Genomic DNA, 109,892 nt, shown 5'->3' with positions numbered 1-109,892 from the left:
AAACATATGGCACTGACTTTCGGCACGCTGTTGAGTTCTCAAGGAGCGGACGCGCAGGAACTCCAGCCTCGCGGCCTTTGCTTCCCAGCAGATTGTCCATCTCGGCGCTTCGGGCCCGGCCTCGCGGTCGTCCCCGGCGCAGAGAGAAAGTTACGTGGCTGGGCCCCCCGTGTCAAACGGCTCCTGGGGTGACGCCCGCCACGCTCCCGTCACACCCGTGTCACACGCCGTTCACCGACGGCGTCCGCGCAGGTCAGGGGTCAGCGCGGTAGGCGCACGCCGGCGATGTTCCGCTTGCCGCGCCGCAGCACGAGCCATCCGCCGGCGAGCTGGCCGGCCGGGTCGGGCGCGGCCTCCGCGTCGGTGACCCGCTCGTTGTTCAGGTAGGCGCCGCCCTCCTTCACCGTCCGCCGGGCGTCCGACAGCGACGTGGCCAACCCGGTGCGCTGCAGCAGGGCGGCCACCGTGGGCAGTGCCCCGTCGACCAAGTCGTCGTCGGACAGCTCGACGGCACCGGCCTCGCCGAGCGACGCCGTCAGGGTCGACTCCCCCAGGGCGGTGAGGTCGTCCCGGCCGAACAGGGCCCGGCCGGCGGCCTCGGCCTGGTGCAGCTCCGCCTCCCCGTGCACCAACCGGGTGAGGTCCTCGGCCAGGGCTCGCTGGGCCTCCCGGCCCTGGGGCCGGTCGACCGATGCCTGCACCAGGGCGGCGACCTCGTCGGCGGGCCGCTCGGAGAACAGCGGCAGCCAGGCCCGCGCGTCGACGTCGTCGATGCCCAGCCAGTACTGGAAGAACGCGTAGGGGCTGGTGAGCTCGGGGTCCAGCCAGACGGTCGCCCCTTCCGTCTTGCCGATCTTCGTGCCGTCGGCTCGGGTGATCAGTGGTGTGCCGAGGGCGTGCACCGACACCCCGTGGGTGCGGCGGACCAGGTCGGTGCCGGCGGTGATGTTCCCCCACTGGTCGGACCCCCCGGTCTGCAACGTGCAGCCGTGCCGCTCGTGCAGCTCCTTGAAGTCGTTGGCCTGCAGGATCTGGTAGCTGAACTCGGTGTAGCTGATCCCGGCGTCGCTGTTGAGCCGCGCGGAGACCGCCTCCTTGGCCAGCATCCGGTTCACCCGGAAGTTCTTGCCCAGCTCGCGCAGGAAGTCGATGGCCGACAGCGGCGCCGTCCACTCCAGGTTGTTGACGTAGATCGGCGCGGACAGGCCCTGCTCGGCCGCCGGCAGGTCGAGGAACGGGGCGACCCGCGACCGGATCCGCTCCACCCACTCGGCGACCAGCTCCGGGGAGTTCAGCGTCCGCTCGGCCGAGGGACGTGGGTCCCCGATCAACCCGGTGGCCCCGCCGACCAGCACGATCGGCTGGTGGCCGGCGCGCTGCAGGGCCCGCAGCACCATGAACTGGATCAGGTGGCCGACGTGCAGCGAGCGGGCGGTCGGGTCGAACCCGCAGTAGTAGGTGACCGGACCGGCGGCGAGCGCCGCGCGCAGCTCGCCCTCGTCGGTGCTCTGGGCGATGAGCCCGCGGCGGTGGAGGTCGTCGACGACGTCAGCACTACTGGTCACGGTGGTCCATCCTGCCCGGCGGCCCGGGACCGGCGCCGCACCCCTGCGCGGAACGGGCTCACCGTGGGCGCCCCGGTCTCGGTGAACCGCCACGGCAGGTCGGCGGCCTGGGTGATGCCGACCCGGGGGCCGGCGGTGACCGCGGCGGGTGCATCGCCCCGGTGCAACCGGACCGGGGACGACGCCGTCAGCAGGTACCGGTCCCGGTCGTCGGGCCCGATCGCGAGGGCCGAGGTCAACCGGGCGGGTCCCCGGGCCAGGTCGCGCGGCCGGGCCGAGGCCGGCCGACGGGCCCGCGCCACCGACTCGCCCACCACGACCTCACCGGCCCGCAGCAGCACCGCCGACCCCTGGCCCTCGGGACCGACCACGACGTTGGCACACCAGTGCACGCCGTAGCTGAAGTAGACGTACAGGTGCCCGGGCGGTCCGAACATCACCGCTGACCGCGGCGTCGGACCGCGGTGCGAGTGCGCCGCCGGGTCGTCCCCGGCACCGGAGTACGCCTCCACCTCGGTCAGCCGGACGGCGACCGTGCCCTCGGGCCGGTCGGTCACCACCCAGCAGCCCAGCAGGGACGGCGCGACGACGTCCAGCGGGCCGAGCAGGTCCTCGGGGGTGAGGAGCTCGCCCGGCCGCTGGACGTCGGTCACGGGGTGCCTCAGAGGGCGGGGGCCACCGGTGAGGCGCCGGCCCAGGTCCGGTGCTCCCCCACCAGCGCGGTGAGCGCGGTCAGCTGCTCGGCGACCCGCTCGGGCGCCGTCCCGCCACGGGCCTTGCGCGCGGCCAGCGCGCCGGGCACCGACAGCACGGTGCGGACGTCGGGGGTCAGGTGCTCGGAGACCTCGGCCAGCTGGTCGTCGGTGAGCTCGTCGAGCTCGACGCCCAGGGACTCGCAGCGGGCGACCATCGCGCCGCTGATCTCGTGGGCGGACCGGAACGGCACCCCGGCCGACACCAGCCACTCGGCCACGTCGGTGGCCAGCGCGAAGCCCTGCGGGGCCGCGGCCTCGAGCACCTCCGGGCGCAGGGTGAGTGTGGCGACCATGCCGGTGACGGCCGGCAGCAGGAGGGCGAGCTGCTCGACCCCGTCGAAGACCGGCTCCTTGTCCTCCTGCAGGTCCCGGTCGTAGGCCAGCGGCAGGCCCTTGAGCATGGTCAGCAGCCCGGTCAGGTTGCCGACGAACCGGCCGGCCTTGCCGCGGGCCAGCTCGGCGATGTCGGGGTTCTTCTTCTGCGGCATGATCGAGGACCCGGTGGCCCAGGCGTCGTCCAGGCGGGCCCAGCCGAACTCGGTCGACGTCCAGAGCACGACCTCCTCCCCCAGCCGGGACAGGTGGACGCCGAGCAGCGCCGCGGCGAAGCAGAACTCCGCCGCGAAGTCGCGGTCGCTGACCGCGTCGATCGAGTTGTCGGCGGCCCGGTCGAAGCCCAGCTCGGCGGCGACGGCGTCGGGGTCCAGCCGCAGCGAGGAGCCGGCCAGCGCGCCGGCGCCCAGCGGGCTGACCGCGGTCCGGCGGTCCCAGTCGAGCAGGCGGTCGACGTCGCGGGCGAAGGAGTGCGCGTGGGCCAGCAGCTGGTGGCTGATCAGCACCGGCTGCGCGTGCTGCAGGTGGGTCATGCCGGGGGCCGCGACGGTGCGGTAGCGCTCGGCCAGCCCGACCAGGGCCTCCTCCAGGTCGGCGACGTCGCCGACGAGGGCCCGGACGTGGTGCCGCAGGTACAGCCGCAGGTCGGTGGCGACCTGGTCGTTGCGCGACCGGCCGGCCCGCAGCTTGCCGCCCAGGGTGCCGAGCTTGGCGGTCAGCCCGCGCTCGAGGGCCTCGTGCACGTCCTCGTCGGCCTCGATGGCGGTGAAGGTGCCCATCGCGACCTCGGCGGACAGCTCGGTGAGCGCACCGACCATCTGCTCGAGCTCGTCGGCGTCCAGCAGGCCGGCACGGTGCAGCACCCGGGCGTGCGCCCGCGAGCTGGCCAGGTCGAAGGGGGCCAGCCGCCAGTCGACGTCGGTGGACTTGGACAGCGCGGCCATCGCGGCCGACGGCCCGCCGCCGAAGCGGCCTCCCCACAACCGGGTGTCGGATGCGGCGTCTGCGGTGCTCACGGGTGTCCTTCGTGGTCGGGGATCGGGGTGCCGGCGGCGAGGGCCAGCAGGCGTCGGGCCAGCGCGTCGCCGCCGAGCGGGTCGCGGGAGATCACCAGGAGAGTGTCGTCGCCGGCGATGGTGCCCAGGACGTCGGGCAGACCGGTCTTGTCCATGGCCGAGGCCAGGAACTGGGCAGCGCCGGGCGGGGTGCGCAGCACGGCCAGGTTGGCCGACCCCTCGGCGCTGGTCAGCAGCTCGCCGAGCATGCGGGTCAGCCGCCCGGGGGCGGACTGCGCCGGGCGCAGCGGCGCGTTCTCCGGCGGCAGCACGTAGGAGGCCGGTGCGCCGTCGGAGCCGCGCAGCTTGACCGCGCCCAGCTCCTCCAGGTCCCGGGACAGCGTCGCCTGGGTGACCTCGACGCCGGACTCCCCCAGCAGCCGGGCCAGCTGGGTCTGCGAGGTGATCGGCTGACCGGCGATGAGCTCGGCGATCCGGGCGTGCCGGGCCGAGCGGGTCAGCGCGCCGGTCACCGCTGCGCCAGCAACCAGGTGAGCAGCGCCTTCTGCGCGTGCAGCCGGTTCTCCGCCTCGTCCCAGACGGCGCTCTGCGGCCCGTCGATCACCTCGGCCGCGATCTCCTTGCCCCGGTAGGCCGGCAGGCAGTGCAGGACCACGGCGTCCGACGCGGCCCGGGCCAGCGCCGCCTCGTCCAGGGCGTAGGGCAGGAACGGGGCGATCCGGGTGTCGACCTCGTCCTCCTGGCCCATGGAGACCCAGGTGTCGGTGGCCAGCACGTCGGCGCCGTCCGCGGCCGCCGCCGGGTCGGCGGTCCAGGTGACCGAGCCGCCGGTCCGGGCGGCGACCTCGGCGGCCCGGGCCATGATCGCGGCGTCCGGGCGGTACTCCTCGGGCGAGCCGATCCGGACGTGCATGCCCGCGGTCGCGCCGCCCAGGGCGTAGGAGTGCGCCATGTTGTTGGCGCCGTCGCCCAGGTAGGTCAGCGTCAGCCCGGCCAGGGTCGGCCGCCGCTCGGCGATGGTCTGCAGGTCGGCCAGGATCTGGCACGGGTGGTAGTCGTCGGTGAGTGCGTTGACCACCGGGACGCGGCTGACCGCGGCCATGGCCTCCAGCCGCGACTGGGCGAAGGTGCGCCAGACGATCGCCTCGACCTGCCGGTCGAGCACGCGGGTGGTGTCCTCCACCGGCTCGCCCCGGCCCAGCTGGGAGGACCTGGCGTCGATGACCAGCGGGTAGCCGCCGAGCTCGGCGACCCCCACCGAGAAGGACACCCGGGTGCGGGTGGAGGGCTTGTCGAAGATCACCGCCACCGCCTTCGGCCCGGCCAACGGGGTCGGCGCGTCCGGGGTGTGCCGGGTCTTCTTCAGCTCCGCGGCCAGGGCCAGCACCTCGGCCTGCTCGGCCGGGGTGAGGTCGTCGTCCTTGGTGAAGTGCCGGGGGCTCACGGTGCGGTCTCCAGTGCTGCGTCGAGGACGGGGGGCAGGGCGGCCACGAAGTGGTCCACCTGCTCGTCGGTGACCACCAGCGACGGCGCCAGCCGGACGACGCCGGGGGCGACGGCGTTGGTCAGGTACCCGGCCGCGCGCAGGCCCACCTCGACCTGGGGGGCGACGTCGGCGGTGAGGACGACGCCCAGCAGCGCGCCCCGGCCACGGACCCCGCTGATCCCGGCGTGGCCCAGGCCCTCGATGCCGGTGGTGAACCGGTGCTCGAGGTCCTTGGCCCGCTCGAGCAGGCCCTCGTCGCGGATGGTGTCCAGCACGGCCAGCGCGGCCGCGGCGGCGATCGGGTTGCCGCCGAAGGTGGAGCCGTGGGACCCCGCGCCCAGCAGTTCCGCGGCGTCGCCGAAGGCCAGCGTGGCGCCCAGCGGCAGCCCGCCGCCCAGCGACTTGGCCATGGTGACCACGTCGGGGGTGACGCCGTCGGCGGCGTGGGCGAACCACTGCCCGGTCCGGCCCATCCCGGTCTGCACCTCGTCGACGGCGAACAGCGCGCCGACCGCGTGCGCCTGGGCCTGCGCGGCGGCCAGGTAGCCGGCCGGGGCGGGCAGCACGCCACCCTCGCCCAGCATCGGCTCGAGCAGAACCATGGCCGTTTCGTCGGTGAACTGCAGGGCATCCGGGTCGCCGTAGGGCACGTGCCGGACGCCGCCGGGGAGCGGGGCGAAGGCCTGCGCCTTGGCCGGCTGCCCGGTGAGCGCCAGCGAGCCCATGGTCCGGCCGTGGAACGAGCCCAGCGCGGCGACCACCTCGGGCCGGCCGGTGAGCCGGCTGATCTTGAAGGCTGCCTCGTTGGCCTCGGCGCCGGAGTTGCAGAAGAACACCCGCCCGGGCCGGCCGGCCAGCTCCAGCAGCCGCTCGGCCAGGGTGACCCCGACCTCGTGCATCGCCAGGTTGGACACGTGGCCGAGCCGCGCGGCCTGGTTCGTGATCGCGGCGACGACGGCGGGGTGCGCGTGGCCCAGGATCGTGGTGGCGATGCCACCGAGCAGGTCGACGTACTCGCGGCCGTCGACGTCCCAGACCGACGCCCCGCGCCCGTGCGCCAGGGCGACCGGCGGGGTCTTGTAGTTGTGCATCATCACCGCCGACCAGCGGCGGGCCAGCTCCTCGGTGTGCGTCATGCTGCCTCCCCCTCGGTCGGTGAGGGCACGACCATCGTGCCGGTGCCCTCGGTGGTGAACATCTCCAGCAGCAGGGCGTGCGGCAGCCGGCCGTCGACGACGGTCGCGCGCTGCACACCGCCCTGCACGGCTCGCAGGCACGCGGCCATCTTCGGGATCATCCCGGCGTCCAGCGTCGGCAGGATCGTCTCCAGCTCGGCGGCGTCGATCTGCTCGACCAGCGAGGACTTGTCCGGCCAGTCGGAGTACAGGCCCTCGACGTCGGTGAGCACGACGAGCTTGACCGCACCCAGGGCGACGGCCAGTGCGGCCGCGGCGGTGTCGGCGTTGACGTTGTGCAGCTGGCCGTCGACGTCGGGGGCGACGGTGGCGACGACCGGGATGTGCCCGGTCTCCAGCAGGGCGGTCACCGGCGTCGGGTCCACGGCCACGACATCGCCGACCAGGCCGACGTCGACCTGCTCGCCGCCGACGGTGGCGGTGGTGCGCTCGGCGGTGAACAGCCGGCCGTCCTCGCCGGACAGGCCGACCGCCAGCGGTCCGTGGGAGTTGATCAGCCCGACGACCTCGGGGCCGACCTGGCCCACCAGCACCATCCGGACGACACCGATGGTCTCCGGGGTGGTGACCCGCAGCCCGCCGCGGAACTCGCTCTCCACGCCCAGCCGGGACAGCATCGCGCTGACCTGGGGACCGCCGCCGTGCACGACGACCGGCAAGATGCCGCAGGTCCGCAGGAAGACCATGTCCTCGGCGAAGGCGGCCCGGCACTCCTCGTCGACCATGGCGTGCCCGCCGTACTTCACGACCACGACGTTGCCGTGGAACTCCTTGAGCCACGGCAGCGCGCCGGTGAGCACGGCGACCTTGGCCGCGTCGCCCGCCGGGTCCGGGGTGCGCATGACCCGGCTGGTGCCGTAGCGCCGCTTGGGTGGCGCCTCGTCGGGCCGGACGTCGGGCGGGCTGGGGTCCTGGGCTGCAGGCGGGGTGCTCATGTGGAGTAGGCCGAGTTCTCGTGCACGTAGGCGAGGGACAGGTCGTTGGTCCAGATCGTGGCCTGCTCGGGGCCGGCGGCCAGATCGACGTCGATGGCGATGGCCCGGCCGGTGAGGTCCACGCCGTCCCGGTCGTCGCCGATGGCTCCGCCACGGCAGACGGTGACCCCGTTGATGGTCACGTCGACCCGGTCGGCCTCGAAGGCCGCGTCGGTGGTGCCGATCGCGGCGAGCACCCGGCCCCAGTTGGGGTCGTTGCCGAACAGCGCGGTCTTGAGCAGGTTGTTCCGGGCGCAGGCCCGCCCGGCGGTCAGCGCGTCGGCGACGGTGGCCGCGCCGCGCACGGTGATCGCGATGTCCTTGGTGGAGCCCTCGGCGTCGGCCAGCAGCTGCATCGCCAGGTCCAGGCAGGCGGCGTCCAGCGCCGCGCCGAGCTCCTCGGCGGTCGGGCTCACCCCGCTGGCTCCGTTGGCCAGCACCAGCACGGTGTCGTTGGTGGACAGGCAGCCGTCGCTGTCGACGCGCTCGAAGGAGTGCGCGGTGGCGTGCCGCAGCGCGGGCTCGAGCACCTCGGCGGGGACCACGGCGTCGGTGGTGAGGACGACGAGCATCGTGGCCAGGCTGGGCGCCAGCATGCCGGCGCCCTTGGCCATGCCGCCGACCGTCCAGCCGGTGCCGGCCTGCACCGTCGTCTTGGGCACCGAGTCGGTGGTCATGATCGCCCGGGCGGCGTCCGGGCCGCCCTCGGCGGACAGCCGGCCGGCCGCGTCGGTGACCCCGGCGGTGAGCAGGTCCATCGGCAGCCGGACGCCGATCAGCCCGGTGGAGGCCACCGCGACCTCGCCGGCGCCCAGGCCGAGGGTCGAGGCGACGTGCTCGGCGGTGGCATGGGTGTCCTGGAAGCCGCCCGGCCCGGTGCACGCGTTGGCGCCGCCGGAGTTCAGCACGACCGCCCGGACCCGATCGCCGGCGAGGACCTGCCGGGACCACAGCACGGGGGCGGCCGGGAACCGGTTGGTCGTGAACACGGCCGCGGCCGCGTCGTCGGGCCCGTCGTTGACGACGAGGGCCACGTCGGGGTCGCCGGAGGACTTCAGCCCGGCGGCGACGCCGGCGGCCCGGAAGCCCTGCGGGGCGGTGGTGCTCACGGTGCGACCCCCACGAGGGGCAGGCCGAGGGTCTCGGGCAGGCCGAGGGCGATGTTGGCGCACTGGATCGCGCCGCCCGCCGTCCCCTTGGTCAGGTTGTCGACCGCGGCGACGACGACCAGCCGGCCGGCGTCGGGGTCGACGGTGACCTGCAGGGCGACCGTGTTGGCCCCCAGGACGGCGGCCGTGGTCGGCCACTGGCCCTCGGGCAGCACGTGCACGAAGGGCTCGTCGGCGTAGGCCTCGACGTACGCGGCCCGGGCGGCCGCGGCGTCGACGCCGGGGCGGACCTTGGCCGAGCAGGTGGCCAGGATGCCGCGGGCCATCGGGACCAGGGTGGGGGTGAAGCTCACGCCCACAGGTGTACCGGCGACCTCCGACAGGTTCTGGATCATCTCCGGGGTGTGCCGGTGGACCCCGCCGACGCCGTAGGCGCTGGCCGCGCCCATGACCTCGGAGCCGATCAGGTTGGGCTTGGCGGCCCGGCCGGCACCCGAGGTGCCCGACGCGGCGACCACGACGACCTCGGGCTCGACCAGCCCGGCGGCCAGGGCGGGCGCCATGGCCAGCGAGACGCTGGTCGGGTAGCAACCGGGCACCGCGATCCGCCGTGCCCCGGCCAGCTTGTCCCGCTGACCGGGCAGCTCGGGCAGGCCGTAGGGCCAGGTGCCGGCGTGCTCGCTGCCGTACCACCGCTGCCAGGCGGCGGGGTCGGCGAGCCGGTGGTCCGCGCCGCAGTCGAGCACCAGCACGTCGTCGGGGAGACCGGCGGCGATGGCCCCGGACGCACCGTGCGGCAGGGCCAGCACGACGACGTCGTAGCCGGCGAGGTCGGCCGGGTCGGAGGGCTGCACGACCATGTCGGCGTAGGGCAGCAGGTGGGGCTGGGACTCCCCCAGGCGTCGGCCGGCGCTCGATGCCGCGTGCACCCCGGCCAGCTGCAGCTGCGGGTGCCCGGCCAGCAGCCGGCACACCTCACCGCCCGCGTACCCGGTGGCGCCGGTGACCCCGACCGTCCACGTCCGCTCTGCGCTCACGATGCATGAGTATGCACTACGCCGGATGACCGTGCAGTCGAGGGGTGCGGGCCGGCGCACCCCTGCTCGTCCAGGATGGACCCGTGACCACGACCCCGCCGGACCCCGACGCCGACCGCCGCTTCCTCGCGCTGGCGGTGGAGCAGGCACGCACCGGGTGGGCCGAGGGCGGGGTGCCCATCGGCGCCGCCCTCGTCGTCGACGGCGATGTGCTCGCCGTCGGGCGCAACCGCCGGGTGCAGATGGACAGCGCGATCCGGCACGGGGAGACCGACTGCATCGAGCGGGCCGGCCGACTGCCGGCGTCGGTCTACCGGCGCAGCACGCTCTACACGACCCTGTCGCCCTGCTGGATGTGCGCCGGGACCGCGCTGCTCTACGAGATCCCGCGGGTCGTCGTCGGGGAGAACCGCAGCTTCCAGGTGTCGGAGTCGCTGCTGCGCTCGCACGGCGTGCAGGTCGACGTGCTCGACGACGCCGACTGCCTGGCACTGATGCAGCAGATGCTCGCCGAGCGGCCCGCGCTGTGGCTGGAGGACATCGGCGAGGAGGCGTGAGCACCCGGTCGGGCGCCGGGGTCCGCTGACCCGGAGGATCACGGGCGCGGGGCGCACGCCCCGCGCCCGTGATCGTCTGCCTGGAAGGGTCCCCGTGGCCGCGTTCGACCGGATCGTGATCGTCTTCAACCCGCACAGCACGGGTGACGCCCCGACCCTGGCCCGCGAGCTGCGCGACGACCTGGCCGAGCAGCACCCCGACCTCCCGCTGGAGATGGCCCCCACCGAGCGGGCCGGGCACGGCCGCGAGCTCGCCGCGGCTGCGGCCCGCGCCGGCCGGCCGCTGGTGGTGTCGGTGAGCGGGGACGGCGGCTACAACGACGTCGTCAACGGCCTGATGGACGCCGGCAACCCCGACGCGGTGGCCGCGGTGCGCGGGGCCGGCAACGCCAACGACCACCGGCGAGCCACCAAGCGTCGGCCGCTGGACGCCGCGATCACCCACGCGCTGCGCACCGGGAAGACGGCCCGGTTCGACCTGCTGCGGCTGACCCTGACCCCGGCGGGCGGGGAACCGGTGGTCCGGTACGCGCACTCCTACATCGGGCTGGGCATCACGCCGGTGGTCGCGGTGGACATCGAGGAGGGCGGCAAGGGGTCCTGGCGGGAGATCGTCGCCGTCGTCCGCGGGTTCCGGCGGTTCCGGCCGTTCCCCGTCGACCTGGCCGACGGCTCCCGGATCGAGGTGGACAGCCTGCTCTACGCCAACATCGACCGGATGGCGAAGGTGGCCACCCTCTCCGACGACGGGCGCCCGGACGACGGCGAGTTCGAGCTGGTGCTGCTCCCCCACCACAGCAAGCTGCGGGTGCTGCTCACCGCGCTGCGCTCGGCCACCGTGGGCCTGGGTCCGCAGCCGCACGAGACGCACCACGAGCTGACCATCCGCAGCCCGATGCCGCTGCAGCTGGACGGCGAGCTGGTCGAGCTGGACGCCGACACCCACGTCGCCGTGGACATCGCCGCGGGAGCCCTGCGCACCGTCGGCTGAGCGCGGGCCTCAGGCGACCGGGTCGCCCGCTCCGTAGGGGGTGAGCCGCACCTGGCGCTGGGTGCCGGTGGGCGTCGTCGCGGCGAGGGTGTCCACGGCGTCCTTGCCGGCCCGCACGAACCGGCCCGACCAGGCGTCCAGCCGGCCCGCGGCGATCGCGGCCACCAGCTCGACGACGGCGTCGGCCGGCGTCCAGTCGGTGAAGCCCTCCCACATGGCCATGGAGCGGGTCATCGGGGTATCCACCACGCCCGGCGCGACGTCGAAGGCCAGCACGCCGGCCGCGGCCAGGGACTCGGTGATCCGCAGCTGGCCGGCCTTGCCGACGGAGTAGGCGCTGTAGTCCGGGTTCGCCCGGGTGGACATGCCGCTGGCCAGGTCCACCACCCGCCCAGACCCCCGGGCCACCATCGCCGGGACGACGGCCTGCACCAGATGGAACGGCCCGCGCAGCTGGCTCTCCACCACCGACCACCACTGCTGCGGGTCGGCCTCCCACACCGGCACCTCGGCCGCGTCGATCAGCCCGGCGTTGTTGACCAGGAGGTCGACCGGCCCCAGCTCGTCGGTGACCCGCTGCACCGCGGCCCAGACCGCGGCCAGGTCGGTGACGTCGGCCGGCACCGCGAGGCCGCCGAACCCCGCGAGCGCCTCGGCCAACCGGTCGGCGCCGCGGGCCAGCCCGGCCACCCGGGCACCGCGCTCGGCGAGCCCGCGGGCCACCGCCAGCCCGATCCCGGTGGAGGCGCCGGTGACCAGCGCGACCTGCCCGGCCAGCGGCCCCTCAGCCACGGCGCACGGCGCCGACGGCACCGGCCGCCCGCAGCGCGGCGTCCACGGCCTCGCCGACCTCCGCCCGGGTCAGCGTGCGGTCCGTCGCCCGGAAGGTGAGCGCGTAGGCGAGCGACCTCTGCCCCTCGCCGGCCTGCTCGCCGGTGTACACGTCGAACAGCCGGAGGTCCTCCAGCAGCTCGCCGGCGCCCGAGCGCAGGGCGGCCTCCACGTCGGCGGCCGGCACGTCCGCCGGCACCGACAGCGCGAGGTCCGAGTGCACCGGCGGGAACGCCGAGATGTGCGGACCCTGGGCCACGGCCTTCGCCGGCAGCGCGGCCAGGTCGAGCTCCATCACGCAGGTCCGCGGCGGCAGCTCGAGCGCGGCGCACACCCGCGGGTGCAGCTCGCCCGCGTGGCCCACGACGGTGTCGCCGACCAGCAGCTGGGCGCAGCGGCCCGGGTGCCAGGGCAGCTGGTCACCGGCCCGCACGGTCAGCTCGACCCCGGCGGCGCCGGCCACGGTGCGGGCGGCCTGCACGGCGTCGGCCCAGTCGGCGGCCCGGCCCGGGCCCCAGTGCCCGCGGGGCTCGCGCAGCCCGGTGAGCGCCACGCCGACGTGCCACGGCTGGTCCGGGACGGCGCCCAGCAGCGCGGCGAGGGTCTCGCCGTCCGGCCGGCGGTCGACCGAGGGCAGCGGGGCGACTGCGCCGTCCCCGGGCAGGAAGACCGCGCCGAGCTCGAAGACCGCCAGGTCGCGCTGGCCCCGGCCCAGGTTGCGGGCCAGCGTGGCCAGCAGGCCGGGCAGCAGCGAGCCGCGCAGCAGCGGCTCCTCGTCCGACAGCGGGTTGCGCAGCGCGTGCAGGCCCTCGGCGGGCAGCCCCAGGGTGGCCAGCACGCTCGCCCCGACGAACGGGTAGGACGGCGCCTCGACGTACCCGGCGTCGGCCAGCGCCCGGCCCACCGAGCGGCGCCGCCGCTGGTCGGCGGTGAGCCCGCGGCCGGGCGGGACGGTGGGCAGCACACCCGGGATCTCGTCGTAGCCCACCGCGCGCACCACCTCCTCGACGAGGTCGGCCGGGTCGGTCAGGTCCGGGCGCCAGGACGGCGGGGTGACCGTGAGCACCGCGCCCTCGGGGGCGACGGAGCAACCCACGATGCGCAGCGCGTCGATCACGGTGTCCGCACCGATCGGGATGCCGGCCACGGCCTGCGGCCGGTCGGCACGCAGGGCGATCTCCGGCCGGGGGCCGCGGGTGTCCACGTCGACCACCCCGCCCACGACGCGGGCACCGCCGTACGTGGCCAGCAGCTCGGCGGCGCGGGCCAGGGCCACCACGGTGACGTCGGGGTCGGTGCCGCGCTCGAAGCGCTTGGCGGCCTCGCTGGGCAGCTTGTGCCGGCGCACCCCGCGACCGATGCCCGAGGGCTCCCAGTGCGCGGCCTCCAGCAGCACCGCGGTGGTCGAGCCGGAGATCTCGGTGCTGGCCCCGCCCATCACGCCGGCCAGGCCGATCGGGCCGGACTCGTCGGTGATCAGCAGGTCGTCGGCGTCCAGCGCGCGGTCGACGCCGTCCAGGGTGGTCAGCCGCTCGCCGGGGCGGGCGGTGCGGACGACGACCGGTCCGCGCAGGGCGTCGCGGTCGAAGGCGTGCATCGGCTGGCCGAGCTCGAGCATCACGTAGTTGGTCACGTCGACGGCCAGCGAGATCGAGCGGATGCCGCAGCGCGACAGCCGGCGGCGCAGCCACCACGGGCTGGGCGCTGTCGGGTCCAGGCCCTCGACCGCGACCATCGAGAACCGGTCGCAGCGCTGCGGGTCCTCGACCTCGACGGTCCAGGCCGGCTCGCCGGGCCAGGCCGGCGGGGTGGCGGCGGCCGGGTCGCGCCAGGGTGCGCCGAGCGCGCCGGCCACCTCGCGGGCGATGCCGCGGATGGCCATGCAGTAGCCGCGGTCGGTGGTGACCTCGAGGTCGAAGACCACGTCGTCCAGGCCGACGACGCCAGCCGCGGGGGTGCCCGGCTCGATGCCGTCGGTGCCCAGCACCAGGATGCCGTCGTGGTCCTCGCCCACGCCCAGCTCGCGGGAGCTGCAGATCATGCCGTCGGAGACGTGGTCGTAGGTGGTGCGGGCGGCGATGGCGAAGTCGCCGGGCAGCACGGCCCCGGGCAGCGCCACGACCACCAGGTCGCCGACGGCGAAGTTGCGCGCGCCGCAGACGATGCCCTGCGGGGTCGCGTTGCCGACGTCCACCTGGCAGTAGCGGATCGGCTTCTTGAAGCCGGTGAGCTCCTCGATCTCCAGCACCCGGCCGACGACCAGCGGGCCGGTCGTGGCCGGGGCGCGCAGCACGTCCTCGACCTCGAGGCCCTGCCGCACGAAGACGGTGTCCAGCTCCGCGACGCCGGTGCCCGCGGGCAGGTCGACGTGCTCGGACAACCAGCTGACGGGGACCTTCACTGCTCGACTCCGAACGCTCGTGTGAACCGGACGTCGCCCTCGACGATGTCGTGCATGTCCGACACCCCGTGCCGGAACTGCAGGGCCCGCTCGATGCCCATGCCGAAGGCGAACCCGCCGTACTCCTCGGGGTCGATCCCGCAGGCCACCAGCACCCGCGGGTTGACCATCCCGCAGCCGCCCCACTCGACCCACTGCGGGCCGTCGCGGTGCTCGGGGAACCAGACGTCGAACTCCGCCGACGGCTCGGTGAACGGGAAGAAGTGCGGCCGCCAGCGGATCTCGGACTCCGGCCCGAACAACGCCTTGGCCAGCGCCTCCAGCGTGCCCCGCAGGTGCGCCATGGTCAGCCCGCGGTCGATGGCCAGGCCCTCGACCTGGTGGAAGACCGGGGTGTGGGTGGCGTCGAGCTCGTCGGTGCGGAAGACCCGGCCCGGGGCGACGACGTAGATCGGCGGGGTGCGCTCGAGCATGGTGCGGGCCTGCACCGGCGAGGTGTGCGTGCGCAGCACCAGGCCCGAGCCCTCGGGGGCGACGAAGAAGGTGTCGGCCAGGGAGCGGGCCGGGTGGTCGGGGCCGGTGTTGAGGGCGTCGAAGTTCAGCCACTCGCTCTCCAGCTCCGGGCCCTCGGCGACCTCGTAGCCCATGCCGACGAAGATGTCGGCGATCCGGTCCTGGATGGTGGTCAGCGGGTGCCGGGCGCCGACCGGCGCGCGGTCGGCGGGCAGCGTGACGTCGACCCGCTCCTCGGCCAGCACCCGCTCGTCCCGCTCGGCGGACAGCACGGCCAGCCGCGCGTCGTAGGCCTCGGTGAGCGCGAGGCGGGCGGTGTTGACCCGCTGCCCGGCGTCCTTGCGCGCGGCCGGGGGCAGCGCGCCGAGCTCGCGGCGGGCCAGCAGGACCGGCCCCCGGTCACCCAGGTGCGCGGGCCGGACGGCGGCGAGCTGGTCGAGGTCGGCGGCGCCGGCGAAGGCGGCCAGGCCCTCGCGCACCGCCGAGTCGAGGGCCTCCGGGGAGAGGGCCGCGACCTGCTTGGGGTCGAATGGATCGTTGGCGCCGGACACGGGAGGCCATTGTGCCTGGCGCCCCCGAGCCGCCGTCCCTCAGTCGGCCGGGGCCGGGGGCAGCAGGGCCGACAGGCCGCCCCACGCGAGGGCGGTCAGCTGGTCCACCAGCTCGGCCGAGGTGACGCTGCGCTCCGAGGACCACCAGTGCGCGGCGAGCTGCACCATGCCCACCACGCCGTAGGCCCAGGTGTGCGTGCCCTCGGGCCCGCGGCCCAGGGACGCCAGCCGCTCGGCCATCACCCACGCCAGCGCCTCGGCGACCTCGCGCTCGGTCTGCGCCACCAGGTCGGCGCGGCCGGACCGGCCGGCCTGCGCGTAGGCGAACCGGTAGAGGGCCGGCTCCTCCTCGATGATCGCCACGAAGGCGGCCACCACCGCGCGCAGCCGCTCCTGGTCGGTGGCCCGGTCCAGGGCGAGCTCGCCCAGCAGGCGGGGCAGCAGGATCTCGGTGCTGATCTGCTCCAGGACGGCGTCGACCAGCTCGTCCTTGTCGGTGAAGTACCGGTAGAGCACCGTCTTGCTGACCCCCGCGGTGCGGGCCACGTCGTCGACGGCCAGCTCCGGACCGGTCCGGCGCACCGACTCCACGGCGGCGGTGACGAACTCGACGCGGCGGACCCGGCGGTGCTCGGTCCACCGCGAGGAGCGTCCGTCGGAGCGGCCGGAGGGTGTCACGGCTCAGGAGTCTCCCAGGCTGCTCCCCAGGACCGACGACGTGTTCGTCAGACTGCGCTGCGTGACCCCTCGCGCCGGAGTGCCGGCCGCCGCCCTGACCGTGCTGGTGGCCGTGCTGGCGTCGGCGTGCTCGTCGTCCCCCGCCGCCGAGGTCGTCGAGACCCCCTACGCCGGCGGCCAGCACACGGCGACGTCGGTGGACCAACCGCAGACCCCGCGAGCGCCAGGCCTGACGAGGTTCTGTACGTACGTACACATCGTGGGCTAGGGTCCCGGCGTGACCGACGAGCGCTCGATGCGCGACCGCATGCTGGCCGGCGACGCCTACATCGCCGACGACCCCGACCTCCGCCGGGAGAACCTGCGCGCCCAGACCCTCACCCACCGCTACAACGCCCTCGGCCCGGCCGACGCCGAGGCCCGCCGCGCGCTGCTCACCGACCTGCTCGGGGCGTTCGGCGAGGGCAGCACCATCCGGGCGCCCTTCCACTGCGACTACGGCTACCGGACCACGGTGGGCGCCGGCACCTTCGTCAACTGGGGCCTGGTCGCCCTGGACGTCGGGCCGATCACCATCGGCGACGCCGTCCAGATCGGGCCGGGCGTGCAGCTGCTCACCGCCACGCACCCGGTCGAGCCCGGCCCGCGGCGCGACGGCTGGGAGGGGTCGGCCCCGATCACCCTGGAGGACAACGTCTGGCTGGGCGGCGGCGTCGTCGTCCTGCCGGGGGTCACCATCGGCCGGGACAGCGTCGTCGGCGCCGGCTCGGTGGTCACCCGCGACGTGCCGCCGGGGGTGGTGGTCGTCGGCAACCCGGCCCGGGTGGTCCGCGACATCACCCCGTGACGACTGCCCGGACGACGGCGGCCCGCCGGCACGACCCGGACCGCCGGGACCGGCTGGTCGACGTCACCATCGACGTGATCGCCGAGCACGGCCTCGCCGGGCTGACCGCGCGACGGATCGCCACCGCGGCCGACGTCCCGCTGGGCTCGGTGAGCTACCACTTCACCGGTCTGGACGGGCTGGTCCGCGAGGCCTTCACCCGGCACGCGCACGGCATGGCCGAGGTCTTCGCCGCGCACTTCGCCGGCGTCACCGACCGGGCCTCGATGCTGGACGCCGCCACGGACTTCGTGCTGGGCGGCCACCTGGCGACGTCCCGGCAGTGGGCGATCGCCTACGAGCTCTACCTGGCCGCCATGCGCGACCCCGCGCTGCGCGAGATCACCGAGGCCTGGATGCAGAGCAGCCGGGACACCCTGCAGCGCGTGCTGGAGCCCGACCTCGCCCGCGCCCTGGACGGCGTCATGGAGGGCCTGACCATGCACGCCATCCTCACCACCTCCCCACCCACCCGCGAGGAGACCCGCACCGTGCTCGCCCGCGTCCTGGAGGTCACCCCGTGACCGCCACCGCTCCCCCGCCGACCCGGCAGCTGCGCCGCGCGCGGGTCGCCGTGGCCACCTGCTTCGCGCTCAACGCCGTCTTCTACGCCAACCTGGTGCCCCGGCTCCCCGAGCTGCGCGACGAGCTCGGCCTGTCCAACGCGGCGCTGGGCACCGCGCTGGCCGCCGCCCCGCTGGGGGCCCTGGTCATGGGCCCGGCCGCCGCGGTGCTGATCGCCCGGCTGGGCTCCGGCCCGGTCGCCTCGCTCGGGCTGACCGGGCTCGGCGTGGGCGTGGCCATCGCCGCCTCGGCCCCCAACTGGGCGGTGCTGGCCGGCGCGCTGCTGCTGGTCGGCGCGTTGGACACCATCGTCGACGTCGCCCAGAACGCCCACGGCCTGCGCGTCCAGCGCGGCTACGGCCGGTCGATCCTCAACGCGCTGCACGGGCTGTGGAGCCTGGGCGCGGTGGCCGGCGGGCTCCTGGGCTCGGCGGTCGCCGGGCTGGGGGTGTCCCTGGAGGTGCACCTGTGGGTGACGGCCGCGGTGTTCGGCGTGGTCGCCCTCGCCGTCCGGGCCTGGATGCTGCCCGGCCGGGACACCCCCGAGGACGACGCCACGACGGCGCCGGCCCCGGCGGACGGCGCCCGCAGCCACCGGCGGGCGGCGGTCGGCGCCCTGGCGGTGCTGGGCGTGCTCGCCGCGATGGGGGCCTTCATCGAGGACTCCGCGGCGTCGTGGAGCGCGATCTGGCTGCGCGACGACCTGGGCGCGACCGTGGTCACCGCCGGGCTGGGCTTCGTGGCCTTCCAGGTGGCGATGACCGCCGGCCGGCTGACCGGGGACCGGGTGGTCGACCGGTTCGGCCAGCGCCGGGTGGCCCGGGTGGGCGGCGCGGTCATCGCGGCCGGGTTCGCGCTGATGCTGGCCGCGCCCACCGTGCCGACGACGCTGGTCGGGTACGCGCTGGCCGGGCTGGGCGTGGCCACCCTGGTGCCGGCGGTCTACGCGGCGGCCGACGAGCTGCCCGGGCTGGGCGCCGGGGTCGGGCTGACCGTGGTCAACCTGCTGCTGCGGATCGGCTTCCTGGTGTCCCCGCCGCTGATCGGGCTGATCGCCGACGGCGTGGGCCTGCGGGTGGGCCTGCTGACCGTGGTGGTGGCCGGGGTCCTGGTGCTCGTGCTGGGCCGCGCGCTGCGGACCCGGGTCGGCTGAGCCGGGTCACCGCTCCGGTGCCGGGTCGGCCAGCGCGGCGACGACGCCGAGCAGGACCAGGCCCAGCGCCGGGGCGGCGACCACCCAGGGCGCCCGCTCCAGGTAGCCGGTCGTCTCGGCCAGCGCCCGGCCCCACTCCGGTGACTCCGCGCCGGCGCCCAGGCCGAGGAACGACAGCCCGGCCGAGACCAACGCGCCGTGGCCGAACCGGGCGAGCACGTCGCGGCCCAGCGCAGCGGACGCCAGGTCGCGGGGCCGGCGCCGACGACCTCGGTGTCGGCGATGCGCACGATGCCGGGTGACCCGCAGGCCGGGCGGGGTGAGCCCGAGCAGGGCGGCGACCAGCTGCGACTTCCCGGCGCCGGAGGAGCCGACGACGCCGACCCGCTCGCCGACGGCCAGGTCGGAGCCGACGCCGTCCACCAGCCGCCGTCCGGGCAGGGCGACGGACAGGTCGTGCACGCGCAGCACTCGCAGCTCCTCGGACCAGGGGCAAGCCCGACCCCAACTGCGAGGTCTTCGCATCGACGACTGCACATCTGTCGACGTGGGATCAGCCCTGGGCGAGCTGGGTGGCGTAGAGGCAGATGCCGGCGGCGACGGCGAGGTTGAGCGACTCCGCGCGGCCGCGCATGGGCACCCGCACCCGGTGGTCGGCGAGGCCGGCCAGCTCGTCGTCCAGCCCGCGGGCCTCGTTGCCGAACAGCCACAGCACCGGACCGGCGAGCAGGCCGTCGTCCCCGGCCCGGTCCAGGCCGACCTCGCCGTCGCCGGCCGCGGCCAGCACGGTGACGCCGGCGGCCCGGACGTCGGCGACCAGCGGCACGAGCGGGGCGCTGCGGACGACGTCGAGGTGGAACAGGCTGCCGGCGCTGGAGCGGACCGCCTTGCCCTGGAACGGGTCCGCCGACCCCGCGCCGAAGACCACGGTGCCGGCGCCGCACGCATCGGCGGTCCGCAGCACGGTGCCGGCGTTGCCGGGGTCGTTGAGCTCGGCCAGGGCGACCGCCAGCTGCGGCGGGGCGGTCACCAGCGAGGACGCCGGGACGTCGCGCAGCGGGCACACGGCGACCAGGCCCTGCGGGGTGGCGGTCTCGCTCAACCCGGCCGCGGCCTCGACGGTGACCAGCCGCACGGGGACCCCGGCGGCCGCGAGCAGCGCCTCGTGCTGGGCGGCGGCGGCCACGGTGGCGAACACCTCGACGGCCGCCCCGGCCTCCAGCGCCTCGACCACCGCCTGCCGGCCCTCGGCGAGGAACAGGCCCGCGGCGTCCCGGCCGGCCCGGCGGGTGAGCTTGCGGGCGGCGGCGACCCGGGAGTTCCGCGCGGTCAGCGGCTCGGTCAACGGCTTCCTTCCGACGGGCAGACGACGACGCCGCCGGTACCGGGCAGGTGCCCGGCGCCGGCGGCGTCGTGGTGAGGTGCTGGAACGGCCCCCTGCAGGGACCCGCCGCGAGCTTGCTCGTGGTGGGGGGCAGGGGGTCCTTCCTCAGGCGGCTGCGACGCCGGTCTGGTTCGGGGCGGCGGCGACCGCGGCGCGCGCGGTCTCCACGAGCGCGGCGAAGGCCGCGGGCTCGTTGACGGCGAGCTCGGCCAGCACCTTGCGGTCCAGCTCGATCCCGGCCAGCTTCAGGCCCTGCATGAAGCGGTTGTACGTCATGTCGTTCTGCCGCGCCGCGGCGTTGATCCGGGTGATCCACAGCTTGCGGAAGTCACCCTTGCGGACCTTGCGGTCGCGGTAGGCGTAGGTCGCCGAGTGGAGCAGCTGCTCCTTGGCCTTGCGGTACAGCCGGGACCGCTGACCCCGGTAGCCGCTGGCGGCCTCGAGGGTCGTCCGGCGCTTCTTCTGGGCGTTGACCGCCCGCTTCACGCGTGCCACGTGAGAGCTCCTGTCTGTCTAGGGGGAGAGAGGGGCGCCGGTCAGAGACCGAGCAGCTTCTTCATCCGGGGGGCGTCGGCCGGGGACAGCACCTCGGTGCCCTTCACGCGACGCTTGCGCGAGGAGGACTTCACCTCGAACTTGTGCTGGTTGTTCGTGTGCTCGCGGACGAGCTTCCCGGTGCCGGTCACGCGGATGCGCTTGGCCGTGCCCTGGTGGGTCTTGTTCTTCGGCATGTCCTGGTCCTCACTCGTGCGGTCTGGGTCGGGCCGGCTCAGGCCTGGTCGGCCTCTTCAGGCCCGGGGGGTGCGGGCTTGGGCGGTGCCTGCGGGGCCAGCGGCTTCTCGTACGGGGCGTCGACCGCGGGTGCGGACTCCTCGCCGGCGTTCTCGGCCGCCTTGGCCTTCTTCCGCTCCACGATCTGGGCCTGCTGCGCCGCCTGGTTCCGGTGCGGCGCGATGACCATGACCATGTTGCGGCCGTCCTGCTTGGGGTTGGACTCCACGATGCCGAGGTCGGTGACGTCGCCCGCCAGGCGCTGCAGCAGCCGGTAGCCCATCTCGGGGCGGGACTGCTCGCGACCGCGGAACATCACCGTGATCTTGACCTTGTCGCCGCCCTTGAGGAAGCGGACGACGTGGCCCTTCTTGGTCTCGTAGTCGTGCGGGTCGATCTTCAGCCGCAGACGCATCTCCTTGATGACGGTCTGCGTCTGGTTGCGACGGGCCTCGCGCTCCTTCTGCGCGGCCTCGTACTTGAACTTCCCGTAGTCCATGAGCTTCACGACGGGCGGGCGCGCCATGGGAGCGACCTCGACCAGGTCGAGCTCGGAGTCCTGCGCCAGGCGCAGCGCCTCGCCGATCGAGACGATGCCGACCTGCTCGCCCTCGGGTCCCACGAGGCGGACCTCGGGGACGCGGATGCGGTCGTTGATGCGTGGCTCGGTGATGGCCTCTCCTCTGCATTCTGCGACGAGGAGTCAGCGTCCCGACCCGAAGAAGGGCCCTCGACCCGCGTGAGCGGGGAGGGCCAGGAGCCGGCGGACCGGCCCCGCACTTCAGGTGACCTGGGTGCCTGTGACGGCGCCAGGTGGGAGCGGGCTCCTCTTGGTCCGACAGCCCGGGGCGGGGCAGTCGGTGGTGGTGCGCCTCATGTAGCGGGGTGAGACATCGCTCAGACTACCCCGTCGGCACGGCTCGCGGCCAGCAGGGTGCGCATCCCCTCCACCGCGCGCACCGCCCGCTCGCCGTCGGCGGCCTGCACGGCCAGCACGGAGAGCTCGTCGTCGTCGACCAGCAGCAGCGAGGCCCACGGCGAGTTCTGGTCGAACCGGACGGCGCGGACGTGCGCCCACGGCAGGCGGTGGGTGCCCACGATGTTGCGCACCGTCACGCCCTCGGCGTCGGCGTCCACCCGGGCCCGGGACAGGTACAGGGTGGCCGCGGCCATCGCCAGGCCCAGGCCGCTGGTGGCCAGCTGGTCGGAGGTCCGGAACGCCACGACGCCGGTGGTGGAGGACTTCAGCAGGATCGACACGACCAGCATCACGCCGAAGATCACGGCCGCCATGAGGCCGCACATGATGCGCTGGCGGCGGGGCGTGGCGGACACGGTCGTGATCGCGGTCGAGGTCACCGCCCGAGTGTCCCACTGGCAGAGTGCCGGGGGTGACCAGCAGCGAGACCACGGGCAGCGAGACCACGGCCAGCCAGATCACGGGTGCCGCCCAGCACGCGGCCTGGCAGGCCCGCGAGCTGCCCCCGGTGGAGCAGGTGCGCCCGGGGCTGTGGTCGGTCCCGGTGCCCATCCCGCACAACCCGCTGCGCTACGTGTCGGTGTACGCCTTCGCCCTCGACGGCGGCGGCCTCGGGCTGGTCGACTGCGGCTGGGAGCACGAGGCCGGCTGGACCGCGCTGACCGACGGGCTGACCTCGATCGGCGCGGGGATCACCGACGTCCGCGGCGTGCTGGTCACCCACCTGCACTTCGACCACCTCGGCCTGGCCGGCCGGGTCCGCGAGGCCAGCGGCGCGTGGGTGGCCATGCACCCGGCCGACGGCGACGCGGTGCGGGCGATGTCCGGCCGGGACGGCGGCGCCGCCGTCGCCGCCCAGGTGGACTTCCTCGTCGGCCTGGGCGCCGACCGGGACACCGCCGTCTCCGACACCGGCGACCCCGACCGCTGGGAGGCGTTCCACCGGATGGCCACCCCGGACCGGGACCTGCTCGACGGCGACGTCGCGGACTTCCCCGGCTGGTCGCTGCGCGCGGTGCACACCCCCGGGCACACCGCCGGGCACCTGTGCTTCGCCGAGGAGCGCACCGGGGTGTTCCTGTCCGGCGACCACGTGCTGCCGCGGATCAGCCCCAACATCTCGACCAACCCCGGCGGCGTGCCCGACCCGCTGCGCGACTACCTGGGCTCGCTGGCCGCCGTCGGCGAGCGCCCCGAGCCCACCGAGGTGCTGCCGGCCCACGAGTGGCGGTTCACCGGGCTGGCCGCGCGCACCGCGGCGCTGCGCGAGCACCACGAGGGCCGCCTCGCCGAGCTGCTGGCCGCCGTCCGGGACCACCCGGGCAGCACCCCGTGGGACCTGGCCGGCGAGCTGACCTGGTCGCGGCCCTGGTCGTCCTACGAGCGCAGCATGCGGGTCTTCGCGGTCACCGAGACCGACGCGCACCTGCGGCTGCTGGCCTCGCGCGGGGCCGTCGTCGGCACCGCCGGGCCGGTGCCCCGCTTCACCGCGGCCTGACCGGCGTGCGCTTCGCCGAGCTGGCCGACCGGGTGCGGGCGTCCCCGGCCCGGCTCGGCGGCACCCGGCTGGTGGTCGTCGACGGACCGGCCGGGTCGGGCAAGACCACCTTCGCCGACCGGCTGGCCGCCGAGCTGGACGACGCCCCGGTGGTCCACCTGGACGACCTCTACGCCGGCTGGACGCTGGACGGCGTGGTCGACCGGCTGCGCGACCAGGTGCTCGGGCCCCTCGCCGCCGGCCGCGAGGCCCGCTTCCTGGCCTACGACTGGGCGGCCGGGGAGTTCGCGGTGCCCACGACGGTGCCGGTGGCCGGCGTGCTGGTCGTGGAGGGCTGCGGTGCCGCGGCCCGGGCGGTGGACGACGTGGTCTCGCTCCGGGTGTGGGTGCAGGCGCCGCCCGAGGTGTGCGCGGAGCGCTGGGCGGCCCGGGGCGGGGCGGCCATGACGGCGTTCCAGCCGGACTGGGCCCGCGCCGAGGCGGTCGTGTTCGCCCGCGAGGACACCCGCGCCCGGGCCGACGTCCGGGTGGACGGCGCCCCGGTGACGCCTCCGCCGCCGGGGTCGTTCGCGCTCGCCTGACCGATGGTCAGGCGCAGGCCAGGATCGACTCGACGAGCTCGGCCCGCCGGGCGGTCGGGACGGGTCGGCCGCGGCCGGTGATCCGCTCCCAGACCGCGCCGCCGAGCACGGCGGTGATCCACTGCTGCCGGGCGGCCCCGATGGGCTCGCCCCGGCGGCGGGCGCGGGAGGCCACCGCGCACATGACCTCGTGGACGGCGTCGGTCACCGCGGTCTCCACCCCGGCGCGCAGCAGCGGGTCGCGCCCCGCGGCCTCGGCGACGGCGGCCACGGCCAGCTCGCTGCGGCCCAGCGGGCGCGACCAGTGCTCGAGGGCGAGCGCGAGGTCCCCGGCCGCCGAGCCGGTGTCCCCACGGTCCACCACGACGGGCACGGTGGCCACGGCGGCGCCGACCAGGGCGGACAGCGACGGCCAGGTCGCGCGCAGGCGGGTCGGGGCCAGCCCGGCGCGGGCGGCCACGTGGTCCAGCGCGAGCCCGTGCCACCCCCGCTCGGCGAGCAGCTGGAGCGCGGCGGCCAGGACCAGGTCCGGGGCCGGAGTGCAGGAGGGTGCGAGGGGGAGCGGTAGCGACATGGCCGGTCCTGGGGTCCCAGAGGGGTGAGGTAGCTCACCCATCGGCACCCTCGGCCACCACCGGTACCTCGTCGTCCCACCTGCCCCTGGTGTCCCTGCCCCCGCAGCGGGGCACGGTGAGCGGGTGGACTCCCCCGCCCGGCACGGCCGGTACCCCTACCGCGCGCTCCCCGACCGACCCGTCTACGACTGGCCCGACGGCCGGCGGCTGGCGGTCTACGTCGGGCTGAACCTGGAGGTCTTCGACTTCGGGACCGGCCGCGGCGCCCAGCTGGCACCCGGCGGCGGGGACCCCGACGTCCTGAACTACGCCTGGCGGGACTGGGGCAACCGGGTCGGCGCCTGGCGGTTGCTGGAGACCTTCGACGCCCTGGGCCTGCCCACCTCGGTGATCGCCAACAGCCGGGTGTTCGCCGACTGCCCCGGCCTGGTCGAGGCGTTCCTGGCCCGCGGCGACGAGCTGGTCGGGCACGGCCGGACCAACGCCGAGCGGCAGGCCGACCTGGCCGAGGACGACGAGCAGGCACTGGTCGCGGAGGCCACTCGGGTGCTGGTCGAGCGGGGCGGACGACGGCCGGCCGGCTGGCTCGGGCCGTGGATCTCCGAGAGCCACCTGACCCCGGACCTGCTGGCCGAGGCCGGCTACACCTACCTGCTGGACTGGGCGCACGACGACCAGCCGACCTGGCTGGCCACCCGGGACGGCGGCGCGATCCTGTCGGTGCCCTACCCGCAGGAGCTCAACGACATCCCCGCGGTGGTGTCCCGACAGGTCTCCGGCCAAGAGTTCGCCGACATGGTGGTGGCCACCTTCGACGAGATGCGCGAGCAGGCCCGGACCGCGCCGCTGGTCATGGGCATCGCGCTGCACCCCTACGTCGTCGGCGTCCCGCACCGCCTGCGACCGCTGCGGTCCGCGCTGGCGCACGTGGCGACGCCCCGGGACGACGTGTGGCTGACGACGGCCGGTGCGGTGGCCGAGCACGTCGCCTCGCTCCCGGACACACCGGCGGAACACGGGCGCGACACGATGGCCCGGTGAGCGCGAGCACGGAGACCAGCCCGGGACCGGACCTGCTGCCGCTGGCCGGCTACACGGTCGCGGTCACCGCCGCCCGGCGCGCCGAGGAGCTGGTCGCGCTGCTGGAGCGCCGTGGCGCCCGGGTCGTGGCCGCCCCCGCGATCCGGCTGGTGCCGCTGGAGGACGACGCCGAGCTGGGCGCGGCGACCGCCGAGGTGCTGCGGGCACCGGTGGACCTGGTCGTGGCCACCACCGGCGTCGGCTTCCGGGGGTGGCTGGAGGCCGCCGACGCCTGGGACCTGCCCCTGGTCGCGCACCTGTCGTCGGCCCGGGTGCTGGCCCGCGGACCCAAGGCCCGAGGGGCGATCCGCAGCGGTGGGCTGGTGGACGCCTGGTCGCCGGCGTCGGAGAGCTCCGACGAGGTGCTCGAGCACCTGCTGTCCGGCGCCGAGGGCCCGCTGGCCGGACGCCGGATCGCCGTCCAGCTGCACGGGGACCCGCTGCGGGAGCTGGTGGCCGCGCTGCGCGCCGATGGCGCCGAGGTGCTGCCGGTGCCGGTCTACCGCTGGGTGCTGCCCGAGGACACCGCGCCGCTGCGCCGGCTGGTGCACACCGTGGCCGCCCGCGCCGTCGACGCGGTCACCTTCACCTCGGCCCCGGCCGCCGCCTCGATGCTGCAGGTCGCCGAGCAGGAGGGCGTGCTGGCCGGGGTGCTGGCCGCCTTCGCCGACGGCGTGCTGGCCGTCGCCGTCGGGGTGGTCACCGCCGGTCCGCTGGAGGCCGCCGGGATCGCCACCGTCGCGCCGGAGCGGGCCCGGTTGGGCGACCTGGCCCGCGAGGTGGTGGCCCGACTGCCCGAGCGGGACCCGGTCCTCGTGGTCGGCGGGCACACCCTGCAGGTGCGGGGGCACGCCGTGGTCCTGGACGGCCGGCTGGTCGAGCTCGCGCCGGCGCCGATGACCGTGCTGCGGTCCCTGGCCCGCCGCCCGGGCGCGGTGGTGTCCCGGCCGGACCTGCTGGCGACGGTGTCCGGCGGCTCGGACGCGCACGCCGTCGAGATGGCGGTGACCCGGCTGCGGGCCGCGCTCGGCGCCCCGGTCGTGGAGACCGTGGTCAAGCGCGGCTACCGGCTGGCGGTGTGACCCGACGTGGGGAGTGGCCCTGCGGTACCCCGGCCCCACCGACGATGATCGTCGCGTGACCTCACCGGAGCCCGGCCGTGCGCTGATCGAGTCGGGCTTCGGGATCGCCGGGTCGATGACCGGCTCGGCCGCCGTCCTCGTCTACTCCCCCGCCGACGCGGCCCTCCAGCTCGACGACCGCTTCGCCGCCTGCCTGCGCGACCTGGCCGACGACCTCGCCGGCGGTGCCCTGCCGCGGCGCGAGGCCGCCCGGGCGGGGGCCGCGCTGGCGTTCGCCGTCGAGCACGGCGTCTCGCTGTCCCGCCGGGACCGGCACGTGCGCTCGGACGGGTTCTTCACCGAGCGGGCCGGCGGCCGGGTCGCCGCCCGCGAGGTCGGGGAGGGCGTGCTGCTGGCCGCGCGCGCCTCGGCCGACGAGCGCCGGGTGCGGAACCTGGGCTACCTGCTCGCCGAGGTGGTCTTCTCCCCCGACGTCGATGCTGCCCTGGCCGACCGGGCGCTGCTGCTCACCCGGTCGCTGACCTGGCGCCAGCTCGCCCTGCTGGCCGCGGTCGGCCGCCGGGAGCGCCACCCGCTGCCGCTGACCCCGGTGCCGGTGGACCCGCGGGGGTGGATCGCCTGGGGCGCCGCCGAGGACCTGACCGACCTGCAGCGGGCCGGCCTGCTGGACCCGCCGGTCGCCGTCCCCCGGCCCGGCGGTGCCGCCCAGCCGCGGCTCCGCCCGGCCGACCTGCGGCTGACCCGCCGCGGGGTGCTGGTGCACCGGCTGCTGGCGCTGGACTTCGTGCACGCCGACGACGTCGACGCCGCCCTGGCCGCGCTGGCCTGAGCAGGGCGCCGCCGACCGAGGCAAGTCCACATCCTCGGCGTGGATCCACTCCATGACCGTGGATAGGCAACGAGGTGGGGACGGACCTGCCTCCCGTGCGCGAACGTCGCCCCCGTCATGGCCGATCCGTACCCGACCGGGCCTAGTTCACGAGGCCTCCATGTGGCCCGTCGAGCACGTGCGTGAAACCGGCGACCGGTCTCTAGTGCGGGGCCGTCCTCTGTGGACGGCCCCGCACCAGCTGTGAGGGTCAGCGGTTGTTGAGCCAGGCGGCGCGATCCGACGAGAAGGAGAACGTCGGCTTGTAGATCACGACGTAGGTCCCGGTGACGGTCGTGTCCGCATCGAAGCACACGTCACCAGTCACGTTGCCCCCGGCGACCAGATCGCCGGCGCCCAAGAAGTTGCCCGTCCCGGCGAAGTTCGTGTTTCGGCTGGCCCCGTTCGGGTCCTGCATGGACCAGTCGAATCCACCGTTGAAGTTCACCGTGTCGTCGGTGCCGTTCTGGATGGTCACGGTGGTGCACAGGACGGCGCCGGTCCCGAACGACTCGCCGTCCACCAAGGGGGTCGACGTGACCGAGACCCCTTCGAGATCGATGGCCTCGCCGGCATTGGCCGAGGAGTCATCCTCCTGCTGCCCGGCAAAGCTCGGTCCAGCCGGCTGAGAGGTGTCGGACGACGAGTCGTCACCCCCGCTCGTGGCGATCACGATGATCACGATGACCACGATGAGCGCCAAGATGATGAAGATGGGCTTTTTGTAGAAGGGCCGGCTCGCCTTGCGGTAAGCCTTGTCAGCCTTGGCCTGCGCCTTGGCGGACCGGGCGTCCTGAGGCGGTCCCTGCTGCCCGTACTGCTCTGACACGATTTGACCCCGTTCGTCACAAGTGGCCGCCGAGCTCGACGGACAACTCCGAGGACATCACACAGCCGAGGCTCAGGCAGCCGACCAGGTGGACGAACGGATCGGTTCAGTTTCGTCCAATCCCGCCAGGGCTCGCTCCATCAGCACCACCTGCCCCAGCACCACCTCGCGTGCGCGGCTGCGGTTCCTCGCCGCCCGGTCAACCGCTGTGAACGGCGCTCAGCCTCCTGCGATTCGCGAGCCCGGTGCGGAGGGGCCGACTTGTGTCGACCGACCCCAACCGCGCTCAGTCCAGCGTGCCGCGCTGCTTCTTGAGCTGACCGCGCTGCTTCTTCGCGGTGATCCGCCGCTCCTTGGACCCGCGGGTCGGCTTGGTCTTGCGCCGGGGCGGGGCCGGCGGCGCGAGCGCCTGGCCGACGGCCATCGCCAGCCGGGCGCGGGCGGCCTCCCGGTTGCGCAGCTGCTGCCGGTGCTCCGAGGCCGCGATCGTCAGGACGCCGTCGACCAACCGCGCGCCCAGCCGGTCAGCCAGCCGGGCCTGCTGGTGCTCGGTCAGCCCGGGGATCTCCAGCACCCGCACCGACAGCTCCACCCGGCTGTCGGCGGTGTTCACGCCCTGCCCGCCGGGCCCCGAGGACCGGCTGAACCGCCAGCCCAGCATCGCCGCGGGCACGACCAGCCGCGGGGTGACCGGGAGGTCGCCTGCGGGGTCGTCGGTGGGCACGGGACCATCCTCCCGTGCCCCTCCCCCTCGCCGCTGCGCTGGCCACCGGTCCCGTCGTCCTGGACGGCGGGCTGTCCACCGAGCTGGAGTCCCGGGGGCACGACGTGACCAGCGCGCTGTGGTCGGCCCGGCTGCTCCGCGACGACCCGGGCGCGATCCGCGACGCGCACGCCGCCTTCGAGGCCGCCGGGGCCCAGGTCGCGACCACCTCGAGCTACCAGGCCACCGTGCCCGGGTTCACCGCCGCCGGGTTCGCCGACGCCGAGGGGCTGATCCGCCGGTCGGTGCAGCTGGCCCGGGAGGGCGCGCCCTCCTCGTGGGTGGCCGGGTCGGTCGGTCCGTACGGGGCGTACCTGGCCGACGGGTCGGAGTACACCGGCGCGTACCTGGACGAGGTGTCGACCGCGGAGCTCCGGGAGTTCCACCGGCCCCGGCTGGCCGCGCTGGCCGAGGCCGGGGTCGACGTGCTGGCCTGCGAGACGCTGCCCGGCGCCGGCGAGGTCGAGGCGTTGCTGGCCGAGGTGACCGCGCTCGACGTCCCCGCGTGGTTCTCGCTGTCCTCGGTCACCGGCGCCGACGGCGTGGCCCGCACCCGCCGCGGCGAGCCGCTGTCCGACGTGCTGGGCATGGTCCGCGGGATCGACCAGGTGGTCGCCGTGGGCGTCAACTGCACGGACCCGGCGTCCGTCGTCCCGGCCGTTGTCTGGGCACGGGTGGCCAGCGGCAAGCCGGTCGTGGTCTACCCCAACAGCGGCGAGAGCTGGGACGCCGACGCCCGGGCGTGGACCGGCACGCCCGGGGTCGGCGACGTCACCGCGTGGCTGTCAGCCGGTGCCCGCCTGGTCGGCGGGTGCTGCCGGGTCCGGCCCGCCGACATCGCCCAGGTCGCCGCAGCCGTGCACGGCTGACCCCGGCGGGACCGGGTCGGCGCCGCCGGCGGCTCCCGGCCGGCAGCGGACCAACCGGGCCAGGGTCAGCCGGGTGCCGGTCCGGGCGCCGTGCGTCTCCAGCGCCTCCACCGCGTAGGCCGAGCAGCTGGGGGTGAACCGGCAGACCGGCGGCCGGTGCGCGCTCACCTCCCGCTGGTAGGTCCGGACGGCCGACACCAGGCGCTCCGCCGCCGTCGTCCCGGTCAGCCCGCGGGCCGCCCGCGGTGCCAGCAGCACCGACTCCAGGCCGCAGCCCAGCGACTGCGCCAGGCAGCAACCGGTGTTGAGGAACAGCAGGTCCCGCAGGCAACTGTCGTCGCCCCGGCGCCGGCCGTACCCGGGCCCGTAGCCCGGTCCGTAGCCGCCGTAGCCGGGCCCGCCACCGCCGTAGCCGGGTCCCGGACCCCAGCCCGGCCGCCGGCGCCGCCGGCCGCCACCCCATCCCCAGACGAAGACCATGTCAGAGGATCGGGTTGCCGCCGGTCACGGCGACCCGGGCCCCCGAGACGTAGCTGGCCTCGTCGCTGGCCAGCAGCACGTACACCGGCGCCAGCTCCGCGGGCTGGGCGGCGCGGCCCAGCGGCACCTGCTGGCCGATGGACTTCACCTTCTCCTCGGGCATGGTCGAGGGGATCAGCGGCGTCCAGACCGGGCCCGGCGCGACGCTGTTGGCCCGGATGCCCTTGTCCGCGTAGAGCTGGGCGAGGCTGGCGGTGAAGTTGGCGATGCCGGCCTTGGTCATCGCGTAGACGGCCAGCGTCGGGCTGGGCATGTCGGAGTTGACCGACGAGCTGTTGATGATCGACCCGCCCGGGCCCATGTGCGCCACGGCGTCCTTGGACAGGGTGAACATCGCGCCCAGGTTCAGCGCCACGGTGTGGTCGAACTCCTCGTCGGGGGTCTCCTCGAGGGACTCCCGGGTCATCTGGAACGCGGCGTTGTTGACCAGGACGTCGATCTTCCCGAACTCCTCGATCGCCTTCGGGACGACGGTCTTGGCGTGCGCGCGGTCGGCGAGGTCGCCGCGCACGAGGACGCAGCGGCGGCCGGCCTCCTCGACCAGGCGGGCGGTGTCCCGGGCGTCGTCGTCCTCCTCCAGGTAGGCGACGAGGACGTCGGCGCCCTCCCGGGCGAAGGCGATGGCCACGGCGCGGCCGATGCCGCTGTCGCCGCCGGTGACGACGGCGGCCTTGCCGGTCAGCCGGCCGGACCCGCGGTAGCTGTCCTCGCCGTGGTCGGGGCGCGGCGACATCTCGCCGAGGGTGCCCGGTGGGGTCTGCTGCTGGGTGGGCTGGTCGTCGGGCTCGGGGCGCGGTGCGGACACGAGGCGTCTCCTGTCTCCTGCTGGTGCGGCCTCGTCTCGACCCGTGGCCCGCGTACCCGGGAGGGGCGACCGGCACGCGTGGGGCACCCTGGTGAGCACGATGACCGCCGCCCGCACCCCCCTCTCCCCGCCCGACGGCGCCGACGCCGACACCCTGTTCACCGAGTTCGCCGCCTGGGCGGAGGCTGCGGGGACCCCGCTGTACCCGCACCAGGAGGAGGCGCTGATCGAGCTGGTCAGCGGCGCCAACGTGGTGCTGGCGACCCCGACCGGCTCGGGCAAGTCGCTGGTGGCCACCGGCGCGCAGTACGCCGCGATGGCCCAGGACCGGGTGAGCTTCTACACCGCGCCGATCAAGGCGCTGGTCAGCGAGAAGTTCTTCGCCCTGTGCGGGGTCTTCGGCGCGGAGAACGTCGGCATGCTCACCGGCGACGCCGCGGTCAACGCCGACGCCCCGATCATCGCCTGCACCGCGGAGATCCTGGCCAACATCGCGCTGCGCGAGGGCCCGGAGGCCGACATCGGGCTCGTGGTGATGGACGAGTTCCACTTCTACGGCGATCCGGACCGCGGCTGGGCCTGGCAGGTGCCGATCCTCGAGCTGCCGAACGCCCAGTTCCTGCTGATGTCGGCCACCCTCGGCGACACCACCGCGCTGCGGGAGGACCTCAGCCGGCGCACCGGCCGGACCACCGCGCTGGTGGCCGGCGCCGAGCGCCCGGTGCCGCTGCACTTCTCCTACGCCACCACCCCCGCGCACGAGACGATCCAGGAGCTGCTGGACACCCGGCAGGCACCGGTCTACGTCGTGCACTTCACCCAGGCCGCGGCCCTGGAGCGGGCGCAGGCGCTGATGAGCGTGAACGTGTGCACCAAGGAGGAGAAGGCGAAGATCGCCGACCTGATCGGCGGCTTCCGGTTCTCCAGCGCCTTCGGGACGACGCTCTCGCGGCTGGTGCGGCACGGCATCGGCGTGCACCACGCCGGGATGCTGCCCAAGTACCGCCGGCTGGTCGAGCAGCTGGCCCAGGCCGGGCTGCTCAAGGTCATCTGCGGCACCGACACCCTGGGCGTGGGCATCAACGTGCCGATCCGCACGGTGGTGTTCTCCGCGCTCTCGAAGTACGACGGCACCCGGGTGCGCATGCTGTCGGCGCGGGAGTTCCACCAGATCGCCGGCCGCGCGGGCCGGGCCGGCTACGACACCGCGGGGTACGTCGTCGTCCAGGCGCCCGAGCACGAGGTGGAGAACCTCAAGCAGTTCGCCAAGGTCGCCGACGACCCGAAGAAGCGCCGCAAGCTGGTGCGCAAGAAGGTGCCCGAGGGCATGGTGCCGTGGAGCGAGGCGACCGCCCAGCGGCTGGAGACCGCCGAGCCCGAGCCGCTGACCAGCCACTTCCAGGTCACCACCGGGATGCTGCTCAACGTGCTGGCCCGCTCGGGCGACCCGGTGGCGACGCTGGCGAAGCTGCTGACCGACAACCACGAGCCGCGCAAGCGGCAACTGAAGCTGATCCGGGACGCGATCGGTATCGGCCGCACGCTGCTGGCCGCCGAGGTGGTCGAGCGGGTGGTCGTGGACGGCCGGGTGACCTACCGGCTGACCGGTGACCTGCCGGCCGGGTTCGCGCTCAACCAGCAGCTGTCCACCTTCGCCCTGGCCGTGATCGACCTGCTGGACCCGGAGTCCGACACGTTCGTCATGGACGTGGTCAGCGTCATCGAGGCCACGCTGGACGACCCCCGGCAGATCCTCGGCGCGCAGCTGAACAAGGCCCGCGGCGAGGCGGTGGCCGAGATGAAGGCCGAGGGCATCGAGTACGACGAGCGGATGGAGCTGCTCGAGGAGGTCAGCTACCCCAAGCCGCTGGCCGAGCTGCTGGAGGCCGCGCACGAGACCTTCGTGCGGGGCAACCCGTGGGCGGCCGCCGTCCAGCCCTCGCCCAAGTCCGTCGTCCGGGACATGTGGGAGAGCGCGTACACCTTCCGCGAGCTGGTCAACGCCTACGGGCTGACCCGGTCGGAGGGCGCGGTGCTGCGCTACCTGACCGACGCCTACCGCGCGCTGCGGTCCGGGGTGCCGGCCGAGGCGCGCACCGAGGAGGTCACCGACGTCGTCGAGTGGCTGGGCGAGGTCGTGCGGCAGGTGGACTCGTCGCTGCTGGACGAGTGGGAGGAGCTGACCAACCCCTCGGACGCCGTCGACGTGCCCGCCGTCCCGGCCCGGCCGCGGCCGCTCACCGGCAACGTGCGGGCGTTCACCGCGATGGTGCGCAACGCGGTCTGGCAGCGGGTGCAGTTCTGGGCCCGCCGCCGCTGGTACGACCTCGGCGAGCTGGACGGCGCCGCCGGGTGGGACGCCGAGCGGTGGGGCGAGGTGGTGCAGGCCTACTTCGCCGAGCACGCCGAGGTGCAGACCGGGGCGGACGCGCGGGGACCGGCGCTGTTCGTCGTGGACCGCTCCGTCGAGGGCGTGTGGACGGTCCGGCAGATCATCGACGACCCGGCCGGCAACCACGACTGGGGCATCGACGTGGAGGTGGACCTGGAGGCCTCCGACGAGCAGGGCGCCCCGGTGCTGCGGGTGGTGGACGCCGGCCGCAAGGACTCGTGAGCGGCTGGGAGATGGTCGCGGTCGCCCTCGCCGGGCTGGCCGCGGGGTCGATCAACGCCGTCGTGGGCTCGGGCTCCCTGGTCACGTTCCCGGTGCTGCTGGCCGTCGGGCTGCCGCCGGTCACCGCGACGGTCTCGAACTCGATGGGGTTGGTGCCGGGCAACCTGACCGGGGCGATCGGCTACCGGCGCGAGCTGGCCGGGCAGCGGCGGTTGCTGCTGTCGCTGTTCCCGGCGTCCGTGCTCGGGGCGCTGAGCGGGGCGTTCCTGCTGCTGCACCTGCCGGCCGCCGCGTTCGAGACCGTCGTCCCCGGGCTGGTCGCGCTGGCCGTCGTCCTGGTGGCGGTGCAGCCGTTGCTGGCGCGGCGGCTGCGCGACCGTGGGTCGCCCACGGCGCGGGTGGGGCCGGGCCGGACGGCGGCGCTGTTCGGCTTCGCCTACGTCACCGGCACCTACGGCGGGTACTTCGCAGCCAGCCAGGGCGTGCTGCAGATCGGGCTGTTCGGGCTGCTGCTCCCCCACTCCCTGCAGCAGCTCAACGCGATCAAGAACGTGCTGACCCTGGGGGTGAACTTCGTGGCCGCGGCGACCTACGTCGTCGTCGCCACCGACCGGGTCGACTGGACCGCCGCCGGCCTGGTCGCCGGCGGTTCACTGGTCGGGGGCTACCTCGGCGGGCGGTACGGACGGCGGCTGCCGGCCTGGCTGCTGCGGAGCCTGATCGTGGTGGTCGGCGTGGTGGCGATCGTGGTGCTGCTGACCCGATGAGGCAGGGTGGGCACACGTGGACGTGCTGACCTGGGTGCTGCTGCTGGTCGCCGGGGTGGGCGGTGGGCTGACCGGCTCGATCGCCGGGCTGGCGTCGCTGGTCAGCTACCCGGCCCTGCTGGCCGCCGGGCTGCCGCCGGTCACCGCGAACGTCACCAACACCGTCGCGCTGGTGTTCAACGGCGTCGGGTCGGTGAGCGCCTCGCGCCCGGAGCTGGTCGGGCAGGGCCGCCGGCTGGTCCGGCTGTCGGTGGCCGCGCTGCTGGGCGGCATCACCGGGACCGTGCTGCTGCTGATCACCCCGGCCGGCGGGTTCGAGCGGATCGTGCCGTTCCTCATCGCCGGGGCGTCGGTGGCGATCCTGGTGCAGCGCCCGCCGCGCGAGCTGGCCGCCGAGGGTCGCCGGAACGCCCTGGGGCTGGTCGCCGGTGTCTACGTGATCGCCATCTACGGCGGCTACTTCGGGGCGGCGGCCGGGGTGCTCATGCTGGCCATGTTCCTGCTGACCACCGGCACGACCGTGGCCCGGGGCAACGCCGCCAAGAACGTGCTGCTGCTGGTCGCCAACGCCGTCGCCGCCCTCGGGTACGCGATCTTCGCCGACGTCGACTGGGTGGCGATGGTGCCGTTGGCGATCGGCTTCTTCGTCGGCGGGCGGCTGGGTCCCCGGGTGGTGCGTCGGGTAGACGGCACGTGGTTGCGGCGGGTCATCGCCGTCCTCGGGCTGGGGTTGGCGGTCAAGCTCGGGTTCGACGCGTTCAGCTGAGGACGGCGGCCAGCGCCCGCAGCGACTGGGCGACGATGCCGGGGTTCGTGTCGCGGTAGTAGGGCAGCGCGATGACCGCCTGGCTGATCACCCACCCGCGGGCCCGGGCGGCCGCTGCGTCGTCGGCGTCGCCGAGGAACCGCCGCCGCTGCGGTCCGTCGAACAGGTGCCAGCCGGCGACCAGGTCGGCCGCGGGGTCACCGGTGGTCAGGCAACCCCAGTCGATGACGGCCGAGAGGCGATCCTCGTCGGCCAGGACGTTGCCGGGCAGCAGGTCGCCGTGCAGCCACACGTCGTCGGTCCACCGGGGCGCCTGCACGGCCTCGGCCCACAGCGCCAGCGTGCGGGGTGCGTCGACCAGGTCCCCGACCCTCCTGATCGCCGGCTGCACCTCGTCGTCCAGCTCGGCCAGCGGCCCGCCCCGGCTGTGCGGCCGCCGCGGCGGCGCGACATCGGTGGGGACGGCGTGCAGCGCGTCCCGGAACCCGGCGAGGGCATCGGCGGCGGCGTCGTCCAGCCGACCGTCGACCGACCTGCCGGGCAGCCAGTCCCAGACCGACCAGGTGAACGGGTAGCCGTGGTCCGGTCGGCCGGTGGCCCGGTGGGTGGGCACGGCCAGCGGGAGGTGCGGCGCGAGCACCGGGAGCCAGCGCCGCTCCAGCTCGGCCTGGTCGGTGGCCCAGGCGACCACCGGCAGCCGGACGACGAGGTCGTCGCCGAGGCGGTGCACGTCGTGGTCGGTGCCGGCGTGGCGGATGCGGGTGAGCGGTCGGTCGGCCCAGTGCGGGAACTGCTCGTCGACCAGGCGGCGGACGAGCTGCGGCGGAGTGGCGACCTGGTCCGGGTGCATGGGGTGGGTCATCGAGGCGATCCTGGCGCGGCGGCGGTCGGTGCACGAGCGGATTTGGTGGAGCGGGCGCCCGGTCGTGGGGATGTCCGCATCTCCCGAGGTGCCTGGCGGATCCGCAGGTGCCGCTCGGTGCGGGCTGGGTCGGTGGGGTGAACAGAGCTGCCCCTCGGGGACAGCCGGAGCACGCTGCCCGCCCGGCTCCAGCCCCGACCGACCGGGTCACGGCCCTGCCGCGCGCTGGCCACCCAGTCCGGGGACCTGGTCGCGATCCCGCTCGCCCGACAGCCGCCGCGTGCGGCACACACCCGGGCATCACCCTGCCGGCACGGAGGCCGCCCCGTCCGGCACCCACCCGCTCATGACGCTGCCCGCGCGCCAGCCGTCCCGTGCGGCACAGACCCGCACATGACACTGGCCGCGCGCCAGCCGCCTCTTCGGGCACAGACCCGGTCACGACACTGCCCGCTCGCCAGCCGCCCCTTCTCGCACGGACCCGGTCACGACCCTGCACGCTCGCCAGCCGCCCCTTCTCGCACGGACCCGGTCACGACCCTGCACGCTCGCCAGCGGCCTCTTCTTACGCAGACCCGGTCACGACCTCGCCCCTCATCCACGCGGCGGCCGCCGGCCGGGTCGATCAGCCGCCCACCCGACATCTCGCCCATCGAGGACGGACCACCTCGTGACGTTCCCAGTTGCCACCGACACTTCGCACTCTGCCTGTGGACGGGCGTCTGATCAGGCCTTTCGTGTTGTCGGCGTGCGCCAGGTCCGCTAGACTTCGAACACATATTCGAACGGCAAGGGGAGGTGACAGCGGTGCAGCAGCAGGTGGTCGGGACGCGGATGGGGTTGTCGGTGGGCATCGCCCAGGTCGAGGTCTTCGCCTCCGCCGCCGCCCGTGCAGCGGTGCTGGAGGCCGAGCAGGCGACCCGCGTCGCCGCCGGCCTCGCGCCCGCAGGTGCCACCCTGCGACCGACCCGGCTGTCCGAGCTGCTGGTCACCCCCGACACCGGCCGGGCCAGGGTGCACGCGGTGCTGCGCGACGTCGCCGACGCCCAGGCGCAGCTGCACGCCCTGCAGGCCGCCGCGATCGCCCGCCTGGCCGAGCTGCAACCGGCGCAGGAACCGCTGCCCGGCGCCCGCCGCGATGACCCCGCCGCCCCGGAGAGGCCCGATGACTGGGTCGCCGACGAGGTCGCCGTGGTGCTGGGCATCAGCGTCGGGTCCGCCTCTTCGCTGGTCGCCAAGCAACGGTCCCTGGTCGAGCAGCTCCCCCAGGTGTGGGCCGCCGCGGCGGACGGGGTGATCGACGTCCGCCGTTGCCAGGTGATCGTGGACGCCCTGGCGGACCGCAAGCAGTCCGCCGGCGGCGGCCTGGCCGACGACCTGGTGGACACCATCGCCGCCCAAGGCCTCGGCTGGATCGCCGAAGGCATCGGCCCCACCCCGCTGGCCGACCGGATCGGCGGCGCGGTGATCGCCGCGGACCCGGCCGAGGCGGCAAGGCGGGCCGAGCGCCGCAAGCGCAGGCAGAACGTCACCACCATCGGGCAGGGCGACGGCCTGGCCTCCCTGCGGACCGACCTGGCCGACGCCGCCGACGTCGCCCAGGAGATCGAGGTCATCGACGCCCTGGCCGCCACCATGCGCAAGGGCGGGGACAACCGCCCCCTCGGCCAACTGCGGGTCGCCGCCCACCACCAGCTGCTGACCCGCCCCTGGGAGCCCCTGCCCGCCGAGGTCACCGCCGCCCGCTGGCACCTGACCCTACGAGCCGACCTGGCCGACCTCGACGACCTCGGCCCGCTGACCAACCCGCCCGCAGACCAACCCCCGCCCGACGCCGACGGCGTGGACGAGGCGACTGACGCCGACGACGTGGACGACGGCGTGGACGACGGCGTGGACGAGGCGACTGACGCCGTCGGCGTGGAGGGCGCGACCGACGCCGTCGGCGTGGACGGCGTGGACGGAGAGATCGACGCCGTCGGCGTGAACGGCGCGGCCGGCGTTGCTGACACGCCCGTCGCGACCCTGGACGGAGCAGCTGCCGGCTCTGGTGTGGGTGCGATCGGTGGGCTGCCCGTGTCCCCCGTCGCGGTGGCCGAGCTGCTGGCCCGCTACGACGCGCTCCTGGCCTCCGGTGCCCGTGGTCGGGTCCAGGGCGGGGACGTGTGGTTCGAGATCCTCGACACCACCGGCCGACTCCGCGCGCTCACCTCACCGGCCGAAGCCCGCGCCGCCCTCCGCCGCGGCACCGGTCTCGGACCACCACCCCGGATCGCCGACTACGAACCGAACGCAGCACAGACCCGGTTCGTGAAAGCGCGGGACCAGCACTGCCGATTCCCCGGCTGCAGCAGACCAGCCGAGTACGTCGACCTCGACCACGCCATCCCCTACGACCACCACGACCCCACCGCCGGCGGCCCGACATGCGTCACGAACCTGGTGTGCCTGTGCCGCAGGCACCACCGGTTGAAGACCCATGCGCCGGGCTGGGTGTTCGCCATGGACCCCGACGGCACCCTGCACGTGACACCGCCCGGTGGCCGCACCCGCACCACCAGACCCTCCGGCATCGCCGAGGTCGACATGTCGACACCCACCCACCTCGACACCCTCACCGACCTCCTGGGACCCACCCCCAAGCGGTTCCGCTCACCCACCCCCGAACAACGAGCCGCCCGCCGGGCCGCCGCAGCCGACCGTGCCCGACTCGCCGCCGAGATCGAAGCCGAGCTCGACGCCGCCCTCGCTCGTCGAGCAGGGGAGGCCGAGGTCGGCATCCAGACAGCGGCAGACACCGCCGGCCCAGCCAGAGACGACGGGCGCCCAGCGGACAGCGCGGACCCGCCGCCGTTCTGATCGACCGCCCGGGCTGACGGGTCGGTAGCGTCAAGCAGCGTTGAACTTCAGGGTGTGGATCTTGAAGTCGATGGTGTTGGTCGGGCGTAGAGCTTGGGTCAGTGTGGTCCAGGCGGGGTGGTCGGTCATCCGGGCCAGTTGGATGGTGACCAGGTCGCGTAGGCCCTCGACTGACCAGCGGGTGCCGCCGATGTCGGTGCGGGCGTTGAGTTCGCGCATGACGCGCTCGATGACTCCGGAGCCCAGTTCGGGTCCGCCCAGGGGTGCCAGTCGTTGTCGGAGTTCGGGGCGCAGGCAGGTGAAGACCTGGTCGCGGGCGCCGGTGAGCAGCTGTGCGGCGGCGTGGTGGTCGGCGTCGGTGATGGTGTCGACGAAGGCGTCGTAGAGGTCCAAGGCCTGGGCGTGGGTGAGTCGTTCGCGGGCCACGCGGTGCAGGAGGTCGACCAGTCCGGCGCGCTGGGCGTTGGCCCAGGGGTGCGGTGCCTTGTCGGCGTAGAGGGCCCAGCGCAGCGCACGGGGCAGGTGCCACCAGCAGCGCTGGATCGGGGCGTCGGGCCACACGTCCTGGGCCAGTCGGGTGATCGCCAGCTCCCCGTCCACGACGACCATCGCCGGTGGGTCCACCGCACGCAGCTGGGTGGCCATGGCCGACCACGGCTGGCCCAGGGTCAGCCCGAGCAGGTTGACCGTGGCGCGGCGGCGGCGGCGTGGGCCGGTGCGGGCGGTGAGCCCGATGGCGATGTTGGTGTCCACGCCCAGCCTGCGGCGACCGGCGCGCATGCCGGTGCCATCCAGGATCACCACCTCGGCCCGCCCGGGGGCACCAGGTAGGTCTGCGCACCCCACCCCATCAAGCATCGGGGCCAGGTCGGCCACAGCCGAGTGCGCTCGCCCGGCCGTCCCGGGTGCCCCGAACTGCGCGGCCACAGCCCCGGCGCGGGCGAAGGACATCTGGGTGGCCAACTCGGCCAGCTCGACCATCAACCGATCAGTGCGTCGCCGGCCCGACAGGTCCAACAACAACAGCAGCGGGGCGAACACCCGCCCGCACGACCGGCACCCCACGTTGGCCAACTGGATGCGCACGATCCCGGTGGCGGTGTCCAGCCGGCGCGGACGGGTGCGCTTGCCCTTGCGGGCGAAGTCGCTCATCACCCCGCACCCCGGGCACCCGAACGGCGCCGGCAGGTCCCACACCGGCAGCCATCTGGGACCACACACCCGGTCGATCAGCCTGTCCTGCAGCTCCTCCACAGCCGCCGCTACCGCGGCGGCGGGCACCTCATCGCGCATCGCCACCGCCCACGCCTCCAGCTGCGACCAGGTCAACGAACCACCCAGCTCAGGCAGCTCAACGGTCAGGGCAAGGGTAGTGACAACCACCAGGAACTCCTCGGATCAGGCGACCCCCACCTCAAGCCCAAGATCCGAGAACTTCAACGATGCTCTGCGCTACCGACGGGTCAGTGGTCGACAGGGACGGGGCGGCGGAAGACGTAGCGGGCGAAGATGCGGTCGTCGGAGTACTCGGCCTCCTCCAGGACCAGGCCGGCGTGCTCGGCCAGGGCCTCGAGGACCCAGGTGTAGGTCGAGTGCTCGTCGCGCACGTGCTCCTCGTAGTCGGCGCGGCTCCAGGCGTCCGCCGAGTCCGGACCGCCGGTCGCGCACCACGCCTCCAGGCGCGCCTCGGCCTCGGCCGGTTCGAAGCCGTAGACCACGTCCCACACCCGCAGCACGCCTCCCGGGCGCAGCAGGGCGCACATCCGCGCCAGCGCCACGCCCTTCCAGAAGTCGGGCAGGTGGTGCAGCGCATAGCGCGTGTAGACCACGTCGGCGGGGCGCCCGGCGTGCTCGTAGTCCAGGAACCCGGCCTCGACGACCTCGACGCCGTCGACCGCCTCGCGGGCCAGCGTCTCCCGCAGCGACGCGAGCATCGGCGGCGAGACGTCGACCGCGACCACGTCCGCGCCGGCCCGGGCGGCGGCGATCGCGAACTGGCCGGTCCCCGTGCCGATCTCCACCACCCGGCAGCCCGGACCCAGCCCGTGCCGCCGCAGCAGCTGCACCTCGGCCCCCGCCCCGGCGTCCTCGATCCGGTCGTACCGGGCCACGTGCACCGGGTCCAGGTTCTCCCGGCCCGCGCCGGCCACCTGGTCCCACCGCCACCCGGCGTCCACCGCTCAGCCCAGCGCGGCGACGGCGGCCGCGGTCGTGGTGACCCGCGCGATCAGCGGGAAGACCCGGGCCACGGCGAACTCGTGCATGACGGCGTCCACGCTGCTGGTCGCGTCCTCGACGACGACCACCGCGTAGCCACGCTCGAACGCCGACCGCGCGGTGGACTCCACCCCCATGTTGGTGGCCAGCCCGGCGAGCACCACGGTGTCCACCGACCGCTCCCGCAGCTGCGCGTCCAGATCGGTCTCGTGGAACGCGTCCCAACCGTGCTTCACGACCACGACGTCACCGAGGGGTCGCAGCTCCTCCACCACGTCGCCCAGCGCCGGACGGCTGCGGCGCCGCTGCACGTCGGCGTCGGTCGGCGGGGCCGCCCCGTCCCGCGCCTCGACCTGCACCAGCACCACCGGTGCACCGGCCGCCCGGAACGCCTCGGCCAGCTGCAGCGCGTTCTCCAGCACCGTGTCCGCCGGGTGCGGCCCGACGTCCCGGCTCACCACCCCGCGCTGCAGGTCCACCAGGACGAGTGCGGTGCTGGCGCGGTCCAGCGACGAGACGGGCACGCCACCGAGCCTGCCACGGACCGGTCAGCCGGACCCCTTCGGGCGAGCCCGCAGGTGCATCCGCTCGCCCTGCTTGCTGAACAGCGTCAGCAGCTCCACCGGCTGGTCGTCGGCGCTGCCGAACCAGTGCGGCGTCCGGGTGTCGAACTCCGCCGCCTCCCCCCGGCCGAGCACCAGGTCGTGCTCGGCCAGCACCAGCCGCAACCGGCCCGACAGCACGTACAACCAGTCGTAGCCCTCGTGCGTCTTCTGGTCCGGCTCCCCGCGCACCGACCCGGCCGGGATCAGCAGCTTGTAGGCCTGCAGCCCGCCCGGCTGGGTCGACAGCGGCCACATCGTCATGCCGTGCATCTGCACCGGCGCCGCCCGCACCCGCGGGTCCCCCACCGGCGGCGCCCCCACCAGCTCGTCCAGCGGCACCCCGTGCGCCCGGGCGATCGGCAGCAGCAGCTCCAGGGTCGGCTTGCGACCCCCGGACTCCAGCCGCGACAGCGTGCTCACCGAGATGCCGGTGGTCACCGACAGCGCCGTCAGCGTCAGGTCCCGGCGCTGCCGCAGCGCCCGCAGCCGCGGCCCGACCCCGGCGAGCACCGAGGAGTCGGTCGACATGTCGACATCTCGACTCACAGCGGTCCCGTCACAGCAGTCGCCGCGTCCCCGGGGCCACCACCCGCAACCACCGGTACCCGTACCCCTCCAGCGCCAGCTCGGCCCGGCCCTGCGCGTCCACGGCCGTGGTGCCCTCGACCAGCAGGTCGGCCAGCAGGTGCTCGGCCCCGCACCCGTCCAGGTCCACCGGCACCACCACCGGCTCCGGGCCCAGGTTGTGCAGCGCGACGAGCGCGCCGTCGTCCCACGAGCACAGGTGCGCCAGGACGGCGGCGTGCGGCTGCTCCAGCACCTCGAACGAGCCCCAGCCCAGCTCCGGGCACTCCTTGCGCCGCGAGATGAGCAGCCGGAAGAACGACAGCAGGGAGTCCGGGTCCTTGCGCTGGTCGGCCACGTTCACGAACTCCGGCGCATAGCCCCCGGTGACCACCGGCCCGGGCAGCTTCGACGCGCGAGCCCGCGAGAACCCGCCGTTGGTCCCCGACGTCCACTGCATCGGCGTCCGGACGGCGAGCCGGCTGCCCACCGACAGCTGCTCCCCCATCCCGATCTCCTCGCCGTAGAACAGCGTCGGGGTGCCGGGCAGGGAGAACAGCAGGCTGTAGACCATCCGCACCCGCCGCGGGTCGCCGCCCAGCATCGGGGGCAGCCGCCGGATCAGGCCGCGGTCGTAGATCTGCATCTCCGGCTCGGGGCCGAACGCGGCGAAGACCTCCTGCCGCTCGGGCTCGGTCAGCTTGTCCAGGGTCAGCTCGTCGTGGTTGCGCACGAACGTCGCCCACTGCGAGTCCGGGGCGGTGGCCGGCCGGCCCTGCAGCGCGGTGGCCAGCGGACCGGCGTCGCCGCGGGCCAGCGACAGGTAGGTCGCCTGCATGCCGATGAAGTCGAACTGCATCGTCAGCTCGTCGCCGTCGGCCCCGCCGTAGAACTCCAGCTGCTGCTCGAAGGGCAGGTTGACCTCGCCCAGCAGGATCCCGCCGTTGGTCCGCCGGTCCAGGAAGGCCCGGATGTCGCGCAGGTAGCCGTGCGGGTCGGGCAGCCGCGCGGCCTCGCCGTCCCCGTTGCCGGAGGTGTCCAGCAGGAACGGGACGGCATCCATCCGGAAGCCGTCGATGCCGAGCTGGGTCCAGAACCCGACGATCTTGGCGATCTCGTCGCGGACCAGCGGGTTCGTGACGTTGAGGTCGGGCTGGGTCTTGTAGAACTGGTGCAGGTAGTACTCACCGGTCTTCTCGTCGAGCTCCCAGATCGAGTCCTCCTGGTCGGGGAACACGACCTGGTCGCTGGTGTCCGGCGGGGTGTCCGAGCGCCACACGTACCAGTCGCGGTACGGATTGTCCGTGGACTTCCGGGACTCCTTGAACCACGGGTGCTGGTCGGAGGTGTGGTTGACCACCAGGTCGACGATCACCCGCAGCCCGCGGTCGTGCGCGGTGCGGATCAGCTCGACCACGTCGCCGTGCGTGCCCAGCCGTGGGTCGACGCCGTAGAAGTCGGTGATGTCGTAGCCGTCGTCCCGCTCGGCGGTCGGGTAGAAGGGCATCAGCCACAGGCAGGTGACGCCCAGGTCGACCAGGTGGTCCAGCCGCTGCACCAGGCCGGGGAAGTCACCGGTGCCGTCGTCGTCCCAGTCCATGTAGGTCTCGACGTCCAGGCAGTACAGGACGGCGTTCTTCCACCACAGGTCCGCGGTGTCGCTGACCCTCACGCGAGCACCGCCGGCTGGGGCTCCTGCTCGGGACGGCGCACGCCCTCGGGGCCCGGTGGGTCGATGGCCACCGCCGGCCCGGGCCGGGTGACGTCGAGCTGGGGCAGCACCTTCTCCCCGAACGCGTCCAGGAACGCGGTCTGGGTCTGCCCGACGTGGTGCAGCACGACCTGGTCGAAGCCCAGCTCGGCGTACTCGGCGATCCGGGCTGTGTGCTCGCCCAGGTCGGCCGAGACCTGCACCGCCTGCTTCACCTGGTCGCGGCTGACCAGCTCGCCGACCTGGTCGAAGCTCTTCGCGCCCTCCAGCTCCCAGCAGGTGGGCGGCGGCAGCAGGTTCGACCGCCACTGGTCGTAGGCGATCTCCAGCGCCTCATCCTCGTCCGGCGCCCAGGACAGGTGCACCTGCACGGTGGCCGGGCCCTGCCCGCCGGCGTCCCGGTAGGCACCGAGCACCTCGCGCAGCCGGTCGTGCGGCTGGTTGATCGTGATCAGCCCGTCGGCCCAGTCCGCGCCGCGGCGGGCGGTCGCCGCGGTGACCGCCGGGCAGACCAGCGCCGGCTGCTGCTCGGGCAGCGACCAGACCCGGGCCCGGTCGACGGTGACCAGGCCGTCGTGGGTGACCTCCTCGCCGGCCAGCAGCGCCCGGATGACGTCCACGCACTCCCGCAGCCGGGCGTCGCGCAGCTCCTTGCGCGGCCACTGCTGCCCGGTGATGTGCTCGTTCATCAGCTCCCCGGAGCCCAGGGCCACCCAGAACCGGCCCGGGTTCATCTGGGCCAGCGTCGCGACCGCCTGGGCGATGATCACCGGGTGGTACCGCTGGCCGGGGGCGTTCACCGCCCCGAACGGCAGCGACGTCGTCGCCAGCGCCGCGCCCAGCCAGGACCAGGCGAACCCGGACTGGCCTTGCCGCACCGACCACGGCTCGAGGTGGTCCGAGCACATGGCGGCGGTGAACCCGACCTGCTCGGCGTGCTGGACGGCGGTGAGCAGCTCCGCGGGCGGGATCTGCTCGTGCGAGGCGTGGAAGCCGATCACGGTCATGGCGCCTGTCTATCGGCTGGTCCGGTTCCGGGCATCCTGGGTTGCGCGCGACAACGACCCGGTGACCGGGCAGGATCCCGGCCCGTGACCTCGTTCCCGCTGGTCCGCGGCTGGCAGGTCGTCCCCCGCCCGGACCGGACGTCGCTGGACGTGCTGGACGCCACCGGCCGCCCGCGCGCCCGGGTGGTGGGTCTGCACCCGCGTCGGACGACCCCGGCCGGCCGTCAGGTGCTGCAGGTCCTGCTGCCCGACGGCTCCGCCACGACGCTGACCAACGGCACGCGCTGGTGCGGTGGCCGCCGGGCGCGCACCCGCGGCCTGCTGCCGCTGGCCGGGCACGCCTACGTCCTCCAGCACCGCACCGGACGGCGGGCCCGGGTGCTGCGCGACGCTGCCTGGATCGCCACCGCCCGCCGCGACGTCCCCGGCCCGACGATCGAGGTGCGCACGGTGCTGACCCCGGACGACGAGCTGGCCTGCGCCCTGCTCGCGCACGTGCTGCGGCCGGGCCGGGACAGCGTGCTCGGGAACCTCGCCGAGCTGCTCAACGGCTTCCCGTGACCGCGCCGTTCGCCCTCGCCGGCTGGCGGCTGGCGCCGCCGCTGGGCCCGCCCGCGGTGGACGTCCTCGACCCGGCCGGCCGGTGCCGGGCGCGCGTCGTCGGCATCAGCACCCAGGCCGAGCTGCGCGGTCGGCAGGTGCTGCCCGTCCTGCTGCCCGACGGCCGGGAGACCACGCTGACCAACGGCACCAGCGCCTGGGGACCGCGCCGGCGGCGGACCCGCGGGCTGCTCCCGCTGGGCCCGGTGACCTACGTGCTCGAGCACCGGTCGGGACGCCGGGCCCGGCTGCTGCGGGCGGGCACCTGCGTGGCCGAGCTGCTGCGGGAGCCGGAGTCCGCGGCCGACCGGCTGCTGCGGGACGTCCCCGGCCGGACCATCACCCCGCTGGTGGAGCTGCGGGCGCCGCTGACCGCCGACGACCAGCTCGCGCTGGCCGTGACCGGCCTGGTGCTGCGGCCCGGCCGGTGGAGCCACGTCTTCCGGGTGGTCGACGTGCTCTGGCGGACCGGCTGAGCCCGGGCCGCCCGGCTGCGACCCGCCAGACTGGGGCCGTGCTGCCACCTCCCGGGACACCCGGCACCGACCTGCCGGTGCGCGCCGTCCTCGGCGAGCTGACCGCGGCCCTGGCCGCGCACGGCACCGCGGTGCTGGTCGCCCCGCCCGGCACCGGCAAGACCTCGCTGGTCCCGCTGGCCCTCGCCGGGGAGGGCACCGTGCTGGTCGCCGAGCCACGCCGGGTGGCCGCCCGTGCCGCGGCCCGCCGGATGGCGTCGCTGCTCGGCGAGCGGGTGGGCGACCGGGTCGGGTTCAGCGTCCGCGGGGAGTCCAGGCGCTCGGCGGCCACCCGGGTCGAGGTGGTCACCACCGGCCTGCTGCTGCGCCGGCTGCAGGCCGACCCCGACCTGCCCGGGGTGGACACCGTGGTGCTGGACGAGGTGCACGAGCGGCAGACCGACACCGACCTGGCGCTGGCCTTCGCCCTCGACGTCCGGGCCACGCTGCGGCCCGAGCTGCGGCTGCTGGCCATGTCGGCGACCGCGCAGGCGGAACGGCTGAGCGCGCTGCTCGGGGACGCACCGGTCGTCGAGGCGACGGGCGCGCTGTTCGACGTCGAGACCGTGTGGTGCCCGCCGCGGCCGCCGGTGCAGCCGCCGCTGGGCACCCGGGTCGACCCACGGCTGCTGGACGCCGTCGCCGACACCGTCCGCCGGGCGCTGACCGAGACCGGGCACGACGTGCTGGTGTTCCTGCCCGGGGCCGCCGAGATCGGCGGGGTGCAGCGCCGGCTCGGCGGGCTGGACGTCGACGTCCGGCCGCTGCACGGCCGACTGCCCGCGGCCGACCAGGACGCCGCGCTGACCCCGGGCCCGCGCCGGCGGGTGGTGCTGGCCACCGACGTCGCCGAGTCCAGCCTGACCGTCCCCGGCGTCCGGGTGGTGGTGGACGCCGGGCTGGCCCGCACCCCGCGGGTGGACCTGTCCCGCGGTCTGGGCGCCCTGGTGACCGTGCCGGCGTCGCAGGCCGCGGCCACCCAGCGGGCCGGCCGGGCCGGGCGGGAGGGGCCGGGCCGGGTCTACCGGCTGTGGTCGGAGGCCGAGCACGCCCGCCGCCCGGCCGCACCCGAGCCGGAGATGGCCACCGCCGACCTCACCCAGGTCGCGCTGGAGCTGGCGACCTGGGGCGCCCCCGGCGGGGTCGGCCTGGCGCTGCTGGACCCGCCCCCGGACGCCGCGATGGCGGTCGCCGGGCAGACCCTGCGCACCCTGGGCGCGGTCGACGACGCGGGCCGGGTGACCGACCGGGGCCGGCGGCTGTCCGCGGTCGGCGCGCACCCCCGGCTGGCCCGCGCGCTGGTCGACGGCGCCCCGCTGGCCGGCCGGCGCCGGGCCGCCGAGGTGGTCGCGCTGCTCTCGGCCGACAGCAGCCCGCGCTCCGACGACCTGGTCGCCGCGCTCCGCGAGGCCCGCGGTGGGCACGGGCCGTGGCGGGACGAGGTCTCCCGGCTGGAGCGCGCCGTCCCCGACGTCCGGCGGACCGACCTGACCGACGACCAGGCCGCCGGCCTGGTCACCGCGCTGGCGCACCCGGAGTGGCTGGCCCGCCGCCGGCCGCGCACCGAGCGCACCTACCTGCTGGCCGCCGGCACCGGCGCGGAGCTGCCGCAGGGCACCGCGCTGTCCGGCGCCGAGTGGATCGCGGTCGCCGCCGCCGACCGGGCGCCGGGACGGCGCGACGCCCGGGTGCGGCTGGCCGTCGCGGTCGACCAGGCCACCGCGCTGGAGGTCGGTGCGCACACCGACGGCCCGGAGGTCACCTGGCGGGACGGCGACGTGCGGGCCGCCCGTGTCGAGCGGCTGGGCGCGATCGTGCTGACCGAGCGCCCGCTGCCCGACCCGGACCCCGAGCTGGTCGCCGCCGCGGTGGCCGAGGGCCTGCGCACCGAGGGCCTGGCGCTGCTGCGCTGGACGCCGGCCGCGACGAACCTGCGGGAGCGCCTGGCCGCCGCGCACGCCGGGCTGGGCGACCCGTGGCCCGCCGTCGACGACGACGCGCTGCGCACCGCGCTGGGCGCCACGCCGCAGGTCCGGGCCGCCCGCAGCCGCGCCGACCTCCGCCGGCTGGACGTGGTGGCCGCGCTGCGGGCCCTGGTGCCGTGGCAGGTCGCCGGGACGCTGGAGGACGTCGTCCCCGAGAAGATCACCGTGCCCGGCGGCACCGGGCACCGGGTGGACTACGCCAACCCGGAGAGCCCGACGGCGTCCATGCGGGTGCAGGAGGCGTTCGGCTGGTCCGAGACGCCCACGGTCGCCGGCCGTCCGCTGCGGCTGGAGCTGCTGTCGCCGGCCCGCCGGGTGGTGGCCACGACCGGGGACCTGGCCGGGTTCTGGACCACCGGCTACCCCACCGTGCGCAGCGAGCTCAAGGGCCGCTACCCCAAGCACCCGTGGCCCGAGGACCCCGCCCGGGCGGTGCCGACCCGACGGGCCAAGCCCCGCCCCTGAGTGACAGCGGTCCTAGGGGGAGGATCGCCGCGTGCAGAGACGAACCGTGGAAGCCGACATCTCCCGCTCCTGGCTGCTGGTCAACGGCGCGCGGGACCACGCGGAGTTCGACTCCGCCCTGGCCTCCCGGGCCGACCAGGTCATCCTCGACATCGAGGACGCGGTCGACCCCAAGGCCAAGCCGCAGGCCCGCGCGTCGGTCGTGGAGTACCTGGGCACCGCCCGCGAGCGCTCGGCCTGGGTCCGGATCAACGACCACTCGACCCCGTTCTGGGCCGACGACGTCGCCGCCCTCGCCGGCCTGCCGGGCCTGGCCGGGGTGATGCTGGCCAAGACCGAGGACGGCAGCCACGTCACCGAGACCTTCGACCGCCTGGGCGGTGCCACCCGGGTGCTCGCCCTGGTCGAGTCCGCGCTGGGCATCGAGGAGTCCGTCCGGATCGCCTCGGCCCGCGGTGCGTTCCGGCTGGCGTTCGGGTCCGGTGACTACCGCCGCGACACCGGCACCGCCGCCGACGACCTGGCCATGGCCTACCCCCGCTCCCGCCTGGTCATCGCCAGCCGGGTGGGCAACCTGCCCGGCCCGATCGACGGCCCGACCGTCGGCTCCAGCCACGGCGTGCTGCGCGACGCCACCGAGGTCACCGTCTCCCTCGGCCTCACCGGCAAGCTCTGCCTGCAGACCGACCAGCTGCCGGTGATCAACGAGGTCATCTCCCCCACGCCCTCGGACGTCGCCTGGGCCACGGAGTTCCTCGCCGACTTCGAGGCCCGCGGCCAGGTCATCCGGGACGGCAGCGACCTGCCCCGGCTCGGCCGGGCCCGCAAGATCATGACGCTGGCGACGGCGTTCGGCGTCCAGCCCGCCTGAGTCAGCCCAGCAGCGCCAGGACCCCGGCGGGGTCGGTGGCGACGTCGGTGTGCGCACCGGCGCCGTCGCCGACCACCCGCCACCCCCGCCGGCCGGCCTCCGCCGCGTCGGCGTCGTAGGCCGGCGACAGGTGCAGGTAGGTGACCTCGCCGTCCGGCCACCGCTCGGGCACCGGCACGCCCTCGTCGTAGAGGTCCAGCGGCAGCGACGGCGCCTCCGCGGTGATCTCGGCGCGGAGCGCGTCGTCCGGGACGAGCTCGGCCATCGCGTCCGGGCCCCACCAGGTCGGCCACGGGGCGATCGCGCCGTCGCGGGCCAGCGCCGCCACCCGCGACCGCAGCTCGCGCGAGGGGTAGGTCGTGCCCGTCGCGGCCGGCACGACGGCGTCCACCCACACCACCCGGGTCGCGCCCACCGCGACCGCGACCTGCGGCAGCACCACGCCGGCGCCGGACCAGCCGAGGACGACGTCGGCCCCGCCCGGCACCGCGTCGGCGGCCGTGCGGGCGTACCGGTCCCACCAGCCCTCCGCCGTCTCGACGGCGGCCCGCAGGTCGGGGACGACGACGACCGCTCCCCCGGCCCGCAGCTCGGCGGCGAGCGGGCGCAGGGTCGCGGGGCCCAGCAGCGGCGGGTGGCAGAGCAGCCAACGGGTCATGTCGCCCATCCCACCGCGGACACGCCGACGCCGCCCGGCGGCCCGCGTCGGCAGCCCGGAGGATGGACGGGTGACGACGGAACCCACCCCACCCGTGACCGACCGCTGGGGCATCGACGCCACCTGGCTCGACGCCCTGGACACCGAGCACACCGTCGACCAGGCCACGATCGACCGGTTGCGCGAGGTGGTCGGCGAACCGCCGGCCGACCTCGAGGACACCGCCCCGATCGTGGCGATGCCCGGGGACGCCCTGGAGGTCGACCTCGCGCTGGTGGTCTGCGAGGACGGCACCAGCGTGGACGTCGACGGCGAGCTGCCCGAGGACATGCCGCTGGGGTACCACCGCCTGCGGACCCCCGACGGCGGCGACCGCCTGCTGGTCGTGCACCCCGGGCGCTGCTGGCTGCCCGAGGACCGCAGCTGGGGATGGGCCGTGCAGCTCTACGCCGCGCGCGGCACCGGGTCCGCCGGCATCGGCGACCTGGCCGACCTGCGCACCGTCCGCGAGCTCGCGGAGTCGCAGGGCGCCGGCTTCGTGCTGGTCAACCCGCTGCACGCCGTCGGCCCCGGCGCCGACCAGGAGGACAGCCCGTACCTGCCGGCCACCCGCCGCTTCCGCAACCCGGTCTACCTGCGCCTGGACGACGTCCCCGGCGTGCAGCTGACCGACTCCGACCGGGCCCGGGCCGCCGAGCTGAACGACGGCGAGCTCATCGACCGGGACGCCATCTGGGCGTTCAAGCGCGGCGTGCTGCAGCGCACCTTCGACGCCGACCCGTCGCCGGAGGGCTTCCGGGACTGGTGGTGGCACCAGGGCCAGCCGCTGCAGGACTGGGCGAACTGGTCGGCGATCGCCGACGAGCACGGCGCGAACTGGCCGGACTGGCCGGCCGACCTGCGCGACCCGCGCTCGGCCGCCGTCCGGGAGTGGTCGACCGCGCACGAGCCGCAGGTCGCCTTCCACGCCTGGCTGCAGTGGCTGCTGGACGGCCAGCTGGCCGACGCCACCGGCGACCTCACGGTGATCCAGGACCTGCCGATCGGGGTGTCCGGCGGCGGCGCCGACGCCTGGGCCTGGCAGGACGTGCTGGCCCAGGGCGGGGTCAGCGTCGGTGCCCCGCCGGACGCGTTCAACGCCGCCGGCCAGGACTGGGGCTCCCCGCCGCTGGTGCCCTGGCGGCTGCGGGCGGCGGACTACGCCCCGTTCGTGGAGTCCATCCGGTCGACCATGGCCGGCGCCGGCGGGCTGCGGATCGACCACGTGATGGGCCTGTTCCGGCTGTGGTGGGTGCCCGGCGGCGACCCGACGAAGGGCGCCTACGTGCGCTACCCGGCCGAGGACCTGCTGGGCATCGTCGCGCTGGAGAGCCACCGCGCGCAGGCCGTCGTGGTCGGCGAGGACCTGGGCACCGTCGAGGACGGCGTCCGGGAGGCCATGGCCGAGCACGGCGTGCTGTCCTACCGCCTGCTGTGGTTCGAGGACGACGCCCCCGCCGACTGGCCGGCCGCGTCGATGGGGGCCATCACCACCCACGACCTGCCGACCGTGGCCGGGCTGTGGACCGGCTCCGACGTCGCCGAGCAGGTCGAGCTGGGCACCGGGGAGCGCGAGCAGCTGGAGTCCGACCGGCAGCAGCTGCTCGCCCACCTCACCGGCCACCCGGACGGCCCCACGAAGAAGATGGGCGTGGCCAAGGCCGTGGAGCGCGCGCACCGCCTGCTGGCCACCGCCCCGTGCACCCTGCTCTCGGCGACCCTGGACGACGCCCTGGGCGTCGAGCGGCGGCCCAACGTGCCCGGGGCGATGCAGCGGCCCAACTGGTGCCTGCCGCTGCCGGTCCCGGTGGACCAGCTGGCCGGGCACCGCGGCGTGCAGACCGTCGCCCGGGAGCTCGGCCGCGGGCTGGCCCGACCCTCAGCCCGCGAGGCGCTCCCGCAGGAGGGGTAGTCCGTCGCCGGCCAGGTCGTCCAGGTGGGCGGCCCGGCCGGCGACGACCATCAGCAGCGACAGCGTGGGACCGGTGACCTCCGGGCCCTCGCCGGCGGCGAACGGCCCGTCGTCGGCCCGCAGCGCCAGGCCGGCCGCCGTGGTGCGGCCGGCCACCGTGAAGTCGCGGGCGACCGCGAACCGGAGCACCGCGGCCAGGGTGGCCGGGTCCGGGTCGTGGGCCAGGCCGAGGGGACGGCGGACCGGAACCGGGCACCGGCCATGCTGCGCAGCCAGGCGCCCCGGCCGAGGCTGGCCGCCGCGGTCAGGTGCGCCACGACCTCCTCGACGCCCCAGCCCCGGCAGAGGCTGGGCCGGCGCCACTGCTCCGGCGTCAGCGTCGCCAGGTCGTCGGCGAGCGCCGCCCGCTCCCGGGCGGCGGCCCGCCAGAGCTCGTCGTCGGTGGGCACGGGGCCGCTCACCGTCGCCACAGCAGGTGGTGCACCACCCCGCTGGTCGCGCTGGGCACCTCCTCGTGGTGGAACCGGTCGTCGAGCTCCGCCGGGGAGGTCCACAGCCGGCTGCCGGCGCCCAGCTCGACCGGGGCGACGGCGACGTGCAGCTGGTCGACCAGGTCGGCGTCCAGGAAGGCGCGGATGCTCTGCGCCCCGCCGCCGAGCCGGACGTCGCCCCCGCCGGCCGCGGACAGGGCCTGCTCCAGCACCTGCGCGGGTTCCCCGGACACGAAGTGGAACGTGGTGTCCGACAGGGTGAACGAGGGCCGCTCGTGGTGGGTCATGACGAACACCGGGACGTGGAAGGGCGGGTCCTCGCCCCACCAGCCCTGCCACTCCAGGTCGGTCCACGGACCCCGGTGCGGGGAGAACTTGTGCGCGCCCATGATCTCGGCGCCGATGCCGTTGCCGAAGTCCCGCACCAGCCGGTCGTCCAGGCCGCGGCTGCTGTCGAGCCGGCCCATCCCGGGCATGCTCGCCGTCGCCAGCGCCCAGGCCATCAGCTCGCCGGGGTCGGCGGCGCCGAAGGGCCGCTCCAGGCTCTGGCCCTCCCCCGCGCCGTAGCCGTCCGCCGAGACGGTGAAGTTCTGCACCCGCACCTGCTGCGCCATCTGTCCTCCGGATCAGGGGTCGTCGCGGGTCAGACTGCCGTGCCCACCGTGACTCATCGGTCCGCCGTCCAGGGCTCGGCCAGCAGCTCCGCGGTCCTGGTCAGCGCCTCGCGCACCGCGGCGACGGCCGGACCCGGCTCGTGCGCCCAGGCCAGCGTGAGCCGGCGCGGGCGGGGCACCGGCTGCGCCACCTGCACGGTCACCACCCCGGCGGGGACGGCCGCGGCCGCCAGCGCGGGGATGGACGTCACGCCGAGGCCGGCGGCCACGTAGCCCAGCCGGGTCGACCAGTCCCGCGCCCGCGCCGCCACGTCGGCCTCCGGCAGTCCCGGCCACACGCCGAACTGGGGCTCCCCCGCCTCGCCCTGGCCGACGACCCACCGCTCCCCGGCGAGGTCGGCCGGCGCGACCGGTCCGGTGCCGGCCAGCCGGTGGCCCGCGGGGACGGCGACCAGCAGCGGCCCGCTGGGCAGGGGTGCGGTGGCCAGGCCGTCGAGGTCGGCCGACCCCGGGTTCACGGCGACGACGCCCAGGTCGAGGCGGCCGGAGCGCAGCTGCCGCAGCTGGGCGGGGGTGGACAGCTGCCGGAAGTCGACGTCCACGTCCGGGGTGCTGGTGCGCAGCAGGGCCAGGGCCCGCGGCACCAGGTCCACGGCCGTGGTCGGGAAGCCGCCGAGCGCCACCCGGCCGCCGACCCGGGCACCGAGGGCGGCGATGTCCTGCTCGGCGGCGTCCAGCTGGTCCAGCACGACCTCGGCCCGCTGCAGCAGCGCCCGGCCGGCGGCGGTCAGCGCCACCCCGCGCGGCGCCCGCACGAACAGGGTCGCCCCGGCAGCGGTCTCCAGGGCGCGGACCTGCTTGGACACCGCCGACTGCGTGTAGCCCAGCCGCTCGGCCGCCGCGGTGAACGACCCGGACTCGGCGATCGCCCGCAGGGACCGCAGCGCCGGCGAGGACACGTCCAGGGTCACCGGGACCATCCTGCCCGCCATTCCGTCCGGGCATGGCTGCGGTGCCGTTCCCTCGCTGGTGCAGCCCCCCGTCCCGGACCGAGGGTGGGGGCATGCAGACAGCAGGGAAGACGTGGTTCATCACCGGGACGTCCACCGGGTTCGGCCGGCTGTGGACCGAGGCGGCGCTCGAGCGCGGGGACCGGGTCGTGGCCACCGCCCGTCGGCTGGACGCCGTGGCGGACTACGCCGACCGGTTCGGCGACGCGGTGCTCACCCTCGAGCTCGACGTCCGCGACCGGGCCGCGGTCCTGACCGCGGTGCAGCGGGCGCAGGAGCACCTCGGCCGGCTCGACGTGGTGGTCAACAACGCCGGCTACGGCCACTTCGGCATGGTCGAGGAGCTCACCGAGCAGGAGCTCCGGGACCAGATGGAGACCAACTTCTTCGGCGCGGCGTGGGTCACCCAGGCCGCGCTGCCGGTGTTCCGCGCGCAGGGCCACGGTCACCTGCTGCAGGTGACCAGCGAGGGCGGCGTCCGGGCGTTCCCGGGCATCGGTGCCTACCACGCGTCGAAGTGGGCGGTGGAGGGGTTGTCGGAGTCGCTGTGGCAGGAGGTCGAGGGTCTGGGGATCCACGTCACCAACGTGGAGCCCGGCCCCTATGCGACCGACTGGCTGTCCCGGGGATCGCGGACCAGTGCGCCGCTGCCGGCCTACGACGCCGTCCGGGCGGCCGCCGAGGGCACCTTCGAGGTCGGTGACCCGGCGGCCACCCGGGCCGCGCTGCTCCGGGTGGTCGACGCGCCGGTGCCGCCGCACCGGGTGTTCTTCGGCCGGTCCTTCACCGACGTCGCCGCGATCTACGCCGACCGGCTCGCCACCTGGGCGGAGTGGGAGCCGGTCGCCCTGGCGGCCTTCGGTCAGCCGGTCGGCCCCAGCAGGTCGGCCAGCCCGATCCGGCCGTAGAACTCCCGGCGCACCCGGTCGCCGACGGCGTTGACCTCCTCGGCTCCGTCGTCGGCCGGGTCGACGTGCACCCGGTAGGGCCGGCGCCCCGGCTCGGCGTCGACGGCGGCGACGACCGCGCGGGCCACCTCGGCCGGGTCGGCGTCGGGCGGGGACAGCTCCGCCAGCTTCTGCCCCACCTGGCCCATCAGCCCGGCGTACCGCGCGTCGTAGGCGGCGGCCACCTCGGCGTCGGCGGCCTGCCCGGCGTTGGCGAAGTGGTTCGTGCCGCTGGTGAACGACCCCGGGACGACGATCGTGGTCTCGATGCCGAAGCGGACCAGCTCGGCGGCGTAGCTGACCGCCAGGGCGTCCTCGGCCGCCTTGGCCGCGAAGTACGGCGCCAGGTACGGCGGCGTCCCCCCGCGGGTGCTGGAGGACCCGATCCAGACCAGCAGGCCGCTGCCCTGCGCCCGCAGGTGCGGCAGCGCGGCCCGGTTGACCCGCTGGGTGGACAGCACGTTGACGTCGTAGGCCGCGGCCAGCTGCTCGGGCAGGAAGGCCTCGGTGGGGCCCAGCACCATGTGCCCGGCGTTGTGCACCACGACGTCCAGCCGTCCGGACTCGGCGAGCACGCGGGCCACCCCGGCGTCCACGGAGTCCTGGTCGGACACGTCGAGCTCGACGGCGCGCAGGTCGACGCCGTGCTCCGCGGCGTGCGCGTCGAGGTCGGCCACGGCGGGGGCGTTGCGGGCCGTGGTCTGCCGCACCCCGGCCCACACGGTGTGCCCGGCGCCGGCCAGCGCGCGCACCGTCATCGCGCCGAAGCCGCTGGAGGCGCCGGTGACCAGGACCACCTGCGCGGTCACCGGGCCACCCCGCCGTTGACCAGCAGCACCTGGCCGTTGACCCAGCGGCCCGGACCGGCCAGGAACGCCACGGTCTCCGCGATGTCCTCGGGCTGCCCCAGCCGTTCCAGCGGGGGCGCCGCGGCCAGCCGGTCGATCGTGGCCTGGTCCTTGCCGTCCAGGAACAGCGGCGTCGCGGTCGGGCCGGGGGCCACCGCGTTCACCGTGACGTCCCGGCCGCGCAGCTCCTTGGCCAGCACCATGGTCAGCGCGTCCACCGCGCCCTTGGTGGCGACGTAGGCGGCGTAGCCGGGCAGCGCCAGCGACGTCACCGAGGTGGAGAAGTTGACCAGCGCTCCCCCGCGGCGCAGCCGGCGGACCGCCTGCTGGTCCACCACCACGGTGCCGCGGACGTTGGTCCGGTGCATCCGGTCGAAGTCGGCGAGGTCCAGGTCGGCCAGCGGGGACAGCAGCATGATGCCGGCGGCGTGCACGACGACGTCCACGCCCCCGTACAGCTCCTCGGCCCGGTCGAACAGGGCGCCGACCTCGGTCTCGTCGGCGACGTCGGCGCGGTGCGCGGTCGCCGTCCCGCCCTGTGCGGTGATGGCGGCGACGACCTCGTCGGCCCGCTCGCGCCGGCCGGCGTAGGCGACGACGACGGTCATCCCGTCGGCGGCCAGCCGCCGGGCGACGGCGGCCCCGATGCCGCCCGACGCCCCCGTCACGACGGCCACGCGTGGTCCTGGTGGCTGCTCAGCTGTGGTCATGCCCCGACGCTAGGAAGCCCGCGGGCGCTCCGCTTCCACCCGGTTGCGCCGTGCTTCCACCCGCTTGCTCAGGTGCTGGCGCGGAACCGGGTCGGTGTGGTGCCCACGTGCCGGGTGAACGCGGTCGTCAGGTGGCCCGGGCTGCTGAAGCCGCACGCGTAGGCGATGTCGGTGACCGACCGGCTGGTCGTCCGCAGCAGGTGACCGGCCTCCTGCAGCCGGGCCGCGGCCACGAAGCGCATCGGCGTGGTCCCGGTCTCGGCGCGGAACACCCGCAGGAAGTGCCAGGGCGACAGGCCCGCGACGGCGGCCAGCTCGGCCAGGGTCAGCGGGTCGGCGAGGTGCTCGCGCACGTGGGCCCGGACCGCCGCGGTCCGCCGGACCTCCCGGGCGGGGGCACCCGCGCCGGGGAGCCCGCCGTACCGGGTGAGCAGGTGCACCGCGAGGTACTGGGCGGCGGCCTCGGCGTACATCTCCGGGGCGCCGTCGGCCCGCGCGCGGGCCAGCCCGCCCACCAGGGCGGCGGTCACGTCGTCGTCGTCGCGCAGCAGGTCGAGCTCGGGGACGGCCGCCCCCGGCCGCAGCTGGCCGGCCACCGCGCGCAGCGTCGTCCCGGGCAGCTGCACCTGCAGGGTGACCACCGGGTCCGGCGAGGTGGCCCGCCAGCGCAGCCGGGTCTCCCGGCCCGGCGCGGTCAGGCTGACCGTGCCCGGACCGTGCTCCGCCGAGCGCCACCGCCCGCCGCCGGCGGACTCGATCCGCTTGCGGCCGCGCTGCAGGACCACCACCCGCTGGACGTCGGCCCCGGCGATGCGCAGGTCCTCGGTCTCGGCCGGGTCCTGCACCCGCCGGACGTCGAGGGCCCGCCAGGTCGCTGCGGGGGTACCGGGCACCCGCACATCCTCCCGCGCCGGGCCCGGGTGTGGCACCCCCACCGGCCGGGGAAGGGACGACGGCATGACCAGCCCCGAGAACACCCCGCACCTGGACGACGTCATCGACCCGACGGAGAACGCACCGCGGGACCGGCAGGAGCACGCCAAGGACCCGCACCTGGCCGACGAGGTCCTCGAGCACCGCACCGAGCAGGAGCGCCAGGCCGTGGGCTCCGACGACGCCGCGCCCAGGGGCGCCGACGAGCACGACGCCACCTCCTGAGCGCTACCGCGCGGTCGGGTCCAGCGACCTCGTCCGGCCCAGCGCCAGGGTCAGCAGCAGGGTGGCCAGGGTGAACCCGCCGGCCAGCAGGGCCACCGCGGTCCACCCGCTGCCCTGCCAGGCCTGGCCGGCCAGGGTGCCGCCGATCGAGGACCCGACGTAGTACCAGAACGAGTACAGCGAGGCCGCCTGGCCGACCGGCCGCCCGCCGAGCGCCGCGCGGGCGGCCACCCAGCCGCTGGCGACCGCGTGCGCGGCGAAGAACCCGACGGTGAGCACGCACAGCCCCAGCACGAAGCACCACAGCGGGCCGAGCAGGGTCAGCGCGAGGCCGGCGCCCATGACCAGCACCGAGACCGGGACGACCAGCCGCCGGCTGGACCGGTCGGCCAGCCACCCGGCGGTCGGCGAGCTGGCCGACCCGAGCAGGTAGGCCAGGAACACCAGCGAGGCCAGCGCCGGGGTCAGCGAGTACGGCGCGGACTCCAGCCGGAACGTGCCGGCGTTGTAGACCGCGACGAACGCGGCCATGAGGAATGCGGCGACCGCGTAGAGCATCAGCAGCGCGGGGTCGGTGAACGCACTGCCCAGCGAGCGCAGCAGGGACCCCGACCGGTCCACCGGGCGGAACCGGCGCGGGGCCGGCAAGAGCACCCGGACGGCGACCGCGCACGCCACGCCCAGCACCGCCACCCCACCCAGGGCGACCCGCCAGCCGCCGAGGTCGGTGAGGAACCCGCCGAGCAGCCGGCCGGTCAGCCCGCCGATCGCGTTGCCGGCGATGAAGAGCCCGATGGCCCGCGAGGTCACCGTGGGGTGCAGCTCCTCGCGCAGGTAAGCCACCGCGACCGCGGACAAGCCGGCCAGGGCGAACCCCTGGGCACCGCGCAGCACCAGCAGCACCGGCCAGGTCGGGGCCAGCGCGATGGCGACCGCCAGCACCGCCGAGGTGGCCAGGCTCAGCTGCAGGATCCCGGTGCGCCCGCGCCGGTCCGAGAGCGGGCCCAGCACCAGCAGGCCGACCGCCAGGGCCACCGTGGACACCGAGATGGCCAGCGTCGACCCGGCCGGGGTGACGTCGAAGGCCCGGGTCAGCTCGGGCAGCAGTGCCTGCGGCTCGTAGAGCATCGCGAACACCGCGATGCCGGCCAGGAAGATCGACAGCGACGCCCGGTGCAGCCCGCGCTCCCCGGCGCGGTGGCCCTCAGGGAGCTCGAGGGCGGTCACCGGCACGGGCCCACCCTGCGGCAGCGACCACCCGCAGGGCCAGCCGGGGTCGCCCATCTCACGTCGGGGTCCGATGCTGGGGGCATGACGGACAACCAGGTCGAGGTCGCGGTCCCCGAGCACCTCCGCCGCTGGCACGAGCTCGACCCGGCGACCGTCGAGCCGGGCAGCGTCGGGTTCGTGTGGGGCAACTGCCAGGCCGAGTCGATCCGCCGGATGGTGGCCCCGGCCGGTGCCGCCCACGGTGTGGAGTTCGTCCGGCTGCCGCCGGTGTTCGAGATGGACGAGGCCGAGGTCGGCCGGCTGCACGCGCTGATGGCCGTGGCCGGGGTGCTGGTGACCCAGCCGGTGAAGGACGAGTACCGGGTGCCCGGCTGCGGCAGCGAGCAGCTGGTCGCCCTGCTGCCGGCCGACGCCCGGGTGGTCCGGGTGCCGACCACCTACTACGAAGGCCTGTTCCCCTGGCAGGTGCACGCCCACGACGCCGACGGCCGGGTGGACGCCCCGCTGACCGACTACCACGACCTGCGGCTGCTCGACGCGGCTGTGCGTGGCTGGGACGTCGCCCGCGCCGTCGCGCGGATCGAGGAGCTCGAGCCCGCCGCCGACGCCGTCCGGGACCTCGCCGCGCGGTCGCAGGCCGAGCTGCGTCGCCGGAACGCCGACCTCGACGTGGACACCACCGACGCGGTCGTCGCCGGCGGCGCCGAGGCGATGTGGACGGTGAACCACCCGGCCAACGCCACGCTGCGGGAGGTGGGCGCCGGCGTGCTCGCCACGCTGGGCTGGCCCGGGGAGCCCGACGTCCCGGACCACCAGATGCTGGGCGGCTCGCGGGCGCCGCTGGAGGCCGCCGTCCTCACCGCGCTGGGGCTGGACCCCGCCGCCGCCCGGCCGCGCTGGTCGCTGGCCGGCCGGGACGTGCCGTGGGCCGAGGTCGCCGGCCCGCAGCTGCAGCTCTACGCCGAGCAGCCCGACGTCGCCCGGCGCGCGGTCGAGAAGTACGCCGAGCGGACGGCGGCCCTGGGGCTGTGACCGGCCGGCTCACCCGGGACGACGTCGGCTGCTGGGTGCTGAAGTCCTCCCGGCTGCCCGAACCCGGCTGGGCGCCGGGCACCGCGGTCGAGCTGACCCGGTGCGTCCGGCCGTCCTACCGGCTGGGGCTGATGGCGCCCGGGGACCCGGTGCTGCTGTGGTGCAGCGGACGGGTGGACCCCGGCGTGCACGCCACCGGCACGGTGACCGCCGGGGTGCAGGACTCCGCCGACGGCCCGGTCGTGGGCGTGCGCTGGGCCCTGCTGCCCGCGCCGGTGCCCCGGGAGGCGCTGCTGGCCGACCCGGTCGCCCGGGACGCCGAGGTGCTGCGGATGCCCGCGGGAAGCAACCCGTCGTGGCTGTCCCCGGCGCAGTGGGCGGTCGTGCGCGCGCTCAGCCCGACCGCGGCGCGTACATGATCAGCGCCACGCCGACCAGGCAGACCAGCGCGCCGGCGATGTCCCAGCGGTCGGGCCGGAACCCGTCGGCCACCGCCGCCCAGGCCAGCGACCCGGCGATGAACACCCCGCCGTAGGCGGCCAGCACCCGGCCGAAGCTGGCATCGGGCTGCTGGGCGGCCACCAGGCCGTAGAGGCCCAGCGCGACCACCCCGGCCCCGATCCACAGCCAGCCGCGGTGCTCCCGCACGCCCTGCCAGACCAGCCAGGCGCCGCCGATCTCCAGCAGCGCGGCCAGCCCGAACAGCGCGATCGAGCGGCCGGTCACCGGGCATCGGTGAGGGCGGCGTGCACGACGGCCAGCACGGTGTCGTCGTCCAGCCCGTCGGCGCGGGCGGCGGCGACCAGCCGGTTGGCCGCCGAGCGCAGCCGGGCCCGGGCCGGGTCGCCGGACCCGCCGGTGACCACCGTGCCGGCCCGGCCGCGGCCCTCGACCAGGGCGTCGGTCTCCAGCTCGGCGTAGGCCCGGGCGACCGTGCCCGGCGCCACGCCGAGCTGCTCGGCCAGCCCGCGCACCGTGGGCAACCGGTCGCCCTCGACCAGCTCGCCGGCGTGCACCAGCTCGGCGATGTGCGCCCGCAGCTGCTCGTAGGGCGGCGTGCCGTTGCCGACGTCCACCTGGATCCGCAGGTCCACCGCACCGGTCATGCGGCCCAGTCTGGCCGAGCCCTCGGCAGGGCTGGGACCATGGTTCCCCGTGAGCGACAGCGACGACCGCACGGCCCCGGCCCCCACCTCCCTCAGCCGCACCCGGTACCTCGCCGGAGGTGCGGCCTGGCTGCTCACGCTGCAGTTCTTCGTGCTGGAGGCGGTCTCGGTCGCCCGGTTCGGCGGCTACAGCCGGGTGGACCAAGCGATCAGCGACCTGGGCACCTCGCTGTCCCCCGGCGCCGGCCTGATGAACGCCTCGTTCATCGCCCAGGGCGTGCTGATCGCCGCCGGCGCGGCCCTGCTGCGCCCGGCGCTGGTCGGCCTGGGCGGTCGCCTCGCGCTGGTGCTGCTGTCGGCCGCCGCGGTGGGCACCGTGCTCGTGGGCCTGTTCCCCTCCGACGACGGCGGGGCCACGCACACCGTCGGCGCCATCCTCTACCTGGTCGGCAGCGGGCTGGGCCTGATCTCGCTGGCCTACGCCCTGCGCCCGCGCTCGGAGGCGGTCGGCACGGTGCTGGCCCTGCTCGGCCTGGTCGGCATCATCGGCACGGTCTTCTTCGGCACCGGGGTGACCCAGCTGCTGGGCTACGGCGGCATGGAGCGGGTGGGCGCCTACGTGCTGCCGATCGGGCTCGCCGTCGCCGCCGTCCTGCTGGTCCGGCAGGGCGACGACTGGCAGGTCGTCCTGCCCGAGGGCGAGGACGCACCGCTTACCAAGCGGCAGCGCCGGGAGCTCGAGCGGGCCGAGGCCTTCGACCGGGCCCGGGAGCGCGACGAGGCGCTCGAGGCGCACGCCAAGAAGACGGCGGCGGCCGACCCCGACGACCCCGACGAGCCCTTCGACGAGGAGGCCGCCTGGAAGTCGCCCCGTCAGCGCTGAGCGACCACCCGGCCGCCCCGGACGACGGCCCGGGGTGCGGCGTGCCGGGCCAGCAGGTCCACGGTGCGCTCCGCGTCGTGCACCAGCAGGTCGCCCGGTCCGCCCTCGCGCAGCCCGAACCCGGCCAGCCCGAGCACCCGGGCAGCGCCGGTGGTGACCAGGTCGACCAGCACCTCCAGGTCCGGTGCGGTGCGCATCTCCAGCAGGTGGGCGGCCAGGAACGCAACCTCCAGCAGGTTGTGCCGGCCGAACGGGTAGTAGGCGTCCTCCACGTCGTCCTGGCCCAGCCCGACCGGCAGGCCCTCGGCCAGCAGCCGGCGGACCGGCACCGCGCGGCCGCCGGTGTGCGGGTCGCTGACGAAGCCCAGCCCGGCGGCCCGGGCCTGCCCGACGACCTCGGCGAGCCCGGCCTCGTCGTAGGAGCCGAGCGCGCGGGCGTGGCAGGCGACACCGCGGCCGACCAGCCCGTGGGCGACCATCGCCTGCGCCAGCATCCCGGTCGTCCGGTAGGCCGGGTCCGGCGCGTCGTCGGTCAGCATCGCCACCCGCAGCCCGCGGCGGGCAGCCAGAGTGCAGGCCCACTCGACGTGCGCCCGCTGGTCGGCCTCGCCGTCCTCGATCCACGGGATGCCGCCCACCACGTCGGCGCCCAGGTCCAGCGCGGCCTCCACCAGCTCCGCGGTGCCCGGGTCGCGCAGCACGCCGTCCTGCGGGAAGGCCACCACGGACACGTCGACCACGCCGGCGACCTCGGCCCGGGCGGTCAGCACCGCCTCCATCCCGACCAGGCCGGCGGCAGAGTCCACGTCGACGAACGCCTGCACGTGCAGCACGCCGTGCTCGACGCCGAGCTGCAGCACCTCCCGGATGCCGGGCAGCAGCCGGTCCAGCGACCAGTGCGCCTTCACCGCGCTGGCCAGGTCGATGCTCACCGCGGACTCCGCCATCCCGTCGGCGGTGTAGGCGGCCAGGGCCGCCTCGCCGGCCAGCGGCAGGGTGCGCACCTTGTCCAGGTGCAGGTGGCCGTCCACGCACGGCTCGGTGACCAGCCCGCCGTCGGCGGCGACCACGGGGACGCCGTCCGGGCGGGGGCGCTCGCCGACCGGGGCCAGCGCGACCACCCGCCCCCCGGCGACGTGCACGTCGACCACCCGGCCGTCGCGCAGGCGGGCATCGGTCACCAGGAGGTCGCTCATGGGACCACTCCTACCGCAGCGGTGTGACGGGCCGGTGACCGCACGCTGGCAGGCTGGCCGCGTGCTCCCCGCCCTGCTCGCCGCCGCCCGGCTCGGGCCGTTCTGCGCGCTGGACGACGAGCCCGGTCCGGGCTGGGTGGACCTGGCCGACGGGGACCGGCTGCTGGGCGAGCGGGCCGCCGCGGTGCGGGCGGTGCTGGGCCCGGCCGCCGCACCGCGGGTGGTGCACTCGCTGGTCCACCTCGGGGTCGTCGCCCGGGTGCTGTCCCCGGCCGTGGGCGCGGCGCTGGCGGCCGGTGTGCTGCCGGTGCCGACGTCGGTGCACCTGCAGCCGGTGGGGTCCAACCCGGTGCCGATGGCGTGGGCCGGTGTGCGCGGGGTCGACGTCGCCGGCCCGGAGGCCATCGCGGCCGCGCTGGCCGAGCACTGGCTGGGGCCGCTCGTGCAGCCGTGGACGGACACGGTCGCCGGGACCGGGCTGTCCGGGCAGGTGCTGACCGGCAACGTCGTCTCCGCGGTCCACGGCACCTGCGTCGTGGTCGCCGCCGCCCGGCCCGACCTCGCCCCCAGCGCCCGAGCGCTGGTCGACGCGCTGGTCGCCACCGGTCCCCTGCGCGGCCGGGGTGCCCGCCGGCCCGACGGCAGCTTCGTGCGGCGCTCGTGCTGCCTGATCCAGCTGCTGCCCGGGGCCGGCACCTGTGGGGACTGCGTCTTGGTGGACCCTGTGCCTGCGTGAGTGCGCAGCTGCGACCTTGGCCGATAGGGGAACCGGGTCCTGGCGTCCGCGCATGACCTCCGCACAGCACAACCCCACCCGCGTCGCGGTGCCCCGCATCGCGGTGCCGGCCTGGGCCTGGGCCCTGGCGATGCTCGCCCTGTTCGCGCTGTACCTGGTCGCCCAGGACAACGGCGCGGTGCTGGCCTCGGCCGGGGACGTCGCCCACGAGTTCTTCCACGACGCCCGGCACTCCCTCGGCATGCCCTGCCACTGATGGTCAGCGACCTCGCCGCCCCGCGGCAGACCGCGCCCCGCTTCGCCTCGCTGCTGGGCCGGTTCGCCATCGCCGGCCTGGTCGCCGGTGCCGCCTCGGGCCTGTGGTCGATGGTGGTCACCGAGCGCGCCATCGCCCCGGCGCTGGCGCTGGAGGAGGCCCGGTCGGCCGGGTCGCACGAGCACTCCGCGGAGCTGTTCGGCCGCGGCACGCAGCTCCTCGGCGGCTTCCTGGGCACGGTGATCGCCGCCGTGGTGTTCTCCGTCGTCGTCGCTGCGGTGTACGCCGGTCTCCGGCACCGGCTGCCCGGGCGCAGCGATGTCTCGCGGGTGGCCGTCCTCACCGCGATCGGGTTCGCGGTCTTCGCGCTGCTGCCGGCGATCACGATCCCGGCCAACCCGCCCGCGGTCGGCGACCCGGACACCATCGACGCCCGGACGGCGATCTACATCGCCGTCCTCGGTGCCGGGGTGGTGACGGCGCTGCTGGTCGGCGCGCTGGTCGGCACACTGCAGGCCCGCGGGGTGCACCCTTCGGCCGTCGCGGCGGTGGGCGTGCTGGTCACCCTGGCCCTGGTCGTGGCCATGGTGCTGCTGGTGCCCGACAGCCCCGACGCCATCGCCGCCGACGTGCCGGCCGCCGTGGTGTGGGACTTCCGGCTGGCCTCCCTGGGCCAGCTCGCCGTGCTGTGGACCACGCTGGGCCTCACCGCCGGCTACCTGGTCGACCGGCTGGCCCGCCGGGCCTGAGGCCACCGCCCTGGGCCCGGGGGCTCAGCCCTGGGCGTGGGAGAGCGACTCCAGGCCGTCGTCCAGGAACGGCAGCGCGGAGGCCTCCACCGGCGGCCGGTGCGCCTGGTCCAGCCCGCGCATCCGGGCCGCGTGCAGGGCCAGCAGCAGGTTCAGCCGCAGCGTGGGGTCGGAGGTGAAGGGCCCCAGCATCCGCTCGAGCTTGCCGATCCGGTAGCGCATCGTGTTGTAGTGGAAGTGCAGCCGGCGGGCGGACTCGGCCACGTTGAGGTTGGTCTCCAGCAGCACCCGCAGCGTGTCCCGCAGGTCGGCGGAGTCCGGGTCGGAGGCGTCGGCCAGCGAACCCAGCACCTCGTCGACGTAGGAGCGCAGCTCCGAGCTGTCCGGGATCAGCGAGAGCAGCCGGAAGACGCCCAGCTGGTCGAAGTGGGTGACCGTGGCGTCGCCGTGGATCTCCTGGCCGACCTGCAGCGCCCGCTGGGCCTGCTGGTGGGCGTCGCCCAGGCCGGACAGCACCTGGGCCGGCCGGCCGATCCCGGTGGCCAGCACCCGGCCGACCCGGCGCAGCCGGGCGTTGACCCGGCCGGTGACCGCGGCGACCAGGGCGGTCAGCTCCTCGGGCGTGCGGCCGTCCAGCGGCAGCACCGTGACGATCTCGGTGGCCAGCCCGGCCACCGCCGCCCCGGCGACCTCGCCGTCGATCGCGGCCCGCCAGCCGTCGGCCAGGCGGTCCAGCACGTCTAGGGCACGGGTGGGGTCGGTGTTGGCGTCGGCGACGGTCTCGGTGGCGCTGACCAGGACGACGACCGGTCCGTCCAGCCGCCAGCCGAAGGACCGGGTGTAGGCCAGCGCCCGCTCGGTGTGCCCGATCGCGCCGCTGACCAGCCGGCGCACCATGTCGCCCTGGAAGCGCAGCTCGACCGAGTGCACCGCCTGGTGGCGGATCTCCGACAGCGCCGCGATGACCGCGCCGCGCTCGAGGACCGCGCCGGCGCCGACCAGCATCGGGCCGTGCCGGTTGACCGCGACCAGCCAGCCGTGCCGCTGGTCCCCGGCCATGATCGGGGCGACCGCGTACTCGCCGACCCCACCGGGCAGCTCGTGGTGCCCGGGCACGAGCAGGATGCCGTCGGCCGGGGACAGGTCGGCGTCGGCCAGCACGTCGGCCGGGGTGACGATGGCCTGGTCGGCGCGGTTCTCCGACAGGCGGCGGGCGCTGGGCAGGTCGGAGTAGGCGTCGTCGGCGGCGGCGTCCAGCAGCCACAGCCAGTCCCGCACCTCGGTCACGTCGTCCGGCGGGCCGGCGCTGGTGGCGATCTCGCGGTCGGGGCCCAGCCCCAGGACTGCCGCCCCGTCGAGGAAGGTCGCGGCCTGCGCGGTGACCTCGGCCAGCCCGCCGCCGGTGAGCGCCACGTCGATGAACTGGTTGTGCATGCGGTCGGCCAGGCTCAGCGCCTGGGTCTGCTTGGACACGATCGCGCCGAACACCTCGGCCACGACCAGGTCCAACCGCGAGGTGCGCGGCAGCGCGACGATCGGGAACCCGCGGCGGTCGGCCTCGTAGCGCACCTCCGCCGGGACCGCGGGCGGCCCGTCGGAGTCGCGGTAGGCCAGGGCGGCGGTGCCCAGCGCGGTCAGCCGCTCGATCAGCGCCCGGCACTGGCCCGGGTCGGCCGGGGGCAGCCGGGCGCCGAGGACGACGAGGACGTCGGGACCGGCGCCGGCGAGCGGGTCGGCCGGGTCGTCGACGACCACCTGGCGCACCACCCGACCGGCCCCCGCGGAGCCGGCGACCAGCGTGCCGTCGGTGAGCGCCAGCAGCTGGGTGACCGACAGCCCCATGCTGTCCTCGAGCGCCGTGCGCTCGGTCGGGGCGACCCGGGACAGCGCCGGCTCCGACCGCTGCGACACCTGACGCAGCGGAGCCGTGCGGATACCCTCCGCGATCGGCGTCACTGTGCGCTCACGATCAGTCACCGGAATCTCCCCCATGTCGCTCATCCGCCCACCGCACGCCACGGATCCTGTCAGAGCTACCCGGCCCATTGCACACATTCTTGGCTAGTTCCGCCATACGGAGCCGCCCGACGCGCCGCATAGGTTCGAGATCCGCTCGGTGTTGCCGTGCACGGATGGTAAGCCGTCGACGACGGTGCCGGACCCCGGTCCGGTCTCCCTCCGCCCGGCACCCCGGCGGCCGGTGACCCGAGAGGGTCGCCGGTACCCAGGGGAGGGACCCATGCGCACCGCTCAGCCGCAGCACGCCACCCAGCCGCAGCACGCCACCACCGCCGCACCCGGCCGCGCCGCCCGCATGGGCGTGCCCACGATCCCGCTCCCCCCGGGGTCCGCGCACACCGCCCGGCGCACCGCCCAGGCCACGACCGCCCACGGCCCGGCCGTGCCGGCCGCCGCGAGCACCGGCATCGCCGAGCTGCTGCGCGGCCCGGTCCGCCCGGCGACCGTCCTGCTCTCGGTGCCGGCCGCGGTCTACCTGTCGGTGCCCACCCCGCAGGGCACCGAGGTGGTCGGCGTGCTGACCGCCGACGCCGCCCGCCTGCCGCTGGGCCTCGTCCTGTCCCGGCGGGCCAACGGCCGACCGCTGGCCTCCTCCCCCGCCGGCGCCCCGGCGACCGTGGGCGGCGGCCGGGTCGTCGTCGGCGACCTCACCGTGTCCGCGGCGGCCTGGTGGGACCCGCGCCCCCGGCTGCCCGGTGCCCAGCCGGCCCTGCTGCCCGAGGGCGTGCGCACGCTGCGGACGACGCTCTACGGCGACGCCCCGCACAGCGCCTTCACCCTGCCCGGCCTGCCCGGCGGGCCCAGCGGACCGCTGGCCGCCCTCCGCGGCGCCGTGCGCCGGGCCGACCTGGACGCCGCGCTGCGGACCGCCACCCGCCTCGTGGGCCTCGGCCCGGGCCTCACCCCGGCCGGGGACGACGTCCTCGCCGGCACGGTGGCCGGGCTGGTGCTGCTGGGCCACCCCGCCGCCGAGCGCTTCGGGGCCGGCGTGCACGCCCTCGCGGTCGGCCGGACCACCGAGCTGTCCCGGGCCCTGCTCAAGCACGCCGCGGCCGGTCGGGTCAGCGGCGAGTTCGCCGCCGTCGTCCGGGCGCTGATCGGCCAGGGCGACCTGGACACCGCCGTCGCGACCCTGCTCACCACCGGGTCCACCAGCGGCCGGGCGATGGCCCTGGGCCTGTGCACCGCCATCGACCTGGCCGAGCGGACCACCCGCCCACGCTGACCAGCGGTCAGGCCAGCAGGGAACGGACCGCCACCTCGGCGAGCTGGTCGACGAACTCCGCGTCGTCGACCGGCTCGTCGGTGGTGAACCCCGGCCCGTACGCCACCCGCAGGACCGCGGTGGAGAAGACCACGTCGAAGCACGACCGCACCGCCGCGGCGGGGTCGTCGTGGGTGATCGACGCGCGAGCCCGCAGCAGCAGCGCGGCCACCCCGGCGCCCAGACCCCGCACGTAGCCGGTCCCCCGCCGGCGCACCTCGGGGTGCGCCCCGGACACCAGGACGACGGCACCCAGGAAGCGCCGGTGCGCCAGCACGAGGCCGACCACCTCGCGCACCACGCCGCGCACCAGGTCGTCGGGCGCCAGCCCGGCCCACCGGTCCTCGTCGGCCAGCACGTCCTGGCCGGCCAGCAGCCGGGCGATGCCGTGCTCGTAGACGGCGAGGAACAGCGCGTCCTTGCTCGCCGTCCGGGCGTAGATGGCCGGCGGCGCCACCTGGGCGCGGTCGCACACCGCGGCGATCGTGAAGGCCTCGTAGCCGCCGTCCTCCAGCAGGGCCACGCCGGCGTCGAGCACCCGGGCCCAGGCCTCCCGGCTCCGTCGCTGCCGGGGCAGCCGGACAGCGAGGTCATCGGTCTGCTCAGCCACGCCCCATCCTCTCCCGCCACCCCCGGCCCGTCCTTGACGACCGCGTGACGCGCGCTACAGTCAGCGCGAACGATAGCGCTCACTACTGTTTGCTCGTCGAGAGGCTCCCCGTGCCCACCACCCCCGCCCCCGGCCGCGTCGCCGTCCTCGGTGCCGGCCCCGCCGGCATGGCCGCGGCCCTCGGCGCGCTGCGCGCCGGCCACCAGGTCGTCGTGCTCGAGCGCTACCGGGAGGCCCGCCCGGCCGGCAACATCCTCAACCTGTGGCCGCCGCCGCTGAAGGCGCTGCGCGCCCTGGGCGTGGACACCGTCGACCTGGGCGCCCCGACCGACTCGGAGTTCCGCAACCTCGAGGGCAAGGTCCGCGTCCGGGTGAAGCTCGACCAGGCCGTCAAGGACGAGTTCGGCGGCGGCTTCATCGGGCTGCTGCGGCCCGAGCTGTACCGCCGCATGCTCGCCGCCATCCCCGAGGGCACCATCCGGTACGGCCAGCAGGTGGACCGGATCTCCCAGGACGACCGCGAGGTCACCCTGCACCTGTCCGACGGCAGCAGCGAGACCCACGACGTCCTCGTCGGCGCGGACGGCATCGACTCCCTGGTCCGCCGCACGCTCTGGGGCGACGCGCCCAAACGGGAGCACCGGCTGCACATCTTCGGCGGCTTCACCTTCGCCGACGTCCCGGGCACCACCCCGAACAGCTGCGTGCTGACCCACGGCCCCACCGTGCAGGGCAGCTGGACGTCGATCCGGCACGAGGGCCGCGACGGCCACCAGTGGTGGGTGCTCACCGGCACCGACCCGGACGCCCCGGCGCCGGCGGACCTCAAGGCCGCCGCCACCGCGCTGGCCGCGCAGTTCCCCGCCCCGCTGCCCGGCCTGGTCGCGGCCACCGCGGACGCCGACGTGCAGCGCTGGGTGCTGCGCGACCGCCCGGCCCTGCCGCAGTGGTCCCGGGGCCGGGCGACCCTGGTCGGGGACGCCGCGCACCCCACCTCCCCCTACGCCGCCTACGGGGCCGGCATGTCCATCGAGGACGGCTACTTCCTCGGGGTCGCGCTGCGCGGGGTGGACCTGACCGACCCGGTCGCCGTCGCGGCCGCGCTGCAGGCCTACGAGGCCCCGCGCCGGCCGCACACCGCCCGGCAGGTGCAGCAGGCCTACCTGCTCGGCAAGGTCTTCCACCACACCCCGGCGGCGCTGCGGCCGGTCCGGGACTTCGTGTTCGACCACACCCCGTTCCTGCAGAAGGTGGCCGGCGACAGCAACCCGAAGCTGATCAACGAGCAGCTAGCGCTGATCGAGGGCTGACCCGGCCGGCGGCGGCGCCGCGGCGCGGACGGCGTCGCTGATCGACTTCACCCCGCCGTGGGCGGTGAGGCCGCCGTCTACCGGGATCTCCGCGCCGGTGATGAAGGCGGCACCGTCGCCGAGGAGGAAGGCGACCAGCGGCGCCACCTCGTCGACGGTGCCGGTGCGGCCCAGCGGGGTCTCGGCGACGTTGGCGTTCCGGAAGGCCGGCGACGCCGAGGCGGTCATCGGCGTCTCGATGTAGCCCGGGTGGACGGTGTTGACCCGGATGCCGCGCGGGCCCAGCTCCAGGCAGGCGGCCTTGGCCAGCCCGCGCAGCGCCCACTTGCTGGCCGTGTAGGCCGCCGGGTAGTGCCCGGTGAGGGCGGCCACCGACCCCACGACGACCACCGAGCCGCCGGCCGGCATCAGCGGGGTGAGCGCCTGCAGGCCGAGCAGCGTGCCGGTCACGTTCACCGCCAGCACCCGCTCCAGGTCCGCGGTGGCCAGCTCGGTCACCCGGGCCCGCCAGGTGGTCCCGGCGTTGCAGACCAGCCCGTCGACCCGGCCGTGCCGGTCGGCCAACTCCGCGGCCAGCGCGGTCCACCCGGCCGCGTCGGTGACGTCCAGCCGCCGGTAGTCGGACCCGTCGAGGTCCTCGGCCGGCTCGTCGTCCAGGTCGCAGCCGGTCACGAGGGCACCCTGGGCGGTCAGCAGCCGGGCCTCGGCCGCCCCCTGGCCGCGACCGGCCCCGGTGACGACGACGACGCGACCGGCGAGCGGGCCTGGACGGGGTGCGGGCACGGGGACCTCCTGCGTCGACGGTGACCGTCCCACCCAACGCCACCGGCGCCCATCAGGGAAACCCGGATGGATGATGCCGGACATCACCACCGGTGATGCTCTCGGGCTAGCCTGCGGGGGTGAACGTGGCCAACCTGGACCTCAACCTGCTGGTCTCGCTGGACGCGCTCCTGCACCAGCGCAGCGTGACCCGCGCCGCCGGTCAGCTGGGGCTGTCCCAGCCGGCGCTGTCGGCGTCCCTGGCCAAGCTGCGCCGGCACTTCGGCGACGAGCTGCTCACCCGGGTCGGCAACGAGTACCGGCTGACCCCGCTGGCCGAGCAGCTGCAGCTGCAGTCCCGGCTGGCGCTGCAGTCGGTGCACCGAGTCTTCAGCGCCCAGCCGGCCTTCGACCCGGCCAGCTCCACCCGCGAGTTCCACGTGCTGCTCAGCGACTACGGCATCACCGTGCTCGGCGACACGCTGGCCACGCTGCTGGCCGAGACCGCGCCGGGGGCCCGTCTGCGGCTGACCCCGCACACCCCGGAGCTGGTGGGCCGGGCCGACCAGGCGCTGCTGGCCGCGGACCTCATGCTGCTGCCCCGCGGGTTCATCGACGACCTGCCGTCCGTGGACCTCTACACCGACGAGTGGGTCGTGGTGGTGTCCACCGACAACCGCGCGGTCGGCGAGGCGATCACCGTCGAGCAGCTGCAGACCCTGCCCTGGGTGTCGGTCTACCACGGCCAGACCGCCTCGACCCCGGCTGCGCGGTTCCTGCGGATGCGCGGCATCGAGCCCCGCGTCCAGGTGGTGACCGAGAGCTTCCTGACCGTGCCGGGCCTGGTCGCCGGGTCCGGCCGGATCTCGATGCTGCAGCGCCGGCTGGTCGACCTCCTGCCGCTGGCCAGCGGCGTACGGGTGCTGCCCTCGCCGGTCGACGTCGGCGGGCTGGTCGAGGCCATGTACTGGCACCCGGTCTACGAGCGCGACCCCGAGCACGCCTACCTGCGGGACCTGGTGCGCCAGGCCGCCGAGCTGGCCACCGCCCGCGTCGGGTAGGGCATCAGCGCGGTGGATGCCGCGCCTCACCGGATCTATTGGCCTTCGGTGCCCCGGAGTCCCCACACTGCGCCTCGCAGTGATGCCGGTCACCGAGGTCCGGCCTGATCCTCCAGGAGTGCGCGTTGTCCGAGACCATCCCCGCGGCCGCCGCCGTCGCGGCCCCCGACACGGGGGCCCTGCACCCGTCCACCGGCCGCCCGGCCGGCAAGCCCGCCATCGCGGTGCTCATGGCGGCCAGCTGCATGCCGATCCTCGGCGCGGTGCTGCTGTCCCCCGTGCTGCCCACGCTGCAGCGCGCCTTCGCCGACACCCCCGGCGTCGACGCCCTGGCCCCGCTGGTGCTCACCGCCCCGGCCCTGGTCATCGCGCTGCTGGCCCCGGTCGCCGGCCGCATCGTCGACGCCGTCGGGCGCAAGCGCCTGCTGGTCGGCTCGCTGGTCCTCTACGCGATCCTGGGCACCGCCCCGGTGCTGCTGGACTCGCTGCCCGCGGTGCTGGCCACCCGGGTCGGCGTCGGCGTCGCCGAGGCCGCGATCATGACCTGCTGCACCACGCTGATCGCCGACTACTCCGCCGGCGCCCGCCGGGCCAAGCTGTTCGGCCTGCAGACCATCGTCACCACGCTGGCCGCCACGGTGTTCTTCGGCCTCGGCGGCGCCCTGGGCAGCAACGACTGGCGCACGCCGTTCTGGCTGTACCTGGTGGCGCTCCCGCTGGCCGGCCTGGCCGCCGTCCTGCTCTGGACGCCGACCGTGCCGCCGGGCACCGACGGTGCCCTGCCCCCGCTGCCCTGGCGCCGGATGCTGGTCCCGCTGGGCATCAGCCTGGTCGGCGGCATCGTGTTCTACACCCCGATCGTCGAGCTGTCCTACGTGCTGGACGACCTGGGCGTCACCGAGACCGCGGCCATCGGCGGCATGGCGGCGCTGGCCTCCCTGGCCACCGCGGCCGGTGCGGCGTCCTTCCCCCGGCTGGTCGCCCGCGGCCCCCGGTTCCTGCTGCCCACCGCCTTCGGGCTGGCCGGCATCGGCCTGGTCGTCATGGGCCTGGCCCCGGTCGTCCCGGTGGCCGTGCTCGGCGCGGTCATCGCCAGCGCCGGCACCGGCCTCATGCTGCCCAGCCTGCTGACCTGGGTGGTCTCCGGGCTGTCGCTGGCCGAGCGCGGCCGGGGCACCGGCCGGTGGACCGCCGCGCTGTTCCTCGGTGAGTTCCTCTGCCCGCTGCTGGTGATCGCGGTGTCCGGGGCCCTGTCCGGCATCGCCGCCGCGGTGGCCGTGGTCGGCGTGCTGTCGGTCGTCGTCGCGGTCGTCGTCCGCCAGCTCCGGCTGGCCTGACCCGCGCGGAGCTGGGCCCCGGGCGGGTCAGATCGGGCAGGTCAGATCCGGCACGCGTGGATCGACGTCACCAGGATCGCCCGGGCGCCCAGCTCCCACAGCTCGTCCATCAGCCGGTTGGTCTCGGCCTGGCGCACCATCGCCCGCACCGCCGACCACCCCGGGGTCTGCAACCGGCTCACCGTCGGGCCCTCCAGGCCCGGGGTGATCGCGGTGGCCCGCTCGAGCAGGTCGTCGGGGCAGTCGTAGTCGAGCATCACGTACTGCCGGGCCACCAGCACGCCGCGCAGCCGGCGCTGCAGCTGGGCCACCGCCGGGTTGTCCTCGGCGCCGGTGCGCTGCACCAGGATCGCCTCGCTGGTCAGCACCGGGTCGCCGATGACGTGCAGGCCGGCCTGGCGCAGCGTCGTCCCGGTCTCGACCACGTCGCACACGGCGTCGGCCACGCCCAGGCGGCAGGCGGTCTCCACCGCGCCGTCCAGCTTGACCACCGAGGCGTCGATGCCGGACTCGGCGAGGAACTTCTCCAGCAGCACCGGGTAGGCGGTGGCGATCCGGGTGCCGGCCAGCCCGGCGACGTCCTCGATGCCCGAGCCGGTGGGGCTGGCGAACCGGAACGAGGACCGGCCGAAGCCCAGCGCCATGACCTCCACGGCCGGGGACGCGGTGTCGGCCGGGGTGGTCTCCTGCAGCATGTCCCGGCCGGTGATCCCGACGTCCAGGGTGCCGGCGGCCACGTAGACGGCGATGTCGCGCGGTCGCAGGTAGAAGAACTCGGTGTCGTTGTCGGGGTCGTAGACCGCGAGGTCCTTGGTGCTGCGCCGCTGGCGGTAGCCGCTCTCGGACAGCATCTCGGCCGCGGGTTCGGACAGGACGCCCTTGTTGGGGACGGCGACGCGCAGCACGGGGGAACTCCTGGTCATGGGATCGGGCGGTTCAGAGGTGGGCGTAGACGTCGTCAAGCGTGAGGCCCTTGGCGAGCATCAGCGCCTGCGTCCAGTAGAGGAGCTGGCTGATCTCCTCGGCGGCCCGCTCGGGGCCCTCGTGCTCGGCGGCCATCCAGCTCTCGGCCGCCTCCTCCACGAGCTTCTTGCCGATCGTGTGCACCCCGGCCTGCACGGCGGCCACCGTGCCCGAGGCCGGGTCACCGGCGGCCACCTTGGCCTGCAGGTCGGCGAAGAGCGCGTCGAACGTCGTGCTCACGCGCCGCTGCCGATGCCGAACCCGGTGTCCCGCTTCGGGGCACGCAGGCGGCGCAGGGTCACCGCGGTGTCCAGCGCCGCGACGGTGGCCTCCCAGCCCTTGTCCTCCGCGGAGTCCTCGAGGCCGGCCCGGTCCCGGGCCTGCTTCTCCCCCTCGGTGGTCAGCACGCCGTTGCCGATCGGCACGCCGGTGTCCAGGGACACCCGGGTCAGCCCGGCGGTGAAGGAGTCGCAGACGTACTCGAAGTGCGGGGTGCCGCCGCGGACGACCACTCCGAGGGCGACGACGGCGTCGTGGTCGGCGGCCAGCGCCTGCGCCACCACCGGCAGCTCGAGCGCCCCGGACACCCGGACGACGGTCGGGTCGGGCACGCCCATCTCCAGGGCGCAGGCGGTGGCCCGGGCCAGCAGGGACTCGCAGATGTCGCTGTGCCAGCGGGCGGCGACGATCGCCAGCCGCAGCCCCGATGCGTCGACTGCCTGGTCGGTCGGTGCGCCTGCTCCGCTCATCGCGGGGTCTCCTCTGTGCTGGTCGGTCGGTCGGGGGTCACTGGTCCTGCTCGGGCTGCCGGATCGGGGTGTGCGTGCCGACCGGCACCGGGATGTCCACGTCGGGGTCGACGATGTCCAGGATGTGGCCCATCCGGTCGCGCTTGGTGCGCAGGTAGCCGACGTTCTCCGGTGTCACGTGGCTGGGCAGCCCCACCCGGCCGGTGATCCGCAGGCCGTAGCCCTCCAGCCCGGCGCGCTTGGCCGGGTTGTTGGTCAGCAGCCGCATGGACCGCACGCCGAGGTCCACCAGGATCTGCGCGCCGGTGCCGTAGTCGCGGGCGTCGGCGGGCAGGCCCAGGTCGAGGTTGGCGTCCACGGTGTCCACGCCGGCGTCCTGGAGCTGGTAGGCCTGCAGCTTGTGCAGCAGGCCGATCCCCCGGCCCTCGTGGCCGCGGATGTAGAGCACGACGCCGCGACCCTCCTGGGCCACCGCGGCCAGCGCGGCCTGCAGCTGGGGGCCGCAGTCGCAGCGCAGCGAGCCGAACACGTCACCGGTGAGGCACTCGGAGTGCACCCGGACGAGCACGTCCTCGCCGTCGCTGATGTCGCCGTAGACGAAGGCCACGTGCTCGCGGTCGTCGTAGGAGCTGGCGTAGCCGACCGCGGTGAACAGGCCCGGCGCCAGGGGCACCTTGGCCTCGGCGACCCGCTCGACCAGCTTGTCGAACCGCTTGCGGTAGGCGATCAGGTCGGCGATCGAGCACATCACCAGGTCGTGCTCGTCGGCGAAGACCCGCAGCTCGTCGCCCTGGGCCATGCCGATCGGGTCCTTCTCGCTGACGACCTCGCACAGCGTGCCCGAGGGGCGCAGCCCGGCCAGCACGGCCAGGTCGACGGCGGCCTCGGTGTGGCCCGGGCGGCGCAGCACGCCGCCGTCGCGGGCCCGCAGCGGCACGATGTGGCCGGGGCGGGACAGGTCGGCGCTGCTGGTCTCGGCGCCGGCCAGCAGCCGGATGGTGTGCGCCCGGTCGGTGGCCGAGATGCCGGTGGTGATGCCCTCGCGGGCGTCGACGGTGACCGTGTAGGCGGTGCCCCGGCGGTCCTGGTTGACCCGGAACATCGGGGGCAGGTCCAGCCGGTCGGCGTCGGCCTCGGTGACGGCCACGCAGATGTAGCCCGAGGTGTAGCGGACCATGAAGGCGACCAGCTCGGGGGTGGCGAGCTCGGAGGCGAAGATCAGGTCGCCCTCGTTCTCGCGGTCCTCGTCGTCGATGACCACGACGGGCTTGCCGCTCTTGATCGCGGCGATCGCGTCCTCGATCGAGTCCAGGTGCGTGCGGCTCACGCTCGCGCTCCCATCAGTCGTTCGACGTACTTGGCGATGACGTCCACCTCCAGGTTGACCCGGTCCCCCGGGGTGCGGGCGCCGAGGGTGGTCTCGCGCAGCGTGGTGGGGATGAGGGAGACCTCGAGCCACGGCTCGGGGTCCTGGACCTCGGAGAGGGCGCTGACGGTCAGGGAGACGCCGTCGACGGTGATGGAGCCCTTCTCCACGACGTAGCGGGCGACGTCGGCGGGGAGCGCGACCCGGACGACGGTCCAGTGCTCGCTGGGGCTCACCGAGGCGATCGTGCCGACGCCGTCGACGTGGCCCTGCACGATGTGCCCGCCCAGCCGGGTGCCGGCGGTGACCGCGCGCTCCAGGTTCACCGGGTCGCCGTCGGTCAGGGCGCCGAGACTGCTGCGGCGCAGGGTCTCGGCCATCACGTCGGTGGACCAGACGCCGTCCTCGATGCCGGTGACGGTCAGGCAGACGCCGTTGACCGCGATCGAGTCACCGAGCGCCACGCCCTCGAGGGTGGTCGTGCTGCGGACCCGCAGCCGGGCGGAGTCGCCCTGGTCGTCGCGGACGACGAGGGTGCCGACCTCCTCGACGATGCCGGTGAACACGTCAGTTGCCTTCTTCCGTCGGTCGTGGGGACCCAGTGTGCCGGGTCGGCCGGTACCGGACCTGCACGTCCCTCCCCAGGGTGGTGACGTCCAGCATCCGCCACTGCAGCGCACCGGCCATGGTGGTGATTCCCAGGTCGCCGGTCAGGGCGGGTCCGGCGCCCAGCAGCTGCGGCGCCAGGTGCAGCACCAGCTCGTCGACCAGGCCCGCCCGCAGGAAGGCCGCGGCCAGGGTCGGCCCGCCCTCCAGGAGCACCCGGCGGGCGTCGCGGTCCCACAGCTCGGCCAGCAGCTCGGCCGGCCCGGCGGCCCGGCTGACGAGGGTCGGCGCGGCGTCGTCGTGCACCCGGGCGGTGGCCGGCACCCGGCCGCGCCGGTCGAGGACGACCCGCAGCGGCTGGTGGTCGGCGCCGGGCACGTCGCGCACGGTCAGCTGGGGGTCGTCGGCCAGCGCGGTGCCCGACCCCACCAGGACGGCGTCGCAGGTGGCCCGCAGCCGGTGCACCGCGGCGCGGGCGTCGGGGCCGGTGACCCACCGGCTGGTGCCGTCGGCGGCGGCCACCCGGCCGTCCAGGGTGGCGGCGACCTTCCAGACCACCTGCGGCCGCTGCTCGCGGACGCCGAGCAGCCAGGGCGCCAGGGCGCCGTCCTCGGCCTCGGCCTGCTCCACGCCCAGCTCGACGGCCACGCCGGCGGCCCGCAGCCGCTCGGCGCCGCCGCCCGCCTGCCCGGTCGGCTCGGGCACCGCGACGACCACCCGGGCGACCCCGGCCGCCAGCAGCGCCACCGAGCACGGCCCGGTGCGGCCGGTGTGGTCGCAGGGCTCCAGGGTGACGACGGCGGTGCCGCCGCGGGCGCGCTCGCCGGCCTGCGCCAACGCCGCGACCTCGGCGTGCGGGCCGCCCGGGGGCGCGGTGGCGCCCTCCCCCACGACCTGCCCGGCGGCGTCCAGGACGACGGCGCCGACGGCGGGGTTCGGGCTGGTGCGGCCCAGCACGGACCAGCCCAGCTCGCGGGCCCGCCGCATCGCCTCGGCGAGAGTGGTCACGCGGTCGGGAAGGAGCGGGCCGCCTGCGCGCGCAGCGCGGCGATCGCGGCCGAGGGGTCGGCCGCGCCGTAGACCGCCGACCCGGCCACGAACATGTCCACCCCGGCCTCGGCGGCGACCTCGATGGTGTCGGCGTTGATGCCGCCGTCGATCTCGACGAGCAGCTGCAGGTGGCCGGTGTCGACCAGCCGGCGGGCCTCCCGCACCTTGTCCAGCACCTCGGGCATGAAGGACTGGCCGCCGAAGCCGGGCTCGACGCTCATCACCAGCAGGGTGTCGAAGGCGGGCAGCACGTCGAGGTACTGCGCCAGCGGCGTCCCGGGCTTCAGCGCCAGCCCGGCCAGCGCGCCGGCGGCCTTCAGGTCGCGGGCCAGGTCCCGGGGGTCGCCCGTGCAGGCCTCGGCGTGCACGGTGACGTTGCGGGCGCCCAGCTCGGCGTAGGCCGGTGCCCACCGCTCGGGGTCGGTGATCATCAGGTGGCAGTCCAGCGGTACGGGGCTGACCGCCTGGATGGCCTTCACCACCGGCTCGCCGAGGGTCAGGTTGGGCACGAAGTGGGCGTCCATCACGTCCACGTGCACCCAGTCCGCGTCGGCGATCCGCGCGGTCTCCTCGGCGAGCCGGGCGAAGTCGGCGGAGAGCAGGCTGGGCGCGATCATCGGGCGGCGGGACACCCCGTGATCGTAGGGCGGGCCCTCACCGCTGCCCGGTGCACTCCTGGGCCGCCGCCCACAGCAGCTCCCCCAGCGGGTCGGCCTGCGGTGCCGTCCGGTCCGGGGCCGGGAGCTGGTACCGCCGGTGGGCCAGCGCCGCGGCCACGCCGAGCCACGGGGTGCGCAGCTCGGCGGGGTACCAGGCGACGTCGACGTCGAAGACCCCGTGCAGCCGGCGCCGGGTCGACGTGCGGGCCAGCACCACCGTGCCCGAGCCCGGCGGTCGGCGGCCGAGGAGGCTGCGCAGCACCTGCAGGGCGGCCGGGTGCTGCACCCACAGCTCGCTGACGTCGACCACCGCCGGCCGGTCGCCCAGCTCGTCGACGGCGTCGGCGAGGTGGTCGTGCAGCAGGCCGAAGCCGGCCCGCACCACGCCCCGCACGGTCAGGACGACGGCCGGGCCGCCCTCCCGGACCACGATCTCCCAGCGGTCCACAGCACCACCCCGCAGCCGGTGACGGCCACGGGTTCGAGCTCACCGGAGGGTGTGGGCAGGGGCTCCCGCGCGCAAACACGCGTCGCCCGAGGGCTCAGCCGCCCCCGGGCCGGGCCTCGACGTGGGCGGTCCAGGCCCGCTGCACCACGCCCAGGGCCGCCGGGTCGGTGAGCGAGGTGGTGTCGCCACCGGCGCGGCCGGCGGTCAGGTCGGCGACGAGCCGGCGCATGATCTTGCCCGAGCGGGTCTTGGGCAGGTCGGTGACCACGACGACCTCCCGCGGCTTGGCCACCGCCCCCACCCGGGCGGCCACGTGCGCCCGCAGCTCCGCGGCCAGGCCGGTGTCGTCGGCCCCGGGGGCGTCGCGGGTGATCACGAACGCGACGATCCGCTGGCCGGTCACGTCGTCCGGTGCGCCGACGACCGCGGCCTCGGCGACCCGGGGGTGCGACACCAGGGCCGACTCCAGCTCGATGCTGCTCAGCCGGTGCCCGGAGATGTTCAGGACGTCGTCGATCCGGCCGCCGATCCAGATGTAGCCGTCCTCGTCGCGCGACGCCGAGTCCCCGGCCAGGTACCAGCCCTGGGCCGCGTAGGGCGCCCAGTAGGAGGACACGAACCGGTCGTGGTCGCCCCACACCGTGCGGGCCATCCCCGGCCAGGGCGCGGTGATGACCAGGTTGCCCTCCACCCCCGGCGGGGTCTCCACCCCGGCGTCGTCGACGACGGTGGCCGACATCCCCGGCAGCGGCACGGTGGCCGACCCGGGCTTGGTGGTGGTGACCCCCGGGAGGGGTGCCACGACGGCGGCCCCGGTCTCGGACTGCCACCAGGTGTCCACCACCGGGCACCGACCGCCGCCGACGTGCTCGTGCAGCCAGCGCCAGGCCTCGGGGTTGATCGCCTCGCCCACCGAGCCGAGCAGCCGCAGGGAGGACAGGTCGTGGCCGGCCGGCAGCTCGGGCCCGTGCTTCATGAACGTGCGCACCAGCGTCGGCGCCGTGTAGTAGGTCGACACCCGGTACCGCTCGATGACCTCGAAGTGCCGCCCGGGGTGCGGGGTCAGCGGGCTGCCCTCGTAGACGACCTGGGTGGCGCCGTTGGACAGCGGGCCGTAGAGGACGTAGGTGTGCGCGGTGACCCAGGCCAGGTCGGCCTGGCACCAGTAGACGTCGTCGGGCTTGAGGTCGAACACAGCCCAGTGCGTCCAGCTGGCGTGGGTGAGGTAGCCACCGGTGGTGTGCACCAGGCCCTTGGGGCGCCCGGTCGTGCCCGAGGTGTAGACGATGAACAGCGGGTGCTCGGCGTCGAACGACGCCGCCTCGTGCTGCGTCGACTGCCCGGCCAGCAGCTCGTGCCACCAGACGTCGCGGCCCGGTGTCCACGGCACGTCGGTCTCGCCGGTGCGGCGGACGACGAGCACGTGCTCGACGTGGTCCAGCCCGGCCACCGCCTCGTCGGCGGCGGCCTTCACCCCGACCGCGCGGCCGCGGCGGAACTGACCGTCGGAGGCGATGAGCAGCTTGGCCCCGGTGTCGGCGACCCGGAACCGCAGGGCGTCGGCGGAGAACCCGCCGAACACCAGGCTGACCACCGCACCGATCCGGGCGCAGGCCATCGTGGCGACGACCGTCTGGACCAGCACCGGCAGGTAGAGCACGACCCGGTCGCCGGCCCCGATCCCGAGCTCGGTGAGCCCGTGGGCCAGCCGGCAGACGTCGTCCTGCAGCTGGGCGTAGGTGACCGTGCGCCGGTCGCCGGGCTCGCCCTCCCAGTGCATCGCCACCCGGTCGCCGTGGCCGGCGTCGACGTGCCGGTCGACGCAGTTGACCGCGACGTTGAGCCGGCCGCCGCCGAACCACCGGGCGGTGGGCCACTGCGCGTCGCCGAAGACGGTGTCCCAGGGCCGGTCCCACCGCAGCCGCCCGGCCTGCTCCGCCCAGAAGGCGAACGGGTCCGCGGCGGCCTCGGCGTACACCTCGGGTCCGACGTTGGCCTGCGCCGCGAACCCCGGGGGCGGCGGGTGACCGGCGACGACCACCGGGTCAGACCCGGCGCAGGAGGGCCACGAACATGGCGTCGGTGCCGTGCCGGTGCGGCCACAGCTGCCAGGCGTCGCCGCGGGCGGCGTCGGGCACCCCGGGGAACAGCGGGGCGACCGGCAGCACCTCGACGTCGTCCCGGGCCGCCGCGGCCGCGACGACGTCCACGGTCTCGGCGGTGTGCGGCGAGCAGGTCACGTAGGCGACCACGCCACCGGGCCGGACGGCGGCCAGCGCGGCGGTCAGCAGCTCGCCCTGCAGCTCGGCCAGCTGCGGGACGTCGTCGGCGGTGCGCCGCCAGCGGACCTCGGGACGGCGGCGCAGCGCGCCCAGCCCGGTGCACGGCGCGTCCAGCAGCACCCGGTCGAAGGAACCCGGCTCCCAGGGGCCGGACCGGCCGTCGGCGACGAGCACCTCGACGTCCTCGGCGTCGCGCAGCGCGGAGGCGACCAGGCCGACCCGGTGCTCGGACCGGTCGGCGGCGGTCAGCCGCACCCCGTCCGGCCGGACCGCGGCCAGCAGCGCGGACTTCCCGCCGGGCCCGGCGCACATGTCCAGCCAGGCCGCGTCCGGGCCCTCCAGCGGGGCCCGCACCAGGGCCAGCGCGGCCAGCTGGGAGCCCTCGTCCTGCACGCCGGCCGCACCGGAGCGCACGTCGTCGAGCAGGCCGGGGTCCCCGCCCTCCAGCCGGACCGCGTAGGGCGACCAGGGGCCGGGCAGGCCGTCCGACGCCGCGATCAGCGAGGCGCGGTCCACCGACCGGGCGACCAGGTGCACCTCGGGTGCCTCGTCGTCGGCCAGCAGCGCCGCCTCGAGCTCGGCCTCCGCCCCCGGTCCGTCGGCACCCAGCGCGTCGCGCCAGGCGGCCACGATCCACAGCGGGTGGTCGGTGAGGAGGGCGAGCCGGTCGTCGCCGGTGACGTCCAGCGCGGCGACCCACTCCTCGCGGGTGCCGCCGGCGGCCACCTTGCGCAGCACGGCGTTGACCAGGCCGGAGGCGCCGGTGCCGACGATCGCCCGGGCCAGGGCCACCGTGGTGTCCACCGCGGCGTGCGCCGGCACCCGCAGGTCGATGATCTGGTAGGCGCCCAGCCGCAGCAGGTCCAGCAGCTTGGGGTCCAGCTCGGCCAGCGGGCGGGAGACCAGGCCGGTGAGGATCGCGTCCAGCGTCCCGGTCGCGCGCAGCGTGCCGTAGGCGAGCTGGGTGGCGAACGCGGCGTCCCGGGGACGCAGGTCGGCCGACCGCTCGCGCAGCAGCTGGGGCAGCAGCAGGTTCGCGTAGGCGGCCCGCGCCGAGACGCCCTCCAGCACGTCGTAGGCGGTCAGCCGGGCACCGTCGAGCACCGGGCGGACCCGGCGGCTCTCCGGTCGCTGCTGCGTCGTCCGCGGACCGGCGGGCCGGCCGCTCGGTCCGTGTCGTCGTCCAGCGGAGGTCACGCGCCCACCCTCTCGCCGTCGGTCGGCCGGGCGCCGCGCGCCCAGTCCGCCGCCGGCAGCATCTTCTTGCCGGCCGGCTGGACCAGGCCCAGCCGCACCGATCCCCGGCCGGTGCCCACCAGGACACCGCTCGGGCCCACCGACACCTCGCCGGGGGCCAGCCCCAGCGCGGTCGGCAGCGGCTCGACCGGGCCCAGCCGCAGCCGGTCACGGCGCCACGTCGTCCAGGCGCCGGGGGCCGGGGTCACCCCGCGCACCCGCCGGTCCACCACGTGCGCCGGCAGCGACCAGTCGACCGCGGCGTCGGCGGTCTCGACCTTGGGGGCCAGCGAGACGCCGTCGGCGGGCTGCGGCTGGGGCACGAGCGACCCGTCGGCGATGCCGTCCAGGGTGGCCACCAGCAGGCCCGCGCCGGAGACGGCGAGGCGGTCCAGCAGGTCACCGGCGGTGTCGCGCGGGCCGACCGGCTCGGTGACGACCCCGTAGACGGGGCCGGTGTCCAGGCCCTGCTCGAGCCGGAAGGTGGCGGCACCGGTGAGCTCGTCGCCGGCCATCACGGCGTGCTGCACCGGGGCCGCACCGCGCCAGGCGGGCAGCAGCGAGAAGTGCAGGTTGACCCAGCCGTGCACCGGGACGTCCAGCGCCGCCGGCGGGACCAGCGCGCCGTAGGCGACCACGGGCGCGCAGTCGACGCCGAGGCCGGCGAAGGTCTCCAGGAAGGCGGGGTCGCGGGGCGAGGGCGGCTGCAGCACCGGGATGCCGGCCTCGTCGGCCCGCACGGCCACCGGGGAGCGGACCTCGCGGCGGCCCCGCCCGGCCCGGGCATCGGGCCGGGTCAGCACCGCGACCACCTCGTGGTCGCTGGCCAGCAGGGCCTCCAGCGACGGGACGGCGGGCGCCGGGGTGCCGGCGAAGAGGAGCTTCAGTGCGGGCTCACCTTGACGACGGGGACCGGCTCGCCCTGCGGCAGCCAGGCGGCGTGGCCCTGCCACTCGGCGGCGCCGAGCACGTCCAGGGCGGCCGCGCGGGCCTCGGCGTCCAGCCGGTCCACGAACAGGACGCCGTCCAGGTGGTCGGTCTCGTGCTGGATGGCCCGGGCCAGCTTGTGCGAGCCCTCCACGCGCAGCGGCTCGCCGTGCATGTCCCAGCCGGTGGCCGCGACGGTGAGGTGCCGGCGGCAGTCGAACCGGAAGCCCGGGATCGACAGGCAGCCCTCGGCGTCGACCTCGGTCTCCTCCCCCACCGGGACGACGTCGGGGTTGACCAGGTGGCCGACCTCGCCGTCCACGTACCAGGTGAAGACCCGCAGGCCCACGCCGATCTGCGGGGCGGCCAGACCGGCGCCGCCGGCGGCGTGCATGGTCTCGGTCAGGTCGGTGACCAGCCGGCGCAGCTCGGCGTCGAAGTCGACGACGGGCGCGGCCGGGCTGCGCAGCACCGGGTCGCCCATGATCCGGATCGGGGTGACGCTCACCGGTCGAGCTTAGAAGAAGGACCCCGGGGCTCCCCGTGGGTACCGTGGGGCATGGCCACCGGTACCCGCCACCGCGCCCGCGCCCTCGTCAGCAGCGCCCTCGACGGAGTCCTCGTCGGCGCCGCCGAGGCAGCCCTGGACCACCCCAAGCGGTCGCCCGCCCGGCGCCGCACCTACCTGGTCATCGGCGGGGCCCTGCTGACCGACGCCCTGGTCGGCGAGCTGCCGACCGTGCGGGCGATCGCCGCCGGCCGGCCCCCGCGCCCGGTCGAGCCGGCCCAGCAGCAGCTGGCCATGGCCGCCGGGCTGGTCTCGGCCGGCTGGGGCGCGCTGGTCACCGTCGTGGACGGTCCGCTGGCCCGGGTGCTCGCGCGCCGCGGGGTGGCCCGCCCGCACCTCGCCCTGGGCATCGCGACCGGGGTGGTGACGGCGGTGTCCACGCTGCCCATGTGGTGGCGGCGGGGCACGCTGCGGATCCGGGACGACGCCCGCGCCGCCGCCGAGGCCGCCGACCTGGCCGCCTGGGAGGCCGAGCTGGCGGCGGTGGACCGCTAGAGCTCGGTCGGGTCCAGCTGGACCCGGACGTGCTCGGGGGCCTTGCGGGCTGACCGCACGCCCTGGACGTCGGCCAGCGCCCGGGCCAGGGCCACGCCGTCGGCGCGGGGCACCCGCACCAGGTAGCGCTCCCCCGCCTCGTGCCCGGGCCGGGGCGGCTCGGGCACCGGCCCCAGCACGTCGGCACCCGGCGGCAGCCGCAGCAGCTCGAGGAACTCCGCCAGCCCGGCCGGTGACGCCGACAGCGCGGCCAGCCGGGTCACCGGCGGGAAGCCGAGCTCGCGCCGGTCGGCCAGCTCGCGGGCGGCCAGCCCCGCCGGGTCCCAGCGCACCAGCGCCTGGGCGACCGGGTGCGAGGCGTCGGCGGCCAGCACGACCTGCCCCCCGGCACCGGCCGGGCGCACCAGCGCCGCGGCGTTCAGCCAGCGGCGCAGCGTCTCCTCGGCGGCCCGCAGGTCGGGCCGGCCCAGCAGCGCCCAGGAGTCCAGCAGCAGGGCCGCGCCGTACCCGCCCTCGACCACCGGCTCGGCCCCCGGCGTGGCCACGACGATCGCCGGGCCGGCCTCCACCGTGGCCAGCACGGAGCCGCGTCCGCTGACCCGGACCGCCGCACCCGGGAACGCCCGGCCCAGCTCCTCGGCGGTGCGGGCCGACCCGACCACCGAGGCGCGCAGCTTGGTCCCGTGGCAGTGCGGGCAGTCGAAGGTCGCCGCCGGGCGGGCGCACCACCGGCAGGCGGCGACGCGCTGTCCCCCCGGGGACGGCGCCGAGGCGACGCCCAGCGGTCCCGCGCAGTGCCGGCAGCGCGCGGGTGCCCGGCAGCGGTCGCAGACCAGCCCGGGGGCGTACCCGGCCCGCGGAACCTGCACCAGCACGGGCGCACCGGCGGCCAGCGCCTCCCGGGCCACCCGGAACGCCAGGGAGGGCAGCCGGGCGGTGCGGGCGGCCGGGTCCCGGGCCAGCTCGGAGTCCGCGCCCAGGGCCTGCACCCGCGGCGCCGCGGACCGCAGGACGGCCCGGTCGGCGACCAGCTCGTGCGCCCACCCGGACTCGACCAACAGCGCGGCCTCGGCGGTCCGGGCGGTCGCGGCCACCACCGCCGAGCAGCCGGCCAGGTGCGCCCGCTGCACCAGGACGTCGCGGGTGTGCGGGTAGGGCGCCCGGGGTTCGGCGTGCAGGTCGTCGCCGTCGTCCCAGACCACCACCAGGCCCAGGTCGCGGACCGGGGCGAACATCGCTGCGCGGGTGCCCAGCACGACCTGGGCGGTGCCGCGGGAGACCGACAGGAACCGGCCGTAGCGGGTGTCGGGGGCCGAGTCGGCCCGCAGCACTGCGACGGCGTCCTTGGGCAGCTCCAGGGCGGCAGCGGCGGCCAGCCGGTCGAGGTCCTTGCCGTCGGGGACGACGACCAGTGCGCCGCGCCCGCCGGACAGCGCAGCGCGGCACAGCTCCACCAGCCGGGCCGGCCAGTCCTCGCCGGGCAGCGCGGTCCACACCGCCCGCACCGGCCGGCCCAGCGCGATGGCCTCCAGGAACTCCGGGCCGGTCGGGTACCGGGCGAACCCGGCCGGGTCCGGCGGCCCGGGCAGCGCCGGGGACTCCCCCACCGGCCGCTTCTCCGGCGCGCCCCGCCGCGGGGGCAGCGCGAGCCGGAGGACGTCGGTCAGGCTGCCGGCGTACCGGTCGGCCACCACCCGGGCGAGCTCGGCGACCTCGGGGGTGAGCACCGGCTCGCCGGAGACCACCTTGGCCAGCGGCGCGAGCTTGCCGGTGTGCTCGGTCGTCGTCCCCACGTCGAGGACGACGCCGTCGACCAGCCGGCCGGCGAACCGGACCCGGACCCGGCAGCCCGCGACGACGTCGTCGGCCAGCTCCTCGGGCACCGTGTAGTCGAAGGGCCGGTCCAGGTGCGCCAGGGGGACGTCGACGACCACCCTGGCGACCCGCACCGGCCCATCGTGCCCGGGGGCACCGACAGGATCAGACGGCAGCGCGCAGCGCCTCGACGCGGTCGGTCCGCTCCCAGGGGAGGTCGAGGTCCGTGCGGCCGAAGTGGCCGTAGGCCGCGGTCGGGCCGTAGATCGGCCGGAGCAGGTCCAGGTCGCGCACGATGGCGCCCGGGCGCAGGTCGAACACCGTGGTGATCGCCTTCTCCAGCACGTCGTCGGCGACCGTGCCGGTGCCGAAGGTCTCCACGAACAGGCCGACCGGGCTGGCCGCGCCGATCGCGTAGGCCACCTGCACCTCGCAGCGGCGGGCCAGGCCCGCGGCGACGACGTTCTTGGCCACCCAGCGCATCGCGTAGGCGGCCGAGCGGTCCACCTTCGACGGGTCCTTGCCGGAGAAGGCGCCGCCGCCGTGCCGGGCCATGCCGCCGTACGTGTCCACGATGATCTTGCGGCCGGTGAGGCCGGCGTCGCCCATCGGGCCGCCGATGACGAACTTGCCGGTGGGGTTCACCAGCAGCCGGTGCCCGGTGGTGGGCAGGCCGAGGGCGGCGAGCTCGGGCTGGACCACGAGCTCCTCGATGTCGGGGGTCAGCAGCGTCTCGATCGAGATGTCCTCGGCGTGCTGGGAGGACACGACCACGGTGTCCACGCCGACCGGCCGGTCGTCCTCGTAGACCACGGTGACCTGGGTCTTGCCGTCGGGGCGCAGGTAGGGCACCGACCCGTCCTTGCGGACCGCGGACAGCCGCTTGGCCAGCCGGTGGGCCAGCGCGATCGGCAGCGGCATCAGCTCGGGGGTCTCGTCGCTGGCGTAGCCGAACATCAGGCCCTGGTCGCCGGCGCCCTGGCTGGCGATGAGGTCCTCGGCGGCGGCGGCGCGGTCGGCGGCACCGGTGCGGGTCTCGTAGCCGACGTCGACGCCCTGCGCGATGTCCGGGGACTGCGCGCCGAGGGAGACGCTGACGCCGCAGGAGGCGCCGTCGAAGCCCTTGCGGGAGGAGTCGTAGCCGATCCGCAGGATGGTCTCGCGGACGACCTTGGCGATGTCGACGTAGCCGGCGGTGGTGACCTCGCCGGCGATGTGCACCTGACCGGTGGTGATCATCGTCTCGACGGCGACCCGGCTGCGCGGGTCCTGGGTGAGCATCTCGTCGAGGATGGCGTCGCTGATCTGGTCGGCGATCTTGTCGGGGTGTCCCTCGGTGACCGACTCGGACGTGAACAGGCGACGTGCCACTCGGTGCTCCCTGGGGTGTGCTGGGTCGGGTCCCGCGTGTGCGCGGCCTCGATGGGGCGTTCGCGGTGCGGGCGCCCGACGGATGAGGCTACCGGCGGGTCGCGGATCGGGCAGCGACGGCGTCCCAGATGCCGGCGGCGACGACGTCCTTGCTGCCGGCCGGGACCTCGGTGAACCCGCCGTCGGCGGCCAGCACGGTGACCGCGTTGTCCGGCCGGCCGAAGACCTGGCCGCCGGAGACGTCGTTGACCACCAGCAGGTCGCAGCCCTTGCGGGCCAGCTTGGCGCGGGCGTGGCCGAGCACGTCGTCGTCGGCGTCCCCGGTCTCGGCGGCGAAGCCGACGACCAGCTGCCCGACCGGGCGGGCGGCCACCAGCTCGGCCAGCACGTCGGGGTTGCGGGTCAGCGGGACGGCGGTCGGCTCGCTCCCGCTGCCCTTCTTCATCTTGGCCCCGGCGACCTCGGTCGGCCGGAAGTCGGCGACCGCGGCCGCCATGACCACCACGTCGGCGTCGGGGGCGTGCCCGGCCATCGCGGTCCGCAGCTCCTCGGCGGAGCCGACCGGGACCACCCGGCAGCCGAAGGGCGCGGCGTCGTCCACGTTGGCCGCCACCAGGGTGACCTCGGCGCCGCGGGCCGCGGCGACCCGGGCCAGCGCCCAGCCCTGCCGGCCCGAGGACCGGTTGCCCAGGAACCGGACCGGGTCCAGCGGCTCCCGGGTGCCCCCGGCGCTGATCAGCACCCGGCGGCCGGCGAGGTCCTGGCGCAGCGAGCCGCCGGCCAGCACCACGTCCAGCAGCGCGGCGACGTCGGCGGGCTCGGGCAGCCGGCCCGGGCCGGAGTCCGGCCCGGTGAGCCGGCCGACGGCCGGCGGCAGCACCAGCGCGCCGCGGCGGCGCAGGGTGGCCACGTTGTCCTGGGTGGCGGGGTGCAGCCACATCTCGGTGTGCATGGCCGGCACGAAGACCACCGGGGCCGCGGTGGCCAGCAGGGTGGCGGTCAGCAGGTCATCGGCCCGGCCGGCCGCGGCGCGGGCCAGCAGGTCGGCGGTGGCCGGGTTGACCACGACCAGGTCGGCGGTCTGGCCGATGCGCACGTGGGCGACCTCGGGGACGTCGTCCCAGACCTCGGTGCTCACCGGGTTGCCGCTCAGCGCCTCGAAGGTGGCCGCGCCGACGAACCGAAGCGCCGAGGCGGTGGGCACCACCCGGACGTCGTGGCCCCGCTCGGTCAGCGCACGCAGCAGCAACGCCGACTTGTAGGCGGCGACCCCGCCGCCGACCCCCAGCACGATGCGGCTCATGCGCCCATCTTCCCCAGGGACGACGAAACCCCCGGCCGCGGGGCCGGGGGTTTCCTCACAACGGGGGTGTCGGCGTTCAGTTCTCGCCGGCGGTGTGGGTCAGCAGGCCCTCGTTGATCTCGCGCAGCGCGATCGAGAGGGGCTTCTCCTGGGGGGCGGTGTCGACCAGCGGGCCGACGTACTCCAGCAGGCCCTCGGAGAGCTGGCTGTAGTAGGCGTTGATCTGGCGGGCCCGCTTGGCCGCGTAGATGACCAGGCCGTACTTGCTGCTGGTGCGCTCGAGCAGCTCGTCGATCGGCGGGTTGGTGATGCCCTCGGGGGCAGGTGCGACTCCGGACACGGGCGGGTGAGCTCCTCGGTAGGACGGGTTGCGCGGGGGGCGATCGTCAGCCCGCGGGTGGCGCAGTCAGCAAGAGTACCAACTCGTCCGCGGCGCGGGCCAGGTCGTCGTTGACGACCACCACGTCGTAGTCGTCGACGGCGGACATCTCCGACCGCGCGATGGCCAGCCGGCGCTCGATGACCTCCGGCGGCTCGGAGCCGCGACCGGTCAGCCGGACGGCCAGCTCCTCGAACGTGGGCGGGGCCAGGAAGACCAGCTGGGCGTCAGGGGCGGTGGCCCGGACCTGGCGCGCGCCCTGCATCTCGATCTCCAGCAGGGCCGGCAGACCGAGGGCCAGCTGCTCCTCGACCGGCCCGCGGGGGGTGCCGTAGCGGTTGCCCGCGTACTCGGCCCACTCCAGCAGCCCGTCGTGGGCGACCAACCAGTCGAAGTGCTCGGCGTCGACGAACAGGTAGTGCTCGCCGTCCACCTCGCCGGGCCGGGGGGCCCGGGTGGTCACCGACACCGACACCCACACCTCGGGGTGGCGGCGGCGGACCTCGGCGACCACGGTCCCCTTCCCCACCCCCGAGGGTCCCGACAGCACCGTCAACCGGGCGCGCGGGGCGGCCACGTCGGGCGTTCCTCGGAGGGGGGTGGGGACGGGGCTCAGGCGGACTGCTCGCCGGCGAACTCGGCCTCCAGCGCCTTGCGCTGGTTGGCACCGAGCCCGCGGACCCGGCGGGTCGGCGAGATCTCCAGGCGCTCCATGATCTTGGCGGCGCGGGCCTTGCCGACGCCGGGCAGCGACTCCAGGACGGCGGAGACGCGCATCTTGCCGATGATCTCGTCGGTCTCGCCCTGCTTGAGGACGTCACCGACGGTGGTGCCCTTGCCCTTGAGCTTCTCGCGGAGCTCGGCACGGACCTTGCGGGCGGCAGCGGCCTTCTCGAGGGCTGCGGCGCGCTGTTCGGGGGTCAGCTGAGGAAGGGGCACGGGGCAACCCAATCGTTTCTCTGCCGGCGGTGGTGACCGTCGGTGGCGGATCTCGGTGTGTGGGGGGTCGAGCAGGGGGCCGTGGCCCGGGCTGCTCGAGGCCTGGGCGTCAACCTAGTCACCCGGGGACGGCCTGGTCACCGGCACCCGGTGCGCCGGCGCCGCCCGCGGTGTGCTGGGCCGCGTCCCCCGGTCCCGGGTCGATGTGACGCTGCGTCATACCGCCAGCTCAGCGGCCCACCGCTGTGCAGCGCCGCGGAGGGCGGCGACGTCCGGACCGGTTCCGAGGACATCCCGGGAGACCGTGGGGACGACGGCCCGGCCGGCGCCGAACAGCCGCCGCAGGTCGGCCGGGGTGCCGCCCTGGGCGCCCAGCCCGGGGGCCAGCACCGGCCCGCGCAGGCCGTCGAGGTCGACGTCCAGCTCGGCCAGGGTGGCGCCCACGACCACGCCGAAGGAGCCGGTGTGCGCCCCCCACCGGCCCTGCAGGTCCGCGTGCGCCCCGGGGTCCGGTGCCGGGTCACCGACCAGCCAGCCCGGGTCGTTCCAGCCGGCGACGGTGTCCACCACCGCCTGGGCGACGGTGCGGCCGTCGGCCAGGCGGGCGTGCTGGAAGGTGGCCGCGTCCGGGTTCGACGTGCGGGCCAGCACGAACAGCCCGCCACCGTGCGCGCGGGCGGTGCGCACGGCCGGCTCCAGCGACCCCGGGCCGAGGTAGGGGCTCACGGTGAGCGCGTCGACCTGCATCGGGTGCCCCGGTGCCAGCACGTCGGCGTAGCCGGCCATGGTGGAGCCGATGTCGCCGCGCTTGGCGTCCAGCAGCACCAGGGCGCCCGCCGCCCGGCAGGTCGCCACGGCGTCCTCCAGGACCAGCAGGCCGCGGGCGCCGTGCCGCTCGTAGAACGCCGACTGCGGCTTCAGCACCGCCACCGTGCCGGCCAGCGCCTCGACCACCGCGTCGGTGAACCGGCGCAGGCCCTCGACGTCGTCGGTCAGCCCCCAGGCGGCCAGCAGCTCGGCGTGCGGGTCGATGCCCACGCACAGCGGCCCGCGGCGGGCCACGGCGTCGGCCAGCCGCGCCCCGAACGGCGCGGTCACCGGCCGTGCCGTCCGGCCGGCACCTCGTCGGGGGCCCGGTGGGCGTAGCCGACCGCGTCGGCCAGCCGGCCGAACCCGCGCTCGCCCAGCGCCTCGGCGAGCTCGGCGTGGATCCGGGCCGGGGCCGACGGGTCGTTGAAGACCGCGGTGCCCACCGAGACCGCACCGGCACCGGCGAGGATGAACTGCAGGGCGTCCAGGCCGGTCCGGATGCCGCCCATGCCCAGGATCGGCACGTTGGGCAGCGCGGCGTGCACCTGCCATACGCAGCGCAGCGCGACCGGCCGGATCGCCGGACCGGACAGCCCGCCGGTGACCCCGCCGAGCACCGGCCGCATCGTGTCCGGGTCGATGACCAGGCCGAGCAGCGTGTTGATCATCGACAGGCCGTTGGCGCCGGCGTCGGCGCACGCCCGGGCCACCGCGACGATGTCGGTGACGTCGGGGGTGAGCTTGGCGTAGACCGGGTGCGCCGGGTCGGCGGCCTCCCGCACGGCGGCGACCACCGCGGCCGAGGCGTCGGGGTTGCAGGCGAACACCTCGCCGCGGCTCTCCACGTTCGGGCAGGAGATGTTGACCTCGATGCCCAGCACGCCGGGGGCCCCGCGCAGCCGGGCGGCCAGCTCGGCGAAGTCCTCGGTGCGGGCACCGGCGATCGACACGAAGGACCGGACGCCGCGCTCGGCCAGCCAGGGCAACTCGTCCTCCAGCAACCCGTCGATGCCCGGGCCCTGCAGGCCGATCGAGTTGATCATCCCGCTGGGGGTCTCGGCCATCCGCGGGGTGGCCCGCCCCGACCGCGGCCGCAGCTGCACCGACTTGGTGACCACCGCACCGATCGAGGTGAGGTCGAAGAACGGGTCGAGCTCCCGGCCGAACGCCGAGCAGCCCGAGGCGGTCAGCACCGGGCTGACCAGCGGGACGCCGCCGACGGAGGCCTGCATGTCGACGCTGGGCACCTCGACCTCGGCCAGCTCGAGCTCGGGCAGGGTCACGGCGTCTCCCCCGTCGGGGCGGTCGGGTGGGCCGCGGTGTCGGCACCGGGCTCGGCGGACGGCTCGGGCTCGGGGGCCTCGTCGAGAGCAGGGGCGTCGGGCGGGTGCGGCAGCGCCATCGCGTCGGCGCCGACCAGGTCCGGGGGCAGCGTGCCGACGTCGGCGAACCGCACCCGGTCGCCGGCGAAGACCGGTCCCTCCACGCAGGACCGGGCGAAGCGGGACCGGCCGTCGGCGCCGACCACCGGCAGCACGCAGGTCATGCAGACCCCGACCCCGCAGGCCATGGACTCCTCCACGGCCACCCAGGAGGGCACCCCGCGGTCGGTGGCCAGCCGGGCCACCGCGGCCAGCATCGGCATCGGCCCGCAGGCGTAGACGGCGCCGGCGCCGCTGACCAGGTCGGCGACCGGACCAGTCACCCGGCCCGGCCGGCCGGCGCTGCCGTCGTCGGTGGTGACCACGAAGGGGGCGGCGACCGCGGCGAGGTCCTCCACCGAGCACAGCCGGGCCGCGTCGCCGGCACCGACGACCGCGGCCACCTCGTGCCCGCGGGAGCGCAGCAGGCCACCGAGGCCCACCAGGGCGGCCGCGCCGTAGCCGCCGCCGACCAGCAGCGTCGGCGTGCCCGGCGGGGGCAGCGGGAACGGTCGGCCCAGCGGGCCCACCACGTCCACCTCGTCGCCCGGGCGCAGCCCGGCCAGCCAGGTCGACCCGGCCGCGCGGGCGCTGACGACCACGGAGAACCGGCCGTCGCCGACCCCGGCGATGGCGATCGACCGGCGCAGCAGCATGGCCGAGGTCGGCCCCCCGACGGCGAACGCCACGAACTGGCCCGGCTGGGCCACCTCGGCGATGTCGGGGGCCTCCAGGGTCAGCTCGGTGTAGGCGCTGACCGGCCGGGAGCCGACCACCACGGCCAGGCCCTGCACCGGGGCGTGCTCGGCCGGCGGGGCCGGCTCGCCCAGCGGCTCGGTGCGGGACCCCGGGACCGGCGGCAGCACCCGGTCGCCCGAGGGCAGCTGCACCAGGCGGGTGCCCGACCCCTCGGTCACGACAGCGCCCCGGCCCGGCTGGCCGCCAATGCCTCGGCGCGGCTCGCCGCGAGGGCGGCGTGCAGGTCCTGCAGGCTGCGCACCCCGATGTCACCCCGGCGGAGGGACTCGACGCCCTGCACCGCGGCCGCCATGCCCTGGACCGTGGTGATGCACGGGATCCCGGCGGTCACCGCGGCCGTGCGGATCTCGTAGCCGTCCAGCCGTGGCCCGGAGTTGCCCGGGGCGCCGAACGGGGTGTTGACCACCATGTCGACCTCCCCGGCCAGGATCGCCTCGACCACGTTGCCCGGCCCGTCGGAGTACTTGCCGACCACCGTGCAGGGCACGCCGTTGCGGCGCAGCACCTGTGCGGTGCCGGCGGTGGCCAGCACGGTGAAGCCGAGGTCGGCCAGCCGCTTGACCGGGAAGACCGCCGAGCGCTTGTCCCGGTTGGCCAACGACACGAACACCGTGCCCTCGGTGGGCAGCGACCCGTAGGCGGCGGCCTGGGACTTGGCGAAGGCGGTGCCGAACTCGGCGTCCAGGCCCATCACCTCACCGGTGGACTTCATCTCCGGGCTGAGCACCGTGTCCACGCCCATGCCGTCGATGGTGCGGAACCGGTTGAACGGCAGCACCGCCTCCTTGACCGCGATCGGGGCGTCGTCGGGGGTGTCGGTGCCGTCGCCGGTGGCCGGCAGCACCCCGGCGGCCCGCAGCTGGGCGATGGTCTCCCCCACCGCGATCCGGGCCGCCGCCTTGGCCAGCGGCACCGCGGTCGCCTTGGACACGAACGGCACGGTGCGGCTGGCCCGCGGGTTGGCCTCCAGCACGTAGAGGACGTCGTCCTTGAGCGCGTACTGCACGTTCATCAGCCCGCGCACCCCGATCCGCGCGGCCAGCTTCTGCGTCGCAGCGCGGATGGCGTGCAGGTCGGTGGACCCCAGCGTGATCGGCGGCAGCGCGCACGCCGAGTCGCCGGAGTGGATGCCGGCCTCCTCGATGTGCTCCATGACCCCGCCCAGGTACAGGTCGGTGCCGTCGTAGAGCGCGTCGACGTCGATCTCCACGGCGTCCTCGAGGAACCGGTCGATCAGCACCGGGTGGTCCGGGCTCACGTCGGTGGCCTTGGCGAGGTAGGCCTCCAGCGTGGCGTCCTCGTAGACGATCTCCATGCCGCGCCCGCCCAGCACGTAGGACGGGCGGACCAGCACCGGGTAGCCGATCGACGCGGCGATCTCGCGGGCCTCGTCGAACCGGAACGCGGTGCCGTGCTTGGGCGCCGGCAGACCGGTGTCGGCCAGCACCCGGGAGAACTCGGCGCGGTCCTCGGCGGCGTCGATGGCCTCCGGGGCGGTGCCCAGCACGGGCACCCCGGCGTCCTTGAGCCGCTGGGCCAGCGCCAGCGGCGTCTGCCCGCCCAGGGTGCAGATGACCCCGGCGACCGGGCCGGCGGCGCGCTCGGCCTCGACGACCTCGAGCACGTCCTCGAAGGTGAGCGGCTCGAAGTACAGCCGGTCGGCGGTGTCGTAGTCGGTGGAGACGGTCTCGGGGTTGCAGTTGACCATCACCGCCTCGTAGCCGGCGTCCTGCAGGGCCAGCACGGCGTGCACGCAGGAGTAGTCGAACTCGATGCCCTGCCCGATCCGGTTGGGCCCCGAGCCGAGGATCAGCACCGCCGGCTTCGTGCGCGGGGCGACCTCGGTCTCCTCGTCGTAGGTCGAGTAGTGGTAGGGCGTGGTCGCGGCGAACTCGGCGGCGCAGGTGTCCACGGTCTTGTAGACCGGCCGGATGCCCAGCCGCCAGCGCAGCGTGCGGACGCCGTCCTCGCCGGCCAGCTCCGGGCGCAGCGCAGCCACCTGGCGGTCGCTGAGGCCGTGCCGCTTGGCCCGGCGCAGCAGCTCGGGGGTCAGCGAGGGCGCCTCCCGGACCGCGGCGCCGATCTCGGTCACCTGCAGCACCTGGTCGACGAACCAGGGGTCGAAGCCGGACGCCTCGGCGACCGCCTCGACGGTGGCGCCGGCGGCCAGGGCGCGCTCGGCGACGTAGAGCCGGCCGTCCAGCGGGGTGCGCAGCTGCTCGACCAGCTCCTCGGCGGTGGCCTCGGGCTGGGCGGGGCCGGTCCAGAAGCCGACCTGCGGGGTCTCGGTGGACCGCATCGCCTTGCCCAGGGCCTCGGTGAAGTTGCGGCCCATGCTCATGACCTCGCCGACGCTCTTCATCGTCGTGGTGAGCCGGGGGTCCGCGCCGGGGAACTTCTCGAAGGCGAACCGCGGGATCTTGACCACGACGTAGTCCAGCGTCGGCTCGAACGCCGCCGGGGTCACCTTCGTGATGTCGTTGGTGATCTCGTCCAGGGTGTAGCCGATGGCCAGCTTGGCGGCGATCTTGGCGATCGGGAAGCCGGTCGCCTTGGAGGCCAGCGCGCTGGACCGGGAGACCCGCGGGTTCATCTCGATGACGACCAGGCGCCCGTTCTCCGGGTTGACCGCGAACTGGATGTTGCAGCCGCCGGTGTCCACGCCGACCGCGCGGAGCACGGCGATGCCGACGTCGCGCATGTGCTGGTACTCGCGGTCGGTCAGCGTCATCGCCGGGGCCACGGTCACCGAGTCACCGGTGTGCACGCCCATCGCGTCGATGTTCTCGATGGAGCAGACGACGACCACGTTGTCGGTGTGGTCGCGCATCAGCTCGAGCTCGTACTCCTTCCAGCCCAGCACCGACTCCTCGATCAGGACGGTGTGGACCGGGGAGTCGGCCAGGCCGTGCCCGGCCATCCGGCGGAGCATGGCCTCGTCGGTGGCGAACCCCGAGCCCAGCCCGCCCATGGTGAAGCTGGGCCGGATGACGACCGGGTAGCCGACCTCGGCGGCGGTGGCCAGGGCCTCCTCGACGGTGCCGCAGACCGTCGAGCGCGGGGCGTCGGCGCCGATCGACCGGACGATGTCCTTGAACAGCTGCCGGTCCTCGCCGCGGTTGATCGCCTCGGCGTCGGCGCCGATCAGCCGGACGCCGTACTTCTCCAGCACCCCGTTCTCCTGCAGCGCCAGCCCCAGGTTCAGGGCGGTCTGGCCGCCCAGGGTGGCCAGCAGCGCGTCGGGGCGCTCGGCGGCGATGACCTTCTCGACGAACTCCGGGGTCAGCGGCTCGATGTAGGTGGCGTCGGCCACCTCGGGGTCGGTCATGATCGTCGCCGGGTTGCTGTTGACCAGGCTGACCCGCAGGCCCTCGGCCTTGAGCACCCGGCAGGCCTGGGTCCCGGAGTAGTCGAACTCGCAGGCCTGGCCGATGACGATCGGGCCGGACCCGATCACCATCACGTGCGAGATGTCGTCACGCTTCGGCACGGTTGTCCTCCATCAGGTCCACGAAGCGCTGGAAGAGCGGGGCCGCGTCGTGCGGACCGGCCGCGGCCTCGGGGTGGAACTGCACGCTGAACGCCGGCACGTCGAGGCAGCGCAGGCCCTCGACCACCTGGTCGTTGAGCCCGACGTGGCTGACCTCGACCCGCCCGTAGGGGGTGTCCGACGCCCGGTCCAGCGGGGCGTCGACGGCGAAGCCGTGGTTCTGGCTGGTGACCCGCACCGAGTCGGTGACCCGGTCCAGCACGGGCTGGTTGAGCCCGCGGTGGCCGAAGGGCAGCTTGTAGGTGCCCAGCCCCAGCGCGCGGCCGAGGATCTGGTTGCCGAAGCAGATGCCGAACAGCGGCCGGCGGGCGTCCAGCACGCCCTTGACGGCGTCCACGGCGTAGTCGCTGGCCGCCGGGTCGCCGGGGCCGTTGGACAGAAAGACGCCGTCCGGGCCGGCGGCCAGCAGCTCGGCCGCGGTGGCCGTGGCCGGCAGCACGTGCGTCTCGACGCCCAGCTCGGCCAGGTGCCGGGGCGTGGCCGCCTTGATGCCCAGGTCCAGCGCCGCGATCGTGTACTTCTTCTCCCCCACCGCCGGGACGACGTAGGCCGCCTCGGTGGTGACCTCCGGGGCCAGGTCCGCACCGCTCATCGACGGCGCCGCGAGCACCTGGGCCAGCAGCGCGTCGGCGTCCAGCACCTCGGTGGAGATGCCGACCCGCATCGCGCCGCGGTCACGCAGGTGCCGGGTCAGCGCCCGGGTGTCCACCCCGCTGATGCCCACCACGCCGTTGGCGACCAGCTCGTCGTCCAGGGTGCCGGTGGAGCGCCAGTTGGCCGGCCGGCGGGCCGGGTCGCGCACCACGAACCCGGCGACCCAGATCCGGCGGGACTCGTCGTCCTCGCCGTTGACCCCGGTGTTGCCGATGTGCGGGGCGGTCATCACGACCACCTGGCGGTGGTAGCTGGGGTCGGTCAGCGTCTCCTGGTAGCCGGTCATCCCGGTGGAGAACACCGCCTCGCCGACCGTCGTCCCGGTCGCCCCGTAGGACTCGCCGCGGAACGCGCGGCCGTCCTCGAGCACGAGCAGCGCTTCACTCACTTCTGGACCTTCCCGTCGAGGACCGACAGTTCTCCGCGCAGCAGCGTGTGCACCACGCGGGCGGGCAGCTCGCGCCCGGCGTAGGGGCTGTTGCGGCTCTTGCTGGCCAGCGCGGCCGGGTCGACCACCGCGCGGGCGGAGGGGTCCAGCAGCACCAGGTTGGCCGGCTCGCCGACCGCGATCGGCCGGCCCTGCCCGGCCAGCCGGCCGATCTGCGCGGGCCGCACCGACATCCGGTCGGCCACCTCGCGCCAGGTCAGCAGCCCGGTGTCGACCATCGTGTCGACGACGACGCTCAGCGCCTGCTCCAGCCCGAGCATCCCGGGCCGGGCCGCGGACCACTCGCACTCCTTGTCCTCGCCGGCGTGCGGGGCGTGGTCGGTGGCGACGGCGTCGATCGTGCCGTCGGCCAGCCCGGCCCGCAGCGCCGCGACGTCCTCGGCGGTGCGCAGCGGCGGGTTCACCTTGAACGTGGCGTCGTAGCCCTCGGCCTGGGCGTCGGTGAGCAGCAGGTGGTGCGGGGTGACCTCGGCGGTGACCTGCACCCCGCGGGACTTGGCCCACCGGATCAGCTCCACCGAGCCCGCCGTCGAGACGTGGCAGACGTGCAGCCGGGCGCCGACGTGCTCGGCCAGCAGCACGTCGCGGGCGATGATCGCCTCCTCGGCGACCGCGGGCCAGCCGGTCAGCCCGAGGCGGGCGGAGCGGTCGCCCTCGTGCATCTGGGCGCCGACGGTCAGCCGGGGCTCCTCGGCGTGCTGGGCGACGACGCCGTCCAGCGCCTTGACGTACTCCAGCGCCCGGCGCATGAGCGCGGGGTCCGAGACGCACTTGCCGTCGTCGGAGAACACCCGCACCCGGGCGGCGCTGTCGGCCATCGCGCCGAGCTCGGCCAGCTGCTCGCCGCCCAGCCCGACGGTCACCGCGCCGACCGGGACGACGTCGACCAGCCCGGCGTCGTTGCCCAGCCGCCAGACCTGCTCGACGACGCCGGCGGTGTCGGCCACCGGGTCGGTGTTGGCCATCGCGTGGACGGCGGTGAAGCCGCCCAGCGCCGCGGCCCGGGAGCCGGTGAGCACCGTCTCGGTGTCCTCCCGGCCGGGCTCGCGCAGGTGGGTGTGCAGGTCGACCAGCCCGGGGAGGACGACGAGGCCGGTCGCGTCGATCGTGTCGGCCGTCGTGGACAGCGACTCCCCGATCGCGGCGATCACGCCGTCCTTGACCAGGATGTCGACGGCGTCCTCGCCGTAGGGCCGGGCGCCCTTCAGGAGCAGGGTCATGCGGGGCCTCCGAGCAGCAGGTAGAGGACGGCCATGCGCACGCTGACGCCGTTGCCGACCTGCTCGACGATCGTCGAGCGGGGTGAGTCCGCGACGTCCGCGGCGATCTCCATGCCGCGGTTCATCGGGCCGGGGTGCATGACGATCGCGTCGTCGCCGAGCTTGGCCATGCGGGTGGCGTCCAGGCCGTAGCGGCGGCTGTACTCCCGGGCCGACGGGAAGAACGACGCGTTCATCCGCTCGGCCTGCACGCGCAGCATCATCACCACGTCGGCCTGCGGGAGGACGGCGTCCAGGTCGTAGCTGACCCTCACCGGCCAGGACCCGACGCCGACGGGCAGCAGGGTCGGCGGGGCGACCAGGGTGACCTCGGCGCCCAGCGTGTGCAGCAGCCAGACGTTGGACCGGGCCACCCGGCTGTGCAGCACGTCGCCGGTGATGACCACCTTGACGCCCTCCAGCCGGCCCAGCCGCTGCCGGATCGTGTAGGCGTCCAGCAGGGCTTGGGTGGGGTGCTCGTGGGTGCCGTCGCCGGCGTTGACCACGCTGCCGGCCACCCAGGTGGCCAGCCGGTGCGGGGCGCCGGAGGACCCGTGCCGCACGACGATGCCGTCGGCACCCATCGCCTCCAGGGTCAGCGCGGTGTCCTTGAGGCTCTCGCCCTTGGAGACGCTGGAGCCCTTGGCGGAGAAGTTGATGACGTCGGCGCTCAACCGCTTGGCGGCCAGCTCGAAGCTGATCCGGGTGCGGGTGGAGTCCTCGAAGAACAGGTTGACCACGGTGCGCCCGCGCAGGGTGGGCAGCTTCTTGACCTCGCGGCCGGCCAGCGCGGACTCGATCTGGGCGGCGGTGTCGAGCACCAGGGTGGCGTCGGAGCGGTCCAGGTCGGCGGACTCGAGCAGGTGCCTACGCATCGGTGACGGTCACCCCGTCCTCGCCGTCGACCTCGGCCAGCCGCACCCGGACCTGCTGGGTGCGCGACGTCGGCACGTTCTTGCCCACGAAGTCGGCCTTGATCGGCAGCTCCCGGTGCCCCCGGTCGACCAGTACGGCCAGCTGGACGGCGCGCGGGCGGCCGACGTCGCGCAGGCCGTCCAGGGCGGCCCGCACCGAACGGCCGGAGAAGAGCACGTCGTCGACCAGGACGACGAGCCGGCCGTCGATGCCGGCGTCGGGCAGCCGGGTGTCCTCCAGCGCACGGACGCCGCGGGTGCGCAGGTCGTCGCGGTACAGGGTGATGTCCACCGTGCCCACGTCGACGGCGGTCCCGGTGAACGCCTCGATCCGGGCGGCCAGCCGGCGGGCCAGCGGGGCGCCGCGGGTGGGGATGCCGACCAGGACGAGGTCGGCCAGGCCGTCACCGGTCGTGGTGGAGCCGGCCGCGCGCTCGATGAGCTGGTGGGCCATCCGGTCCACCACCCGCGTCACGTCGTCGGCGGTGAGCAGTGGTTGGCCTGAGGTGGATCCGGGCACGGCGTCGGTCAAGGTCGATGGCTGTGGTTCGTGCAGCACCATCAGGCCTCCTTCCCCGCCTCACGGGACGGGTCGTTAAAGGAGTGGTTTGGTCCACCGAGGACGCTAGCGCACGGCCCGATGTGACCTGCATCGGTCGGTCCTCACCCGTCCGAGGTGCTCGACGTGCTGTGCACCACCGATATCGAGTACTCTCCGTCACCAGCAGGCGCCACATCCGACGACACTGAGTGAGCAGGACACGATGAGCACCGACTACTCCCGAGCGCTGGGCGCTCGCCTCCGGGCGATCCGGAACCAGCAGGGTCTCTCGCTGCAGGGTGTCGAGGACAAGTCGCACGGCCGCTGGAAGGCCGTCGTCGTCGGGTCCTACGAGCGGGGGGACCGCGCGGTGACCGTGCAGCGGCTCTCCGAGCTCGCGGTGTTCTACGGCGTCCCGGTCGCCGAGCTGCTGCCCGACCCGCGGCCCAGCTCCGCGATCACCAAGTCCACCAAGATCGTGCTGAACCTGGAGTCGCTGGGCTCGCTGCCCGCCGACGAGGCCGGCCCGCTGGCCCGCTACGCCTCGACCATCCAGGCCCAGCGGCACGACTACAACGGCAAGGTGCTGTCCATCCGCACCGAGGACCTCAAGTCGCTGGCGATCATCTACGACATGAGCCCGGACGAGCTGACCACCCGGCTGATCGAGTGGGGCGTGCTCTCCCCCGGCGCCGACGGCAGCATCTACACCGACGAGGACGAGACCGAGGACTGGGGCGACCGCCGCCGCAACCCCCGCTGAGCACACCCACGCACGACGAAGGGCCCCTCCCGGTGCGGGAGGGGCCCTTCGTCGTCTGTCAGCCCGTGGCTCAGCTGGTGGGGATCTGCGCCTGCAGGACGCCGCTGAGCACGCCGTTGACGTAGCCGGACGAGTCGTCGGTGGACAGGCTCTTGGCCAGCTCCACCGCCTCGTCGATGACCACCGCGTCGGGGACGTCCTCGACCCAGAGCAGCTCGAAGACCGCCATCCGCAGGATCGCGCGGTCCACGTCGGGCAGCCGGTCCAGCGACCAGCCCTGCGCGTGCTCCTCGATCAGCCGGTCGATGTCGGCCGAGTGCTCGACCACGCCCTCGACCAGCCGGACGGTGTGCTCGCCGATCGGCGGCTGGCCGTCGGCGATCCGCTCGCGCAGCAGCGGGAGGATGTCGCCGCCGCGCAGGTCGGCCTCGTAGAGGACGTCGACCGCGCGCTTGCGCGCCTTGGAACGGGCAGCCATGTGCTAGCTGACCCGGCCGAGGTACCGGCCGTCGCGGGTGTCGACCTTCAGCTTCTCGCCGGTGGTGATGAACAGCGGTACCTGGATCTCGGCGCCGGTCTCCAGCGTGGCCGGCTTGGTGCCGCCGGTGGAGCGGTCGCCCTGCAGGCCCGGGTCGGTGTGGGAGACGACGAGCTCCATGGTGACGGGCAGCTCGATGAACAGCGGCACGCTGTCGTGCACGGCCACCATGGCCTCGGTGTTCTCCAGCAGGTAGTTCGCCGCGTCGCCGACGGTGGCCGCCGACACCGGGATCTGGTCGAAGGTGTCGCCGTCCATGAAGACGAAGTCGGCGCCGTCCTTGTACAGGAAGGTCATCGTCCGCTTGTCCACGGTCGCGGTCTCGACCTTCAGCCCGGCGTTGAAGGTCTTGTCCACGACCTTGCCGCTGAGCACGTTCTTCAGGGTGGTCCGCACGAACGCGCCACCCTTGCCCGGCTTCACGTGCTGGAAGTCGGTCACGGTCCACAGCTGTCCGTCCAGCTTGAGGACGATGCCGTTCTTGAGGTCGTTGGTGGTAGCCATCTAGAGAACCAGCAGTTCCTTGCTCGTGAGGGTCAACAACTCGGGCTCGTCGGCCGTGACGACGAGGGTGTCCTCGATCCGGACACCGCCGTGCCCGGGGAGGTAGACCCCGGGTTCCACGGTGACGGCCATGCCGGCGGCCAGGGTACCCGCGCCCAGCGCCGAGATGCCCGGAGCCTCGTGGATCTCCAGGCCCACCCCGTGGCCGAGGCCGTGGGTGAAGTGCTCGCCGTGGCCGGCCGCGGCGATGACGTCGCGGGAGGCGGCGTCGACCGCGGTGACCTCGACACCGACCCCCAGCGCCGCCCGGCCGGCGGCCTGGGAGGCCTGCACCAGGGCGTAGACCTCGGTCTGCCAGTCCGCGGCGTGCCCGAGCACCAGGGTGCGGGTCATGTCGGAGTGGTAGCCGTCGAAGGTGGCCCCGAAGTCGAGCTTGAGGAAGTCCCCGCTGCGCAGCTCGGTGCCGTCGGGGCGGTGGTGCGGGATCGCGGAGTTGGCGCCGGTGGCCACGATGGTCTCGAAGGACACCGCCTCGGCACCCAGGGCGAGCATCCGGGCGTCGAGCTCGCGGCCGACCTCGCGCTCGGTGCGGCCGGGCCGCAGCGCGCCCTCGACGGCCAGCTCGGCCAGCGCCCGGTCGGCCACGGCGCAGGCCCGGCGCAGCGCGTCGACCTCGTCGTCGTCCTTGACCGCGCGCAGGTCCTCCACCGCGCGCTGCACGCTGACCAGCTCGGCGCCGTCGGCCGCCGCGGTGAGCGCCCGCAGCCCGTCGACGGTGACCACGTGGGACTCGTAGCCCAGCCGGCCGGTCGCCGTCCGGGCCAGCGCGGTGGCCGTGGCCCGGTCGACCAGCAGCTCCACGTCGGGGACCTGGGTGCCGGCCTGGGTGGTGTACCGGCCGTCGGTGCCGAACAGGTCGGCCCCGTCGGCCCGGACCAGCAGCGCGCCGTTGGAGCCGGTGAAACCGGTCAGGTACCGCACGTTGAGCAGCTCGGTGACCAGGACGGCGTCCAGCCCGCGCTCGGCCAGCACGGCGCGCAGCCGCTCCCGGCGTCCGGCGTGGTCCATCAGCGGACGCCCCGGTCGGCCAGGTAGCGCAGCGCCGCCTCGTAGCCGAAGACGCCGAGCCCGGCGACCACGCCGTCGGCGACGGCGGACACGTAGGAGTGGTGCCGGAAGGGCTCGCGGGCGTGCACGTTGGTGATGTGCACCTCGACGACCGGGGCGTCCACCTGGGCCAGCGCGTCGCGCAGCACGACCGAGGTGTGCGTCCACCCGGCGGCGTTGACCACCACGGCGGTGCCGGTGTCGGCGGCCTCGTGCACCCAGCCGAGCAGCTCGGCCTCGCTGTCGGTCTGCCGGACAGCGACGTCCTGACCCAGCTCGGCGGCCACCGCCTCGATCCGGGCGACCAGGTCGGCGTAGGTCGTGGTGCCGTACTTCTCGGGCTCGCGGCTGCCCAGCCGGCCGAGGTTCGCGCCGTTCAGCACGACGATGCTCACGGTGTCGCCTCCACTGCGGCCCAGGCTGTCCGCAGCCAGGCCTCGTCGGGATCGGTCAGGATGCCGGGGGCGCCGAGCCCGTCGAGGACGACGAACCGCAGCGCGGCCCCCCGGGACTTCTTGTCCACCGCCATCGCGGCGCGCAGCCGGTCGAAGTCGCCGGCGTAGCTCACCGGCAGGCCCATGGCACCGACCAGCTCACGGTGCCGGTCGGCGTCGGCCCGGGGAAGCCGGCCGGCGGCGACACCGAGCTCGGCGGCGAACACCAGGCCCACCGCGACCGCCTCGCCGTGCCGCCAGCCGAAGTCCTCGGCCTTCTCGATCGCGTGGCCGAGGGTGTGGCCGTAGTTGAGGAACTCCCGGCGCCCGGTGTCGTAGAGGTCCTCGCCCACCGCGTCGGCCTTGACCTGGATCGCCCGGGTGATCAGCTCGGTGGTGGCGCGGCGCCCGGTGGGGTCGGCGGCCAGCAGGTCGAGGATCGCGTCGTCGGCGATGAAGCCGCACTTGACCACCTCGGCCAGGCCCGACCGGAACTCCGGGTCGGGCAGCCCGTCGAGGGTGTCGGTGTCCACCAGGACGGCGACCGGTGGATGGAACGCGCCCACCAGGTTCTTGCCGGCCTCGGTGTTGATCCCGGTCTTGCCGCCGACCGCGGCGTCCACCATGCCCAGCAGGCTGGTGGGCACCTGCACGACCCGCACGCCGCGCAGCCAGGTGGCCGCGACGAACCCGGCGAGGTCGGTGACCGCTCCCCCGCCGACGCCGACGACGGCGTCGGTGCGGGTGTGGCCCAGCCGGCCCAGCTCGGTCCACAGCCCGGCGGCGACCTCGGCGGTCTTGGCCGCCTCGCCGTCGGGCACCACGACCGCCTCGGCGGCCAGCCCGGAACTCTGCAGCAGGGCCACCGCCTCGCCGGCCAGCGCGGCGGTCGACGCGGTGTGCACCACCGCGGCCCGGGTCGCCCCGGCCAGCACGGTCTGCGGGAGCAGGGCCAGCTCCTGGCGGACGCCGGGGCCGACCACCACGTCGTAGGGCCGGTCGCCGGCCACGGTGATGGTCGACCGGTCGCCGGGACGCAGGTCAGGCGGCGGGGCGGTCACGGGGCGGTGCCCACGGTCGGCAGGGCCGCGACGACCTCGGCGACCACGGCACCGACCGGCCGGCCGCCGGTCTGCAGGTGCAGGGTGGCCACCTCGCCGTACAGCGGCGCCCGCGTCTCGAGCATCTGGCGCAGCATCTGCCGCGGGTTGACCCCGAGGATCGGCCGGTCGCGGGACAGCCCGACCCGCTTGGCCGCGGTGGGCAGGTCGACGTCCAGCCAGACCACGGTGCCGCCGGCCCGGCCGTGCTCCACGAGCAGCGCGCGGGTGTGGGTGCTGGTCACGGCGCCGCCGCCGAGGGCCAGGACGCCCTCGTGCTCGGCCAGGGCCCGGGCGACGGCGCGCTCCTCCAGCGCCCGGAAGTGCGCCTCGCCGTGGGTCACGAAGACGTCGGCGACCGAGGTGCCGGCCTGCGCCTCGACGTCGTGGTCGGTGTCGCGGAACGCGGTGCCCAGCTCCTTGGCCAGCCGGGTGCCCACGGTGGTCTTGCCCGAGGCCGGCGGACCGACCAGCACCACCCGCGGGGCGGTCACCGCCACGTGAGCCCGTCCAGGTAGGCGGTCACGTTGCGGCGGGTCTCGGGCACCGAGTCACCGCCGAACTTCTCCAGGACGGCGTCGGCCAGCACCAGGGCCACCATCGCCTCCATCACCACCGAGCCGCGGGGCACCGCGCAGGCGTCGCTGCGCTGGTGGATCGCCTCGGCGGCCTCGCCGGTGGTGGTGTCCAGCGTGGCCAGGGCGCGGGGCACGGTGCTGATCGGCTTCATGGCCGCCCGCACGCGCAGCACCTCGCCGTTGGTCATGCCGCCCTCGATGCCGCCGGCGCGGTCGGTGCGCCGGGCGACGGTGCCCGGCCCGGTCACGTCGATCTCGTCGTGGGCCACCGACCCGCGGCGGCGGGCGGTCTCCAGGCCGTCGCCGACCTCGACCGCCTTGACCGACTGCACGCCCATGAGCGCACCGGCCAGCCGGCTGTCCAGCCGCCGGTCCCAGTGCACGTGGCTGCCCAGGCCCGGCGGCAGGCCGTGCACCACCACCTCGACGACGCCGCCCAGGGTGTCGCCGCTGTCGTGCGCGTCGTCGATCTCGGCCTGCATGCGGGCGCTGGTGGCCGGGTCGACGCAGCGCACCGGGTCGGCGTCCAGCGCGTCGGAGTCGTCGGGGCCGGGCAGCACGCCGTCGGGGGCGGTGACCGCGCCGATGCCGACCACGTGGCTGACCACGCGGACACCCAGGACCTGGTGCAGGAACGCCTCGGCGATCGCGCCCAGCGCGACCCGGGCGGCGGTCTCCCGGGCGCTGGCGCGCTCGAGCACGGGCCGGGCGTCGTCGAAGCCGTACTTCTGCATGCCGGCGAGGTCGGCGTGCCCCGGCCGCGGCCGGGTGAGCGGTGCGTTGCGGGCCCGGTTGGCGATCAGCTCCGGGTCGACCGGGTCGGCCGCCATGACCGTCGTCCACTTGGGCCACTCGGTGTTGCCCACCTGGACGGCGATCGGGCCGCCCTGGGTGCGGCCGTGCCGCACCCCGCCGGTGAGGGTGACGACGTCCTGCTCGAACGCCATGCGGGCGCCCCGACCATGGCCCAGCCGGCGCCGGGCGAGCTGGGCGTCGAGGTCGGAGGTCTGCACCTCCACGCCGGCGGGGAGTCCTTCGAGGATGGCGGTGAGCTGTGGGCCGTGCGACTCACCGGCGGTCAGCCAGCGCAACATGGGGTGGAGTGTGCCAGCCGGGTCCGACAGCCCTGCTCAGACCGGCCCGGCCAGCGCGAGGGCGAGCCCGGCGCCGACCAGCAGGGGCGGCCCGAAGGGCACCGCGGACCGCCAGCCGGCCCGCCGCAGGGCCAGCAGCACGAGGCTGCCCACCGCGCCGAGCAGCAGGCCGAGGAACACCCCGGTGACCACCAGCGACCCGCCGTCCCGCCAGCCCAGCAGCAGCCCGAGCGGCGCCATCAGCTTGACGTCGCCGAACCCCAGCCCGGCGGGGGCGAGCAGCCGGGCCACGGCGGCGACCGCGAACGCGGCCGCGCCCAGCACCACGCCGTCCAGCGCGCGCTGCACCGTGCCCTCGACGGCGGCGTCGACCACGACCGAGGCCAGCAGCACGACCAACGCGGGGAGGGTGACCACGTCGGGCAGGCGGTGGCTGGCCAGGTCGACCCCGGCCAGGACGACGGCCGCCGCGGTCAGCCAGAGCACGCCGACCAGCAGCGGCCGTGGTCCGGTCAGCGCGGCGGCACCGGCCAGCAGCCCGGCGGTGAGGACGGCGGTGACCCCGACCCGGAGCCGCCCGGGCGCGGCGTCGGGCGTGCGGGTGGCGAACCGGACGGTGGCCCGGGCCAGCCACGGACCCAGTGCGGCACCCAGCAGGCCGGCGGCGAGGGGCAGCACGGTCGCGGGCAGCACGGTCAGCGGGGGACGGCGGCGTCCAGCGCGGCGCGCATGGCCTCGATCGGCGCCGGCCGGCCGGTGATCAGCTCGACCTGGACGGTCGCCTGCCAGAACAGCACGTCCAGGCCGTGCACCGTGGTGCCGCCGGCCTCGGTGACCGCGGCCGCCAGCGGGGTCGGCCAGCCGGCGTAGAGCACGTCGAGGACGGTCTGGCCGGGCTGCCAGTGCAGGCCGGCGACCGTGGTCTGGCCGTCGGCGGGCACGGTGCTCACCACGACCGGGGCGGCGACCTCGGGCGTCTGGGCGAAGGTGGCCACCCGGGCGGTGACGTCCAGGGCGTCCAGCACGGCGACGACCCCGGCCGCCCGGGCGGGGTCGCGGACCACGACGTCCACCGTCTGCGCACCCAGGCTGGCCAGGGCGACCGCGGCGGCGCTCGCCGTCCCGCCGGCGCCGAGGATCGCGGCGTGCTCGACCCGCTCCACCCCGCCCAGCTGGAGTGCCATGCCGACCCCGGTGACGTCGGTGTTCTCCGCGCGCCACCCACCGGGCACCCGGACCAGGGTGTTGGCCGCGCCGAGCAGCAGCGGCAGCGCGTCGTGCTCGGTCGCGGCCAGCAGCGCCGCCTGCTTGCAGGGCATGGTCACCGAGAAGCCGCGCCACTCCTCGTCGAGGCCGGCCAGCAGGACGGGGAGCTCCTCGGCGCCGATGTCCAGCGCCTCGTAGGTCCAGTCCTCGAGCCCGAGGGCGGCGTAGGCGGCCCGGTGCAGCACCGGGCTCAGCGAGTGCGCGATCGGGCGACCGAGGACGGCGGCCCGCTCAGTCACCCGGGTTCTCGCGCAGCCACTGCTGGAACAGCGCCACGTTGGCGGCGTGCTCCTCCGCGGTGACGGCGAACCGGGTCTCGCCGGTGTCCGGGTTGACCACCACGAAGTAGATCCAGTCACCCGGCGTGGGGTTGAGCACCGCCTGCAGGGCCTCCTCGCCGGGGCTGTCGATCGCCCCCGGCGGCAGGCCGGCGTACCGGTAGGTGTTGTACGGCGAGTCCGTCGCCCGGTCGTCCGAGGTCGTGGTGATGCCGGACTTGCCGGTCGCGTAGTTCACCGTGGTGTCGAACTGCAGCGGCATGCCGTCGGCGATCCGGTTGTCGATGACGGTGGCGACCATGGCCATGTCCTCGGTGGTGGCGGCCTCGGCCTGCACCAGGCTGGCCTCGGTCAGCACGCGGAGCCGGTCGGCCTCGGGGATCTGCAGCGAGTCGAACGTCTGCTCCGCCCGGGACACCATGCCGCTGAGCACCTGCACGGCGGTCTGGTCGGGCTCGATGTCGTAGGTGGCCGGGAACAGGTGGCCCTCGAGCATGCCGTTGGCCCACGCCGGCAGGCCCAGCGCGGCGGGGTCCGCGGCGGCGGCCTGCAGGTCGGCGAGCGGGATCTCGGAGTTGTCGGCGATCCGCTGCAGCACCGCGTCCACCCGCAGGCCCTCGGGCACGGTCACCCGGGCGAACAGGCGGGACGCGGGGTCCAGCAGCCGGTCCAGCGCCGCCTGCCCGCTCATCTGCAGCGCCATGCTGTATACCCCGGGCTGGATGCCGGCGGCGGCCGGGTTGGCCGAGGCGGCGTCCACGAACGGGCCGGAGGACGCGACGACGTCGGCGGACACCAGGGTGTTGCCGATCGCGGTGAGCGAGTCGCCGCTCTCCACCCGGATCTGCACCTCGCCGCTGCCGGAGCCGGTGTAGTCCGCGGCGGTCGGGTTGACCTTGTCGATCAGCCACTGGCCGCCGACCACGATGCCCACGACCAGGCCGGCCAGGACCAGCAGGGACAGCAGGATCGTCACCGGACGGCGCTTGCGGCGCGGTCCGCGGGACGCCGACCCGCCGCGGCCGCGCCGGCCCCGGCGACCCCGCTCGTCCTCGTCGTCGCCGCCGATGACCTCCAGGCCGCCGGTCTGGTCCCACGCCGGGTGCTCCCCGGTGGCCGGGTGCCGCTCGGCGACCGGGTGCTCGTCGGCGT

Annotated in this window: 116 protein-coding genes (1 of these 116 cut by a window edge); 35 read left to right on the top strand and 81 right to left on the bottom strand. The window is 75.4% G+C overall.

Features of this window, described 5'->3' with window-relative positions:
• Nucleotides 1–260: 260 nt before the first annotated feature.
• Genes tyrS through argC form a run of 9 tightly spaced genes read right to left on the bottom strand, consistent with a single transcriptional unit; the run spans nt 261 to nt 9,471 of the window.
• The gene (gene tyrS, locus UXQ13_RS05480) at nt 261–1,565 is read right to left on the bottom strand and encodes a tyrosine--tRNA ligase (RefSeq protein WP_225231761.1); all 1,305 of its coding nucleotides are present in this window, start codon (nt 1,563–1,565) and stop codon (nt 261–263) included.
• A complete protein-coding gene (locus UXQ13_RS05475; RefSeq protein WP_225231762.1) occupies nt 1,562–2,218 on the bottom strand; it encodes a DNA-3-methyladenine glycosylase in 657 nt (218 codons plus the stop codon). The genes tyrS and UXQ13_RS05475 overlap by 4 nt, the downstream gene beginning before the upstream one ends.
• An 8-nt stretch (nt 2,219–2,226) precedes the next feature.
• Nucleotides 2,227–3,669 carry an argininosuccinate lyase gene (argH, locus tag UXQ13_RS05470; protein ID WP_336391896.1) on the bottom strand — a complete coding sequence of 481 codons (1,443 nt, stop codon included), beginning with the start codon at nt 3,667–3,669 and terminating at the stop codon, nt 2,227–2,229.
• Nucleotides 3,666–4,181 carry an arginine repressor gene (locus tag UXQ13_RS05465; RefSeq protein WP_225231764.1) on the bottom strand — a complete coding sequence of 172 codons (516 nt, stop codon included), beginning with the start codon at nt 4,179–4,181 and terminating at the stop codon, nt 3,666–3,668. Before UXQ13_RS05465 ends, argH begins: the two co-directional genes overlap by 4 nt.
• On the bottom strand, nt 4,178–5,113 hold the full coding sequence (gene argF / locus UXQ13_RS05460; protein WP_225231765.1) for an ornithine carbamoyltransferase: 936 nt from the start codon (nt 5,111–5,113) through the stop codon (nt 4,178–4,180). Before argF ends, UXQ13_RS05465 begins: the two co-directional genes overlap by 4 nt.
• Nucleotides 5,110–6,291, bottom strand: coding sequence for an acetylornithine transaminase (locus tag UXQ13_RS05455; RefSeq protein ID WP_225231766.1), 1,182 nt, complete (start codon nt 6,289–6,291; stop codon nt 5,110–5,112). The genes argF and UXQ13_RS05455 overlap by 4 nt, the downstream gene beginning before the upstream one ends.
• On the bottom strand, nt 6,288–7,286 hold the full coding sequence (argB, locus tag UXQ13_RS05450; RefSeq protein ID WP_225231767.1) for an acetylglutamate kinase: 999 nt from the start codon (nt 7,284–7,286) through the stop codon (nt 6,288–6,290). Before argB ends, UXQ13_RS05455 begins: the two co-directional genes overlap by 4 nt.
• Nucleotides 7,283–8,434 (bottom strand): bifunctional glutamate N-acetyltransferase/amino-acid acetyltransferase ArgJ, encoded by a 1,152-nt coding sequence (gene argJ, locus UXQ13_RS05445; protein ID WP_225231768.1) that lies wholly within the window; start codon nt 8,432–8,434, stop codon nt 7,283–7,285. Before argJ ends, argB begins: the two co-directional genes overlap by 4 nt.
• Nucleotides 8,431–9,471, bottom strand: coding sequence for an N-acetyl-gamma-glutamyl-phosphate reductase (gene argC, locus UXQ13_RS05440; protein ID WP_225231769.1), 1,041 nt, complete (start codon nt 9,469–9,471; stop codon nt 8,431–8,433). Before argC ends, argJ begins: the two co-directional genes overlap by 4 nt.
• Nucleotides 9,472–9,554: 83 nt before the next feature.
• Here argC and UXQ13_RS05435 point away from each other — a divergent pair, with 83 nt between their 5' ends.
• Both UXQ13_RS05435 and UXQ13_RS05430 read left to right on the top strand, forming a co-directional pair.
• Complete coding sequence (locus UXQ13_RS05435) at nt 9,555–10,028, top strand: nucleoside deaminase (protein WP_225231770.1); 474 nt, start codon at nt 9,555–9,557, stop codon at nt 10,026–10,028.
• A gap of 94 nt (nt 10,029–10,122) precedes the next feature.
• Nucleotides 10,123–11,019 carry a diacylglycerol/lipid kinase family protein gene (locus UXQ13_RS05430; RefSeq protein WP_225231771.1) on the top strand — a complete coding sequence of 299 codons (897 nt, stop codon included), beginning with the start codon at nt 10,123–10,125 and terminating at the stop codon, nt 11,017–11,019.
• A 9-nt stretch (nt 11,020–11,028) separates the two neighbouring features.
• Here UXQ13_RS05430 and UXQ13_RS05425 read toward each other — a convergent pair whose 3' ends face one another.
• From UXQ13_RS05425 to UXQ13_RS05410, 4 genes are read right to left on the bottom strand one after another with little or no spacing between them, the layout of a single operon-like run.
• Nucleotides 11,029–11,811: an SDR family NAD(P)-dependent oxidoreductase gene (locus tag UXQ13_RS05425; protein WP_225231772.1), complete on the bottom strand. Its 783-nt coding sequence runs from the start codon at nt 11,809–11,811 to the stop codon at nt 11,029–11,031.
• Entirely contained in the window at nt 11,804–14,251 is a 2,448-nt protein-coding gene (gene pheT / locus UXQ13_RS05420) for a phenylalanine--tRNA ligase subunit beta (protein ID WP_225231773.1), read from the bottom strand. The genes UXQ13_RS05425 and pheT overlap by 8 nt, the downstream gene beginning before the upstream one ends.
• A complete protein-coding gene (pheS, locus tag UXQ13_RS05415) occupies nt 14,248–15,315 on the bottom strand; it encodes a phenylalanine--tRNA ligase subunit alpha (protein WP_225231774.1) in 1,068 nt (355 codons plus the stop codon). Before pheS ends, pheT begins: the two co-directional genes overlap by 4 nt.
• A 39-nt stretch (nt 15,316–15,354) precedes the next feature.
• Nucleotides 15,355–15,993, bottom strand: coding sequence for a TetR family transcriptional regulator (locus UXQ13_RS05410; protein ID WP_225231775.1), 639 nt, complete (start codon nt 15,991–15,993; stop codon nt 15,355–15,357).
• A 61-nt stretch (nt 15,994–16,054) separates the two neighbouring features.
• Between UXQ13_RS05410 and UXQ13_RS05405 the strand changes: the two genes are divergently transcribed.
• From UXQ13_RS05405 to UXQ13_RS05390, 4 genes are read left to right on the top strand one after another with little or no spacing between them, the layout of a single operon-like run.
• Complete coding sequence (locus UXQ13_RS05405; protein ID WP_336391895.1) at nt 16,055–16,261, top strand: hypothetical protein; 207 nt, start codon at nt 16,055–16,057, stop codon at nt 16,259–16,261.
• 9 nt (nt 16,262–16,270) lie between these two features.
• Entirely contained in the window at nt 16,271–16,840 is a 570-nt protein-coding gene (locus UXQ13_RS05400; protein WP_336391894.1) for a sugar O-acetyltransferase, read from the top strand.
• Nucleotides 16,837–17,403, top strand: a complete 567-nt coding sequence (locus UXQ13_RS05395; RefSeq protein ID WP_336391893.1) for a TetR/AcrR family transcriptional regulator — start codon at nt 16,837–16,839, stop codon at nt 17,401–17,403. Before UXQ13_RS05400 ends, UXQ13_RS05395 begins: the two co-directional genes overlap by 4 nt.
• Nucleotides 17,400–18,596 (top strand): MFS transporter, encoded by a 1,197-nt coding sequence (locus UXQ13_RS05390; protein WP_336391892.1) that lies wholly within the window; start codon nt 17,400–17,402, stop codon nt 18,594–18,596. The genes UXQ13_RS05395 and UXQ13_RS05390 overlap by 4 nt, the downstream gene beginning before the upstream one ends.
• A 6-nt stretch (nt 18,597–18,602) precedes the next feature.
• On the opposite strand, the gene UXQ13_RS05385 is transcribed toward UXQ13_RS05390, so the two are convergent.
• From UXQ13_RS05385 to UXQ13_RS05360, 6 genes are all read right to left on the bottom strand, one after another.
• Nucleotides 18,603–19,067, bottom strand: a complete 465-nt coding sequence (locus UXQ13_RS05385; RefSeq protein ID WP_225231780.1) for an ATP-binding cassette domain-containing protein — start codon at nt 19,065–19,067, stop codon at nt 18,603–18,605.
• Between the two features lie 82 nt (nt 19,068–19,149).
• On the bottom strand, nt 19,150–19,941 hold the full coding sequence (locus UXQ13_RS05380) for a TrmH family RNA methyltransferase (RefSeq protein ID WP_225231781.1): 792 nt from the start codon (nt 19,939–19,941) through the stop codon (nt 19,150–19,152).
• A 144-nt stretch (nt 19,942–20,085) separates the two neighbouring features.
• The gene (rplT, locus tag UXQ13_RS05375; protein WP_055757838.1) at nt 20,086–20,475 is read right to left on the bottom strand and encodes a 50S ribosomal protein L20; all 390 of its coding nucleotides are present in this window, start codon (nt 20,473–20,475) and stop codon (nt 20,086–20,088) included.
• A gap of 41 nt (nt 20,476–20,516) precedes the next feature.
• Entirely contained in the window at nt 20,517–20,711 is a 195-nt protein-coding gene (gene rpmI / locus UXQ13_RS05370) for a 50S ribosomal protein L35 (RefSeq protein ID WP_225231782.1), read from the bottom strand.
• 38 nt (nt 20,712–20,749) lie between these two features.
• Entirely contained in the window at nt 20,750–21,409 is a 660-nt protein-coding gene (infC, locus tag UXQ13_RS05365) for a translation initiation factor IF-3 (RefSeq protein ID WP_336391898.1), read from the bottom strand.
• A gap of 239 nt (nt 21,410–21,648) precedes the next feature.
• Nucleotides 21,649–22,110, bottom strand: a complete 462-nt coding sequence (locus UXQ13_RS05360; protein ID WP_225231783.1) for a PH domain-containing protein — start codon at nt 22,108–22,110, stop codon at nt 21,649–21,651.
• Nucleotides 22,111–22,142: 32 nt separating this feature from the next.
• On the opposite strand from UXQ13_RS05360, the gene UXQ13_RS05355 reads away from it, so the two are divergent.
• Both UXQ13_RS05355 and UXQ13_RS05350 read left to right on the top strand, forming a co-directional pair.
• On the top strand, nt 22,143–23,228 hold the full coding sequence (locus tag UXQ13_RS05355; protein ID WP_225231784.1) for an MBL fold metallo-hydrolase: 1,086 nt from the start codon (nt 22,143–22,145) through the stop codon (nt 23,226–23,228).
• A 5-nt stretch (nt 23,229–23,233) separates the two neighbouring features.
• Nucleotides 23,234–23,809: a uridine kinase family protein gene (locus tag UXQ13_RS05350; protein ID WP_225231785.1), complete on the top strand. Its 576-nt coding sequence runs from the start codon at nt 23,234–23,236 to the stop codon at nt 23,807–23,809.
• A gap of 7 nt (nt 23,810–23,816) precedes the next feature.
• Here the strand turns inward: UXQ13_RS05350 and UXQ13_RS05345 are convergent, their stop codons facing one another.
• Nucleotides 23,817–24,383, bottom strand: coding sequence for a TetR/AcrR family transcriptional regulator C-terminal ligand-binding domain-containing protein (locus UXQ13_RS05345; RefSeq protein WP_225231786.1), 567 nt, complete (start codon nt 24,381–24,383; stop codon nt 23,817–23,819).
• 124 nt (nt 24,384–24,507) lie between these two features.
• On the opposite strand from UXQ13_RS05345, the gene UXQ13_RS05340 reads away from it, so the two are divergent.
• From UXQ13_RS05340 to UXQ13_RS05330, 3 genes are read left to right on the top strand one after another with little or no spacing between them, the layout of a single operon-like run.
• Nucleotides 24,508–25,425 carry a polysaccharide deacetylase family protein gene (locus tag UXQ13_RS05340; protein ID WP_225231787.1) on the top strand — a complete coding sequence of 306 codons (918 nt, stop codon included), beginning with the start codon at nt 24,508–24,510 and terminating at the stop codon, nt 25,423–25,425.
• Nucleotides 25,422–26,546, top strand: a complete 1,125-nt coding sequence (locus tag UXQ13_RS05335) for a uroporphyrinogen-III synthase (protein ID WP_225231788.1) — start codon at nt 25,422–25,424, stop codon at nt 26,544–26,546. The genes UXQ13_RS05340 and UXQ13_RS05335 overlap by 4 nt, the downstream gene beginning before the upstream one ends.
• A gap of 55 nt (nt 26,547–26,601) precedes the next feature.
• A complete protein-coding gene (locus tag UXQ13_RS05330; protein WP_225231789.1) occupies nt 26,602–27,375 on the top strand; it encodes a hypothetical protein in 774 nt (257 codons plus the stop codon).
• A 250-nt stretch (nt 27,376–27,625) separates the two neighbouring features.
• On the opposite strand, the gene UXQ13_RS05325 is transcribed toward UXQ13_RS05330, so the two are convergent.
• Both UXQ13_RS05325 and arfB read right to left on the bottom strand, forming a co-directional pair.
• Nucleotides 27,626–28,243: a DUF4352 domain-containing protein gene (locus tag UXQ13_RS05325; RefSeq protein WP_225231790.1), complete on the bottom strand. Its 618-nt coding sequence runs from the start codon at nt 28,241–28,243 to the stop codon at nt 27,626–27,628.
• 286 nt (nt 28,244–28,529) lie between these two features.
• Nucleotides 28,530–28,967 (bottom strand): alternative ribosome rescue aminoacyl-tRNA hydrolase ArfB, encoded by a 438-nt coding sequence (gene arfB, locus UXQ13_RS05320; protein WP_336391891.1) that lies wholly within the window; start codon nt 28,965–28,967, stop codon nt 28,530–28,532.
• Nucleotides 28,968–28,981: 14 nt separating this feature from the next.
• On the opposite strand from arfB, the gene mmuM reads away from it, so the two are divergent.
• On the top strand, nt 28,982–29,875 hold the full coding sequence (gene mmuM / locus UXQ13_RS05315; RefSeq protein ID WP_225231792.1) for a homocysteine S-methyltransferase: 894 nt from the start codon (nt 28,982–28,984) through the stop codon (nt 29,873–29,875).
• Here the strand turns inward: mmuM and yidD are convergent.
• Entirely contained in the window at nt 29,792–30,355 is a 564-nt protein-coding gene (yidD, locus tag UXQ13_RS05310) for a membrane protein insertion efficiency factor YidD (RefSeq protein ID WP_225231793.1), read from the bottom strand. The two genes, mmuM and yidD, sit on opposite strands and share 84 nt — an antisense overlap.
• Nucleotide 30,356: 1 nt before the next feature.
• A complete protein-coding gene (locus UXQ13_RS05305) occupies nt 30,357–31,220 on the bottom strand; it encodes an SDR family oxidoreductase (protein ID WP_225231794.1) in 864 nt (287 codons plus the stop codon).
• A 100-nt stretch (nt 31,221–31,320) separates the two neighbouring features.
• On the opposite strand from UXQ13_RS05305, the gene UXQ13_RS05300 reads away from it, so the two are divergent.
• From UXQ13_RS05300 to UXQ13_RS05290, 3 genes are read left to right on the top strand one after another with little or no spacing between them, the layout of a single operon-like run.
• Nucleotides 31,321–33,834: a DEAD/DEAH box helicase gene (locus tag UXQ13_RS05300; RefSeq protein WP_336391890.1), complete on the top strand. Its 2,514-nt coding sequence runs from the start codon at nt 31,321–31,323 to the stop codon at nt 33,832–33,834.
• Nucleotides 33,831–34,601 carry a sulfite exporter TauE/SafE family protein gene (locus UXQ13_RS05295; RefSeq protein WP_225231796.1) on the top strand — a complete coding sequence of 257 codons (771 nt, stop codon included), beginning with the start codon at nt 33,831–33,833 and terminating at the stop codon, nt 34,599–34,601. Before UXQ13_RS05300 ends, UXQ13_RS05295 begins: the two co-directional genes overlap by 4 nt.
• Before the next feature lie 16 nt (nt 34,602–34,617).
• Entirely contained in the window at nt 34,618–35,367 is a 750-nt protein-coding gene (locus UXQ13_RS05290) for a sulfite exporter TauE/SafE family protein (protein ID WP_225231797.1), read from the top strand.
• On the opposite strand, the gene UXQ13_RS05285 is transcribed toward UXQ13_RS05290, so the two are convergent.
• On the bottom strand, nt 35,360–36,229 hold the full coding sequence (locus UXQ13_RS05285) for a phosphotransferase (protein ID WP_225231798.1): 870 nt from the start codon (nt 36,227–36,229) through the stop codon (nt 35,360–35,362). The two genes, UXQ13_RS05290 and UXQ13_RS05285, sit on opposite strands and share 8 nt — an antisense overlap.
• Before the next feature lie 807 nt (nt 36,230–37,036).
• On the opposite strand from UXQ13_RS05285, the gene UXQ13_RS05280 reads away from it, so the two are divergent.
• Nucleotides 37,037–39,088, top strand: a complete 2,052-nt coding sequence (locus tag UXQ13_RS05280; RefSeq protein WP_336391889.1) for an HNH endonuclease signature motif containing protein — start codon at nt 37,037–37,039, stop codon at nt 39,086–39,088.
• 30 nt (nt 39,089–39,118) lie between these two features.
• Here the strand turns inward: UXQ13_RS05280 and UXQ13_RS05275 are convergent, their stop codons facing one another.
• The 6 genes from UXQ13_RS05275 to UXQ13_RS05250 all read right to left on the bottom strand — a co-directional run bounded on the left by UXQ13_RS05275 (nt 39,119) and on the right by UXQ13_RS05250 (nt 45,192).
• Nucleotides 39,119–40,240 (bottom strand): transposase, encoded by a 1,122-nt coding sequence (locus tag UXQ13_RS05275; protein ID WP_336391888.1) that lies wholly within the window; start codon nt 40,238–40,240, stop codon nt 39,119–39,121.
• Nucleotides 40,241–40,551: 311 nt separating this feature from the next.
• Nucleotides 40,552–41,265, bottom strand: a complete 714-nt coding sequence (locus UXQ13_RS05270; protein WP_225231799.1) for a class I SAM-dependent methyltransferase — start codon at nt 41,263–41,265, stop codon at nt 40,552–40,554.
• A gap of 3 nt (nt 41,266–41,268) precedes the next feature.
• A complete protein-coding gene (locus UXQ13_RS05265; protein WP_225231800.1) occupies nt 41,269–41,829 on the bottom strand; it encodes an isochorismatase family protein in 561 nt (186 codons plus the stop codon).
• A gap of 24 nt (nt 41,830–41,853) precedes the next feature.
• Nucleotides 41,854–42,438 carry a helix-turn-helix domain-containing protein gene (locus UXQ13_RS05260; RefSeq protein ID WP_225231801.1) on the bottom strand — a complete coding sequence of 195 codons (585 nt, stop codon included), beginning with the start codon at nt 42,436–42,438 and terminating at the stop codon, nt 41,854–41,856.
• 28 nt (nt 42,439–42,466) lie between these two features.
• Nucleotides 42,467–44,146 (bottom strand): alpha-amylase family protein, encoded by a 1,680-nt coding sequence (locus UXQ13_RS05255; protein ID WP_336391887.1) that lies wholly within the window; start codon nt 44,144–44,146, stop codon nt 42,467–42,469.
• On the bottom strand, nt 44,143–45,192 hold the full coding sequence (locus UXQ13_RS05250; protein ID WP_225231803.1) for a TIGR03885 family FMN-dependent LLM class oxidoreductase: 1,050 nt from the start codon (nt 45,190–45,192) through the stop codon (nt 44,143–44,145). The genes UXQ13_RS05255 and UXQ13_RS05250 overlap by 4 nt, the downstream gene beginning before the upstream one ends.
• 84 nt (nt 45,193–45,276) lie before the next feature.
• On the opposite strand from UXQ13_RS05250, the gene UXQ13_RS05245 reads away from it, so the two are divergent.
• The 4 genes from UXQ13_RS05245 to UXQ13_RS05230 are packed head-to-tail and all read left to right on the top strand — an operon-like array spanning nt 45,277 to nt 49,628.
• Nucleotides 45,277–45,753, top strand: a complete 477-nt coding sequence (locus UXQ13_RS05245; protein WP_336391886.1) for an aldehyde dehydrogenase family protein — start codon at nt 45,277–45,279, stop codon at nt 45,751–45,753.
• The gene (locus UXQ13_RS05240) at nt 45,750–46,268 is read left to right on the top strand and encodes a hypothetical protein (protein ID WP_336391885.1); all 519 of its coding nucleotides are present in this window, start codon (nt 45,750–45,752) and stop codon (nt 46,266–46,268) included. Before UXQ13_RS05245 ends, UXQ13_RS05240 begins: the two co-directional genes overlap by 4 nt.
• 38 nt (nt 46,269–46,306) lie before the next feature.
• Nucleotides 46,307–48,757, top strand: coding sequence for an ATP-dependent helicase HrpB (gene hrpB, locus UXQ13_RS05235; protein ID WP_336391884.1), 2,451 nt, complete (start codon nt 46,307–46,309; stop codon nt 48,755–48,757).
• Between the two features lie 46 nt (nt 48,758–48,803).
• Nucleotides 48,804–49,628 carry an HpcH/HpaI aldolase/citrate lyase family protein gene (locus UXQ13_RS05230; protein WP_225231807.1) on the top strand — a complete coding sequence of 275 codons (825 nt, stop codon included), beginning with the start codon at nt 48,804–48,806 and terminating at the stop codon, nt 49,626–49,628.
• Nucleotide 49,629: 1 nt separating this feature from the next.
• Here UXQ13_RS05230 and UXQ13_RS05225 read toward each other — a convergent pair whose 3' ends face one another.
• Nucleotides 49,630–50,286, bottom strand: coding sequence for a hypothetical protein (locus tag UXQ13_RS05225; protein ID WP_225231808.1), 657 nt, complete (start codon nt 50,284–50,286; stop codon nt 49,630–49,632).
• A gap of 70 nt (nt 50,287–50,356) precedes the next feature.
• Here UXQ13_RS05225 and malQ point away from each other — a divergent pair, with 70 nt between their 5' ends.
• Nucleotides 50,357–52,237 (top strand): 4-alpha-glucanotransferase, encoded by a 1,881-nt coding sequence (malQ, locus tag UXQ13_RS05220; protein ID WP_225231809.1) that lies wholly within the window; start codon nt 50,357–50,359, stop codon nt 52,235–52,237.
• Nucleotides 52,238–52,287: 50 nt separating this feature from the next.
• On the opposite strand, the gene UXQ13_RS23600 is transcribed toward malQ, so the two are convergent.
• From UXQ13_RS23600 to UXQ13_RS05205, 3 genes are read right to left on the bottom strand one after another with little or no spacing between them, the layout of a single operon-like run.
• Nucleotides 52,288–52,686, bottom strand: coding sequence for a maleylpyruvate isomerase N-terminal domain-containing protein (locus tag UXQ13_RS23600; RefSeq protein ID WP_380095575.1), 399 nt, complete (start codon nt 52,684–52,686; stop codon nt 52,288–52,290).
• 8 nt (nt 52,687–52,694) lie between these two features.
• Entirely contained in the window at nt 52,695–53,342 is a 648-nt protein-coding gene (locus tag UXQ13_RS05210) for a dihydrofolate reductase family protein (RefSeq protein ID WP_225231810.1), read from the bottom strand.
• 53 nt (nt 53,343–53,395) lie between these two features.
• Nucleotides 53,396–54,313, bottom strand: a complete 918-nt coding sequence (locus tag UXQ13_RS05205; protein WP_225231811.1) for a LysR family transcriptional regulator — start codon at nt 54,311–54,313, stop codon at nt 53,396–53,398.
• A 92-nt stretch (nt 54,314–54,405) separates the two neighbouring features.
• Here UXQ13_RS05205 and UXQ13_RS05200 point away from each other — a divergent pair, with 92 nt between their 5' ends.
• Nucleotides 54,406–55,260 (top strand): SDR family NAD(P)-dependent oxidoreductase, encoded by an 855-nt coding sequence (locus UXQ13_RS05200; protein WP_225231812.1) that lies wholly within the window; start codon nt 54,406–54,408, stop codon nt 55,258–55,260.
• Here the strand turns inward: UXQ13_RS05200 and UXQ13_RS05195 are convergent.
• The 3 genes from UXQ13_RS05195 to UXQ13_RS05185 form a co-directional block, all read right to left on the bottom strand.
• The gene (locus tag UXQ13_RS05195; protein WP_225231813.1) at nt 55,215–56,108 is read right to left on the bottom strand and encodes an SDR family NAD(P)-dependent oxidoreductase; all 894 of its coding nucleotides are present in this window, start codon (nt 56,106–56,108) and stop codon (nt 55,215–55,217) included. The genes UXQ13_RS05200 and UXQ13_RS05195 overlap by 46 nt on opposite strands.
• On the bottom strand, nt 56,105–56,824 hold the full coding sequence (locus UXQ13_RS05190) for an SDR family oxidoreductase (RefSeq protein WP_336391883.1): 720 nt from the start codon (nt 56,822–56,824) through the stop codon (nt 56,105–56,107). The genes UXQ13_RS05195 and UXQ13_RS05190 overlap by 4 nt, the downstream gene beginning before the upstream one ends.
• A gap of 101 nt (nt 56,825–56,925) precedes the next feature.
• On the bottom strand, nt 56,926–57,750 hold the full coding sequence (locus UXQ13_RS05185; protein ID WP_225231815.1) for a helix-turn-helix domain-containing protein: 825 nt from the start codon (nt 57,748–57,750) through the stop codon (nt 56,926–56,928).
• Nucleotides 57,751–57,814: 64 nt separating this feature from the next.
• Here UXQ13_RS05185 and UXQ13_RS05180 point away from each other — a divergent pair, with 64 nt between their 5' ends.
• Complete coding sequence (locus UXQ13_RS05180) at nt 57,815–58,015, top strand: hypothetical protein (protein WP_225231816.1); 201 nt, start codon at nt 57,815–57,817, stop codon at nt 58,013–58,015.
• 3 nt (nt 58,016–58,018) lie between these two features.
• Here the strand turns inward: UXQ13_RS05180 and UXQ13_RS05175 are convergent, their stop codons facing one another.
• On the bottom strand, nt 58,019–59,242 hold the full coding sequence (locus UXQ13_RS05175) for an MFS transporter (protein WP_225231817.1): 1,224 nt from the start codon (nt 59,240–59,242) through the stop codon (nt 58,019–58,021).
• An 84-nt stretch (nt 59,243–59,326) separates the two neighbouring features.
• Between UXQ13_RS05175 and UXQ13_RS05170 the strand changes: the two genes are divergently transcribed.
• The gene (locus tag UXQ13_RS05170; RefSeq protein WP_225231818.1) at nt 59,327–60,277 is read left to right on the top strand and encodes a WcbI family polysaccharide biosynthesis putative acetyltransferase; all 951 of its coding nucleotides are present in this window, start codon (nt 59,327–59,329) and stop codon (nt 60,275–60,277) included.
• Nucleotides 60,274–60,696: a hypothetical protein gene (locus tag UXQ13_RS05165; protein ID WP_225231819.1), complete on the top strand. Its 423-nt coding sequence runs from the start codon at nt 60,274–60,276 to the stop codon at nt 60,694–60,696. Before UXQ13_RS05170 ends, UXQ13_RS05165 begins: the two co-directional genes overlap by 4 nt.
• On the opposite strand, the gene UXQ13_RS05160 is transcribed toward UXQ13_RS05165, so the two are convergent.
• Both UXQ13_RS05160 and UXQ13_RS05155 read right to left on the bottom strand, forming a co-directional pair.
• Nucleotides 60,671–61,003: a YnfA family protein gene (locus UXQ13_RS05160; protein ID WP_225231820.1), complete on the bottom strand. Its 333-nt coding sequence runs from the start codon at nt 61,001–61,003 to the stop codon at nt 60,671–60,673. The two genes, UXQ13_RS05165 and UXQ13_RS05160, sit on opposite strands and share 26 nt — an antisense overlap.
• On the bottom strand, nt 61,000–61,383 hold the full coding sequence (locus UXQ13_RS05155) for a GntR family transcriptional regulator (RefSeq protein ID WP_225231821.1): 384 nt from the start codon (nt 61,381–61,383) through the stop codon (nt 61,000–61,002). The genes UXQ13_RS05160 and UXQ13_RS05155 overlap by 4 nt, the downstream gene beginning before the upstream one ends.
• Nucleotides 61,384–61,432: 49 nt before the next feature.
• Here UXQ13_RS05155 and UXQ13_RS05150 point away from each other — a divergent pair, with 49 nt between their 5' ends.
• Complete coding sequence (locus tag UXQ13_RS05150) at nt 61,433–62,266, top strand: DUF998 domain-containing protein (RefSeq protein ID WP_225231822.1); 834 nt, start codon at nt 61,433–61,435, stop codon at nt 62,264–62,266.
• Here UXQ13_RS05150 and UXQ13_RS05145 read toward each other — a convergent pair.
• Complete coding sequence (locus UXQ13_RS05145) at nt 62,257–63,462, bottom strand: amidohydrolase family protein (protein WP_225231823.1); 1,206 nt, start codon at nt 63,460–63,462, stop codon at nt 62,257–62,259. The two genes, UXQ13_RS05150 and UXQ13_RS05145, sit on opposite strands and share 10 nt — an antisense overlap.
• 61 nt (nt 63,463–63,523) lie before the next feature.
• Here UXQ13_RS05145 and UXQ13_RS05140 point away from each other — a divergent pair, with 61 nt between their 5' ends.
• From UXQ13_RS05140 to UXQ13_RS05130, 3 genes are read left to right on the top strand one after another with little or no spacing between them, the layout of a single operon-like run.
• Complete coding sequence (locus UXQ13_RS05140; protein ID WP_225231824.1) at nt 63,524–64,198, top strand: (2Fe-2S)-binding protein; 675 nt, start codon at nt 63,524–63,526, stop codon at nt 64,196–64,198.
• A 52-nt stretch (nt 64,199–64,250) separates the two neighbouring features.
• Entirely contained in the window at nt 64,251–64,454 is a 204-nt protein-coding gene (locus UXQ13_RS05135; protein ID WP_225231825.1) for a CbtB-domain containing protein, read from the top strand.
• Nucleotides 64,454–65,203: a CbtA family protein gene (locus UXQ13_RS05130; RefSeq protein WP_225231826.1), complete on the top strand. Its 750-nt coding sequence runs from the start codon at nt 64,454–64,456 to the stop codon at nt 65,201–65,203. The genes UXQ13_RS05135 and UXQ13_RS05130 overlap by 1 nt, the downstream gene beginning before the upstream one ends.
• Before the next feature lie 24 nt (nt 65,204–65,227).
• On the opposite strand, the gene UXQ13_RS05125 is transcribed toward UXQ13_RS05130, so the two are convergent.
• A complete protein-coding gene (locus UXQ13_RS05125; protein ID WP_225231827.1) occupies nt 65,228–67,114 on the bottom strand; it encodes a helix-turn-helix domain-containing protein in 1,887 nt (628 codons plus the stop codon).
• Nucleotides 67,115–67,442: 328 nt separating this feature from the next.
• Between UXQ13_RS05125 and UXQ13_RS05120 the strand changes: the two genes are divergently transcribed.
• Nucleotides 67,443–68,447, top strand: coding sequence for an oxamate carbamoyltransferase subunit AllH family protein (locus UXQ13_RS05120; protein WP_225231828.1), 1,005 nt, complete (start codon nt 67,443–67,445; stop codon nt 68,445–68,447).
• Between the two features lie 7 nt (nt 68,448–68,454).
• Here the strand turns inward: UXQ13_RS05120 and UXQ13_RS05115 are convergent, their stop codons facing one another.
• Nucleotides 68,455–69,096 (bottom strand): TetR/AcrR family transcriptional regulator, encoded by a 642-nt coding sequence (locus UXQ13_RS05115; RefSeq protein ID WP_225231829.1) that lies wholly within the window; start codon nt 69,094–69,096, stop codon nt 68,455–68,457.
• Between the two features lie 110 nt (nt 69,097–69,206).
• On the opposite strand from UXQ13_RS05115, the gene UXQ13_RS05110 reads away from it, so the two are divergent.
• Nucleotides 69,207–70,406, top strand: a complete 1,200-nt coding sequence (locus tag UXQ13_RS05110) for an FAD-dependent oxidoreductase (RefSeq protein WP_336391882.1) — start codon at nt 69,207–69,209, stop codon at nt 70,404–70,406.
• Here the strand turns inward: UXQ13_RS05110 and UXQ13_RS05105 are convergent.
• The gene (locus tag UXQ13_RS05105) at nt 70,386–71,189 is read right to left on the bottom strand and encodes an SDR family NAD(P)-dependent oxidoreductase (RefSeq protein WP_336391881.1); all 804 of its coding nucleotides are present in this window, start codon (nt 71,187–71,189) and stop codon (nt 70,386–70,388) included. The genes UXQ13_RS05110 and UXQ13_RS05105 overlap by 21 nt on opposite strands.
• 119 nt (nt 71,190–71,308) lie before the next feature.
• Here UXQ13_RS05105 and UXQ13_RS05100 point away from each other — a divergent pair, with 119 nt between their 5' ends.
• Nucleotides 71,309–72,229, top strand: a complete 921-nt coding sequence (locus tag UXQ13_RS05100) for a LysR family transcriptional regulator (RefSeq protein ID WP_225231832.1) — start codon at nt 71,309–71,311, stop codon at nt 72,227–72,229.
• Nucleotides 72,230–72,354: 125 nt separating this feature from the next.
• A complete protein-coding gene (locus UXQ13_RS05095; RefSeq protein WP_225231833.1) occupies nt 72,355–73,566 on the top strand; it encodes an MFS transporter in 1,212 nt (403 codons plus the stop codon).
• A 41-nt stretch (nt 73,567–73,607) separates the two neighbouring features.
• Here the strand turns inward: UXQ13_RS05095 and hisG are convergent, their stop codons facing one another.
• From hisG to def, 12 genes are all read right to left on the bottom strand, one after another.
• The gene (hisG, locus tag UXQ13_RS05090) at nt 73,608–74,471 is read right to left on the bottom strand and encodes an ATP phosphoribosyltransferase (protein ID WP_225231834.1); all 864 of its coding nucleotides are present in this window, start codon (nt 74,469–74,471) and stop codon (nt 73,608–73,610) included.
• Nucleotides 74,472–74,502: 31 nt separating this feature from the next.
• Nucleotides 74,503–74,769, bottom strand: a complete 267-nt coding sequence (locus UXQ13_RS05085) for a phosphoribosyl-ATP diphosphatase (protein ID WP_225231835.1) — start codon at nt 74,767–74,769, stop codon at nt 74,503–74,505.
• Entirely contained in the window at nt 74,766–75,278 is a 513-nt protein-coding gene (gene ribH / locus UXQ13_RS05080) for a 6,7-dimethyl-8-ribityllumazine synthase (protein WP_225231836.1), read from the bottom strand. The genes UXQ13_RS05085 and ribH overlap by 4 nt, the downstream gene beginning before the upstream one ends.
• Before the next feature lie 37 nt (nt 75,279–75,315).
• A complete protein-coding gene (locus tag UXQ13_RS05075; protein WP_225231837.1) occupies nt 75,316–76,605 on the bottom strand; it encodes a bifunctional 3,4-dihydroxy-2-butanone-4-phosphate synthase/GTP cyclohydrolase II in 1,290 nt (429 codons plus the stop codon).
• A complete protein-coding gene (locus UXQ13_RS05070) occupies nt 76,602–77,210 on the bottom strand; it encodes a riboflavin synthase (RefSeq protein ID WP_225231838.1) in 609 nt (202 codons plus the stop codon). The genes UXQ13_RS05075 and UXQ13_RS05070 overlap by 4 nt, the downstream gene beginning before the upstream one ends.
• Before the next feature lies 1 nt (nt 77,211).
• The gene (gene ribD, locus UXQ13_RS05065; RefSeq protein WP_225231839.1) at nt 77,212–78,258 is read right to left on the bottom strand and encodes a bifunctional diaminohydroxyphosphoribosylaminopyrimidine deaminase/5-amino-6-(5-phosphoribosylamino)uracil reductase RibD; all 1,047 of its coding nucleotides are present in this window, start codon (nt 78,256–78,258) and stop codon (nt 77,212–77,214) included.
• On the bottom strand, nt 78,255–78,932 hold the full coding sequence (gene rpe / locus UXQ13_RS05060; protein ID WP_225231840.1) for a ribulose-phosphate 3-epimerase: 678 nt from the start codon (nt 78,930–78,932) through the stop codon (nt 78,255–78,257). Before rpe ends, ribD begins: the two co-directional genes overlap by 4 nt.
• Nucleotides 78,933–78,954: 22 nt before the next feature.
• Nucleotides 78,955–79,407: a hypothetical protein gene (locus UXQ13_RS05055; RefSeq protein WP_225231841.1), complete on the bottom strand. Its 453-nt coding sequence runs from the start codon at nt 79,405–79,407 to the stop codon at nt 78,955–78,957.
• Between the two features lie 94 nt (nt 79,408–79,501).
• Nucleotides 79,502–81,448 (bottom strand): acetate--CoA ligase, encoded by a 1,947-nt coding sequence (acs, locus tag UXQ13_RS05050; protein WP_225231842.1) that lies wholly within the window; start codon nt 81,446–81,448, stop codon nt 79,502–79,504.
• 4 nt (nt 81,449–81,452) lie between these two features.
• Nucleotides 81,453–82,886: an RsmB/NOP family class I SAM-dependent RNA methyltransferase gene (locus tag UXQ13_RS05045; RefSeq protein WP_336391880.1), complete on the bottom strand. Its 1,434-nt coding sequence runs from the start codon at nt 82,884–82,886 to the stop codon at nt 81,453–81,455.
• Nucleotides 82,883–83,812, bottom strand: a complete 930-nt coding sequence (locus tag UXQ13_RS05040) for a methionyl-tRNA formyltransferase (RefSeq protein ID WP_336391897.1) — start codon at nt 83,810–83,812, stop codon at nt 82,883–82,885. Before UXQ13_RS05040 ends, UXQ13_RS05045 begins: the two co-directional genes overlap by 4 nt.
• The gene (gene def, locus UXQ13_RS05035; RefSeq protein ID WP_225231844.1) at nt 83,809–84,360 is read right to left on the bottom strand and encodes a peptide deformylase; all 552 of its coding nucleotides are present in this window, start codon (nt 84,358–84,360) and stop codon (nt 83,809–83,811) included. The genes UXQ13_RS05040 and def overlap by 4 nt, the downstream gene beginning before the upstream one ends.
• Before the next feature lie 51 nt (nt 84,361–84,411).
• On the opposite strand from def, the gene UXQ13_RS05030 reads away from it, so the two are divergent.
• Complete coding sequence (locus UXQ13_RS05030; RefSeq protein ID WP_225231845.1) at nt 84,412–84,915, top strand: hypothetical protein; 504 nt, start codon at nt 84,412–84,414, stop codon at nt 84,913–84,915.
• Here UXQ13_RS05030 and UXQ13_RS05025 read toward each other — a convergent pair.
• From UXQ13_RS05025 to pyrR, 14 genes are all read right to left on the bottom strand, one after another.
• Nucleotides 84,912–86,864, bottom strand: a complete 1,953-nt coding sequence (locus UXQ13_RS05025) for a primosomal protein N' (RefSeq protein ID WP_336391879.1) — start codon at nt 86,862–86,864, stop codon at nt 84,912–84,914. The genes UXQ13_RS05030 and UXQ13_RS05025 overlap by 4 nt on opposite strands.
• Before the next feature lie 31 nt (nt 86,865–86,895).
• Nucleotides 86,896–88,101: a methionine adenosyltransferase gene (metK, locus tag UXQ13_RS05020; RefSeq protein ID WP_225231847.1), complete on the bottom strand. Its 1,206-nt coding sequence runs from the start codon at nt 88,099–88,101 to the stop codon at nt 86,896–86,898.
• Nucleotides 88,102–88,189: 88 nt separating this feature from the next.
• The gene (gene coaBC, locus UXQ13_RS05015) at nt 88,190–89,404 is read right to left on the bottom strand and encodes a bifunctional phosphopantothenoylcysteine decarboxylase/phosphopantothenate--cysteine ligase CoaBC (RefSeq protein ID WP_336391878.1); all 1,215 of its coding nucleotides are present in this window, start codon (nt 89,402–89,404) and stop codon (nt 88,190–88,192) included.
• A gap of 76 nt (nt 89,405–89,480) precedes the next feature.
• Nucleotides 89,481–89,744 carry a DNA-directed RNA polymerase subunit omega gene (rpoZ, locus tag UXQ13_RS05010; protein ID WP_014741310.1) on the bottom strand — a complete coding sequence of 88 codons (264 nt, stop codon included), beginning with the start codon at nt 89,742–89,744 and terminating at the stop codon, nt 89,481–89,483.
• 46 nt (nt 89,745–89,790) lie between these two features.
• Entirely contained in the window at nt 89,791–90,360 is a 570-nt protein-coding gene (gene gmk / locus UXQ13_RS05005) for a guanylate kinase (RefSeq protein ID WP_225231849.1), read from the bottom strand.
• 35 nt (nt 90,361–90,395) lie between these two features.
• Complete coding sequence (mihF, locus tag UXQ13_RS05000) at nt 90,396–90,722, bottom strand: integration host factor, actinobacterial type (RefSeq protein ID WP_091245213.1); 327 nt, start codon at nt 90,720–90,722, stop codon at nt 90,396–90,398.
• 216 nt (nt 90,723–90,938) lie between these two features.
• On the bottom strand, nt 90,939–91,820 hold the full coding sequence (gene pyrF / locus UXQ13_RS04995; protein ID WP_225231850.1) for an orotidine-5'-phosphate decarboxylase: 882 nt from the start codon (nt 91,818–91,820) through the stop codon (nt 90,939–90,941).
• Complete coding sequence (locus UXQ13_RS04990) at nt 91,817–92,815, bottom strand: dihydroorotate dehydrogenase (protein WP_225231851.1); 999 nt, start codon at nt 92,813–92,815, stop codon at nt 91,817–91,819. Before UXQ13_RS04990 ends, pyrF begins: the two co-directional genes overlap by 4 nt.
• The gene (locus tag UXQ13_RS04985) at nt 92,812–93,870 is read right to left on the bottom strand and encodes an iron-sulfur cluster-binding protein (protein WP_225231852.1); all 1,059 of its coding nucleotides are present in this window, start codon (nt 93,868–93,870) and stop codon (nt 92,812–92,814) included. Before UXQ13_RS04985 ends, UXQ13_RS04990 begins: the two co-directional genes overlap by 4 nt.
• The gene (carB, locus tag UXQ13_RS04980) at nt 93,867–97,202 is read right to left on the bottom strand and encodes a carbamoyl-phosphate synthase large subunit (RefSeq protein WP_225231853.1); all 3,336 of its coding nucleotides are present in this window, start codon (nt 97,200–97,202) and stop codon (nt 93,867–93,869) included. Before carB ends, UXQ13_RS04985 begins: the two co-directional genes overlap by 4 nt.
• Nucleotides 97,189–98,304, bottom strand: a complete 1,116-nt coding sequence (gene carA, locus UXQ13_RS04975; protein WP_225231854.1) for a glutamine-hydrolyzing carbamoyl-phosphate synthase small subunit — start codon at nt 98,302–98,304, stop codon at nt 97,189–97,191. Before carA ends, carB begins: the two co-directional genes overlap by 14 nt.
• Nucleotides 98,301–99,584 carry a dihydroorotase gene (locus UXQ13_RS04970; protein WP_336391877.1) on the bottom strand — a complete coding sequence of 428 codons (1,284 nt, stop codon included), beginning with the start codon at nt 99,582–99,584 and terminating at the stop codon, nt 98,301–98,303. Before UXQ13_RS04970 ends, carA begins: the two co-directional genes overlap by 4 nt.
• Complete coding sequence (locus tag UXQ13_RS04965) at nt 99,581–100,498, bottom strand: aspartate carbamoyltransferase catalytic subunit (protein WP_225231856.1); 918 nt, start codon at nt 100,496–100,498, stop codon at nt 99,581–99,583. The genes UXQ13_RS04970 and UXQ13_RS04965 overlap by 4 nt, the downstream gene beginning before the upstream one ends.
• A complete protein-coding gene (pyrR, locus tag UXQ13_RS04960) occupies nt 100,491–101,099 on the bottom strand; it encodes a bifunctional pyr operon transcriptional regulator/uracil phosphoribosyltransferase PyrR (RefSeq protein ID WP_336391876.1) in 609 nt (202 codons plus the stop codon). The genes UXQ13_RS04965 and pyrR overlap by 8 nt, the downstream gene beginning before the upstream one ends.
• Before the next feature lie 202 nt (nt 101,100–101,301).
• On the opposite strand from pyrR, the gene bldD reads away from it, so the two are divergent.
• Nucleotides 101,302–101,841: a transcriptional regulator BldD gene (gene bldD, locus UXQ13_RS04955; protein WP_225231858.1), complete on the top strand. Its 540-nt coding sequence runs from the start codon at nt 101,302–101,304 to the stop codon at nt 101,839–101,841.
• Between the two features lie 70 nt (nt 101,842–101,911).
• Here bldD and nusB read toward each other — a convergent pair whose 3' ends face one another.
• The 10 genes in view from nusB to mltG are tightly spaced (at most 36 nt apart) and all read right to left on the bottom strand, a layout consistent with a single transcriptional unit that may run on beyond the window.
• Nucleotides 101,912–102,319 (bottom strand): transcription antitermination factor NusB, encoded by a 408-nt coding sequence (gene nusB, locus UXQ13_RS04950; protein WP_225231859.1) that lies wholly within the window; start codon nt 102,317–102,319, stop codon nt 101,912–101,914.
• A gap of 3 nt (nt 102,320–102,322) precedes the next feature.
• Nucleotides 102,323–102,883: an elongation factor P gene (efp, locus tag UXQ13_RS04945; protein WP_225231860.1), complete on the bottom strand. Its 561-nt coding sequence runs from the start codon at nt 102,881–102,883 to the stop codon at nt 102,323–102,325.
• Nucleotides 102,884–103,951, bottom strand: coding sequence for a M24 family metallopeptidase (locus tag UXQ13_RS04940; protein ID WP_225231861.1), 1,068 nt, complete (start codon nt 103,949–103,951; stop codon nt 102,884–102,886). It abuts the gene before it with no gap.
• Nucleotides 103,951–104,385: a type II 3-dehydroquinate dehydratase gene (aroQ, locus tag UXQ13_RS04935; RefSeq protein WP_225231862.1), complete on the bottom strand. Its 435-nt coding sequence runs from the start codon at nt 104,383–104,385 to the stop codon at nt 103,951–103,953. Before aroQ ends, UXQ13_RS04940 begins: the two co-directional genes overlap by 1 nt.
• Nucleotides 104,382–105,485, bottom strand: coding sequence for a 3-dehydroquinate synthase (aroB, locus tag UXQ13_RS04930; protein ID WP_225231863.1), 1,104 nt, complete (start codon nt 105,483–105,485; stop codon nt 104,382–104,384). Before aroB ends, aroQ begins: the two co-directional genes overlap by 4 nt.
• Entirely contained in the window at nt 105,482–106,018 is a 537-nt protein-coding gene (locus tag UXQ13_RS04925; RefSeq protein WP_225231864.1) for a shikimate kinase, read from the bottom strand. The genes aroB and UXQ13_RS04925 overlap by 4 nt, the downstream gene beginning before the upstream one ends.
• A complete protein-coding gene (gene aroC / locus UXQ13_RS04920) occupies nt 106,015–107,196 on the bottom strand; it encodes a chorismate synthase (protein WP_225231865.1) in 1,182 nt (393 codons plus the stop codon). Before aroC ends, UXQ13_RS04925 begins: the two co-directional genes overlap by 4 nt.
• Before the next feature lie 36 nt (nt 107,197–107,232).
• The gene (locus UXQ13_RS04915; protein ID WP_225231866.1) at nt 107,233–107,889 is read right to left on the bottom strand and encodes a prepilin peptidase; all 657 of its coding nucleotides are present in this window, start codon (nt 107,887–107,889) and stop codon (nt 107,233–107,235) included.
• 2 nt (nt 107,890–107,891) lie between these two features.
• Nucleotides 107,892–108,701 (bottom strand): shikimate dehydrogenase, encoded by an 810-nt coding sequence (locus tag UXQ13_RS04910; RefSeq protein WP_225231867.1) that lies wholly within the window; start codon nt 108,699–108,701, stop codon nt 107,892–107,894.
• Nucleotides 108,694–109,892: the 3' portion of an endolytic transglycosylase MltG gene (gene mltG, locus UXQ13_RS04905; RefSeq protein WP_336391875.1), read on the bottom strand. 568 nt of this gene lie beyond the right edge of the window; 1,199 of the gene's 1,767 nt are visible here — the last part of the coding sequence; its start codon lies off the right edge, out of view; its stop codon occupies nt 108,694–108,696. The genes UXQ13_RS04910 and mltG overlap by 8 nt, the downstream gene beginning before the upstream one ends.

The sequence above is a fragment of the Klenkia terrae genome, assembly GCF_037083865.1.
Classification (GTDB): Bacteria; Actinomycetota; Actinomycetes; order Mycobacteriales; family Geodermatophilaceae; genus Klenkia; species Klenkia terrae.
This window is presented reverse-complemented; position numbering and strand designations above follow the sequence as displayed.

Coding starts and splice junctions, on each gene's coding strand:
- ribH (WP_225231836.1), bottom strand. CDS start 75,278: ATGAGCGGAGCAGGCGCACCGACCGACCAGGCAGTCGACGCATCGGGG.
- UXQ13_RS05155 (WP_225231821.1), bottom strand. CDS start 61,383: ATGACCGGTGCGGTGGACCTGCGGATCCAGGTGGACGTCGGCAACGGC.
- UXQ13_RS05180 (WP_225231816.1), top strand. CDS start 57,815: ATGACCAGCCCCGAGAACACCCCGCACCTGGACGACGTCATCGACCCG.
- UXQ13_RS05200 (WP_225231812.1), top strand. CDS start 54,406: ATGCAGACAGCAGGGAAGACGTGGTTCATCACCGGGACGTCCACCGGG.
- UXQ13_RS05275 (WP_336391888.1), bottom strand. CDS start 40,240: ATGAGCGACTTCGCCCGCAAGGGCAAGCGCACCCGTCCGCGCCGGCTG.
- UXQ13_RS05455 (WP_225231766.1), bottom strand. CDS start 6,291: ATGACGCACACCGAGGAGCTGGCCCGCCGCTGGTCGGCGGTGATGATG.
- efp (WP_225231860.1), bottom strand. CDS start 102,883: ATGGCTACCACCAACGACCTCAAGAACGGCATCGTCCTCAAGCTGGAC.
- pyrR (WP_336391876.1), bottom strand. CDS start 101,099: ATGGTGCTGCACGAACCACAGCCATCGACCTTGACCGACGCCGTGCCC.
- coaBC (WP_336391878.1), bottom strand. CDS start 89,404: ATGAGCCGCATCGTGCTGGGGGTCGGCGGCGGGGTCGCCGCCTACAAG.
- yidD (WP_225231793.1), bottom strand. CDS start 30,355: ATGGTCTTCGTCTGGGGATGGGGTGGCGGCCGGCGGCGCCGGCGGCCG.
- UXQ13_RS05225 (WP_225231808.1), bottom strand. CDS start 50,286: ATGACCCGTTGGCTGCTCTGCCACCCGCCGCTGCTGGGCCCCGCGACC.
- UXQ13_RS05145 (WP_225231823.1), bottom strand. CDS start 63,462: ATGAGCGACCTCCTGGTGACCGATGCCCGCCTGCGCGACGGCCGGGTG.
- nusB (WP_225231859.1), bottom strand. CDS start 102,319: ATGGCTGCCCGTTCCAAGGCGCGCAAGCGCGCGGTCGACGTCCTCTAC.
- UXQ13_RS05285 (WP_225231798.1), bottom strand. CDS start 36,229: ATGACCCACCCCATGCACCCGGACCAGGTCGCCACTCCGCCGCAGCTC.
- UXQ13_RS05300 (WP_336391890.1), top strand. CDS start 31,321: ATGACCGCCGCCCGCACCCCCCTCTCCCCGCCCGACGGCGCCGACGCC.
- UXQ13_RS05135 (WP_225231825.1), top strand. CDS start 64,251: ATGACCTCCGCACAGCACAACCCCACCCGCGTCGCGGTGCCCCGCATC.
- UXQ13_RS04940 (WP_225231861.1), bottom strand. CDS start 103,951: ATGGACCACGCCGGACGCCGGGAGCGGCTGCGCGCCGTGCTGGCCGAG.
- UXQ13_RS04970 (WP_336391877.1), bottom strand. CDS start 99,584: ATGACCCTGCTCCTGAAGGGCGCCCGGCCCTACGGCGAGGACGCCGTC.
- UXQ13_RS05210 (WP_225231810.1), bottom strand. CDS start 53,342: ATGGCGCAGCAGGTGCGGGTGCAGAACTTCACCGTCTCGGCGGACGGC.
- UXQ13_RS05130 (WP_225231826.1), top strand. CDS start 64,454: ATGGTCAGCGACCTCGCCGCCCCGCGGCAGACCGCGCCCCGCTTCGCC.
- rpmI (WP_225231782.1), bottom strand. CDS start 20,711: ATGCCGAAGAACAAGACCCACCAGGGCACGGCCAAGCGCATCCGCGTG.
- UXQ13_RS05260 (WP_225231801.1), bottom strand. CDS start 42,438: ATGTCGACCGACTCCTCGGTGCTCGCCGGGGTCGGGCCGCGGCTGCGG.
- bldD (WP_225231858.1), top strand. CDS start 101,302: ATGAGCACCGACTACTCCCGAGCGCTGGGCGCTCGCCTCCGGGCGATC.
- argB (WP_225231767.1), bottom strand. CDS start 7,286: ATGAGCACCCCGCCTGCAGCCCAGGACCCCAGCCCGCCCGACGTCCGG.
- UXQ13_RS05345 (WP_225231786.1), bottom strand. CDS start 24,383: ATGTCGCTACCGCTCCCCCTCGCACCCTCCTGCACTCCGGCCCCGGAC.
- UXQ13_RS05120 (WP_225231828.1), top strand. CDS start 67,443: ATGCGCACCGCTCAGCCGCAGCACGCCACCCAGCCGCAGCACGCCACC.
- UXQ13_RS05170 (WP_225231818.1), top strand. CDS start 59,327: ATGACGGACAACCAGGTCGAGGTCGCGGTCCCCGAGCACCTCCGCCGC.
- aroC (WP_225231865.1), bottom strand. CDS start 107,196: ATGTTGCGCTGGCTGACCGCCGGTGAGTCGCACGGCCCACAGCTCACC.
- UXQ13_RS05030 (WP_225231845.1), top strand. CDS start 84,412: ATGGCCACCGGTACCCGCCACCGCGCCCGCGCCCTCGTCAGCAGCGCC.
- UXQ13_RS05250 (WP_225231803.1), bottom strand. CDS start 45,192: ATGACCGTGATCGGCTTCCACGCCTCGCACGAGCAGATCCCGCCCGCG.
- UXQ13_RS04965 (WP_225231856.1), bottom strand. CDS start 100,498: ATGCGTAGGCACCTGCTCGAGTCCGCCGACCTGGACCGCTCCGACGCC.